Below are 115343 nucleotides of genomic sequence, written 5' to 3' on the forward strand. Positions count from 1 at the left end.
AACAAAACCTTTTGATTTGGCGTTTGTTTTGGCTAAGATCCAAGCACTGTTGCGCCGCAGTTACCAATATACCCATCAACAAGTCCAGACGTTTTCATTAGGAGAAGTCACTTTTCATCCAATAGAAAATTTGCTGAAAAGTAAAACGGAATCTTTGCCGCTGTCGCCAAACGAATCTCGAATCCTTTCCTTACTCTTGCAACAGCAAGGGAAAATCGTTCCCAAAGAAACGATTATTGAAATGCTTTGGAATAGCGAAGAGTTTATTGATAATAATACATTAGCCGTTAACATGACCCGCTTGCGAAAGAAATTAAGTCAAACTGGATTGTCTGATTTGATTCAAACAGTGAAAAACAAAGGCTATTTGATTGAAAAGGAACAAGCCTATGATTAACTTAAAAGAGTATTTTTTGCTTTACGGCAAGTTCTATTTGTTTTTGATTTTGTTTAGTAGCGGTCTTTTAGGCTTGTTCTTTCTCCATGAGCTTCCTTTAGAGCCCTTCATCGATTATGTGATTTTCACAGGAGTGATTTTAGGTATTTTCTCTGTCTGGCAATATATGCGTCATCTACAAAAAAGACGTCAGTTACAAAACTTATTAGCCAAGAAAATGATCACTGAAGCAGCTTTGGCTTTCTTGCCGATTGCGCGAAACAGTATCGAAGAAGAATACCAGCAGCTAATCAAACGACAAGCTAAAGAAAAAACCGCCTCCGAGTATCAAGCAGCCTTGAAGAATGAAGAAATCTACGAAGACTTCGGATTATGGCTGCATCAGATCAAAACACCATTAGCAGCGATGGATTTGTTAGTGCAAAGTGATGGCCTATCGCCCACTGAAGTCAAAGCAGAACTATTTAAAGTGAATGATTATTTGCAAATGATGCTGAATTATTTACGACAAAACTTGAAAAATGATGACTTTGTTTTTGAACCGATTGTGTTAGCACCTCTCATTCACCAAGCAATCAAAAAATATGCCTTGTTTTTTTCAAAAAAAGACTTGCAACTGGATTTGGCTATCGACTTGACCGTTACTTCGGATCGAAAATGGCTGACTTTTATCTTTGAGCAGTTGCTTTTTAATAGCCTGAAGTATACAGAAAAAGGCGGAATCCGGATTTTTACCGAAAACAATTGTCTTTTGATTCAAGACACAGGGATCGGTATTCGTCAAGAAGATTTGCCGCGGGTTTTTGAAAAAGGTTATACAGGACAAAATGGACGCTTTCAGCAGCGTGCTAGCGGATTAGGATTATATTTGAGCCAGCAAGCAGCAGAAAAAATCGGCTGTCAGCTAACGATTGACTCCGAAGTAGGGAAGGGAACTACGGTGACGATCCATTTTCCCACTAAAAATTTTATTTGAACGCAAACTTTCAACACTGTAAGTTTGCGTTTTTTATTGTAAGTCGCTTTTTTCTTCTAAACAGCTTATGCTAAAAAAGAAGGGGGAGAGAACAATGCCACTATTAAACATTCAACAAGTAAAAAAAGTGTATCAAAGTCAGTTGAACGGCCAGCCGGTCGAAGCATTGAAGAATATCACGTTTTCAGTAGAAGAAGGCGAATATGTCGCCATTATGGGAGAATCAGGATCTGGGAAAAGCACCCTACTGAACTTGATGGCCACGTTAGATCAACCGACAGCGGGTGAATTAGCGCTTAATGGTATCGATTTGACGACCATCAAAGAAAAAGACGCTGCAAGTTTTCGCCGAGATCATTTGGGCTTTGTTTTTCAAGATTTCAATTTATTGGATACTTTTTCTGTCAAAGACAATATCTTATTACCATTAGTCTTATCGAAAGTGCCGGTCAAACAAATGGACCAACGACTGCAACCATTAGTGCGAACACTGGGAATTACCGACTTGTTACAACACTATCCCTATGAATTATCCGGCGGCCAGAAACAACGGGTAGCTGTCGCACGCGCGATTATCACAAAGCCGGATCTCTTACTAGCAGATGAACCAACTGGGGCGCTAGATTCAAAAACTTCCGATCAATTGCTGACGTTGTTTCAGCAAATCAATCAGAATGGACAAACGATCATCATGGTTACTCATAGTTCCATTGCTGCAAGCCGCGCGCAACGAGTATTATTCATCAAAGATGGTCACGTCTTCCATCAGCTTTATCGCGGGGAACGAACGAATAGCGCTTTTCTAGAAGCAATCTCGGAAACCATGACAGCTGTCTTTGCAAGGGAGGAGTAAGGAATGTTCTTTCAAAAAATCGCCTTTTCCAATTTGCGAAAAAACACCAAAGCTTATACTCCTTTTTTACTGTCCATGAGTCTTCTAGTTGCAGTGATAATGATGACACAAATCATTGTAAATAATCCAGGGATGAATAAACTGCCAAGCAGTCAAAGTGCTATTTTTATGTTTCGACTAGGAAATATCATTTTAATGGTTTTCGCCGCCATTTTTTCGTTTTACACCAATAACTTTTTGATCAAACAACGAAAAAAAGAATTTGGACTTTACAATGTTCTAGGATTAGGGAAACGAGAAATTGCGTTAGTGGTCTTTTGGGAACTTTTTTATAGCTGCCTCATCAGTCTGGCCGCAGGGCTAGTTGGAGGTCTTTTGTTTGCACGATTGGGGTTCTTGATTTTAAAAAGAATTCTAGAGGTGGGAGAATCCTTCGTCTTTGAACTTTCTGTAGAAAGTATCGGTCTTGTGATCCTTTACTTTTTGATGGTTTATGGCTGCCTTTTTCTATTCAATATGCTGCAAGTCCGGCGAACCAAGCCGATCGAACTGCTGCAAGGTAGTAAGCGCAATGAACAAGAGCCGCGAGCAAAAGGCTTTTTAGCCCTTCTAGGGATCATTTGTTTAGCGGTAGGGTATACGATTTCTGTCACAATCAAGTCGCCCATCAGCGCCTTGGCACTCTTTTTTGTCGCTGTGATTCTTGTGATCATCGCCACGTATCTGTTGTTTATTTCTGGCAGTATTAAAGCGTTGCAGTTTTTAAGAAAGCGATCCACTTATTATTATCAGACGACCCATTTCATCAATATATCAACGATGCTTTATCGAATGAAACAAAATGCAGCAGGTCTAGCAAGTATTTGTATTTTGTCAACAATGGTTTTAGTGACTGTTGCCACAACAGCTAGTCTTTATTTCGGACAGAAGAATGTGGTGGAAACACGATTTCCTTATGACTTTCAGATCGAGTCAGAGGCGAATCTGCAACAATTGAACCAAGCCATCGATAGTCTTGAAAATAAAGTAACGCTCAAAAACCGGAAACAAGTCACTGCTACTAGAGACTTACTTTTTACGGTTGAGGGAAACACACTTACTCCTTCAACAACTTTTGAAGATAACAGCGAGAATTTAGAAAAAGCGGTCTTTCTCACATTTGTTACTAGTACGGAGTACCAAAGAATCACAGGAAAAGAAGGACCAGAAAAAGATGAATTGTTGGTCTTTCCAGAAACTTGGACCCATCAAGCGTTGCCTAAAGAGCTGACGATCGATCATAGTCAGTTCACTCTTCGATCACTAACTGAGCTGCCACCTTTTACTCAAGTGGAGAATCCTGTTCAACAACTTGTGGTGGTAGTCGATGATACTTGGCTTTCTGAGAAATTAACTAGTTGGTATCAGGAAAAAGAATTCCTCATCTATCAACAACCAGTGATCACTACTGTTTTTGACTTCCAAGTGCCTGAAACCAGTGATCGAGAAACAATGGGCAAAGAGATACGAAAGGACCTTCAAGCAGCTGATCCGAATGCACGCATTGAATCAAAAGATCTCTTCCAAGTACAGACCAAAACGTTTACGGGAGGATTCTTTTTCTTAGGGTTGATTTTTGGACTGATCTTTATTTTGGCAGCTACATTAATCATCTATTACAAGCAAGTCTCTGAAGGAATAGAAGATAAAGAACGTTTTGAGATCTTACAGAAAGTTGGCTTAAGTCATAAAGAAGTCAAGCAAGTGATCCAACAACAAGTATTGATGATTTTTTCTTTTCCATTGGTAGCTGCGATCATCCACCTTGCATTCGCGTTTCCGATGATTCGCAAGCTGCTTTTGCTTTTCGGGTTGACCGACCGCAATCTGCTGATCAGTGTGACTGTTGTATCAGTTGCTCTTTTCGCAGTCATTTATCTGTTGGTATACCTTATCACAGCAAAAGTCTATTACCGACTTGTTGAACGAGAGCAATAATTGTTTGTCACTCACTAAGTTAAATTAGTTAAATTGAACAAAAAATACCCAAAGGAATAGAGCCCTCAGTGTTTGCATTACTGCAAAGACCTATCGTCAATGACAACGTCATGACTTGCTCTTTCCTCAGGGTATTTTTTTAAGAAAATTCTCTATGCTAGCTTCTCCGATTCACTTTCGATACGAATAAATGAAAACTAATCACCGAAGCACGAAAGGTAGCATCCAGATGCCATAAAGCAGACAAGCAACCAGAACACTGCCTAAAAAAGAATTTTCTGAATGCCACATAAATGCAAGTTCGATTGCAAAAAGAACGAGAAGAATAGCGACAGCAAGTACCGCAGACTGATCAGTAAACAACAACCAGCCATAAATAAGTATCAGACAGATAAGATAGAGAATGTACCATTTTCTTAACTTTCTTGGTAGATAACGAACATTGCCAATCATCTGATGCTCCTTTCAATAAATCCACTCTCGGAACTATTTGTTTTTCTTGATCGTCATGACTACTAACGGGATCGTTAATGTGATATACCCAATAATAGAGGCCACCAACAAATAAAATGGCATAATTGAAATATTGAATAAGTTGGTCAGTAAAACAGCAACCACCATAGATACGAAATAGCAAATAAACAATTGTACAAAACGTTTGAGATTCATCGATTTTCCTCCACAACAAATTTTTGATTATTCCTGCAATATTGTAGTCAAGCTAAGGTTCTGAAAGTTAGGTTCTTCTGAAGTGATTTAGGGAAGAACTTCCTGCATGACATCCATCTGATCTGCAGGAACGTTGCCAGCATAGTTCGGCGTTGCTAGGGAAAGCCCACCATCATGGTTGTAAAACAAATACATTGTACCATGGTAGTCTTTACGATCTTGGGTTCCACCCAGTATTTTACCGATTGAGATTTGTGTATTCACTTTGACTTCACGAATTTGATTCGTTCCTACACTAAAAACGCGAATTGTTTTTGTGGGAACCGTTGCGATTGTTGCTCGGTAGCGGCTAGTCACGGAATCATCGGGTGTAGAACTTTCAAAAGTAACTTCCTCTTTGCTCTGATCAATAGTAACAGTGTCAGGAACGTTGAATCCTTCAAAAGAAAATGTCAGGACATTGGATTGTTGTGACATATCTACTTGATAGGGATATGCGCTTGCTGTTTCAGGAGTCTTTGGTGACTCCGTCTCTGATACCGATTCACTGGTAGACCCACTAGCAGAAGCCCTCGTAACAGTTTTTGTATCTGAAAGAGAAGATTGCGATGATTCTACGGTTTCGCTAGTCATTTGTTTTTGGCTGCTCGAAGATGTGGTTGCTTCTTCTGGTACGTTTGCAGAACAGCCGCTTAATAGCAAGGATAGCAGCAATGGGACTAGTACCTTTCTTTTCATAAAACGGGTAGACCTTCTCTCGTTAATTTTTGACTATTATAACATAATTATCGGACAAAAAATGATCTCTGATCAACAAACCCAATCAAATCACGATAGTACCAGTCTTTAAAAATCCCGATTCCAAAGACGATCCCCAAGACTAACCCAATAGCTAAAAGAATTAGTAAAAGATTGACGAATATCATCAATCGATAATTGAAATGCCAATTACTGATTATGTAATCTAAGGGATTTTTACGGTGGATTTTTTCAGTGATTGGAATTTTTTTGAGTGCAGGAATCGTGTCATGGAAATGTTGAAACAGTTGATAGTCTTTCTTTGTCAATACATCACTAAAAATATGGCTATCCGATTGAAAATCAAAGTAAGCCCAAAACATGATTTCCTCGTCTTCTGGTTTCTCAAAGCGATTCAGTTTACGCGTCTTCAAAGAAAATGCCGGAATCGAGGAGTAGGGGTAACTGAAATAGGTTTGATCATCTAAAAAGTCGATGATCACAAGAAAAAGGATCCGTTTTTCTGTAAAAACAAATAGACGATTACTCCGAGTATCATTGAACTGTGCGACATATTGCTTTGCTCTTTCTGTACGTGCATAAGACAAACCAGCTATCCCTTGATTACTGATTGCAAGGTTGCCTGAAGTTGAGAGAGGGAGATAGCCTTGAACTGTTTCGTCTTTATCTAAGAGTGATTGAATTTCAGTCATCAATTCTTGAAAAAAGATATATGTTTTGCCATTAGCTAAAAGACGATTTTTTTCATCTTGCGTTACTTCATTTCTGAGACGACGATTTTCTGAATCAACGATCTGTTTAAAATTCATCACGATTCATCCTTTCTTTCCAAATCTTTTTCAACAATTTTCTGCCGCGAGATAAGTGATTATAAATAGCTGTTGTCTGCAAATCCAGTTGTTGCGCGATCTCTTCTGGACTTTCTTGATAAAAATAATATAAAAGAAAAATTTGTTGATCGACTTGGGATAACTCTTCGAGCCAAATCAGAAATTCTTCTTCACTTAACGGGGATTCCGTAATAGCTAGCTCTTGATATTCTTCAATACTTTCTTGTTGAAATGCTTTATTTAACTTACGCTTGCGATCGATTCCGCGACTTCGAGTAATCAGCAAGATCCAAGTGATAAAACTACTTTTCTCAGGATCATAGGCCTCGATTTTTTGCCAGATTTCATAAAATACTTCATTTGCTACATCTGACCATTCACTTTGTTCATGAGGGGCTTGTAAGATTCGATGGATGGTCATAAGAATACTTGACCCGTAGCTATCAATTAGTTGTTCCAAGCCGGTATAATCTTTGTTCTTGATCAAATGAATCATTTGATGATCGTTCATTTTTTCACCTCTTTGTCTATTATACGGACGTCTCAACTGTTTTCTATCAGAGTTGTGAAAAATTCTTTTATCAACAAAAAAAGCTCCTGGTCAAGAGCTCTCATTGATCACCGGAACGGATTCAGTCAAAGAAGTCGTGATTCGCTGACGTATGAGGTGATGTTTCTCTTCATCATAGGTATTCTGCGGACATGTCCAATATGTTGCTGGATATAGCCAAACAGGTTTTGAACGACGCTCTTCGGTCTCCCAAGAATATCGTGGAAAAACGTGTGCATGAAGAAATTGATCCGTGTTGCCAAGAATATCGTAATTGACTCGCAGTGGCGAACAGGCGGCTAAAATGGCATCACCCAGAACACTCATCGAGACGAGAAATTCTTGTCTTTCTTCCAGTGATAAATCATTTAGGCTTCCGACTGATTTTTTAGGTAACAACACACAGTAGCCTGGTAAAAATTGGGTATCGCCAAAAACCGCAAAACCACCCGATAATTCCTTCATTAACATGGGATTTGTTCCATTTTGACAAGCTTTGATCCGATCATTGCGCCAATCCATCGAAATTCGCTCCTTTAACGAATTATTTTATCAGTAAACCAACGAAGTCTAAATCGTTGACAAAAATGATCCCACAAAAATGTACCAAAAAACGCACCCACGAAGTAGAGTGTCCATGAAGCAAGTTCAAAGGGATTTCCAAATAAAAGAGACATGATTCCACCGATAATAAAAAGATAAGTACCAATCAGAATCTTTCGCAAGGTAGAAGGTAACTGGCGAATGAAAAAGGAGAGTAGAATAAATATTAGGAAATTCATTAATTGCAGCACGTCTAACCAAGCGAAATGATGAACGATAACCTGTTTCATAAGATCTGCTCCCATAAAAATCAAAAAGAAAAAAAGCAGTTTTATCCAGGATGGTTGATGTTGTTCCATAAATCCACCTTCTCTTATAGTAATTATCTAGTTTTAAAATACATAATTAATTATAACATAAGATCAGCAACATTATAGAAAGATGATGAAAAGGAACTAGGAAATAAATTGCATAAATAAGGAAAGAAACTGATAAAAGCTAGTTGAGAAAACGAATGAGTGGCTCCAAAAAACGCTTGTATGAGACCTTTTCGTGAAACTCGTTTGAACTTTCTCTCGAAAAGTATCAAGGAAACAAGAAGTGTTTTTTATTTACCAGTTTAATATTATGTAAACAAGATTACCTATGACAGTCGCTCTTTAAGAGACTCTGTCATAGGTAATGGGGAGAAAAGACAATAAGTAATGAGTTTTAGTGGATATGTTTGGTAAGAAATACACGATCCATACCAGTCACAATCGGGCTCGTACGATCTGATAGCTGATAACCGAGTGTTTGATAAAATGAAAGTAGGCGGGTTTCTTGCAAAATCATACTTAGCTGCCATGTCTTAATAGACGAGAATCTAGCTTCGGCTAACTGAATGGCCATTTTACCAATCCCATGATTTTCATTAGCAGGCAAAATACAGATGGGGGCCACTCGAGCTACCAGCGCCGGGGCTTCTGATAGAACGATTCGTACAAAACCTACTGCTGATCCGTCGGCTTGGATCAAATAGAAATAATTATTCTCTCGTTGGTACTTTTTAGAGAAATTCTCATACGTTTCCAGATAAGGGGAGGTTTCTGTATCCTGATAGTGTTCAAACAACTGTTTAAAACTTTCTTTTTGTATCCGATACGCTATCGGTAATGTTTGGTAGGTAACTTTTTCTAACTGAATATCCATTGATCATTCTCTCTTTCATTGTTCAATTGACGACTCGTTAATAACCTTCTTACTTTTTACTGTCATGAAAATCGGGCCAAGCATTGATGCCGTCGCCTTCTTTTCGAGGAATCAAATGGATATGCAGATGATTAACGGATTGTTGGGCAGCAGCGCCATGGGCACTTAAGAAATTGATACCTTCAAAGTTACCAGATTTCACGCAATCTGTTGCTACCTTTTTTGCTGTCTTGGTAACTTGCACCCATATTTCTTCGTCACAAGCAAGAATAGAAGTTACATGTTGTTTCGGTATAACTAAGAGGTGACCGTCTACAGCGGGATTTTTAGGAAGAATCGCCATTGTCCATTGATTTTCATAAATGATTGTTGCAGGAAGCTGTCTGGCTGCGATCTGACAAAAAGGACATCTCATCGTTTTCTCCTTTTTGAATCAATCATAGTCTATTTGTTTCAAAATGATAAGCGCTTTGTTTCATTAGTTAATTAAGGAGACATACAAATCGGCGGCGAGAAGGATTCTTGCTTCCATCTAATCGTTTGTTTGACTATAATGGAACTATCATGAAAAATGGGGGCTTTAAACTATGCTAACAATTGCTTATATTGGCAATGGAAAAAGCACTAATCGCTATCACTTGCCGTTTGCTACTAAATTATCCGACAAAATCCACGTGAAAACAATCTATTCCCGAGTGATTCGCGATACTTGGGCAAAACTTCCTGGAACGACCTACACAACAGATATCAACGATATCTATGATGATCCAGCGATTCAATTAGTCGTTGTGACTACTCCTAACCATCTGCATTTTGAAACTGCCAAGGATGCATTGCTTCACGGAAAGAATGTATTGCTAGAGAAACCTTTTACTGAAACATATGCACAAGCTCAAGAACTTTTTGCTTTGGCTGCAGAAAAAGGACTGTTGATTCAATGTTATCAAAATCGCCGCTACGATTCTGACTTTCTGACTGTCCAAAAAGTTATTGAAAGTGGCGTTCTAGGGGATTTACTTGAAGTAGAAATGCACTATGACTATTATCGCCCCGAAATTCCAGAAAATACACAAGAATTCTCATTAAATAGTAGTTATCTTTATGGACATGCTTGTCATACCATCGATCAAGTGCTGTCTTATTTCGGCGAACCAGAGACATACCATTCAGAAGTTCGCCAACTTTTAGGTCCGAATCGCATGAACGATTATTTCGATCTGGACTTCTTCTATGGCCCTTTAAAGGTATCGATCAAATCAAGCTATTTCCGAATCAAAGAACGACCAAGCTTTGTCGTTTATGGTAAGAAAGGCATGTTTGTCAAACAAACCAAAGATCGCCAAGAAGAGCATTTAAAAATGTTTTATATGCCTGATCATGCGGACTTTGGAATTGATCTTCCTGAACATTATGGCTGTCTGACGTATTATGATGATGAAGGAATCTATCATGAGGAAAAAGTAGTTTCTGAAGTAGGGGACTATAGCCGTGTTTATGCCGGACTGTATGAAGCTATTATTAATGGAAAGCCTAAAACAGTCAAAGACGAAGAAACCCTAGTACAAATGAAGATTCTTGAAGACAGTATCCAAGCAGTTTATCCACGATAATTTCATTTCTGGTAATTCTCGTCAGAGAGCAGGCCAAAAGCCATCTGATTCTATTTTTTTAGAGACAGATGGCTTTTTTCAATTAGCGTTTTCTATTTTTTTGCTTAACAAAAGCGATATATTCTAAGATATCCGTGATTTCTTCCTCGGTCATATCTTTGATTTGATGGGCCACTCGCCGTTGATTTTCGTCATAATCCCATTCATCATATGAAACGGAATCACCAATCAATAAAGGCAATGGGACTGAGAGTGCTTTTGCCAATTTTTTTGCAGTATCCACATGGGGTGTCTTACGCTTACCATTTTCAAAGCGGGAAATTTGCGCTGCACTGACTCCAGATTTCAAAGCCAACTGATTGACGCCGAGCTGTTTTTCTTCTCGGAATTTTTTTAGATTTTCGCCAAAACTCATACCAACGCCTCACTTTTTTCTTCTACTCTTTTCATCATAAAGTCAAAAGAAAACAAATGCGATGAAAAGCCAGCGACTTCTTCAAAAACTGTTGTTCCAAGGGAATTTTTCATTTATAATATTACCTATAGGAAATAAACGCTTAGGTTTTTCAATTGTCCGTTGCTTTTGTCTTCTACCCCCTGGAGGAAAATATGATTAGAAGAGATCGGATCTTATTATTTATTGATGCTTATCAGCAAGAACAGAAACGAGCACCATCTATTCGAGAAATTTGTGCCCATGAAGGAATCAAATCAACTTCTCTCATTCACCGTCATCTACTTCGGATGGAAAATAGAGGCCTAATCACGAGAGAAAAATTTCCAAAATCACGCACATTGCGTTTAACAGAAGCAGGAAATAACTATTTGACAGAGTTACAAAAATCAAGGTACGAGCAAGCGCTATAAGGTTAACGTGTCGAATAGGGATGCTCTCAAAATAAAAAAGCCTATGGCTTTTTTATTTTGGTGCTCGATAACCAGCAGCTTTGGCTTCCGCAATCGTTTTGAACCATTCTTTTGGATTTGTCGTCTGTTCATAGCCTCTCGTACCTGGCAGATGATAAATGCCATTTTTTGACCCTTTGATCAGACCATTTCCCTTCGCATCTACATATTCTTTTTCATCTTCAGCAACATTCGATGTAGTATTTTTTGCCGAAGTGCTAGTCGCATCCGATGCTTCTTCAGAAAGCACACTTGTCCCATCTTGGTAATGGATCGTCACACCATCTTGAATATTGAATATATAAATATTGAAGCGGATCGTATTATCGCCAATCGATTGGGCTTGCATTTGAACGCCTCGTGCCACTAATTCATCACCGCGGTAAATAGGAGTCACCGAATAACGAACATAATGGCTGGGATCTTGTTCTAAATAGTATTTGATATCCATTTCATAGCGTAACATTTCGGGATTATTCAACTGTTGTGTACCTGTGATCAGATTTTTCCAGTTGGCATTTTCTCCCGCCAGAGCAAAGCCGATCAAATGAGTTCGATTATAAAGATAACCTTTTTTCAGCTTTTTATTGTGCCAGCCTGTAGGCGTGACACTAGAGATATCCCCGCGTTTTTCAGTAGGCATCAGGGATTGATTCAACATAGCTTCCGCAGAAGTGGCTCGATTTAAGTGATCGAGATCACCATATTTTTCCCATGCACCATTTTTTGTAGAGAGGGTATCTTGTGAGAAGGAGGGGACATTGTTGTTGATAGTAATGGTTTGTGTCCCTTGATACGTCAATGCAGCGAGATTATTTGCTGACTGGGTTTCTTTTGTATGCGAATCTGATGCTTTAGAAGACTCCGACTGTTTCACCTGTATAGTAGATGAGTGTCCAGGTGATGAAGTGGGGTTCGGGTCTTTTTGGGTTTGCGTGTACAAGCTGATACCAAGTACAGCAGCAATCAAAAGACCACTGATTGTACCAAGAAGTTTCTTTGCCATGATTTTCTCCTAACATATGGTTTGCTCCTTTGTAAAATCGCGAGCGTAAGATGTGGTTGCGAGTTTCAATAAAGGAGGAAAAAATAAATATTCTGCTGCTATCATACCATTTTTTAAATAACAGTTGAAAAGAAAAAAACTTTTTTTACCAAATATTTCTTATATGAATAAATAGAAAAGAGAATATTATATAACGAATCATTCACAAAAGAACTAAGATTATTCACTAATGGGTAAAGGAGAATGGTCAAAAGTTAATGAACATAGGGAAGATAGGGCAAGAATGGGGATCTCAGAAGAAGATAGGAAGGAACAACGATAATAGTAGAACAGTGATACAAGGGGAGGCTTATTGCTTAATGAGCGAGGAGCTATCTTGAAAAAATCGTAGAGGATGAAGAGAGTTTAAAGGGGACTGTCTATCGTGTGAGTTTCAGCTTTTTCGTTTTAGTGGTTTTGAAGCCATTGACAGGGGATATTCAACGCTCCATAGCACTTCTTGCGGCTAATCATTATTGAGCCATAAAAGAAAAGCTAGTCTGACAATCGCAAGAAATGCTATACTAGGGATACATCAATCGATGAATTTACTCACGAAAGGGGAAATGTCATATGAATACTTATAATGGACGTCAAGATCATGGAGGTTTCCCTTTATAGAGTGGCACCTCCAAACATAAATGGAGGGAATTCATGGAAAATCAAGGAATTGTTATCTTTCAAGCGAAAGATCTGGCAAAAGTATTCTTGTCTTCAGGAGAAGAACGTTATGCCCGTGTCTCCGGAAAGTTTCGCCAGCAAGCAACAGCATTGAAAGACTATCCGATCGTAGGCGATCGGGTAATGGGGCATTGTTATGATCAAAATCAATTTTTGATTGATACCGTCTTGCCGCGAAAAAGTTTTTTACAGCGGAAAGTAGCTGGAAATCGACCAGACGAACAAGGAATCGCTGCTAATGTGACGACTGTCTTTCTTACAACAAGCGCCAATGAAGAGTTTAATCTCGCTCGCTTGGAGCGGTTCGTTACGATTGTTTGGAACAGTGGAGCCAATCCAGTCATTGTATTAACAAAAATCGATCAGATGGACACAACAGAAACAGAAGCAATCATCAACCAGCTGAAGCTGACATTCGCTTTGCCGGTTTTAGCTACCACCATCTACAAAGATGAGCGGACGCAATTCGAACCATTTTTGACGCCAGAAAGCGTGGTAGCCTTTATTGGTTCTTCAGGGGTTGGTAAATCTTCTTTACTCAATCAATTACTAGGAGACGAACGGCAGACAACCAAAGCCATTCGTGAAGAAGATGGGCGTGGTCGTCACACTACCACGAGTAGACAGCTGTTCCGCTTGCCAAATGGGGCAATGGTCATCGATACTCCTGGCATGAGAGAAATCAGTTTGGAGACGGTTGCTGCTTCTTCATTAGATCGGCATTACCAGATGATTGAACTTTTAGCAGAAAAATGCCGCTTCAAAAATTGTCGTCATGAATCAGAGCCAAATTGTGCAGTCAAAGAAGCGTTAGCTTCTGGAGAACTCTCGCAAGATCTATTTAACCGTTACCGTAAAATGGAGAAAGAATTGGCCTATTTGAGACACAAAGAACACCTGCAAGCACGTAAAAAAAGAGAAAGATAGCAATACTAAAAGCGCTGTGACCTGAATGCTGTATACATTTTGACTCGTTTTCCTAGTCACATTAAGAAAGGGAGGTACCAAAATGGGATTCCTGCAAAAGAGCCACAGCGCTTTTTTTAGACTGAATTTAAATAAAAAAATCCGTCGGACATGAATGCCCAACGGATTGAAGCAAACGATTTGCCCCTGCCAAGGTAGTCTCATTATACGTAATGGACCAATGAAACGCAATAATTATAGAATAGGACCACTTAAAAACTAACCTCGCAAAATTTTTTCAATTGTTTTTCCTCTGGCTAATTCATCAATCAATTTATCCAAGTATCGAATTTCTTGCATTAAAGGTTCCTTGATCTCTTCTACACGAACGCCGCAGATAACTCCTTTGATCATTTTTCTTTTCGGATTCAAGTCAGGCGCCTCTGCGAAGAAACGTTCCATTGAAACTTCTTCTGCTAATTGTCGGGACAGACCTTCTTTCGAATAACCAGTTAACCAAAAAATAATCTGATCCACTTCATCTCGGGTACGATTTTTGCGCTCCGCCTTCTGCACATAGAGGGGATAGACACTTGCAAAAGACATGGTGTATATGCGCGGATTTCCCATTTTTTACCTCCGTTGAAAATGTTTTCTTGATCTATAGTATACCATGAATAAAAAGAAGAATGATTGGTTAGTATCTCACAGAAAAAAGATCAGAGAATGATCTGTCGATCTTCTTCACGAAACCCATAGACCTTTTGTCGTTCTTCACCGTCCCAATAGAGCAAAGGCAAGTTTTTGTGCAACATTAAACTCGTGTAAAGTTCTTTGATGGATAGTGGGGGACGATTAGGTTCAAAAAATAAAATCAAGTTCCCAGAAGCATCTTGTGCAATCGTCGTGAAAGGGACCAAGGTTTCCTTACGGCTTAAGTAAATTCCCTGATACTCTTGTTGTGTCGTTGTCGTTAATGCTGTCAGCAAATCCCGCGCTCTCATAAAAGAACCGCCTTTCCTCGTTGTTGAGACAATTGTTCGATGTCCATCATAATTTTCGTTTTCCCCCGAACAGCATATTTACGGACAATAAATTGCTTGCGCGCATTCCACTCGCCAACAGCCACCAAAGACATGCCTTCCGTGACATCTGCTAAAAAAGATAAGCTATGGCGATTGATCAAACAATTCGTCGTTCCTACTGTAAAACGGACGAGGGGAGAAGAAGTAAACGTCAGCAATCGAATCTTTGTCACTGTTCCTTTAATCGTTTGCATAGGGGAAACCTCCTTTAAAAAAAATAGATTTGCACATTCCGTAAAAAACTTTCCGATTGTACGCTTGTCGTGGCTCATCGCCTACGATTCATTCATCCAGTGCGAACCATTTCGTCTCTTCGAAAAAGGAAATATGCCGGATCTCATCGTAATGTACTTTACGTCCATCAATATAAATACCTAAAGAATCGTAGCTTTGGATCATGCCGACCACGTCAGGAGGGTAGAGACCGTCTTCATTGACTTCTTCACATTGGATCGCTACTGCTCGACTTTTGATCCTAGCTAAAGTCAACACTTCATTGATCTCTTCGCTAGTCATGGCTGGCTTTGCAGGCCACACAAAGTGACGCTGGCGCTCATCCTGTCCGACTTCTGTTGTATGTTCCGATAGAAAGAATCCCTGCCATTTTAATTTTTTTCGATCTTCGTAGGGTTGGAGCATGCCCATAAGAATCACCTCTCACCACTATAATACAAACATTCGTTCGCATTTGTAAAGCGAACAGTTCTTTAAATTTTGCCGCAAAAATAGAGAAGAGTGAGGGCGATCTTAAACTCAAACAGGACAGGGATGGATGGATACACTTTTTTAATGACTTTTATCAGCAAAATCTTTTTCCCTCAACTCACATCAGGTCAGTAGTAAACCAACACGATAAAAAAACGCGTATCATAACAATATAAAAAAATAAAACAAAACAATCTATTTTATTTATATGTTGATAAGTAAAGATTATTGAATTAAACAAGAATTAAATTTACAATAAAAATAACGTACAAACCAATAAAAATAAAAAGGATGGAGAAATAATATTATATGATAACGCTTTATTGCAAAACTAATTGTATTCAATGCAAAAAGACAAAATTATTTTTAGACGCTCATCGAATCCCATATATCGAAAAGAACATTGAAGAAAAAGAAGAATTTCGCGAAGAAGTGAAACTATACGGATTCCAGTCCGTACCAGTTTTAATCCCTAATGCCTCAACTGGTTTGAACCCGTGGTTTGGCTTTCGCCCAGATGAATTAAGAAAACTCAAACAGAAATGATCGTCGCAGCCGCCAGACACAACCACAGAAATGCATTTTATAACATCTGATACCTGATAAACTTATAAACGAAACATACACAGCAACAGCAACAATTTTATGAAATCAAACAAATGAGTCACTTAGTAACAAACGAAAGATCTTAATGACGAGACCCAATCAAATGAAATCGATGTATTAAACTAGTGATCAGTGACAATACACCAAGACAATACATCAATTAGCAGCCAAATAAACACCAATGACAGGAAAATTGGCGAATCGTTGTTGATTTCAATATTCATAAGGGGAAAAAGACAGCGAGAGAGGGTCAAAATGCAAAAATCAAAAACATTTTGAACCGTCTTTTTCCAAATACAACTTTGTATAATATATATTATGTAAACTAAAATAAGTAATTTTTAAAGTTCTGAAAAAATCTGGTGAATTTACTTCTCCTCCCTCTGATTGAGCTGTATTTTTCCTTAAAAACAGCGATTTTTCTTAAAGTGAACCATTTTGAGTAAAAATTGTACAGTTGGCTTCCTAAAACAAATTTTAGCGTGCTTCAGCTGCTTATTAGGATTTTTGATGCATGACTGATTGGTGATTTCAGTGATGATTGAACTGCAACCAAAATCTATGATTGTAGCTGCAGTTAGATTTCAGCTCCTGAGAGAAACTTTTCTTTATATGACTGATGACATAACTAACAATCATGTAAAATGATAACGGCTGATTAATTCCAAGTGGTTCATGACAGCAGCTTTCCGCAAAACACCCATACCTGGAAACTTATCCTTTTTGTATGCTTCAAGTAATAACTCTAAGCCTGATGTTTGAGTTGGATAGATTTCTTCATGTTGCAAAACTTGTGACATGAGCTGTAGAAACTTTTCTTTTTGAGTTTCTAATGATTCGTCCGAAACAAAATGAGTGATTCGCAACTTTTGCTGCTGATCAACAAATAGCCAGTGTAAAACAATTGTTTTAGAGGGATAACTATGTGCATAATAGATTTTGCTGTCGATAGAAAAATCACTATAGCCGGAAAATCCTTGCTGCTCGTAGTGTTGATAAACGGTTGGTAGCACTTCTTCTGGTACTTCCTGATAGAAGCTGTTTCTAGGAAGTCTAGTAAAAAAATCATGCATGAGAATCTTTGGTCCCTGGATTTTTTTCAATAAACGGAATTCTTGTCCAACTAAGATCGGTGTCTGATTTTTACTCCAGTCACTGGCCAACGCTGGAGCAGATTCATGAACAACCCAAAGGTCCGGCTGACAGTCAATGGTTTCAATTGGCTGATCGATGATATAAGCTTTAGCGTTAGGCAGTGTTTGTAATAAACGACTTCCTTCTTCCGTCAGAAAGTCCCCCGCCTGTGGATTGACGATAACAAAAAAAGGATGCGCTTTTTTCTGAAACAGCTCGACTGTATCCCAAAAAGTCTTGGATTGCCGGATAGGCTCAATGACGGGTTGAACTTCTAAAGACAGCTGTTCCATTTCTAATAGACTTTTTAATGCCAACAAGTCAAATTGTTTGCCGCGAAAATATGGATAATACATAGTGCTACTCCTTTTCTTGTGTCAAAAAACGCTGCTCCAATTCGAAATAAGCTTCTCGCGTTGCAGCCAGTTCTTCTTTTAGCGCTTCAATAGCTTGTAGCTGCGTATCTTCAATAAAACGGTCGTAGTAATTGACCCCGCCGCCAAATAAATCGTATTCTGGTTCCCTTTTCTTTAGTTCTTTGTACAATCGTTCCGTCGAGAAAACGCGCAAACCTCGTGCTGTTTGCTTGGCCTTCCCCACTTCTCGTGCTTGTGCAGAGATCAAACGATACAACAATGCGTTTTCGTTGACGAGTAAAGATTGCCGCTGCGGTTTTTTCTCGACACTAAAATAACCAGGGCTCCCCTTTTCTTGATCAGCAAATGCATGGTAAACCAATACACCGATGGCAGCAGGAATCTCTTCCTTGACCTTTACATATAATGCATGCGGCAAAACAAAATAATTATAATGCCCAATAAATGACAGCTTCGCTTTTGAACGAAAATCCGCCAGGCTGACTTTTAATTCATAACAGCGCCATTCAAACAAATTTTCTGGTGTTAAGCGACAACTTAGAGTATCAACGATTCCTTGATCATCCGGCATGATTACCTCTTCGATGACGATATCACTGTTTTCGCGACAGTAATAATAAAGGGCTTCTTCCATTTCAAGAGTCAACGTAGTTTTCATCTGACTAGACCCTCCTATTCACAACTTTCTCTCATTATAAAACATATGTTCGCATTTGTGAATAGGTTTTATAATGCAGTCCTGATTCTCTCCTATTCTTTGATTTTAAAGGTCTTCGGCGCGAAGCGAATGATTAGTACATATCCGACAAAAACATAGAGTAATAAGACCATTGAGACAACGATCGAGTAAGCAAATCCAGAAACATGCAGGCGCAGGTTGATATAGCTGATCCAATACAATACTCCACTGACAAATTTGTAGACCGGATTGACCACTCTCATGTCCCCAGTAAAAGGTTGTAGCAAGTAATAGATAAATAATTCATGAAATGAGAACAATGCTGTCAAACTCGTCAATAATAAAAATAAGACCCCAATGAAATACCAGCTAGCTTGCAATCCATTTAGCAAGTCCCATAATAAGAAGCCGCCAAAAATACTTCCCGCAAAGACTCCGTTGTAAAACATTGATTTGATAAAACGGTAATTAAACCCACTGAGGATCGTTTCTTTCTCCCGATAAAAAGGATAGTAAAGCATGGAGATGTCACAGTTAACAAAAACCATTTGGACGATTGCTTTTCCCAATGAACCAAAATACATGACTAAAAATAGCGCTGGCAGTAGTGCTGTCAGATCCTCTTCATTAGGATATGGAACAATCTTCAAAAAGGATAATAAAATCAATCCTAAAAATAGAATAGACACAATACCGACACGGTTCAGCAATTTTTTGCGCAACAGTTTACGGTATCTTTGAAAGAGCAATCCGTTGAGGTATTCTGATCCTTGCAAATGAGTGAGTGGCTTCTCCTGATCCAAAGAAAGTTTTTTCTGCATTTCAATCCCTTCATTGAGATATTGACTTGAATCTGAACTGATGGTTTCTAGCACACTAAATTGCTGATAGCTTTTTTCAACAGAATAAAGGAAAAAATCATTTTCTTGTGTAAAGTGTTTTAGGTAGTAAAAACAGCCAGTGCCGGCAATCAGAAAGAACGCCAAAAGTCCCAACCCGAATGTCATAGTTGGAATAATCTGTTGAAGCAATAAGCCGTAGAGCGACGCTAAAGTCAACATAGATATGGCTAGTCGCCAACCGATGCGCCAGCCACTGCCCCATTGCTTTTGGAATCCCCAGCGAATTAGACTGGCAGCTGCCACACAAGCAAAGCCAGCACCAAAGATACCAACGAGAGTCAGCCAACTATTGCCAGCAAAAAAGCTGTACAACAAAAATGCTGGTAGATAATAAATAATGGATTGGATCGTCTTAAAGAAAAGATTCATTCGCAAATACTGTCGTTTTGACACCATAAAGTAATCCGTGAATTCAATCGCTTTTTGATCTAATGTAAATGAGAACAAAGAAAAAAAATTGCTGGCTAGTGCAACGACCACTAGCCAAGTATAAAAACCAGCAATCATTATTTGTTCTTCAAACTGATCAAAAGAGCCAAATAAATTCTCCCAACCATGAAAAGCAACCAAGGCAATTGCATAATAAAAAAGCAGCCAAATAATTTTTGTGAAAAATGGCAAGATCAAGCGCAAGCTAAATAATACAGTAAAAAGCATTTTTTTGAGACCGTATTGCCCATAAAGATCATGGGGCAGATGTTTTCCAATCAAAGGAATTTTGGTCAAAAAATAGAGAAATCCATTCGCTTTCGTTGAAAAAATCGTCTCTTCATAAAGCCAATAAAGTTTAATCCATTGCAGCATCGGGCTCCCCCTCCGTCAGCAAAGTAACGATTTCTTTCTCAAAATCTGGTTCATGAATGTGAGAAGGATCAATCCCGGTCAATTGATGATTATTTAGTAGGACCACTTCATCACATAAATCTTGTGCAAGCTGTAAAATATGAGTGGAAAACAGTATGATCGAATCCTCTTTTGCTGATCGGATCATTTGTTTGATTTCATGGGCAGCTACAACATCGAAAGAGGTCAATGGTTCATCAAACAACATGATTGGTGGCTGCACCATCAAAGAAAGAAGCATTTGTACTTTGTTTTTCATGCCATGGGAATAATCTTTCATTAAACGATACTGCTCTTCTGAAGAAATTCCTACAGACATTAAAAATTCTTCTGGAGAAAGCGACTGTTTGATGCGCTCACGATTGACATCCATAAAAAAGCGCAAAAACTCAATCGCCGTCATAAAACCTGGCAGATGCGGTTGCGTGAATGTAAATCCGACATCTGTATTTTCATAGGTTCGTTGATTGTCGTCTTCAACTAAATAAATACTCCCGCTATCAACGGTCATATTCCGAGCGATACATTGGAATAACGTCGTTTTCCCTGCCCCATTGCGCCCTAAAATACCATAGATTTTTCCGGTTTCAAATTGATAACTTGCCTGATCAAAAATTTGTTTCTTGTCAAAGCTTTTGGAAATAGCATTGATCTCTAAAAACAAAAAAACACCCCTTCTCTTTAAAAACAAAGATTATTAACTAGAGATCCCGCTTGCAAGGTTTTCTAAGTGAAACGATTTACGTTGGTAGCCGTCATCATCTTAGCAAGCAAGTGCAAACGAGACTCGTTCATTTTTTTCTCATCGATAGAACATTATCCTTTCACATCAACTTACTTCATGGCGATTGACGATTTCAGGCAACCGGCTCCTGTAGCCAAGCCAACAGCCTAGGACCACTGCAAACCAATTAGTAAATGCCCTGCCCAAGGTATCACTGAAGAACCGCTATTCAGTAATCCAGCAGGCAACTGATAAAACTGGCTAAAATCATGAAAGGCTCGTTCGAAAACAATCCCACCTAATGAATCGCCAACCAAAAAAGTCAAACCAATCCCGTTCAAGGAAAAAAGAGTCTCCTCGATAACCATCAAATGAAGCGATTGTCCTACTAAAAAATCGGATCGTTACGGATTTTTCCCCTTGGGAAAAAAGGAATTGTTTGTCACATGAACGACTATATAGGAAAAAGATAACTGCCATGCCGATCCATAGAATACCGACCACCCCTAGGAAAATAAGGAGTAAAAAGAGCCAACTTTGAAAAGAACTGTCTTGTGAAGTCTGTTTTAAACGCCGTTCAAGAGCATACCAACGAAAAAAAGAATGTCCACTTTTCACAAAAAAATAAGAGCGAACTCACAAATGTAAATAGTTCATAACTCATCCACAATGTTCTTCTTCGAATGTTCTTCTTCGAATGAAATAAGCTCCTGCAGTAGAGAAAGGATAGATATAACGCCAATTCAAAGTCATTGTTGTTCCTCCTTTGTGATCAGTTTAGCATACGAAGCTGAAATTGAAAACGTTCGTTTAATTTAGTTTACATATTCTTTTTATAAGAAACAAATAACATCCGCCTCCCACTTCTATGCAAGACGGATGTTATTTAAAAAGCAGCCGAATGCATCGTAATTTAGAAATAACGGCTGATCAGTGTTAGTAATTGTTTGGGAAATTCTTTAAGATTGCTGATATCGATATATCTTTCCGCGCCATAGATTTCTTTGATGACGTCTTTGTCTTGTCCGATGGCAGCGGACAAAAAGATGATTTCCTGGCGTTCATACTCTTTGATGACTGCTTGAATATCCGCTTTCGCCTTATTGCCCGTATAATCTGGCATCGCCTTTGGCTGACCATCACTAATCGTCAATAGTAATTTTGTCGTAGCAGATTGTTGGGAAAGTTTTTCAGCTAGTACCCGCAGCACTGCCCCATCACGATTGTTTTGTCGGGGTTGAAGAGACATCAGCTTTGCCGGCACATAATCAAAAGGTTCAGCAAATTCCTTATAAGAATAGAGAGAAGTCTTCTCTCGTACAGACAAATCGGCTGTGTCGCCATAAATCATCAGCGGGAGATCTAGGCGCTGTGCAAACGCACTCACTGCGAGTGCAGCTTGTTGTGCAGCGGTGATCCGTCCCTCCCGTACCATGGACCCTGATTCATCGATTCGTAAAGCGATCGCTAATGAAGGCTGTTCATGAGGAGGATTTTTCTTATCAAATGTTCGAAAGTCGCCATAAGCAACACGACTTGCATCAAAGCGTGTCCCGCTATATTTTCCTTTGCCATAAGAAGAAGCTGCTTCATTTTCTAATAATTCAAGCAACTGTTTTGTTATTGTTTCAACCACCGGCAACAACGGTGCTAGAAGTTGTTGGGCTTTCTGAGAAGCATTTTCTTGGAGTTTTGGCCGATGCACAATCAATCCTTCTTTCGCATGGATAGATTGTTTTAGCGCTTGCCGCGCTTCTTGATTTGCTTGTTTTCTTACTTCTTTATCCAATTGCCTGAATTCTTCGATCGAAAGATGCTGACTGGAAGGTTCTTGAGCAGATTGTTCACTTCCTTCCTTTGTGTGTCCCTCATCAGACGAATGTTGGCTCTCTAAAGAGTCTCCATCTATAGTGTCTTGAGGCACCGCTTCCTGATCATCTTGGTTTGTTTCCTGTGTATCTAGTACCTCAGGTGTCTCCAGTGTCTCTGCTGTTTCTTCAGTACTAGCTGCTGTCCCCATCTGCAAGGATGCTTCTTCAATATTTCGCGCATCCGCCTCTTCAGCAGATACGATGCGTCCTTGTATTGGTTGTCGATGACTCATTTTCTGTCCTTGATACAAACGTCTTAGCTCTAAGAGCAATTCTGATTGATCGAGGGCTTCTTGCAGCAGGCGCAATTCGTCTGGATCTGTCGTTAACTTGTATAAGACTTTGACCGCTAACGTATTTAAAGGTGATTGCCCATTTTTAACCGTATTCAGCCAATAAAAATAAGATCGCATACCAGCCACACCCTTGATGGCATTTGCTCGTGCAGAAGTATCGAGAAGTCGAATAATCTCTGCCATTTTGCTAGCGATCGCTTGATCTTGAAAGCCGGTTTTAGCAAGTCCCCGTGCGACCATCACAGATAGTTCAGGAAGGTCCATTTTTTCCGCATGTTGCATCCGATCTCTAAGAGATTCATTCAATGGACGATTGCCCTGATAGTTCCGATTTGTCGTGATAATGACGACACAATCCGGATGGCGCCTGACAACGCCAGTTGGCAGATTCAGCAGCCCATTTTGCTCCAATGCAGAGTTGAGAGCGACGAGTACCGAGGCATCCCGGATGACTGTTGGTTCTTGGATTTCTAATAGATACCCTTTTTCCATCGCACGAACGATTTCCGAAGGATAAAATTTATAATGAACGACATCGGTCGTATCTGTTTCTTCAGTTCGTCGAATCAAGTCTGCTAATTTTTCTCGGGCACCTTCACTGGTGAGCGAATAGTGATCCGCAATCACTTGAATGACCTGATCTAAGCTATCACTCAAATAGATCGCTTCTAACAATTCACTGTCTTCTTCTTGATCCGCTGCTACGATCGGCAACAATGCACCAAAAACATCTGATTTATCCATATCAGCAAAACAGGTGATTTTGGTATAAGGCAATTGAAGATCATAGGAGAGAGCTTTGGCTAATTGCGTTTTTCCAGAGCCAGCATCTCCTTCCAATAAAACATTGAAAATCTTCATCTCTGGATCCTGCCAGTTTAGCTTGATTTCTTGAGCGATCCGCAGTTCTTCTTGACTTGTCTGATGACTCGCTGGTTTTTGCCAAATCATTTGCTGTTCTAACTTGCTGAACTGTCGACCTTCTGTCAAAGTAAAAGGGGTACGATTGATCCCCATGTAGATTCCTCCTTTCTTAATAGCCCAATTCGTTTAACAACCGATTTAAAATTCGAAAACGTTCGCCGATCAATTCACCATCTTTTTGCAAGGCATCATAGAATAATAGAATATCCTCATCAATTTTAGGATTGTCTGTATCAACTTCTACTGTCATCCGATTTCCTTGCAGTCCAATAATATCGATGAGTGGGTTTTCTGGATCATAAAACTTTTCATGACGATAGGCATCTTGAAAATAGAGGCTAGATTGCGCGACAAGGATCGCTAAGTCAAGAATCCGTGATAATGGGAGTTCTTCTGATTGACGAGACCACTTTTCCCCCGTGTGCCGCCATACTTTCCCTGAGATATCTACTTTTCCTCGATCATTCCATTGTGCCAGACCCAACGATAAGCCTTTCGCATCCGTATGAAGCGCATAGCGTCCATCTACTGTATCATAGTCTTCAACTTTGATGACGGGTTTGTGTTTTAAGTTTTCTGGTATTTTCATTTTCCATCCTCCTGTTTAGTAATTTACTAAAGTAGTAATTGGATTAAGTATAGTCAGTGTGAATCAGATAAACAAGCAAGATGCTTTTAAAGCAAAAAAAATACCCATGTGACCAGAAACTAGCAAAAGGAATCCCTTGACAAGCTTCTAAGTAACATAGGTATTTTTATAAAAATCAAATAATTGCATAGGAATAAATAACTCACTTTTATTATTGCGCTGCGATGGCAATCCCAATCGCTTTTTCACCCAAATGAGAACCAATCACAGGACCAAAATGACCCACTTCGATTTCGGCATCAGGGTATTTCTTTTGCAGCTTTGCCTTTTCCTCTAAAGCCACAGACAAGTTATTGGCATGGATCACATAGAATTTCACTGGGTAAGCGATTTCTGATTCTCTTTGACCAATAATGTCTTCTGCGCGATTAAAAGCTTTTTTACTGGAACGAATCTTCTCATAAAGCACGATTTTTCCTTCGTCAAAAGTCAAGATCGGTTTGATTTTCAATAATCCGCCGATCAATGCAGCACCATTTGTTAAACGTCCACCTCGCACAAGATTGTTTAAGTCATCTACGATCAAATAAGCATACGTATTATCGCGGATGCGATCGATGTGGGTCATGATCTCTTCAATGGTTTTGCCTTGTTGGTTCAGATCCAACGCAGCTTCTACCATATGTCCCATTGGCATGCTGGTGATTTTAGAATCATAGGGAATAACCCGCGCGCCTTTGATATCATCTTTGATACCATATAACGTATTGATAAAGCCAGAAATGCCGCTAGAAAGGTGAATACTTAAGATCGTATCATAACCTTTCTGGGCAAGGGTTTCGTATAATGCAATCACTTCACCAAGGACAGGTTGAGAAGTTTTAGGAAATTCTTTACTGTTTTTCAGCAAAGAGTAATATTCATCTGGCTGAATGTCGATCCCTTCGTTATAGCTTTTTCCATCTAAAATAACAGGTATTGGGATAACGAACAAGTCAGCGTGATCTTGGATGCGTTCAGGCAAGTAAGCTGTACTGTCAGTAACAACGGCTAATTTCATTTCTTTTCCTCGTTTCAACATATTTCAAACGTCATTAATAATATAGCATAAACCAGTAAGCTTTCAAAACTCTTTTCAAAAAGTTTTCAGTTAAACTTACTGATTTAAGAAACTTTCGATGGCTTGTTTATTGGTATCAAAGTTGATGACCAGCACACTTCCTGCTTCATAGGTTGAGCCATACTGCCATGAATCATCGACAGGAACAGTTAAGCGATCAATGCCCCCTGCGCCTTTGGCAATCGAAAATGTGTTTCTCAGCAAGAAGCTAACTGGCAGATTAGTAGAAGCATACCCTAGGACTTTCCCTGCTGCGTATGGCAATTTAACGATGGATAAAGGATTCTTCATGGCATTAAACACAGCATCCATCACTTGTTGTTGTCGACGCACACGCCCAAAGTCGCCTTCTTCATCCATACGGAACCGCGCATATTGCAATAATTCTAAACCGTTCATATTCTGTTGCCCTTTCTTGATAGGGACTTCAAGGTTTTTACTCATATCTTTCTCAGCGTTGATCGGTACACCACTAGGAAAAAGGGTGTCAATCACTTTTTCGAAAGATTGAAAGTCTACTTTGACATAATAATTCGTTTGGATTCCGAAATTTTCAGCTAACGTTTGCCGAACTAACTCTGCCCCGCCAAATGCATAAGCTGCATTGATCTTGTTTTCTCCATATCCCGGAATCGTGACTAGCGTATCCCGCATGAAAGAAAGCAGCTTCGGTTTCTTTGAAGGGCCATCCAATTGCAGCACCATGATCGTGTCTGCACGACCAGTTTCGCCTTTACGGCTGTCGCTTCCTAAAAGCAAAATATTTTTTGCTCCGTTCGCAGATGCTACACCATTAAACGTTTCCGTCTCTGAGACTTGTGCATCGCTTTTGGCCACCTGCTGCCCTGCCACAAAAGCCACGATCGAGTAGGCAAGTACAAACACTAGCACATACAGGATGAAACGCAAAATTGGCCGTTTCTTACGTTTAGCTTCTTTTGATTTTACTTTCTGCTCTTGTTTCGCTGGCTTCTTGTTAACTGACTGACCATTGTTGCCGAAATCCTTTTGTTTACCAAAGGATTTTGACTTGTTTTTTTTGCCAGTTAACAGATTCGGCCGCTGAAGGGTTGTTTTTTTGACGAATGATTACCAGAAGACCGCTTCTGACTTTTTTGGTCGTTCTCCCTTTGTTGTGCAAAATCGTTTTCTGCTGAATACTCTTCTTCCTTTTGAGGTCTTCTCACAGATTTTGTTTCTCGACGAGCAAAGATCGTTTCTTTATGAGCAGCTCGTTGCTCTTCTTTCGCTAATTGTTCATGCAATTTTTTGTTGCGGTCCATTCGACTCATAGGACAGTTTCCTCCAAATAAAAAAAGCTTTTCTTTCTTATAAGAATACCTTACGAAAAAAAGAAAGAAAGCTATTTTTTTAAATTTTAAGATTTTCCTAGCAACTTTTTGATAGAAAGATGAAAAGCGGCTCATAAAATCTTGCTTGCTCTGTAACGTTCAACTTGAAAACCATTTCGTTGGTAAAAATCTGCCACTTGGTTTTTGGCCCAGAAATTCAGAGTGAGGGTTGCAAACTGCTTTTCTCGAGCAAAATCTGCGGCATGGGTTAATAAGGCTTCACCGACCCCTTGCTTCTGGTACGCATTTTCAACCGATAACGCTTCGATCTCAAGTCGACGTTGAGAGACCATCAGCGGTGTATCCAATAACTCAATCTCTTTTAGATGAATAAATCCGCAAGGTTGTTTTTGCCAGGCTACAAAAAAATGATGCGTTTCTGCGGCAAGCAAATCCTGTAACAAGTCGCGGAATGCCTCGTAGTCAAAGGATTTGAAAACGTTAGGTATCAATTGATGATGGACCTCTTGAACACTTTGATAAAGTTTAGCTAATAAATCAGCATCCTCGCAAGGAATGATTTTCCTCTCTTTCATTTCCTTCACCTATTTTCTTCACAGCATACGTACCTAGAAGATGGACATTACAATTTAACATCCTGATTTCTTCTAAGGCATTCTCAACCAAGGCCCAAGGCTGATTTAGCACTAAATCTATCACAAAAAAATATTCCCCTAGACTCGTTTTTAATGGTCGGGATTCGATTTTGCTCAAGTCAATGCCGCGCCAGCCAAAAGCGGCCAAAATCTGATGCAGACTACCTGGTCGATTGGTAGGCAAGGTCACATAGATCGTGGCTTTCGTTGCCTTATCATGGAAAACGCTCGATTCGTTTGTGTCTTTTTGCAAGATCCAAAAACGAGTTTGGTTGCTAGTCGTATCCTGGATATTTTTTTCCTGAATGAATAGACCATAAGCATGGGCTGCTTCTTTGGAAGCAATGGCTGCTACCGGCTCCGCTGGATGCTCTGCGACAAAGACGGCAGCAGCAGTCGTCGATGCCACCGCTTCAATAGGAACATCTGGGAAGTTATGTTGCAAAAACTCCGCACATTGGGCCAAAGCCTGTGGATGAGAAATGATTTTGGAAATCGGCTGTCCTGACTGAATGGTCAGCAGCTGATGGTTGATAGGCAAAATCACTTCTTGTTCAATGATCAGTTCCTTTTGTCGGAAAAGTGTATCGATTGTCGCATGAACCGAACCCTCTAATGAATTTTCATTGGGGACTACCGCTCGTTGGATGTCCCCTGCTACTAATGCTTGAATACATAATGGGATCGATCCAAAAGGAACCATTTCTTCATTTAAAAAAGATTCACAGGCGGCTCGATAAGTGAAGGAGTTTTTTGGGCCTAGATAACCAATCTTCATTTATTCACCTGCTTTTTGAATGATTTCAGTCACGATCTCTGCTGGAGATTTGCGGGTGGTATCGATCACTACTGTCGCACTTTCTTCGTATAGTGGCATTCTTGGACGATAAATATCAATGATTTCTGCCGGCGATTTCGAAACGACAAGCGGACGAATATTGACCGTATCCTTTTTCAACCGATCGAGCAATTCTTCTGGCTCCGTTTTTAAATAGACGACTTTCGGAAATTGCTGCAATAGTTGCCGATTTTCTTCTTTTAGGATGATGCCGCCACCAGTAGAGATCACTTGATCAAGTGTTAATGAATGAGTCAAAATCTCCGTTTCTTTTTCTCGAAAAGCGGCTTCCCCGTAACGATCAAAATAGTCTTGGATCGTCATGCCGATTGATTCAACGATCAGATCGTCAAAATCAACATGTGCCAACTGTAATCGTTCTGCTAACAAGCGGCCAATAGTTGTTTTACCAGCACCCATAAAACCGATCAAAACGATTCCTTTCATTCAACATCACCTCCAGTTAATTGGCGGAGATCCTCAAAGAAGTGGGGGTAGGAGACCGCTACTGCTTCCGCCTGTTCTAATTCCACATCTTCTTGCGTCAATAAAGCAGCTACTTGCAGCATCATACCAATTCGATGATCGCCGCGACTGGACACGTTACCACCATGAAGGGGCGTCGGACCATTAATAATCAGTCCATCTTCCGTTGGCGTGATATCTGCTCCCAGTTTCGTTAATTCTTCTGCGGTCGCATCGATTCGGTTCGTCTCTTTGACTTTCAATTCTTCAGCATCACGAATCACCGTTTGGCCGACAGCTTGTGTAGCTAACAAAGCGATGATTGGTAATTCATCAATGAGTCGAGGAATGATCGCGCCTTGGATCTCGATTCCTTTTAATACAGAAGAACGAATAGTAATCGTAGCTGATTGATTGTTCTGATCGATCGCTGTCAGTGAAATCTGAGCACCCATTTGTTCCAGCACATCTAAAATTCCTGTTCGCGTCGGATTAATCCCAACATTTTCTAGCGTGATTTCACTATTGGGTAAAACAGCTCCTGCGGTTAAGAAAAAAGCAGCTGAAGAAATATCACCTGGTACAATCACTTCTTGTCCAACAAAGGATTGAGGACCTGTAATTTGAATCTCCTTTCCTTTAACCGTGATCTCGCCGCCAAATTGACGAATCATTTCTTCCGTATGGTTGCGGCTCGGTTCTTTCTCGACGATTCGGGAGGTACCCTGTGCTTGCAATGCGGCAAAAAGTAACGCTGATTTGACTTGTGCACTAGCAACAGGGATTGAATAATCGATTGTGCTTAAATCGCGTGTACCTTGAATAGTAATCGGTGGAAACTCACTTTCATTGCTGCCGTTAAGTCTCGCACCCATTTGATTCAATGGCAACATCACTCGATTCATTGGTCGCTGATTCAACGAATCATCCCCCAGTAAAGTAGTCGTGAAAGGTTGACCGGCTAAAATACCCATCATTAAACGAATCGTTGTGCCTGAATTTCCTACATCAATCGGACGGTCAGCAGCTTTCAAACCGCCAAACCCTTGACCAGTGATCGTGATCGTCTCGCCGTCATCTTGAATGGGGATTCCCAATTCTTGAAAAGCGTGAAGGGTACTAAGACAATCTTCCCCTCTTAAAAAATTACGAACCGTCGTCGTCCCTTCTGCTAATGCACCAAACATGATGCTGCGGTGAGAAATAGATTTATCTGAAGGGACTGTCAGTGTGCCTCTTAGGTGGTTAGCTTTAAGTAGTTTCATCATTGTTCTCCTATTTTATCCGACATTGATAGGTCGTATTTTCAGTGATCAGCTGCTGGGCTTGCTGCAGCTCTTTTTGACTTTTGAAAGAAATCTGCAAGACACCAAGTATATCTTCACGCGTCTCTAAAATTTTTAAATTGATCAATGAGAGATTGCCCGTGCTTAACAGCTGGGTGACCTCTGCTACCACACCCGGATGATCCGGAACATCGATCAATAGATCATAGAACGCTGGAATTGCTCCAGTTTGGTGGATAGGTAAATGGTCTCTTGTTTCTTTAGCATCTTCAAAAAAACGGAATATTGCTTTTTCATCTTTGGTCAGCAACCACTGTGATACTTGCTCCATTTGTTTTTGCCAGGTTGCGATTAGCTGCAAAAGCTCCTGTCGATTACTTAATAAAATATCCGTCCACATGCGGGGATCGGAAGAAGCAATGCGAGTGATGTCCCGAAACCCTCCTGCGGCTAGTTGCTGAGCCCTAGGCTGTGATTGATTAAACGTATTCGCCTGATTGACTAACCCAGAAGCAATAACATGAGGTAAATGACTTAGCATTCCAGTGATTTGATCATGCTCGTTTGGTGCCAATTCGACGTATTTTGCTCTGGTCCCTTGAAACAATCGCTGCAGTTCATTCATGCGGTTGCTAGTAGTCGGGGTGAAAATGTAGTAGGCATTTTCGAATAAATTCTCATCTGCTGCTAAAATACCCGATTTATGAGAGCCAGCCATAGGATGACCGCCAATAAAATCAAAGGAGAATTGCTGCGCAAATTGAACAATCTCTGCTTTTGTACTACCAGTATCCGTTACTAAGACATTTGACTTTAAAGTTACTCTTCCCAATTCAGCCAAATAAGCTTTCGTGATCTCCACTGGAAGTGCCAAAATGATGATATCTGATTGGATCGCTCCTTCAGTAAATGAAGCTGGCACGAAGTCAACAATCTGTGACTGTATGGCAATTTCATTGGTCGATTCACAATGATCCCAACCAATCAGATAGCTGTCAGCAACAGCTTTTTTGATGCATTTTGCCAACGAAGCACCGATCAATCCTAGACCAGCGATCATGATTTTTTGTGACATTGGAATGTCCCTCGTTTCCTTTTTCTCAAGATATTTTTTTAGTAGTGGGATAAACTCCACTACTTTTAGTAATGAATTTTAGTAATGAAGCAAGTAGTCACGGTATTCTTGGACAGCTGTTTGTAATTCTTCAAAGGAGTCACTCGGAAATTTTTCGAGTATTTCATTGGCTACTACTGTAGCAACGACATTTTCACAAACCACACTGGCTGCAGGAACTGCCGTACTATCTGAACGTTCAACACTTGCTTTGTAGGGCTCTTTGCTATCGATATCAACGCTTTGCAACGGTTTGTATAATGTTGGAATGGGCTTCATCACTCCACGAACGACAATCGGTTCTCCATTTGTCATTCCTCCTTCAAATCCGCCCAAATTATTGCTGCGACGCGTGTATCCTTTTTGCTGATCCCAGAGGATTTCATCCATCACTTGCGAACCGGGTAAGACTCCTGCTTCAAATCCGACACCAAATTCAGCACCTTTAAATGCATTGATACTAACCACGGCCTGCGCAATTTTGGCATCCAATTTTTTATCCCACTGCACATAACTGCCTAGACCAGCGGGGACACCCCCGATTAGAACTTCTACGACGCCACCAATCGTATCCCCATTTCTCTTGGTTTGGTCGATCAATTGCTTGATTTCTTCTTCGACAGAAGGATCCAACACCCGAACTTCAGATGCTTCGGAGCGCTCGGCAATTTCTTGAACAGTCAAACCATCAGGAATAGCTGCTTTGATGCCGCCAAGCATTGTCACATGGCCAGCCACTTCAATCCCTAATTCCTTTAAGATTTTTTTGGCAATTGCACCAATGGCCACTCGCATCGTTGTTTCCCGCGCAGAGGAACGCTCTAAGACGTTTCGCAAATCCTGATGACGGTATTTCATGCCTCCGACCAAGTCTGCATGTCCTGGTCTAGGCCGAGCCACTCGTCGTAATTTCCGATCTTTTTCAGGAACTTCCTCGATTGCCATCACTTTCGTCCAATTTTTCCAGTCTTTATTTTCCACAACCAATGTCACAGGCGACCCTAATGTTTTTCCATGTCGGATGCCGGAAGTAATACGGACTTGGTCTTTTTCAATCAGCATGCGACCGCCGCGGCCATAACCCGTTTGTCTTCTCGCTAGTTCGTGATTGATATCTGCTGCTGTTAAGGGTAATCCCGCTGGTAGACCTTCAATAATTGCGGTCAATTCAGGTCCGTGGGATTCACCTGCTGTAATATAACGCATCATCCGCCGCTTCCTCTCTTTTTTATAAATAATTTTTGATTTCTTCTGTAGGGATCGTAACGATCTTCGCTTGACCGATTTTTTCTAACAAAATAATCTTCAATTGGTTTCCTCGGGTCTTTTTATCATGAGTGATCGCTTGATACAACTGATCTTTGTCAACCGATTCTGACTGAGTAGGCAAATGAAACTTGCTGATCATTTCTATTAATTGGGCAGTAGTTCCTTTTGGAGATAATCCGATGGACTCCGCGTGTTGGGTGATCATCACCATGCCGATTGCTACTCCTGCACCATGGCTGATTTCAAACGCTGCTGTTTTTTCTAGCCCATGTCCGATGGTATGGCCGAAATTCAACATCAAGCGACTGCCATGATCGAAAGGGTCTTCCTCGACAACTTTTCGTTTGACCGTTAAAGCCGCGGTGATCACTTGTTCTGCATGGTCCAATAATGCCGCCTCATCTTGCAATTCGGCTAGTTTTTGCCATAGCTGGTCATCAGCGATTGCTGCCGACTTAATGATCTCCGCAATTCCTTCTTGTACGCGATAAAGTGGTAATGATCGTAAAAGTTCTGGATCGATCAAAACACCAGCGGGTTGGGCAAAGGTTCCAACCAAATTTTTAGCATTTTCAGTATTGACAGCTGTTTTGCCGCCAATACTAGAATCTACTTGCGCCAATAAAGTCGTGGGAATCTGAAGAAAATGGACTCCTCGCATATAGGTCGAAGCCACGAAACCTGCTAAATCACCGATTACTCCGCCGCCCAGCGCAATTATTCCATCGCTTCGGGTCAACCCAAGTTCTGCTAAACGATCATAAAGAATCGTCGCTTGCTCAAGAGACTTGCTCTTTTCTCCCGCTGGAACAACAAGTAATTTTGCTGCAAATCCTTCATGAGTAAGCGCATCAATAATGACTTGTCCATAGATTGGGGAAACGTTACTATCCGTAATCACTGCGATCCTTTGAGGTTGCCAAAGTCCTTTGACCCATTTCCCTACTTCTTGAAAGGCACCTCGTTGAATGACAATATCATACGAATGTTCTGCTAAATTTATGTGTAACATCAAATGGTACACTCCTTTTTTTAGACTTCACAATGACTTGATTTCTTCTGAAATAGCTGTCACTCTCAGCTGAAAAACGATGATTATTTTTGCAGTGCTTTGATTTCTTTCATCGCTTTTTCCATGATATGGACTTCATTCATCATATTCATGTAGGTTTTTTCGTTCAATGATTGAGGACCATCAGACCAAGCATTTGCCGGATCTGGATGGATCTCAACGATCATGCCGTCTGCGCCCGCAGCAACCCCAGCTCTAGCCATTGGCGGAACTAGATCCCAGATACCCGTCCCATGACTAGGATCAACGATAATTGGGAAATGACTCAACTTTTTGATGATCGGTACAGCACTAAGGTCGAATGTATTCCGCGTTGCTGTTTCGTATGTTCGAATTCCCCGCTCAATGAAGATCACTTCACTTTTATCTTGAACAGCAATGTATTCTGCAGCATTCAACCATTCATCAATTGTTCCTGAAATTCCCCGCTTCAATCCAATAGGTTTTCCTGTTTTACCGACAGCCGCTAATAGTTTGAAATTCTGCATGTTACGAGCACCGATTTGCAAAATATCGCTGTATTCCGCAACCATATCGATATGTCCTTCGTCCATTACTTCAGTGATGACTTTCATCCCTGTTTCATCAGCAGCTTGACGGATGTATTTCAGCCCTTCTTCTTCCAGACCTTGGAAAGCGTAAGGAGAGGTCCGAGGTTTGAAAGCACCTCCTCGTAAAATTTGAGCACCGCCAGCTTTGGCGATCCGTGCACATTCACGGATTTGTTCTAATCCTTCGATCGAACATGGGCCAGCCATTGTTACGAAATGTCCATCTCCGATTTTGACACCATCAACATCAACTACCGTGTCCTGCGGATGAAATTCCCGCGAAGTCAATTTGTACGTATTGGAAATACGAATTGCGTCTTCTACACCATCGTAGCTGCGAAAAGCGACATCTTGGATCAGACGCGTATCTCCTTTAAGTCCAATGACGATTTGTTCCTTCCCTTGATTGACCTGTACATCTAATCCTTCTTTTTTGATTCGTTTCACAACAACTTCTACTTGTTCTGCCGTGGCATTTGGTTTCATAATTACGATCATTTTTTCTTCCTACCTTCATAGTTATTAGTTTTTTTACATTTTTTCAATCAGTGTTTTGACTTTCTCAATCGGCATTTTTTTATCAGTCCATAGCTCAAAAGCCGCCGCGCCTTGGTAGAGCAACATACTTAACCCATTGGCTGTTTTTGCTCCCGCGGCTTTTGCTTCACGCAACAGCCGTGTTTCTCGCGGATTATAGATCACATCATAAACTGCCAACGATTCTCGTAACATTCCGCGGTCTTTTAATGGGCTGGCATCTTCCTGCGGCTTCATTCCAACACCAGTCGCATTTACTAGCAATTGGCTCTCTTTGATCGCCAGACCCAATGCTTGCTGATCATCTAGATCACCAAGTGTGATGTTGCAGGTAGTAGCCGCCGCGATTTGTTGTAGCTTGCTTTCAATCACTGGATAAAATTCATCGTTTCGATTAAAAACATGAATGGTTTCTACCCCATCTAAGGCAGCTTGACTAATAATTGCTGTAGCAGCTCCACCAGCGCCGATAACTGTCATGGTACCGCCAATAATCGAGACTTCGATGTCTCCTAGCGCTCGCATAAATCCAATCCCATCCGTATTGTGACCGATCAAATGACCTTTGTGGTTGACGATTGTATTGATAGCACCAATCAGTTCTGCGGCAGGAGATAATTCATCGACTAAAGGAACAGCTGCCATTTTGTGCGGCATCGATAAATTGACTCCTAACAAATCAAGCTGACGAATACTTTGGATACTTGCTGCTAAACTTTCTGGTTCAACATCAAAAGCTAGATAGACAGCATCCACTTTTTGATCTTCAAAAGAAAGATTATGCATGGCTGGCGAGATGCTGTGTTTGGCAGGTTTCGCAAACAACGCTGCTAAACGGGTGTGTCCAGTGATTAATTGGTTCATCCTATTCATTCCTTTCAACAAAAAAAGATGTCCACTGTAAATTGATAGAATCTACAGTGAACACCTTCAAACATTACATATCAGCTGATATGTGAATATAAAAAATAGCCACTATAGATTTTACGATCTACGTGGCTTTAAAGTCATTACGAAATGCCTTAGCCATCATAGATACAAACGAGTGTTTGTACCCATGTCTTTCATGAATACAAACCTATCTAAAATAGCTAAAGTAATATTTATTCAGTTGTGAGGGGTTCGCTTGCAATTGTTTCATGATTGTTCGCTCCAAACTGATGTAAGATTGTCCTAAGTATAGGTTGAACTTTGAAAGTTGTCAATGATTTTTTCTTATTTTTTTCATTTCACTGGTTTTCATTTATTTTTTTTCTGCGATTTTCACTGGTAGATTCGGTTTTCTAAAGGTCGTCTTCAAAGAATAGTAATAGATCTTGCAAACGAAGCTGCGCTTTTTCTGCTGCGGATAAATCTTTCACGATCTGCCCTTTACGAAGCAAGATCAATCGGTTGCCATATTTTAGAGCATCTTCCATGCGATGAGTGATCATCAAGCAAGTCAACTGTTGTTGTTCCACTCGATCTGCAGTGATTTGCATCAACTGTTTAGACGTTTTCGGATCCAATGCCGCAGTATGCTCGTCTAAAAGCAGCAATTTTGGGGTCTGGATCGTTGCCATCAAGAGACTCAATGCTTGGCGTTGCCCACCAGATAAATTTCCTGTTGGTGTATCCAAATGTTGTTCGAGCCCGTTGCCCACTTCTTGACATAATTGATAATAAACATCTTTTTGTGCTTGTAATTGGCGCAAATGCAAATTCCTTTTCTGTCCACGACGTTGCGCCAACAATAGATTTTCAGCGACGGTCATTCGCGGCGCAGTGCCCATTTTAGGGTCTTGAAAGACTCTTGACAAGTAAGCAGCTCTTTTTTCTTCTGACAACTGCGTAACATCTTGGTCATCGATCAAGATCTGACCACTAGTAAGTGGCAGTGAACCGGATATACAATTAAACAATGTACTTTTTCCAGCACCATTGCCGCCGACTACAGTCACAAATTCCCCTGGTTGCAGTTTTAAATCTACTTTCTGTAAGAGCGTCTTCTTTTCATGAGGACCATTGCCAATGATTTTGGTTGCTTTATTGATCGTTAACATCATTCATCCTCCTTTTCGAAACCCGTCCGCAAGTGCAGTGCATTTTTGAATTGCGGGATCAATAGACAAAGCGTCAAGACGATCGCCGAAAAGATTTTTAAGTAAGTAGTATCAAAGCCAGCTCTGATCACAAATAGGATCAACAGCTGATAAATGATACTGCCCACAACAATCGCTACGAGCCGCTCCAATAATGTTAGTTCGCCAAATAATACTTCACCGATGATAATCGATGCTAACCCTATTACAATGACCCCGATTCCTTTACTAACATCTGCGTAACCATCATTTTGGGCGATCAATGCCCCAGATAATGCAATCACTCCATTGGAAACAACTAAGCCAATGATCTTCATAGTGTCTGTGTTGATCCCTAGTGATTTAGCCATATGCTCGTTGTCTCCTGTAGCAATATAGGCTTGCCCAAGATTGGTATGGAAAAAGAATAGCAAGACAGCCCCGATCACTAATACCATCACTAATCCGATCAACACAGTATCAAAGTAATTAGGCAAATTTAGCTTCGTGAAGAAATCTTGGATTTTTGGTTGATTCAATAGAGAAAGATTTGGCGAGCGCATCACAAACAGCATCACTGAATTTAGTCCCGACATCACAAGGATTCCAGCTAGAATTACTGGGATCTTGCCTTTCGTATATAAAAGACCAGTTACTAATCCGGCACACATCCCCGCACCTACCCCTAAAAGAGTAGCTACTATCGGTGAGACACCTTGCGTGATAGCAGTCACACAGACCGCGCCGCCAAGAGGAAAAGAGCCCTCAGTAGTCATATCTGGAAAATTTAAAATTCGATACGTCATAAAAATACCTAACCCAAGAATCCCCCAAAGGAATCCTTGCCCAATCGCTGAAACGATCATTTTTTTTCCTCCTCGTTACTTGTTTTTCTATCTGTCTTCCAAACCCCTGTCCTGACAACAAGAAGTTTCTGTCAGGACACATACTCCTTAAAAGCAATAGATTTTTTTCTTGTTTCTTTATGAAACGTTAGTTAGCATTGCTATAACCCTTTTAAGAGCAGCTGTTTCAATGGTTAGTCTGTGCTTGATGTTGTTTCGGTCGCTTCGTCAGAAATGAGTCTGGCTTTTTCTTTGAGTGCTTCTGGAATAGTGATGCCAAGAAATTCAGCTTGCTTTTCATTAATAACCGTATCGCCATCTTTAAAAGTATAGATGGGGGTTGTTGCTGGATCAGATTCCCCTTTTAAGATTGCAGCTGCCATTTTACCTGATTGGACACCTAAGCTAAACTGATTTTGACCCACAGTCGCCAAGCCACCTTGTTGCACCATGGTTTCTGCTGAGGTGATGATTGGTGTTTTCGTTTTGTTTGCTTCTCCGACAACCGTCTGCATCGCATTGGCAATCGTATTATCCAATGGGATAAAAATGAAATCGACGGTTTCTGCCATCACCTGTACCGTCTGAGCAATTTCATTGCTTGAAGGAACTGCATATTTTTTTGACGTCAAGCCATATTTTTCTGCGGCCGCTTCTGCTTCTGCTGCTTGATACTTGGAGTTATCCTCTGTTGAAGAATATAAGATACCAACTGATTTTGCCTCTGGCATCAATTCTTGGGCTAATTCAAACTGAGCAGCTACTGGTGTTTTATCTGATACTCCAGTGATATTTCCTCCAGGTTTATCCATATCAGCTACTAGATTGGCCCCAACCGGATCGGTCACTGCGCCTAAAACGATTGGCACATCCTTAGTAGTATTAGCCAATGCTTGAGCAGCAGGTGTTGCTATCCCTACTAGTACATCAGCGCCTTTGTTCAGCAATTGCTGACTCATGGTCGCTAATTTACTTTGATCCGCTTGGCCATTTTGAAATTCGATTGTTAAATTATCCCCTTCGGTATAACCCGATTGTTTTAACCCTTCTTTGACGCCTCGAGTGATTTCGTCGAGCGCTTCATGACTGACAAATTGTAGAATACCCACCGTTTTGTGTTCTTTTTTTGCTGTTTGATCCGTAGGTTGTTCAGCGGATTCTCCTGTTTGTTTTGCTCCCATTTGGTACCCAAAAGCCGCCAATAAAAATCCAAAAATAACAATAACTGCAGCAATTAATCCTTTGTTTTTCATTTTTAACTCTCCTCGCTTCTTTCTCATTTTTTTGTTTATACTTGAGAACTAAAAAAAGCAACTGCCGACAATCCGGCAGTTGCTTCAAGCAAAAACCGCATAGACTAATCGTTCTATGCGGTGAAAGATTCATTTACCAGCATAGATACAGCACTTTAGAAGGTTCTCTAAAAAGTTGTATCTATGGAATGAGGTCCACCAATACAACTATCTACGCCAGTTTTGCCATGAATTTGATTGCAATGCGTAAAATAGTCTCATATTAGCTCCTCCTTTTTCCATTTGTTTAACTTTGTTTCACTTAGTTTAGCGTATTGATAAAAGAACGTCAATAACTTTTATTCAAATTGTCAGATTTTTTCTTACTCTGCTAATTTGCGAATATTCCACATTGGTAACCGATTCAATTCAGGAATAAATTCTTCTGCAGGATCTTTAAGTGATTGATAAGTAAATCGATTTTTCTCTTGTCCGTTTTCAAAGAAAACAAAGGTGATTTCATTTGCTTTTACACCGTAAGTATCTAAAAAAGACTGTGTATCATATACGATCGGATAATAGTACACAGATCGATTCATTTCACTCTCTTTATCATTAAACAATTGAAACACTTCTGCCAACTCTTCGCCATTCGGTTTACTAAACATCACAGAAATGGCTTTTGTGTCCCGAATCGTCTGATCTGCTTCTGCATATTCTAATGGTTCAATCTTATCAGAAGGCAATTCTTCAAAAGCCATCTTGTGGATCAGCGATGTTTTGATCCTCGTTTGAGAAGTAATAATCACTACAGCAAATAGCACAGCAAGTAGAATACCCGTACCTAAATAATACATGGTCTTACGCTGATTTTGGTAGACACTTTGGACAAAAGCTTCCCAGCTTTCTCGCATCTGCTCTTTTACCAACTGAAAAAAATTCTCGAATAGCTCCATCCTAAACCCCGCCCTTTTCATCTGCCATCAACCTTATCTTTATACTAGCAAGATGTCTTGGGAGCGTCAAGAAACTTCCCATATAACTTCCCATATTAAGTAAAATTCGATAAGATAGAGAAAAAACCAAAGGAGTTAGTCATGGCTGATCTTGCTGAACTTTTAATGGATAATGCAATCCCCATTTTAGATTTAATCGTCGTTTGTCTGAATCTGCTTTCAATTTTAGTGCTTGTGTGGGGAGTTGTAAAAGCTGGTTTTGATTTTATTCGTTTTGAAATAAAAGCGAAAGACCGTATGAGTGCGGCCAGAGAAAACAATTTTATTCGAAATTTTCTCGGCAGTTATGTTTTGCTTGGTTTGGAGATCTTGATTGCTGCAGATATCATTGAGACCATCATCCATCCGACATTTGCCGATATCGTCCGCTTAGCAGTAGTCGTAGTCATTCGAACAGTCATTTCCTATTTCTTGAATATGGAGATTGAAAAAGCCCTAAAGGATGCACAAAACAATAAAACGGACTCTTAGTGAATGCTTCAATATATCCTAAATCTGATGGGGTATGTCCTGCTTGGATCAGGATTGGTCTTTCTGGTTTCTTTTCGTTATAATAGAACTACTCGATTCAATCTAGATTCGTTAATTTTACTTACCTTCCTTTATCGGTCAAATGTCTTGACCTCAAAAATTGAATGAGAAAAAAGTTTGATAAAACAGAAATGAGGGAAACAAATGTCCTTCGATGGCATCTTTACCCACTTGATGGTTCAGGAATTACAAAATGAACTCGTCAATGGTCGAGTGAATAAAATTCACCAGCCTTATGAGAACGAAGTGATCTTCGTGATCCGTTCTCAAGGGAAAAATCACAAATTATTGCTATCTGCCCATCCGAGCTATGCTCGGATTCAATGTACACAAGCTACCTATACCAACCCAGAAACACCTCCAACATTTTTGATGATGTTACGGAAGTATTTAGAAGGCGCAATCCTGGAAACGATTGAACAAGTTGCGAATGATCGAGTCGTTCATTTCCATTTTACTCGTCGTGACGAATTAGGCGATTTACAGAACTTTGTTTTGATCGTTGAATTGATGGGCAGACACAGCACGATTCTCTTAATGAATCGGGCAACCGGTAAAATCGTTGATACGATCAAGCACATTGGCCATTCGCAAAATACGTATCGTACCTTGCTGCCAGGGTCCCTTTATGTTGCTCCGCCAAAACAAGACACTGTTGATCCGTATACACTCAATCAAACAAAAGTCTTTGAAATGCTGTCTCGTCTAGAAGAATTGTCGCCCAAAGTCTTGCAGCAGACTTTTCAAGGATTTGGCAGGGATACGGCAGATGAGCTGGTATCTCGTCTGAAAGAACGGCCAAATGAAAAAGTAACCGTTTGGGAAGAATTTTTTGCCGAGCTAGCGGATCCTGTTCCTACCTACTTAAAATCCGGGAACAAAGAATTCTTTACTCCGGTCCCCTTTCATTCACTGATGGAACAAGCGGACTGGCAGGAAACTTACCAGAGTCTAAGCGAATTGCTTGATGCGTTTTATCATGAAAAAGCTGACCGTGACCGAGTAAAACAGCAAGGCAGTGAATTACTGAAAAAAATCGACAATGAGCTGAAGCGAAACAAGCACAAGCTAGAAAAAAGACAGCAAACTTTGCGAGAATCTGAGAATGCGGAAGAATTCCGTCAAAAAGGCGAGCTTTTAACGACTTTCATGGCGCAAGTCCCTCGCGGTGCAGGCGAAGTGGAATTAGCCAATTACTATGATGAGAACAAACCAATAAAAATTGCCTTAGATCCGGCCTTGACACCCAACCAGAACGCGCAAAAATATTTCCAGCGTTATCAAAAGCTGAAAAATGCTGTCAAACTGATTCATCAGCAAATTGCTGAAACAAAAGATGAGATCGCCTATTTGGAATCAGTTGAAGCACAGTTGGAAATTGCCGCACCGAAAGATCTTTTGACGATTCGCGAAGAACTTGCTGCCCAAGGATATGTCAAAAATCGAACGAAACAACGGAAAAAACAAACGCCCTCGCAACCGGAACGTTTTCTCTCTTCTGATGGAACGGAGATTCTGGTAGGCAAAAACAATCTGCAAAATGATCAGTTAACATTAAAAACGGCACGTAAAACAGATTATTGGCTCCATACGAAAAATATCCCCGGGTCTCATGTGATCATTCGGTCGGATTCACCTAGCGAAGAAACAATCTTGGAAGCCGCAGAATTAGCTGCCTACTTCTCGAAATACCGCCACTCCGCACAAGTACCTGTGGATTTGGTACAAGTCAAACATATTCGCAAACCAAATGGTGCAAAACCAGGCTTTGTGATTTATGAGAACCAGACGACTTATTATGTAACGCCTGAGGAAACAATTTTGGATTTAAAACAAAACTAACGCTGTTCTTTTGCTGATTTTCCAAAAAAATGGGCGAAGAACAAAAAAATGACCCGCTTACATGTCTCTAACACACAGCCTTCTCGTCAATCGCTGAGAATGGGTGGATAGAACAAATCCGTAAGCGGCTCATTTTTTATGGAAAAATACTTGGAATCGCTAAGAAGCTCTCGGACACATCAGCCAAGCCATTTCATCGAAACAACGCTAGTCCAGATGACTGATCAATGGAATCGATGCATTGTTGGTGGTTAAAAAGTATCATTTTGATCAATCATGCGCTTATTTTCAAAATCAAAATGATAGAGCTTTTCCCAGTGATTGATATTCAATGTCCCTTTCGTTAACCGAATGGCAAGAAAACAACAGCCTTGATCCGCTTCATCATTAACTTCATCGTACCAAACAAACGCCTTGCGAATTTTCTTTCTCAATTCCGCATTTTTTGGGTCCAAGACCCATCCTAGATTTTCTCCGAAGCCATTAGCGGTAAACCATTCGCCACAGACTGCGATAGAAACTTCGGGATTTTCTTTGATTTGCTGGATTTTGTTGGAGCTTTCATGGGTCGATACATAAAAGACACCATTCTCATAATAAGCATCGACATCCCGCACCATAGGACGAGGCAGCCCATTTTCACCGCAATTGCGCGCAATCGTTGCTAAAGAGATCAAATTGTCTTTGTCGTTACCAAACTTTTCTTCCAGTAATGTCAGGCCCTCTTCATAATTCATCATTTGTTTTTCCTCCTTGAAAATTTTCTCTTGTTTTAAAAGGAATCCATAATTCGACAATCATGATCTCCGCTTGCGATTGTCGATAAAGCTCAGGAAAAAAGCCATCCGCTATCAAACCGTGTTTTTTTAGCCAAAAACGAGTATACCTCATTGCCTTACCCATCCCGACGATCATTTGTGCTTTAGTCGTCTCAAAGCTGCAAACAACATAGTCACGGGCCGGTAATGTCCAGCTTGTCAGATGGCTCAGGTCTTTCTCATATCTTCCAGTGACAGATTCTGCCCCGACAAAATAACTGGAATGACCTGCTGGTGCCTCTCCTGGATAGGAAACACCAATGAGCGTCTCTGCTCGCAAAAATGGATGATTGGCGCAAGCGTGAAAAAAGTCTTGCCAAATCTTTTCAACTGGATCTACGCCGGTTCTTTCTCCTAGCATTTTGCCGTACTTGAAAGGATAATAACCAACGATACCATTGAAAACCCGCGGCTGATCCATTGTTTTCTGCTGTATTGCTAAGACGACCCCTTCACTGATCAACGGTTCCCCTTCCTCTACCACAATATGGCTCAGGGATAAATCTGGTTTATCGAAATTTTGTAATGGGAGCAACTGTTTCTGATAGTGTGAAGGTGAAATGCCATAAACTTCTTTAAACGATCGCGAAAAAGAAATAGGATTATTGAATCCAACCTCCAGCGCAACATCAATGATTCGCCGTTGCTGTTCTTGTAAATAGGTGGCTGCTACAGCCAAACGGCGTAACTTGATATACTCTCTGACTGAGGATTTGACTAATCGCGTGAATAAACGCTGATAATAAAACGGCGACAAAGCAGCAACTTTGGCTAACTCATCAATTTCGATTGTCTCAGCTAAATTTGCTTCAATATGGTCCAATGTTTTCTGTATGGCTTCCCATGCATGCATAGAAGTCTCCTTTCTCACACTATAAAACAACTAAAAGAAAAAAGCTTAACGGCCTCTGCTCTTTTTCCTAAAAAAGATTCGATTGTGCTTTTGTTCACAATAGTTGGTATTTTTAAAAGGATTTTCGTGTATTTTCCACTATTTTAGCATAATTCGGTCGCTATTGTCTGATGATCCCGGATTTAAACCAACAAAAAAGACGAATAAATCGTCTTTTTTGTTGGCCATTAAAATTTATTTTCAGAACGACTATCTAGCGCCAAAAGGTTTGACAATCCGCTTTGTCTTCCATATTAAAACGGATAATGTCGAAGATCAGCTTTTCGTCAACCGGCTGATCCCATAAAATACGAAAAATGTTTTTTGTTTGTGAATAGCCACTTGCTTCAATGCGGGTATTGAACAAGGCCATCGTTTTCACTTCTGGCGAGACTGAGAAATGTTTCTTCGAACTGCTAATCCCCAAGATGAAGGTTCCATGATCCGTAAACATCGGCTGGTTCCAAGCAATTCGGGTCTGCAAATCCGGGAATTCAGTTAATATATGTTCAAATAATGGCTCCAGGACTTTTCGCTGTGCCTCTGACAATTCTTTTGTTAGGTACTCTTGAAACTGATCCATTTCGTAGCCTTCCTTTCGTTCGCTAGACCATCAGTAAAAGTAGATTGGTCGGTCTTTTCGATCCTGCAATGGACGATTATTGTTTTCCAAAACTTCTTCACGAAATTCCAGAATAAAGCGACGACTCATCTCGCCTACCCAGTCAAATACAAACCAGTTGATTGGACCTTTAGTTGGAGGAGTTGTCAAAGAACCTACATAGTGAAAATGGTGGGTCATTTCCGGTAAAAACATCGATGGGTCAAACCATTGGGTATGGTTTTTGAAATCCCAAATACTATCATCTTGCTGATTACAGATCCAGTTTAATTTATCTGTTAACCGGAACAAAATACCGACGACTAAGTTTTCTCCTTGTTCATTCATATGTACCAAATGAAATTCAAGTTCTTGCTGCTCATCATCGATGATATGCTCAGAAGGCATATGAAAATGAATATCCGTTAGGTAGTAATTGATGCCTTGAAAGGTCACGTAACTTTCTTTATTGTATGGAACAAAATGAATCGTATTTTTAAATTCTTTTTCAGTAAAGCGTTCCCGATGGTAATGGAAGCTTAAATCCTCATCGACAGGTTCCTCTGTATCGTCATGGTAAAGCGCAATGGGCGATTGCAATGGAAACTTCGCTCCTTCAGCATACCAGTCACACAATGTGTGCCAATACTCAGGACCATTCTCCCCAGAATAACTCCATGGAACATCCATATTTCTTTTCAATAAAACTGCCTCCCTATTGAAACTGGCTGCCTTTCAACTGCCAGATAACTTTTGATGAATCGTCTCAAATCGTATCAGAAAAAAGATAAAAATAAAACGAATATGCTCTTGGATCACTCCAGGCATATTCGTTGTTCTTATTTACCAGTCCAAGTTTGAGGTGACTGTTTCCATTGCTGCAGCAATGCAATATCTTCTTTTCCGATATAGTCCATCTCTAATGCAGTATCGATCATTGTTGAATAGTTGGTCAACGTCACTAATGGCAACTGGGCCTTTTCAAAGTTGGTTAATCCCTGCGGCAATTCATAGGTAAAGATCGCTGCCACCCCCAGAACATTTGCCCCTTCGCGAGCGGCTGCTTCGCAAGCTTCTAACACACTGCCGCCAGTAGAGATCAAATCTTCGATCACAACCATTTTCTGACCTTCTGTGATACGTCCTTCGATTTGGTTTCCTTTGCCATGATCTTTGGCTTTGCTGCGGATATAGACCATTGGCAAATCAAGAATATCTGCCACCCAAGCGGCATGTGGGATCCCAGCAGTAGCTGTACCCGCAATTACTTCGACGTCTGGAAAGTGTTCTTTGATTTGCGCAGCCAAACCACTGGCAATCGCTTTACGTACAGCAGGGTAACTCATTGTCATACGATTATCACAATAAATCGGGCTTTTGATGCCGCTTGCCCAAGTAAAGGGTTCATTTGGACGTAAAAATACTGCTTCAATCGTTAAAAGGTCTTTGGCAATTGCTTTACTGATTTCTGTCATTGAATAGCTTCCTTCCATGCTTGTTTAATTTCCTGGTAAGTATCAAAAGGTGTTGCAGATTGTGTGATTGGTCGACCGACAACAATCGCAGAAGAACCAATTTGTCTTGCTTTTGCTGGTGTGACGATTCGTTTTTGATCTCCGGCATCACTACCAGCCGGACGAATTCCTGGGGTTAAGCACATAAATTCAGGATTGGTAGCTACCTTGATGGCAGCAGCTTCTTGGGCGGAACAAACCACGCCAGCTAATCCTGCTTTTTCTGCACATTGAGCATAATGACGCACGCTTTCTTCTAAAGAAACAGAAATTAGCTGTTCTTGCTGCATTTGTTCTTCGCTAGTAGAAGTCAGCTGTGTGACAGCAATCAATAGCGGCACATTTTGGCCTTCCTTGGTTCCATTTTGCAGTCCCCGCTTTGCTGCTATCATCATCTCAATACCACCCGCCGCATGAACATTGGTGATCGCGACCCCAAGATTTGCCAAACGTGTCATGGCCCGCTCGACAGTATTGGGAATGTCGTGAAGTTTTAAGTCTAAGAAAATATCATGGCCTAAATCTTTTAACCAGCTGACGATTTCTGGTCCTTCTTGATAAAAGATTTCCATACCGACTTTGACGAATAATTTTTCTGTTTTAGGAAATTTCTCTAAAAAAAGCTCAATTTCTTTTTTGCTTGGAAAATCCAAAGCAATAATTGGTCGTTCAATCATCTTAATGCCCCTCTCTTACTTCCTTGATCAACTGTGCCAAAGATTCGATACCTAATTCTGCCATTCGTACAGGCAATTCTTCGATCAACTTGGGACAAATATAAGGATCGGTAAAATTTGCGGTACCAACTGCTACCGCACTCGCTCCAGCTAAATACATTTCTAACACATCATCAACCGTCATCACACCGCCCATGCCAATGATTGGCAACGAAGAAACTTGTGCCACTTGTTTGATCAAACGAATCGCCACTGGCTTGATGGCTGGGCCTGAGAGCCCCCCGGTCTGGTTGGCCAAAATAGGACGTCGTGTCTTCAAATCAATGCGCATACCCAATAACGTATTGATCATCGTGAAACCATCGGCACCCCCCGCCTCGATTGCTTTTGCAATGGGTACGATATCGGTCACATTTGGCGATAGTTTGACATAGATTGGCACTTGCGAAACTGCTTTGACCGCTTGGGTCAGTTCTTTCGCCACTTGAGGATCGGTACCAAAAGTAATACCACCATGTTTGACGTTTGGGCAGGAAACATTTAATTCAATGGCTTTTACATTCGGCGCTTGACTGATTTTTTGACAGACAGTGACATAATCTTCTTGAGTGGAACCAGCCACGTTTGCGATGATCGGCAGATCTGGATGCTTTTGCGCTAACTCTGGCAAAATGTCTTCCATGACTACTCGAAGGCCAGGATTTTGTAAGCCAATCGCATTCAACATGCCGCTTGGTGTTTCAGCCACTCGCGGTGTTGGATTGCCAAAGCGTGCTTCTGGGGTCGTGGCTTTGATCATGACGGCACCGAGCTGACTGATATCATAATACTTGTTGTATTCTGCGCCAAAACCAAAACAGCCACTAGCCGGCATTATGGGGTTTTTGAGAGACAACCCCGGTAATTCAACAGCTAAAACCACTTAAATAACCACCTTTCCAGCTTGAAAAACAGGGCCTTCGTCACAGACTTTGACACTTTTGGTCCCTTTTGGATCATCGGCTTTATGACAAACACAAGCATAGCAAGCACCGATCCCGCAAGCCATGCGAGATTCCAATGAAAGTTGCACATTCGGACAGTCTTGGAAAAGTTGTTCAACCGTTTTTAACAAGCCATTGTTGCCGCAGGCAAAAACAGCCGCAGGTTTGCTATCGGCTGCTAACAATAGATTACCGACATTCCCTTGAACGCCATAGGTGCCATCATCCGTTGCGATTCGTGTATCCCCTAGAGCTTGAAACGCCTTTTCGTAATACATGACTTCCGAACTAGCAAATCCCAAAAAATGAATCGTCCGTACACCTTTTGCGACTAATTGTTTGGAAAGTTCGTAGAGTGGCGGAACTCCGATACCACCACCTACGATAAAAACAGTCTCATCTTTTTGTAAATCTTCGATATGAAAGCCATTCCCTAGAGGGCCTAAAACATCCAGTTGATTCCCGCTTTGCAGATGGGCAAACCGCTTGGTCCCCTCCCCTTCTGTCCGATAAATGATGCGACAACTTTGGCTTTCTTGATCGATCCAGCTAATACTGATTGGTCGTCTTAAGAGAAAGGCATCATCCGGCACTCGAATATGCAGAAATTGTCCCGGTGTGGTCATTTCTTGAACGAGAGCACCAGAGAGAGTCATCTCGTAGATTCGCGGTGCGAGCATTCGCTGTTTTGTAATGGTCATTCGTTCTTGTTTCATGAGCTGTTTTCCTTTCTGACTGCTAGATTGCTTTCGTTGAAAAACCTCTTGATTCCATTACTTGAAGAATGGCATCAGCGGTGTCTAACGAGGTAAAGAGCGGCACCCCATGCTCGACTGCTTCCCGGCGAATAATAAATCCGTCTTCAGTGGCTTTTTGCCGATTTTTGTCCATTGTATTGACCACCACTTGTGTCACGCCTTTTCTGATGAGATCAACGACAGTTTCATCTTCTGTTTCCGAGATTTTCGCTACCCGGGTAACTGGCAAGCCATAGCCTTCAAAGTAATCGGCTGTTCCTTTTGTCGCTAAGATCGAGAAGCCGATTTCGAAAAAGCGCGCAGCCAACACGGCGGCCTCTGCTTTGCTTTCATCCGCTACGGTAAAGAGAACTTTCCCGAATTCCGGAATATGCAAACCAGCTGCTTCAAAAGCTTTATATAAAGCTTTTTCTAAGTTTTTGTCTGAACCCATGACTTCACCGGTTGATTTCATTTCCGGACCTAAGTAAGTATCAACTTTTTGTAACTTGGTGAAAGAAAAGACCGGTGCTTTGATATGAACTTCGTTTGGTGTTGGATAAAGGCCATCACGGTAGCCCAGATCCGCCAATTTTTCTCCTAAAATCGCTTTTGTCGCGATCTGTGCCATAGGAATCTCTGTGACCTTGCTCAAAAATGGAACGGTTCGGCTGGCCCGAGGATTGACTTCAATGACGTAAACTTTTTCCTCGTGGATAACAAATTGAATATTCATCATTCCAACACAATTCAATCCCAATGCTAACCGTTTCGTATAGTCTTCGATGGTGGCAATCGTTGCGTCAGAAAGGTTTTGCGGTGGATAGACTGCCATCGAGTCACCTGAGTGGACCCCTGCTCGTTCGATATGTTCCATGATCCCCGGAATCAGAACCGTCGTGCCATCACAAATTGCGTCAACTTCACATTCTTTCCCTACTAAGTACCGATCGACTAAAACAGGATGTTCGGGAGAAGCTTTTACTGCATGCTTCATATAATCTTCCAGATCCGCTTGGTTCTCAACGATTTCCATTGCCCGACCACCTAAGACATAACTCGGACGAACAAGGACCGGATAACCGATGCGATTAGCGATCGCCACTGCTTCCGTGGTATTTGTAGCAGTATCTCCTGGGGGTTGTGGAATAGCTAATGCCTGTAACGCTTGTTCAAAGAGATCACGGTTTTCAGCACGATCGAGGTCTTCGATACTCGTACCTAAGATGCTGACTCCTGCGGCAACTAATGGCTCCGCCAAATTGATCGCTGTTTGACCGCCAAATTGAACAATGACCCCAATTGGTTGTTCCAGTTCGATCACATGCAAGACGTCTTCTAGTGTCAATGGCTCAAAATACAATTTATCGGAAATCGAGAAGTCTGTCGAAACGGTTTCCGGATTGCTGTTCATAATAATGGCTTCATAGCCCGCAGCCTGAATTGCTTTGACCGAGTGTACTGTTGCATAATCGAATTCCACACCTTGACCGATGCGGATCGGCCCAGAACCTAAGACTAAAACAGATTCTTTTTCACTGCGAACACTCTCGTTCTCAAACTCATACGTACTATAAAAGTAAGGCGTTGCCGACTCAAACTCGGCAGCACAAGTGTCTACCATTTTGTAGACGGGAAGCAACTGATTTTCCTTACGGATGTCTCGAATCTCTTGTTCTGTCATCTGCCATAACTCAGCAATTTTTTTATCGGTAAAGCCGTTTTGCTTCGCTCGTTTTAATGTTGTAAAATCTTGGCTGTTGGCAGCAAGTTCTTGTTCGATTTCATAGATGTGCAGCATTTTATTCAAGAAGAAAAGATCGATTTTAGTCATTTCATTCAATTCTTCAATAGCATAGCCGCGGCGAATGGCTTCCATGACATAAAATAAGCGATCATCTTGCGCTTTGATCACCTTATCGATCAAGTCATTGTCTGAAAGCTGTTCTAATTCTTTCATTTCAATATGATGTGTGCCGATCTCCAATGAACGCACAGCCTTCAGCAAAGATTCCTCGATATTCCGACCGATAGCCATCACTTCACCGGTTGCTTTCATTTGTGTCCCTAAACGGCGTTCGCCGGACTCAAATTTGTCAAAGGGCCAACGAGGGATTTTGGCTACCACGTAATCCAATGCCGGTTCAAACTCGGCATAAGTTGTTTCTGTGACAGGGTTTTTCATTTCATCTAATGTCAACCCAACAGCAATCTTTGCTGCTAGCTTCGCAATCGGATAGCCAGTTGCTTTACTTGCTAAAGCAGACGAACGGGAAACCCGGGGATTGACTTCGATCACATAGTAATTAAAGCTGTGGGGATCAAGCGCTAATTGAACATTACAACCGCCCTCGATTTTCAATGCGCGAATGATTTTTAGAGAAGCATCACGCAACATTTGGTACTCATGATCGGAGAGTGTTTGACTCGGTGCAAAAACGATCGAATCACCTGTATGGATCCCGACAGGGTCAAAGTTTTCCATGTTGCAGACAACGATCGCATTATCGGCTGAATCCCGCATGACTTCATATTCGATTTCCTTATAACCGGCAATACTGCGTTCGATCAGACATTGCGTCACTGGTGACAGTTTTAGACCATTCTCAGCAATCACTCGCAATTCCTCTTCATTGTTACACATACCGCCTCCAGTACCGCCAAGGGTAAAGGCTGGACGAACGATGATTGGATACCCAATCTTAGTTGCAAAAGCAACTGCTTCTTCCACTGTTGAAACGATCTCCGATTCAGGAATCGGTTGATTTAACTCTTCCATTAATTGTTTGAATAGATCACGGTCTTCTGCTTGATCAATCGCTGCTAATTTGGTTCCTAACAACTCGATTTCCAACTCATCCAAGATGCCGGAATTGGCTAATTCCATCGCCATATTCAAGCCGGTTTGACCGCCTAATGTTGGCAAGATCGCATCCGGACGTTCTTTTCTTAAAATCCGGGAGACAAATTCGAAAGTGATTGGTTCAATATAGACTTTGTCGGCAATTTCTTTATCGGTCATGATCGTTGCAGGGTTCGAGTTGACCAGCACAACTTCATAGCCTTCTTCTCGCAACGCTAAGCAGGCTTGCGTTCCTGCATAGTCAAATTCGGCTGCTTGGCCAATAATGATCGGTCCAGAACCGATAACCATGATTTTCTTAATATCTGTACGTTTTGGCATTTAGTTCTGCTCCTTCCATGCATCGATCATTTCTAAAAATTCATCAAACAAATGTACACCATCATGAGGTCCCGGTGCAGCATCTGGATGATACTGAACACTAAATGCTGGGTAGCGACGATGACGGACACCTTCAATGGTTCCATCATTGACTTCCACATGAGTGATGATCAGTTTCTCTTGATCAATCGATGCTTCTGCTACTGCAAAACCGTGATTTTGTGAGGTGAAATCAATTCTTCCTGTAGCGATTTCTCGAACGGGATGGTTCAATCCTCGGTGACCGAATTTCATTTTGTAAGTATCAGCGCCATTAGCTAAAGCAAACAACTGATGTCCTAAACAGATACCGAAAATCGGTACTTTTCCTTGGATTTCTTGAATCATTTTGATGGCTTCAGGGAGGCTTTTCGGATCACCAGGTCCGTTGGTCAGCATGACACCATCTGGCGCGAGATCCAAAATTTCCTGTGCGGTGGTATTGTAGGGTAAAATCGTCAGATTACAATTTCGTTGAGAAAGTTCTCTTAGAATGCTGTGTTTCAAGCCAAAATCGATCACGACGATATTCCGTCCTGTTCCTGGACTTGGATAAGGCTTTGAAGTTGAAACTTGTGCCACTTGATTGGTGGGCAAAACGGCTGCTTTCAATTGATCAAAGGCATGAGCAAATTCATCATTGGCATCCACAATACTAGCTTTCATCGTTCCAAATTGGCGGATTTTACGAGTCAAAGCCCGAGTATCGATTCCTGCGATTCCCGGAATGTTTTTGCGCTTTAGAAATTCGTCTAAGGTCAATTGTTTCCGCCAGTTGCTGGCTACACGAGCATGTTCTTTCACTACAACACCTTTACAAGTGGGAGCGATTGATTCATAGTCATCGCGATTAACACCGTAATTTCCCACCATTGGGTAGGTAAAGGTGATGATCTGACCGTTGAAACTTTGATCCGTAATGGTTTCTTGATACCCTGTCATACTAGTGGTAAAGACAATCTCGCCATAGACATTGATCTCTGCGCCAAATCCCTCACCTTCAAATAATGTGCCATCTTCCAAAATCAACCATCGTTTCATAAAATCCCCCTACCTTTTTGCCAAACTAATTTTCCATTGACCAATGTATGGGTGGTATCCCCATATAATGGCCAGTTATTAAATGGTGTGTTTTTTCCTTTTGAAAGAAATTGATCCGAATCGACAGTATAAGCTGTCTCTAGATCAAAAATCGCGAGATCTGCCGGAGCTCCCACCATTAATCTACCAGCTTTCAATCCAAAGATTTCAGCAGGCTTCTCGCTCATCCAAGCCACCGCTTGTTGGAGTGTAAAGCGGCCCGTTTTGACAAAATGCGTATAAATCAATTGAAAAGCATATTCTGAACCGACGATTCCAAATGGTGCTTTTAAAAAACTTTGCATTTTTTCGTCATAGCCATGTGGCGCGTGGTCTGTTGCGATACAATCGATCGTCCCATCCAGTAATCCTTCGATCAATGCCTCGCGATCTGCTCTACCTCTAAGCGGCGGATTCATTTTCCAAAATCCTTCATCGCCAGGGATATCTTCATCGATCAAAAGCAAGTGATGGGGGGAAACTTCTGCCGTCACATGGATTCCTGCTTGTTTAGCTTCACGTATGACCCGCACACTTTCTTTTGTCGAAACATGGCAGACATGGTAATGGGCCCCGGTTTCTTCTGCCAGCAGTACATCCCGGGCAATTTGTGATGCTTCTGTGGCACTAAGAATCCCCGGCAAGCCTAATTCTGCTGCTCTCTTACCCGCATGCATCACACCGCCAAATAACAGAGAGTCATCTTCTGTATGCGCCACTAATGCCATCTGGTTTTTGGCCGCTTCTTTCATCGCCAAGTACATCGTACCAGCAGTTTGGACGCCAACGCCATCATTGGTGAATGCAAAAGCGCCGGCTTCTTTCAATGCTTTTTGATCCGTTAAAACTTCACTACGTAATTCTTCTGTGATCGGTGCATACTGCAAAACATGAACCACGGCGTCTTCTTGGATACGTTGGTAGACTTGATGCAATTTTTCTGCGGTATCTGGCACAGGATTTAAATTTGGCATGGCACAAACCGTAGTGAAACCGCCACGAGCGGCTGCCATACTTCCTGTTTTGATCGTTTCTTTGTATTCAAATCCTGGCTCTCTGAAGTGAACATGAACATCCACTAATCCTGGAGTGATCAGTTGTTGCTTTGCATCGATCACTTGATCGAACCCTGTTTCTGAAAAAGTCCTTCCGATCGCTTGGATGATACCATCTTCGATCCAAATTTCTGCAGGGATACAATGATCACCGTCAGCGATGATCTTTCCGTTCTTAATGAGTGTTTTCATGTTGCTTCCTCCTCTATCTCTATTGGTCGCGTTTCTTATAATTAAGCTTTGCCATTCAATACCGCTTCTAAAATTGCCATCCGGACAAACACGCCATTCGTCATTTGTGTGACAATTCTTGAACGCAGCCCTTCAACTAATGGATCTGCCAGCTCAACATCACGATTGACTGGAGCCGGATGCATGATGATGGCATGGTCTTGCATTTTTGCTGCACGTTCCACTGTCAATCCATAATCCCGTAAGTAAGCCTCTTTTGAGAAACTTTCTGAGCCATCATGGCGTTCGTGTTGGACCCGAAGCATCATCATCACATCGACTTGATCCACTAATTCATCTAGAGGCAACCAGTGTCCATACACTTCAAATTCATTGTCATACCATTGTGGCGGGCCAGAAAAATACACTTTGGCGCCTAATCGTTTGAGCATTTGCATATTTGATTTGGCGACACGGGAATGGGTGATGTCTCCGACGATCGCTACTTTCAGTTGATCAAAGTGGCCAAATTCTTCATAGATCGTCATCAAGTCTAATAAGCATTGCGTGGGATGCTGTCCGCTGCCATCGCCTCCATTGATGATGCTGCATTGGATCGTTTTACTTTGGATCAACTCGTCATAATAATTTTCATCCCCGTGGCGGATCACAGCGACATCCACGCCAAGGGCTGACATTGTCAGCACGGTATCATAAAGGGTTTCGCCCTTTTGCACAGAACTCGTTGAGGAGTCAAATTCAATCACTTCAAGACCTAATTTCTTTTCGGCTACATCAAAACTTTTGTGGGTTCTGGTACTATTTTCAAAGAAAAGGTTCGTAGCAAAGTATTGTTCTTTTTGCGGCATCCATTTGGCCCCTCTTTTAAATTCCTGCCCTCTGCGGATAAGCCCCATCACTTCTCGATCTGTTAATGCTTCAACGGTCAAAAGATGCTTTAAACTGATTCTTTCTGATTGGATGATCATGAATAATACCTCCTAGTTTTTCCCTTTTAGTTGACTGCTAGCTATTGTTCTTCACTGCGTGATGTTTCTGGCAAAATTAGATTTAAAATGATTCCTAAGACAGTTGCTAATGCCATGGCTGATAAGGTGAATGTTCCGACCGTAAAGACAAGGCCGCCGATTCCGATCACCAGAATCACAGAAGCAATGATCAAATTCTTTTTGCGGTCAAAATTGATTTTATTGTCGATCAAGATTTTCATCCCGCTTGCAGCAATGACACCGAACAATAGGAAGCTGATTCCAGAAATGACCGGATTTGGGATACTCAAGATCAAGGCACTCAATTTTCCGACAAAGCCTAACAAGACAGCCAAGACAGCCGCACCACCGATAACAAAGACACTGTGCACTCTCGTAATGGCCAAGACACCAATGTTTTCACCATAACTTGTCACAGGGGGTCCCCCAACGAATCCGGCAACGATTTGCGCAAAGCCGTCTCCCATCAATGTTTTGTTTAATCCTGGTTCTTCAAAAAAGTTACGCTTTGTTAGTTTATTCAAAACCATCAAATGGCCAATATGTTCTGTCATCGTGACAAAAGCGATAGGCGCCATCGTCGTGATCGCATTCAAATGTAGCGTTGGCTTGTATTGAACAAAGGGAATTTCGAAGCTTGGTAATGAGAACCAAGCAGCATCAATGATTGGCTGCACATCTACGATCCCAGCAGCTAAAGCTACTAAGTAACCACCAATGATCCCTAGTAAGATGGGGATCAAGCCAAGAAACCCTCGCAAAAACATGTTGAAGAAAATCGTCAATCCCAATGTAACCAATGCAACTAAGATAAATTTAAAATCATAGATGTCCCCATTGTACATTGCGTTTTGAGCGGCATTAGCAGCTAGTCCTAACCCGATAACCATGATCACAGGCCCTACGACGATCGGCGGCAAAATTTTATCCAGCCATGCAGCACCAATCTTTTTGATGATCAGAGAAACGATGATGTAAACCAGTCCTGTTGTAACAGCTCCTTGGGCGATTGCCGGGTAGCCGTCTGATTTCATCAACATTTGCATTGCAGCGATAAAAGCAAAGCTGCTCCCTAAGTATGCGGGAATCTTTCCTTTCGTCGTAACGAGGTAAACAAGTGTCCCCAAACCAGAACTTACTAAAGCGATACTTGGGTTGATCCCAACTAGGATCGGTACTAAAACAGTTGCTCCGAACATCGTGAATAAATGTTGAAGACTTAAGCCTAACCAAGGCAATGCCTTTGGGCGATCATTGATATCTAATACCACATCGGTATTGCGAAATTCTTGCTTTTCCATGTGTCTGTCACTCTTCTTCCTACTCGTTTTCTTTATTGATCATGATTCGATCAGAACCGTCAGATTCTTCCATTTCAACAATGATTTGTTCGCTTAATGCCGTTGGAATATTTTTCCCTACAAAATCTGCCCGAATCGGTAATTCTCGATGCCCCCGATCGACTAGTACGGCTAGTGAAATCCGGCGAGGACGACCGAAATCCATGATGGCATCTAATGCTGCCCGGATGGTGCGCCCTGTAAACAACACATCATCGATCAAGATGACTTCTTTGCCATCGATTGCTGTTGGAATGTCAGAAGAATGGATCTCAGGATCTTCATCTGATTTTTTATCGTCTCGATACAATGTGATATCCAGTTCGCCAACGGGGACTTCTACCCCTTCCAATTGTTTCAAGCGTTCAGCAATTCGTTGTGCGATATAGATTCCCCTAGTCTTGATTCCTACTAAGACTAGGTCATCAATCCCTCGGTTGCGTTCGATGATTTCATAAGTGATTCTGGTCAATGCTCGTTTCATTGTTACTGCATCTACTACTTCTTTGGTTGGCATTTCGTTCCCTCCTAATTTTGAACATAAAAAAACTCCTGCCTAGTGAGGCAGGAGTTATGTTTTCCGATCATACTTTCTGGCGCTGTATACAGCGATCCAGAATATGCGCAATCATCCAGCAAGTTTTCGATGCTCCAACGCGGGAGTCGTCTGCTTGCTCATTTCCTTCTTAGCCTCACGGGACTACACTTAAAGGAGCTATTTATTTGTTACACACACTATACAGTTCTTTGAAAAAAAAATCAATCATTTTTTCGCAATTTTTTTAAGGTTTCCTCAAAAAGTTCGGGTAATGGCGCTTCAAAAACCATTGATTCTCCAGTTGTCGGATGGGTAAATCCTAACAGTTTGGCGTGAAGGAATTGGCCATTGCCTTTCAAAGTCTTTTTAGGGCCATAAACAGGATCGCCGGCTAATGGAAAGCCAATGTATTGCATGTGGACCCGAATTTGATGGGTCCGACCCGTTTCCAACTGTAATTCGACTAAAGTAAATTGATCAAAACGTTCCAAAACTGTAAAATGTGTCACAGCCGGCTTACCATCTTCTTGCACTGCTTGCATCTTGCGATTCACTTTAGAACGGCCAATCGGTGCATTGATCGTGCCTTTTTCGTGAGAAATATTCCCATGGACCAGCGCAACATACTTCCGTAAAGAAGTTTTGTCTTTCAACTGTTTGGCTAACGCTTCATGGGCATGATCATTTTTGGCAATCATCAATAGCCCTGACGTATCCTTGTCGATACGATGAACAATTCCTGGTCGTACAACATCATTGATCGAAGATAAATCGGTCATATGATACAACAATGCATTGACCAGCGTTCCATTAGGATGCCCTGCCGAAGGATGAACGACCATTCCTTGCGGTTTATTGATCACGGCAACATCTTGGTCTTGATACACAATCGTCAAAGGAATATCTTCAGGTTCCAGATCTAGGGACTCCGGTTCTGGTACTTGAATCACTAACTGGTCACCAGCTTTTACTTTGTAATTTGCACGAATTGGATCCCCTTGACAGGTGACCGCACCTTCTTTCAACCATTGTTGAATTTGCGAACGGCTCGCTTCTAGACGATCTGCCAATACTTTATCGACACGCCCTTTTTCTTCATGGATTACTACTTCAATTTGATTATTCATTTATTTTCCCTTCACTTCATCATCAACTAACGCATAGATAAAAATCAATAACACGCCGATCACTAACGACATGTCTGCAATATTAAAAATCGGAAAATTGATAAAATCTAGCTGAAACATATCCACGACGTACCCCAAACGCAAGCGATCGATAAAATTTCCGATCGCTCCGGCTAAGATAAAGGATAGTCCCAATCGAAACCATATACTGCTTTTACGATGACGGATCAACAAATAAGTTACAACAATAACAGCGGCAACCGTGATGATCGTAAAGAAGGTCATCTTCCCTTCTAAGATACTCCATGCGGCACCGGTATTCCGAATATAAGTTAGTGAAAAGACATGGTCGATCAACGTTTGAACATCACCTAATTCAAAATTGCTGACGATCCAAAACTTCAACCACTGATCAAGTCCAACAATTATGGCACTTAGTAAAAAAAACAAAGCTATCATCTTTTTTCCACACTTTCTTCGTTAAAAATATCCCGCGGACGAACGATGCCTAATAAATTTCCATTAGGATCGCCATTTTTTGTGATTAATACCGCTTCAAGTAAAGCATTTTTATGGAACAGGTCTTCTACTTCAGTGACCGTTGTTGTCGCGGGTACAAACTGATAATTGGACTCTTTACCGTCTTTGATCAACAAGTCTACTGCTTTACGCCCTTCTAATCGGATCTCTCCTTTTAGACTTTCTTGAGCAAACCAGTATCCTAACATACGTAAAGTGATCAACCCAACAAAACGTCCTTTGTCATAGAGTGGAAATTGTGAAAACCGCTTTTGAGCGACGATCTTCAAGATTTCTTTCAGCGCCAACGTTTTTTCAAAACCGGTCACTTTTTTACCAAACTTAGGTAAGACCGTTTCAGGCTGCAACAAGGCCTGTTCGATTTGTTGGATTCGTGTCACTACCCATTGATTTGGCTCGGCAATCACAAAATTTTCACCGATTTTTTCATGAACGATGGCGTTCCGCAATTGGGCCATCTGCAATAAATCTTCTTCGTATTTTTTGATGTCTCCTTGCTTCTGTTTTGAAAGACGGCGAACCATCTCTGAAAAACCCATGTTACGAGGATTACCCAAATCGTCTCTCAATTGTTTTTCGATTCGATTGAAACTACTCAAAAAAATATCTGCTCCGCTAGCCATTTGTTACCTCCTCAATTACATACGCTTGTTTGCTATAATAAAGACCTAAACATAGATAACCTGCTAAATAAAGAAAGATACCCGAAAGGATAATGGACAACTGTCCGCTGCGAGTTAAAAACGCGATCATTAGAAACAGACCAATATAAAACAGCACATAAAAAGAAATCAGTCGCGGATTCATTTTTATTTCTAATGGAGTTTCTGCGTGTAAATCAGCCAACGCAATTTCTTTGCTTTTTAGGATGGAAAATCGGACAGACAATCGGTTGTCAGAATTGAGATTCAGCTCGACGGTCTCTTGATGATTGATTCTGGCGACTTTCTGCCCATCCACTAGCAAATCCAGCGGACTCCCCATCGCGTAAAAGCCGGTATTTCGTATGATTTTACGTTTCATCGTTTTATACGCTCCAATTTTATCAGTATACTTTAATTTTCTTAGAAAGAAAACAGTCTTTTAAATGCACTACTGATTATATTATAACAAAAGACACGTCTCTTGCCTCTTGCTAACATTTAACTTTCAGTCTTTTAATAGATTGAAAATCCAAAAGCGGCAAATCATAAGATAAAAACGAGCGACTTTTATAGCCCTCTTTTTAAAACCATTCTTTTTATAGTCTCTCGTTTAAAAGAGCTTGATAACACTTTCTCCTTCCCGTTTCCTACTTTCGTTTCTAATGTTTCTAAGAGCAACGGATAAATAGGAATGCTGGAGATAACTATGGGAGACTTTTAGAAAACTTCGCAAAAAATCAAATATCCTCGCAGCCTCTTCAATTATTTCTTCCAATTTTTGAAAGTCAGAAGAAAAAGAGAGGTTTTATTCTCCTCCGAATCTCGCAGCCTATGTACAGCATCGACAAAAAACGAACCAAACAAAACCTACTGAAAGACGACAAATCGCTCGCAAACAACACACCACACTTACAGAATCAATAGTGATCTGTAAGTGTGGTGTGTTGTAAGAAATTGACTGAACTATTACTGGAGCCTTCGAGAACCTATTTCTTCATCCAGTATTCGCAGATGCGGAGAGAAAATAAGATTAAAAAAGGCCAGATACATTGCCGTCTGCATCGACATCCATATTCAATGCTGCTGGTTTCTTAGGCAGTCCAGGCATTGTCATAACAGTACCGGTCAATGCAACAATAAAACCAGCGCCTAGTTTTGGTACAAATTCACGGATCGTAATCGAAAAATCAGCCGGTGCGCCCAAAAGCTGCGGATCATCACTAAAAGAGTACTGTGTTTTTGCCATACAAATCGGCAATTGATCCCAGCCATTTTTTTTGAAGACGTTCAATTGGCGCTGTGCCACACTTGAGAAGACCACATTTGATCCGCCATAAATCTCTTTGACGATCTTGGCAGCCTTATCAGGAAGGCTCTCTTCATTTTGGTAAAGCCTACGATAATTGCCGGGTTGTTCATCAATGGCAGTGACGACTTGCTGCGCCAAAAGTTCCCCCCCTGCGCCACCTTTCTCCCAAACTTGCGTCCGAGCGATTGGTACACCAATTTCCTTGCAGCATTGCTCCAACATTTGGATCTCAGCTTCGGTATCAGTGACAAATTCATTGATTGCAACAACAACTGGCAATTGATAGTTTTGCATGTTTCTCACGTGACGTTTCAAGTTGGCAAAACCCGCGACTAAAGCCGCTACATTTTCTTCTTTTAAATGTTCTTTATCTATCCCGCCGTGCATTTTTAAGGCGCGAATCGTTGCGACCACTACGACAGCGTCTGGTGCTTTAGAGAGATTGGGTGTTTTAATATCCAAAAACTTCTCTGCCCCGAGATCTGCGCCGAACCCCGCTTCAGTAACCGTGTATTCTCCTAAATGGAGAGCTGTTTCAGTGGCAATGACACTATTACAGCCATGGGCGATGTTGGCAAAAGGTCCCCCATGAATCAACGCAGGCGTTCCTTCGATGGTTTGAACCAAATTTGGTTTCAAGGCATCTTTCAACAATAAAGCTAATGCCCCCTGAACCTGCAAATCCTTGACGTAGATAGGTTGTTTATCATACGTATAACCAATCAAAATATTGCTCAAGCGCTCTTTCAAATTATCCAAATTCGTTGCTAGACACAAAATAGCCATAATCTCACTAGCAACGGTGATATCAAAGCCATCTTCTCTAGGTACTCCTTGCAGTGGTCCGCCTAGTCCGACGATCACTTGTCTTAATGCACGATCATTCAAATCCACGACACGTTTCCAAATGATCCGTCGCGGGTCGATCCCTAATTCATTTCCTTGTTGGATATGATTGTCCACCAACGCAGATAATGCATTATTCGCAGCAGTGATTGCGTGCATGTCCCCGGTAAAATGAAGATTGATGTCCTCCATCGGCAAGACTTGCGCTCTGCCTCCGCCAGTCGCACCACCCTTGATCCCCATGACTGGACCTAATGATGGTTCTCGTAAAGCAATCACGGTTTGTTTTCCAATACGGTTTAAGCCATCTGCCAATCCAATCGTGACTGTCGACTTTCCTTCTCCCGCAGGGGTTGGGTTAATCGCTGTGACTAAGATCAACTTGCCGGTGGGGCGTTCCGCGATTTCCTTGATTGCTGGCCAATCGATTTTTGCTTTATACTTCCCATATTGTTCTAGATCTTCTGCTTGTAATCCGATAGTTGCTGCAATATCAATAATCGGTTTAATTGTTGCTTCTTGTGCAATTTCGATATCTTTTTTCATCAGTAACCCTCTATTCCCGAACTATTATTCCTTATTCATTCATATTTGTTTGTCCTATTTCTATTATACCGTTTTTCATGAAGATTGAAACCCTGTTTTTCACCGGAATAAAAAAAGAGCCAGAATTATTTTTCTGACTCTTGTCTTTCAAGAATAGGCACTAGATTAACAAAGTGTGTCTGTAATACTTCAAGATCTTTTTTACGCATTACAAACGTATAGCTTCTTTCATTGGTCACGATTCTCAAATGATGATTCTCTACCCCAATGGCTTGGATTTTCTCGAGAGGAATAACTACTCGTTTCCAAAAGCGGGCATAGGTGATTTTGATGGTCTTCTCCGTCAAATAAAGGCGGCGCTGCAATCCTAACCAGACAAGAAATAGAAAAATCCCCAACACAAGATTGCTTTTCCAATAAGGGCGAGTATTTTCCAGTGCCAAAATCAAGCTGTAAAACAAAACGATCAGTGAACTGGACCAATAGATAATTGCGGTGGCTGGTTCTGGTTGCCAAAAATAGTTACGTTTCATAAATAATTTCCTCACGCGATCAATTTCTAGTATACTTATATCCATCATAACAGAAGGAGTCAACTCATGCTAAAAGTGTATCTCGATGCTTCAACCAAAGGAAACCCTGGACCTAGTGGCGGCGGTCTGTTGATTGTAGGGGAAGACCTGCATGAACAGCATGCCTTTGTACTACCCACGCTCACAAATCACCAAGCAGAATTTGCTGCGATGCATCATGCTCTTGAATTTCTTTTAACGAAAGAATGGCAAGACCAGACGATCATGCTTTATACAGACAGTAAAGTCGTCGCTCAAACAATCGACAAAAATTATACGAACAACCCCGATTTTCGGAAGTATTTAGAGGAAATCCAAGAGTTGCTGCCCTATTTCACTTTACTGATTGTCCAATGGATTCCCGAATCTCAAAACAAAGGTGCCGACCATCTGGCCCGTCAAGGGTTAGCTAAGGCTTTAAAATTACAGGATCGGCGATAACAAACGAGAAAAGTTTTGCTTGAAACGCAACCAGTAAGATTGTTTAGCCAGCATTTCATCTGTCAATAAAGTGGACTGCAGCATATCCTCTTCAAAAATCGTTTTTAATTGCGCCGTGACTTCTTGATCATAAACGAATGCATTGACTTCAAAATTCAACGCATAACTGCGAATGTCCTGATTTGTCGTTCCAAACGAGCAGATGGTATCATCCATCATAACAGTTTTGGCATGCAAAAATCCATTCTCATAGATATAGATTTTCGCTCCCCGGCGATGTAAATAGTTGGCATAGTGTTGGGTCGCTCGATAGATAAATGGATGATCCGGCATGCAGGGAATCATGATTCGAACATCTACACCTGAGTGGATGGCGATCTCCAAGGCATTCATCATACTGTCGTCAGGAATCAGATAAGGGGTTTGGATCCAAATCGATTTTTCAGCCGCCAAAATCATCTTGACGAAGCCGCCTTTAAGAATCTGCGTTTCCGTCTCAGGTCCGTCGGCCACGATTTGCATATCGACATGACCTGCCTCTTCTTTAGGCGGTAAAATGAAATAGCGATCTTCATATTCCAGTTGATCTGCTTCATTTCGAATCGAGGCATTCCAATCGCGGATAAAGATTTCCTGTAAGGTAAAACTAGCAGTTCCAACGATTCGCGCATGTGTATCCCGCCAATAACCAAATTTTGCTTTTTTACCTAAATATTGATCCCCTACATTAAACCCGCCGGTCCAGCCAATTTGGCCATCAATCACCACGATTTTGCGATGCAAATGGTAATTCAAACGTGTATTGCGAATCAAATTTTTTGAAGTAATAAAGGGCACGACCTTTCCGCCAGCGTCCATTAATGGCTGAAAGAATTTACGATTTGCTTTGGGAGAACCCCATGGATCGAATATTAGTCGAACTTCTACTCCTTGCTTGGCTTTTTCAATTAGGACATCAAGAAACTGCCCACCAATTTCATCATTAAAAAAAGAATAGTATTCCACATGAATATTGTCTTCAGCATTTTGCATATCTGAAAATAAGGCAGCAAATTTTTCCTTGCCGTCCGTATAAAATTGTACCTGATTGCCTTTTGTCAAAGGGGATTCATCTAAATTTTTAAAATACCGTTCCAATAGATGGTTGTCATCTGAGTATGGATGCTCTGGAAAGGAATAATTGTGGACTTTGATGATTTGATTTAATTCATTGATCCTGCTTTGATGGTGCTCACTGAATTTATAAATGATTTCTCCGTCGATTCCTCGACCACAAAACAAATACAACAAAAACCCAAAACCCGGGATAAAGACTAATGTCATCATCCAGGCAAAAACACTTGCAATTGATCGCGGTTTACGAAAGACCGTAATAAATGCCGCAACTGTATTGACAAACAGCAACGCCAAAAAGACGGTCGAAACCACACTCATATCCATTTTTATCATATTTTCCTCCTACAACAAATAAGTATGATCAAACGTGATCGCCACCTCATACGTGCCGATTTCATGCGTAATCTTTTGATAAATTTTATCTTGCAGTTCACGATCTGTGTAATTTCTTTGCTTTGGGATCACCAAATCAAAAGCAAACTGTTTTTCGTGAATCCGAAAGTCGTGCATCCTTAACTCTGGATCAATCGTCTCAACGATTTGTCTGACTTTTTCCCGCAACTGCCGGTACTGTTTATTTTGGATAGGGACAGGATCAAGATGACAAACCAATTCAACTTGAAGGTTCCTTTGAAAATCATGTTCGATCGCATCAATTACTTCATGGGCTTGTGACAAACTCCAGCTTTCATTGACTTCAATATGAACACTAGCAAAACGATTCTTGGGACCATAGTTATGAACGAGCAGATCATGGTACCCCAATATTGTTGGATAACGATCTAGTCGATCCTCCATCTCACGGATTTCAGCTTCTGTCGGACGTGCACCTAGCAGTTCATTGATAAAGGTACGGATCATCATGATACCACTAAATAAAATGTATAGCGCGATCAGCAAGCCAATATACCCATCCACCCGCCAACCGGTTCCCCATTCAATCAATGCAGAGAGCAAGACCGCAACTGTTGTGAGTACATCATTAAAACTATCTTGTCCGCTAGCTTGTAAGGTTGCAGAGTCAATTTTCTTCGCCAATTGACGGTACATGAGACCTTGCCAAAGCTTTAATCCGATTGACAAGATCAGCACAATAAACAACCATGGTGATAAACGGATCGGTTCAGGAGCAATGATTTTTTCAAAGGCATTTTTTAGAAACTGAAAACCAACAAATGTGATCAGTAAAGAAACCACAAAACCGCTAATGTATTCAAACCGTTCATGGCCGTAGGGATGCTCCCTATCCGCCGGCTTGGCAGCAATCCGAAAACCGATCAATGTCAAAAAGGAGGAGGCGGTGTCAGACAGACTATTGATAGCATCTGCCATGATCGAGACCGATTGTGCCGACAGTCCAATCAGAAACTTTGCGACAAAAAGAAGTGCATTTGAGAGCAATCCCAGATAGCCCGCAAGTTTACCGATCATGGTGCGATCAGTTGCGTTTCCTTTCATTCGCTTTAAAAAGAAGCGCAGCATAACATTCCCTCCAAGCGTAAATTCGTCTTTCTTATTTTACCCCGAATGAAATCAGTAAAACAACTAAAAGCATGTAAAAAACGTATTTTTCTAAAAATGAATGCTTCAGCTATTCCAAAATTTCTCTTTAATAAAATCCAATTTCTGCAAAAACAGAAAAAATACCCGAAGGAATCGCGTTTCGATCCTCTACCGAACGTCTTATAAAAAGACGCGGCAGCTCTCTGACACACAATTCCAGTTCGGATATTTCTTGATGTTATACATTTTTTTTATGATTTGCTGTTAAAGAATCAGTTTGCGGCTAACCAATTGGCTACTTCAGTTAATGCAGCGTCGATTCCTTCTGGTTGCTTCCCACCGGCTTGTGCCATATCTGGACGTCCGCCGCCACCGCCGCCGACTTTCGGTGCGATGTGCTTGATCAAATCTCCAGCTTTCAAGCCTTTCTCATTTGCCTGTGGCGTCATTGCAGCCAACAGATTAACTTTGCCATCGTTGGCTGTAGCAAGAACTAAAACATCCGATAATTCTTTTTGTTTCCATTGGTCTGCCAATTGGCGTAACTGATTCATATCTTTGACAGTTACTTTTGCAGCAATAAAACGAATCCCATTCACTTCTTTGACATCTTTGAAAACATCGCCAGCTTGTTGATTGGCTAGTTTGCTCGCCAGTGCTTGATTTTCTTTTTGCAGATCCCGCAGTTGTTGCTGTAATTGTTCTGTTTTGCTGACTACATCTTTGATTTGTGCCGATTTGACGATCCCTGCAATGGCTTTTAGCTGTGCTTCTCCTTCATGCAGCAATGCGTAAGCTTCTTGACTCGTCACTGCTTCAATCCGACGAACGCCAGCACCAATCCCGGATTCAGAAACAATTTTGAAAATACCGATATCTTCTGTATTGGCGACATGTGTGCCACCGCAAAGCTCGATAGACCAATCTGCGACATTGACTACACGCACATCGTGGCCGTATTTTTCGCCAAAGAGAGCCATCGCCCCCATGCCCTTCGCTGTATCGATGTCGGTTTCGATAGTTACGACTGGCAAAGCTTCCCAAATTTTCTGATTGACGATTTGTTCCATCTGACTTAATTCGTCTGCAGTCACTTGGCCAAAATGACTAAAGTCAAAACGCAAGTGTCCAGGTGCAACTAATGAACCTGCTTGATTTGCATGGCTACCTAGCACTTCTTTCAACGCTTTGTGCAATAAATGAGTGGCTGTGTGGTTTTTGATGATTTTGTTCCGACGGTGCTGATCAACTTGCAAGAAATAAGAAGCCCCTTCCGTCAAGTTGCCAGTTACCTTCGCAGTATGCAGAAACTGGCCATTTGGTGCTTTTTTTACATCAGTGATCTCCGCAACGATAACACCAGATTGGTCAACAACAGTACCAGTGTCCGCTACTTGACCACCCATTTCTGCATAGAATGGTGTTTCTTTGAAGATCAGTTTGGCTTCACCAGTGGTTACTGTATCAAGCAATTGTTCCTCTTGAATGATCACTAACAATTCGCTGTTGACTTCAAGGCTTTCGTAGCCAACAAAACGGCTTTCGACTTTGATATCAGTCAAAAGAGCGGATTGAACACCCATAGAAAGCTCAGTCGATCGAGCAGAACGAGCCCGTGCCCGCTGTGCATCCATTTCTTTTTCAAAACCGGCATGATCAACTTTCAACCCTTCATCTTGAGCGACTTCTTCAGTCAATTCAACAGGGAATCCGTAAGTATCATACAACTTAAAGATATCGGCACCTGCTAATGTCTCTTGCCCATCTGCCTTCACTTTAGCAATGACTTGGTTCAAGATCTCTAATCCTTCATTGATCGTTTCATGGAACCGTTCTTCTTCATTACGGATTACTTTTTCGATAAACGCTTGTTGAGCCAATACTTCCGGATAATAACTCTCCATGATTTTTCCTACGATCGGAACAAGTTTATATAAAAAGGCTGAATCGATACCTAATTTCTTGCCATGCATGACGGCGCGGCGTAGCAAACGGCGCAACACGTATCCGCGTCCTTCGTTTGACGGTAGTGCACCATCGCCTATAGCAAAAGAAAGCGCGCGAATGTGGTCGGCGATCACTTTGAAGGAAATATCTGTTGCTTTGCTTTCGCCATATGCAAAATTGCCGCTCAATTCTTGAACCGCTTCGATGATCGGCATAAAGAGATCTGTTTCAAAGTTGGTTGGTGCATTTTGGATGATCGACACCATCCGTTCAAGCCCCATCCCCGTATCAATGTTTTTGTGTGGTAATGGTTCATACGTGCCATCTGCTTGATGATTGAACTCTGAAAAGACCAAATTCCAAATTTCCAAATAGCGTTCATTTTCACCGCCAGGATAATTCTCCGGATCATCTTCTGCGACATCGTTGAACTCAGGTCCCCGGTCATAAAAAATCTCTGAATCTGGTCCACAAGGTCCAGCACCGATATCCCAGAAGTTGTCTTCGATCTCTACGATGTGTTCTGGAGTCAACCCGATTTCTTCGCGCCAAATTCGTTTTGCTTCTGTGTCTTTTGGATACACTGTGACATAAAGCTTTTCTGGATCAAAGGCCATCCATTCTGGAGAAGTCAAAAACTCCCACGCCCAATGGATTGCTTCATTTTTGAAGTAATCACCAATCGAAAAATTTCCTAACATTTCAAACATGGTGTGGTGACGTGCTGTCTTACCAACATTTTCGATATCGTTGGTCCGAATCGATTTTTGTGCATTGGTGATTCGCGGATTTTCTGGAACAACGGTACCGTCAAAATATTTTTTCAATGTTGCTACACCTGAGTTGATCCACAACAATGTTGGGTCATTTACAGGGACGAGTGATGCACTAGGCTCGATCGAATGTCCTTTTGATTGAAAGAAATCGAGAAACATTTGACGAACTTCGGCACTTGATAAGTGTTTCATATAGTTTTCCTACTTTCTAATGATAAAATCGCTTGGGAGCAAGGAATGCTTTTGTTCTTTGGTGACCTTTCTCTCTGATATCTGTTCATTCGACGAACTCGCTTCTGGGCAGTCAAACAAAAAAACACCACTGCAGAGCAAGGACGTAGCTACGCGGTACCACCTTACTTGCAATGATGTTGATCATTACCTCTCAGACTCGATAACGCAGAGCAGGCGTCAGCATTTCTACTGAATCAGATACCAAAGGGAGCGATCAATTAGGATTCTTGTTTTTCTCTCAGCTTTGAAAAACTTTCTGTAAAGAATGAACAAATCAACCATGTCCTTCGTCTTTAAAAGTATAAGGAAATGTTCACAAAAAGTCAATCCTCAAATCCGTTCTCGATCAATAATAACTGCTTTTCGGTAGCGGTATTTTTCAGGGTCCAACTGCTGGTTTGCTTGCAACATTTTGCGTGACCGATAATAACTAGCATAGGGCAATGTATCCAGTAATGGATTGCCGCACTCTGGCCAATCTTCCATCTTTAGAAATGAACTGTCAGTTAGCTCCCATCCATTGGCATACGGATAAATCAAGCCAAACATGTTCGGCTCAGCCAATGCTTTTTTGGTCAATTTGACACCATCCTCACAGGGTTTTTCATTGCCCCAACGAAATAAACGACGGGTCCCGGCGCCCACTGCATATTCCCACTGTTCTTCATTCATCAAATCATATCCCTGCTGTCCCAGCCAGTGCTGCAAGTCATTTTGGGTCATTCGTTGGTGGGTGTATACATGATAATTACCAGACACTGGATGCAGTTCCGCAAAGTACTGATTTTCGGCACTGATTGTTCTTGGCATTTCCCACTGCAAACTTTCTTCAAAACTTCGCGGCTGCTGAAATGCCTGCCGTATCTCGGAACCAAAAGTTTCAAATTGATCAACATGACCATGGAATTCTCCCGTGACTGTATCTAGTTCTCCAATCAAACGAGTACCCGCCGGCAGCGCCATTTTTTGCACCAACATAGGTGGAATGGCTGCTTTGCGTAATGGGCTCGTCGACTCATTGACAAAATCTCCCCACTCCTCAGCGTTTGACAATCCATAGCCTTCGATCAAGCGGCTCAGCGATGGATTAAGAGTTTCTTGCCACATTTTGGACCAGCAGGTTATCAGCAATCCCTGAATGCCCAAGTCCCAGCCTAGAATTGTTTCAGAATTTCCAGGCACAAAGACGAAGGGTTCCTCATCAATCGTTAATTCAAAGGTCTCACACTTGATTCCTGCATAGCTTGTTTTAATAAAATGAACATCTGTAATTTCTTTCAATGGGCTGACAAAGTACATGACTACTTGCTGAAACACTTGGCTTTTGACTTCAGCAGTCAAATTTTTCCAATTCGTCCATTGCAATGCTTCGAAAAAATCCACGAGCTTTCCCCTTTCATCTGCTACAATCAATATAGATTGAGTATACCATGAATTGGGAGGAAAAATGATGCAGCTTTATTTTGGGCGGGAGGACTGGATTCAGCAGGCTGTTTTTGCACTTAGAAGATTTGTCTTTGTCGACGAACAAGGAATCGCTCCTGAATTAGAATTTGATCAAAAAGATCAGTTCTGCCATTATTTTCTACTGGCAGAAGGCCAAGTACCAATTGCCACTATTCGCTATCAATCGTTGGATTCGCAAACGATTCAGCCCGATCGCTTTTGCGTGGCTAAAAACTATCGAAAGCAAGGGATAGGACGGCAGTTGTTAGCGGCCTATGAGCAAAAAGCGATCACCGATGGCTTTTGCTGGTCGGTTTTGTCTTCTGAAATTGCAGCAATCGGCTTTTATCAAAAATGCGGCTATGAGATCCTCTCTCCTCCTTTTGAAGAAGATGGAATCCTCTGTGTAAAAATGGGAAAAAATCTTTGCTAAAACGAAGGAACACCCAATAGCCATTGCCTGGCCGATGGGTGTTCCCTAAATTAGATACTGGAATTTTTTTTATTCTTGCGAGCAGAGCGATTCGACTGACGACGTTCGATCTTTCGTTTCTCTTTGTTTTTCTTATCAACAGCCCACTGAATTTTCTTCTTGTAGCCAGGCTTGATTTTTTTCTTTTTCTTCTTGACCAACCCAATCAATGTTGGGTCTAATTCGTCTCTTGATTTTTCACGTTTTTGTCGTCGATTCCGATCATATGTTGCAACGATCTCCCCGTTTTTGATTTCTTTTGGTTGGAATTTTACACCTAAATCTTCGATTGCTTGAATGGCTTGTTCGTCACTAGGATCATACAAAGTGATCGCTGTTCCAGCTAACTGATTACGTCCAGTACGTCCCACACGATGAATAAAGAAATCCAAATCCGCCGGAATCTCAGCATTGATTACATGCGAAACCCCCTCGATGTCAATCCCGCGAGCAGCTAAATCAGTTGCGACTACATATTGATACTCTAAATTTTGAACCTGACGCATCACACGTTTGCGTTCTCGCGGTGTGATATCGCCATGGATCTTGGCTACTTTCAGCCCTTTTTCTTTCAGATAGTCGGTTAATTCATCCACTCGGGATTTGGTATTGGCAAAAACAATCGCCAAATAAGGATGTCCCGTCGTTAGTAGTTGATAAACCAATTGATTCTTATCTTTTCCTTTAGTTGAGATCAACCAATTTTCAATGGATTCAGAGATGACTGCTTTCGGACGAATTTCTTCGATCAATGGATTTTCGAGATATTTTTTCAAAAATGGACGCAGCTTTTCTGGAATCGTTGCAGAGAAAACTAACATTTGCAGTTTTTCCGGCAATCGACTAGCAATTTGGTCCACTTCTTCCAAAAAGCCCATATCTAATGTCATATCTGCTTCATCAATGACAAAGGCTTGTGCCGTATGCACAGCCAGTGCTTGTTCATTGATCATATCTAGAATTCGTCCCGGTGTCCCGATAACAAGCTGCGGCTGCTGGTTTTGCAAACGGTCCATTTGTCGTTGTTTATCCGTGCCGCCTACAAAGTTGGTCACACGAATCTCTGGTTGCTGAAATTCTGCTAGTTGTTTTGCCGCTTGATAAATCTGCGTGGCTAATTCACGACTCGGTGCAGTGATCACGACTTGCACTTCATCTTTTTGCGGATCGATTTGATCCATCAAAGGAAGCAAAAATGTATGCGTCTTCCCACTTCCAGTTTGGGATTGTCCCACGACACTGCGACCTTTTTGGATCACAGGAATTAATTTTTCTTGAACTTCTGTTGGTGAAGTAAATTTCTTCTCCGCTAACGCTTCGTAAATAAATGGTTGAAATTTAAATGACTCAAAAGACATTCAAACACCTTCTTTCTATTGACATCTTTTGGATTATAGCATATTTCCAGCTCAATTCCTAACCTTGTTTCGCTGGATCGTGCTTACTACATAAGTAGCCGTTCTTTTTTCGTAAAAGAATCGCGGTTGTTTTTTGAATGCTGCCCAAAGGATGTTGCAATAAAATCCAAGTTGGATCAAACCAAAAATCAACACAACCAACAAACTCACTAGGACGAGCATTTGATTAGTAGATTGAATAAAAGGCGTAAACAACACATTGATGCGTGTCGCACTAACATAGATCAGATAGAGCAATCCATAACGCTTAAAAATTGCTCTGAAACTGACACGGGAATGGTTTTCCTCCATCACTCGAATGCGAACAAGTTTTTTTCCTAGCGTTTGTCCATTGAGAATATAATTCAAAAGAATAAAGTAAAGAACTACTTCTAGTAAAAAATACCAATAATCATTCGTAAAGTCATCGATTTCTTTATTCACAGTCACTCTTAACAGAATCATAAGCATCCAAGCGAATAAATTCAATATTCCCCAATCGATCAGCCAAGCAACAAATCGGCGAGTAAACGTCACTCGATTATCTTTGGCATAAGATTCGGCATCCATCTCTTCACGGGTAGGCAACAGGAAGGTAAACAATGGCGTCACCAAAAAGCCAATGGTCCCGCCAAGGGTATTGACAAATAAATCATTGACGTCAAACAACCGATAAGGGCGCGGATAAATAAAGTATAATCCAGTTAACTGAGTCAATTCAAAGAACAGTGATAAGCCAAAGGTTGCCACAATCGTCTTCGGAAAAGACAATTTAAAGTAGTAGCGCATATAGACACCAAAAGGCAGTGTCAAAAAAAGATTGAATAATGGCTCTAAGACTACGTTTTGCTTCAAAGCCGGAAGATACGTAGTGGGATCATTGATTTGTAACACCGTTTGCTGCAAAAAATGCTGCCAGGAAGCACCTAACTGCCACTCCATTTTGGGACCGGTCATTTGAGCGACTTCTTCAATACTCGGCAACGGCAAAATGACCAAGAAATAGGCACAAAGCAGATAAAAAACAAATGAATAAAGTACAATTGCTCGTGAAAAAATAAATCGGCCAAATTTACGGTATTGGCGCACAAAAAATATCGACGAGATTGCAAGTGCCAAGAATGGAAATAACAGTAATGCAACCTTGATTGGCATAAGATAAGCTGACATAACATCCTCCTAAAAATCTATTTCCTTTTAATCTTACACTGTAATTCCCAAAACGTAAATTTTGGAGTATGATAAATAAAAGGAGGTTAAAAAACATGTTGAATCCTTATTTTGCTTTTGGTGTGCCATTTTTTCTTTTATTGCTCTATATCGGCTTTGCGCTTTTTCGCCGTTCTTCTCATATTCCTTATTTAGGGTTTGTACTCTTTATCATTGCTGGATTTATGAGTGTATTCAGTTTCCAAGTGATCCAACAGGCGCTGACAGAAGTAAATAAAACCAATGCTACTGCGGTAGAGCAGGTCCATGGCTATTCCCTCTACTTATTAGCTATTCCGTTGCTGATCGGTCTCTTGTTAGTGATCCGCAATATTTTTCGGGGTTGTGCTAAAATCAAAAAAGTACGTCTCCAATCCAAATGAAAAAGATACAGTTTCACTTTATTCAAATGTTGACTGACAGGCGCTCTGAAAAACAAATGAATCCGTCAAACAAAACAATTATCCGAACGATAGCTGAATGATCAAGCGTACTTACATGCATGCGGACTTAAGTTAAGCGCATCGCATTCTTCATCGACTATCGTTCGGATATTTTTTTGTTTTGTGTTCTTCTGTTTTTCTTTAACCTACATACATTCATTGGGCATTTGCCCCTCTATTCTTACTCCTCGTCTAGAAAATCAGTCTCGGCCTGTGCAAGAAATTGCTCCTTGACTTCATCATCCAGTTGTTCCAAAAGATATTGCCAGTCGCTATTTGACAAAACGACCACATCCAAATCTTTTTCTTCGTCAATCAATTCGAGGTTGCTGTACTTATCACCCAGATCAAGAAATAAATCAGCGAGTGTTGCATCCTCAATGGTTAGGTATTCCGTTTTTTTCATCACCCATCACCTCAAAAATCAAAGAATTCGTAAAACAATATTTCAAACGATTGAATGGTTGTCATTTTTTGTAGCGTCAATAAATCCAAGCGGATAAACTCTTTTTCCACTAGAAAATAGTGATTGTCTTCTAATGCTTCTTCGATGAATGGCAGAATCTGTTCTTCATCTCCTTGCCGTTCCCTGGAAATACTAGAGATCTGATTAAATAAACGTTCATCTTGCAATAAAAAATACTCATCATCGTACCGGTAAATGGCAACTTGATAATTCCGGATGGGTAATGCTGCTCGAATGATAAAAAAACATTCCCCAGAATCAGAAAGTGCAGGTAATAATTCATTCGGTTTCAGCGCTTGTTTGTAATACATATCCATCCCTCCCCTTATTTATAATTATAGATAAATACAGAGGAAACACAAAGGAATCGAACTGAAGATTAAAAATTACTAAACATCCCATTCTCTATAAAATTCAGTTAAAAAGGTTGTCATAAAGTCTTTACGCCGCAGCGCTTCTTGTTTGCCAAAGTGTGTGTGCATTTTTTCAGGCAATAAAAACAACTTTTCATAGAAATGATTGATCACGGTGGTCCCTTTTCGATAGTCAGCGTGGTTTGTGAACGTTTTCGGCGCTCGCTCTGATTCATGGATCGGATGCTGATGTGCACCGCCAAAGTAACTAGTACGCAAAATACCAATTGCGCCCAATGCATCTAAGCGATCCGCATCTTTCACGATTTGTCCTTCTAAAGAGGAGACTTGTGCCCCTGCCAATAACTCTTTTGAGAAAGAGAGATTCTCAATGATTGTAAATATATGACTGATTTGTTCTGCTGTGGCTCCAGCAGCGAGAAGGCATTGCTGCACTTCTTCTTTGGCTTTCACCACATCTTTCACCACCTTATCATCAATGGTATCGTGCAAAAATGCCGCTGCTTCCACAACGTAATCATCTACTTGCAGTTGATCTTCGGCAATGATCTGTTTAGCCATTGCGGCTACTCTCTTGACATGATCAAAGCCATGCCCTGTGTGATCAGTTCCCAAAATCAATTTGGCATATTCATAAATTGGTGCTATATCAGCCATTTTTTGAAACTCCTGTCTTTTTTATCTTGTTTCTATTGCTAGCATTCTGATTCAATCGTCCGATTCCATCAAAGTATCAGAACCTAAAGTCAATAAAGACTATCGTCTAGCTACCTAGTTTGCCGTGCGTTTTTTTAAAGATGAGAAGAAGCCTTTCGAGTGAACGAAAGGCTTGCTCATTAGCGGATTTGATAAACAGAAAAATAAACCTTCCGCAGATAATCCAATAAATATTGCGGATTTAACAGTTCTCCTGTCGCATCCAGAATCAATTGATTTGGTTTTTTAGAAGCCCCGTATTGATGAATGTGCGTGGTCAACCATTGGCGGATCTCTGAATAATCATCAGAAGCCAATACAGCATCGACATCGATCTCTTTTTCCATTGCATGAAAAAGCTGTGCCGCATACATGTATCCTAACGCGTATGATGGGAAATAGCCAAAACTTGACCCTGACCAATGAACGTCTTGCAAGATACCTTCTAAATCATTTTGCGGACGTACGCCTAAGTATTCTTCATATTTATCATTCCAAATAGTTGGCAGATCTTCCACATTCACTTCTTCATTGAAAATCATCTTCTCAATCTCGTAACGGATAATGATATGCAAAACATACGTCAGGCTATCTGCTTCGATCCGAATCAAACTTGCTTGGGTAAATTTTAATGCATTGTAGAAAGTCTCAAAGGAAACATCATCGAAAGTTCCTTCTGCACACTCTTGAAAATAAGGGTATTGTTTCTCCCAAAAATTACGATTGCTACCGATAATGATCTCATTGAATAAAGATTGCGATTCATGGATTCCCATGGATGCTCCTTCGTGGACCGGCGTTCCTTCAAATTTTTCATCAATGTTTTGTTCATACATGCCGTGGCCTGCTTCATGAATCACGCCGAATATTCCCATCGAAAAATCTTCTTCATTCCAACGAGTCGTCAAGCGAACATCATTGTGGTTAATGCCGGTCGCAAAAGGATGCACCGTATTGTCCAACCGCCCGCGAGAAAAATCATACCCTAAGTCTGTGATGACTTTCGAGATGAATTTCCGCTGTTGCGCCTCTGTCATTTTACGAGATAAGATCGTTGTATCTGGTGGAGTACCTTTTTCTAACTGGCGACGAATATCCATGATTCCATCACGAACTTGTGAAAACACATTATCCAAGATTTCAACGGTCATGTTCGGTTCATATTGATTCAAAAGAACATCATAATTTGTCCGTTCCTCTTTTTTCCAATAAGGGATCAGCTCTTTTGTCAAACGGATATTCTCAGCTAATGCTTCCTTGAATAAAGAGAAATCTTTCGCTTTGCGGGCTTGCGTCCAAGCAGTATGAGCTCTAGAAGTAGCAGCAGAAGCTGCGATCGCTAATTCATTAGGAACATTTTTTTGGAGCTCATATTCTTCTTTCACCAGCTGATAAGCTGCTTGACCAACTTCAGATAATTCATCAGGGTGCTGACCAAAATAAGTAATGGCTTCTTGGATCGTTGGTCCGACTTTCTTTTCGAAATACAAGCCATACAAGTAGCTGTCAACTTCACTGCGATATTCGCTGGCCTTTTCAGGCATTCCCGTCTGAGTATCCCAACCAAGGATTCCCATTGCTTGTGACAGCAAATCGAGCTCTTTTAATTCTTTTAGAAATTCTTGTTCTTTCATTCAACCGTCTCCTTTTTACGCGGTGGGCGACTGCCCCAATACTGGAAGAAATCCGTACGCAACGCACCATTATATAGTTTGCGTTTCTTGGTTGCTTTTTCACCATAGTGGGTCTCAAATGTAAGGTCACTGGTCAAAATGTATTTGCTCCAAGTTTTTAATGGCCGAAAGACTTCGCCCATTTCACGGTACAAGCGCTGTACCGTCTCTTCTTCTCCTAAACGTTCCCCATATGGTGGGTTGGCAACGATCACGCCGTATTCTTTGTCTGTTTTAAAATCTTTGACTGCTTGTTGTTTGAAGGTGATGGAATCACCTAGACCAATCTCTTCCGCGTTTGCTTTGGCGATTTCGATCATCCGTCCATTGATATCTGAGCCCATAATGTCCAGTTGGCTATCGTAATCGGCTGCTTCGTCTGCCTGAGCTCTTACAGTCTCAAATACTTCAGCTGGAACCCAATCCCATGTCTCACAGACAAAGGAGCGATTGAATCCAGGGGCAATATTATGTCCGATCAGTGCTGCTTCGATGCACAGTGTACCGGAACCGCATACAGGATCAACAAACGGTCGGTCTTTGCGCCAGTTGGTCAACATGACTAATGCTGCAGCCATATTTTCTTTTAAGGGTGCGCCCCCTTTTTCTAGTCGATAGCCACGTTTGAACAAACTCGGTCCTGTCGTATCGAGTGTGATCATGGCATGATCTTTCAACAAAGCAACTTCCAACTGAAAGAAAGCACCACTTTCAGTTAAAGGAACACTTGCAGGGCGATGATAAACTTCCCGTAATCGATTAACGATCGCTTTTTTTGTGATTGCCTGACAATCAGGCACACTGAATAACTTCGATTTGATCGATTTACCTGCCACAGGAAACTCTGCGTCTAGCGGCAGAAAGTCTTCCCAAGGTAATGCTTTGACTTGCTCAAATAATTCATCAAAGGTGTATACATCAAATTCCCCCACCACAATCTTAATGCGGTCAGCTGTGCGTAACCAGAGATTGGCGGTTGCAATGGTCTCCAACGTTCCTTTGAAACGAGCCCGTCCATTTTCTACTTGGCATTCAATGCCTAAATCTCGCAACTCCTTACCAACTAGCGCTTCTAACCCACTAGCAGCGGTTGCGACACAATCAAATACTTTTTCTGTCATAGATTTCTCCTTCTTGATATAAAAAAACCTTCCGTTGCTGGAAGGATTCCCTGATCTGCTGTGATTTTCTATAAGCCATGTTCTGTCCACGTCTTCCTCAGGGAGAAGAAAACGTTGGGTAATTATCTATCTGCAATTACTTGCCTTTTTGCTCCGTTCATTTCCGTGCAAAAAGCGCCCCTACCATTGTTTGGGTTGCTCGCTCGAGGGGTTTACCGCGTTCCACCAAGACGATTTCCCGTCTTGCTTCGTCACTGTGGCACTTTCAAGGATACTTTGGCATAGCTCGCGCCTTAGCCATTTTTCCTGCCGTTACTCTTTCAAGTACCCTAGCTTATTGTTTCGCTAGGCACGATCACTACAAGCATCTCAGCTTGTGCGAGCATGGACTTTCCTCAGCATAATCAAAGTTATGCCGCAATTACCCGAAAACCACAGCAATCAAATTGATTAGAATTGACGTGTTTTTTCGTTATCGTCTTCAAAATCAGCATTTGTGTAGTTGCTGTTGTATGAAGAGGAACGTGTAACTGGTTCTTCTTGATCCAATTTTTTGCCAAAAACTTCTTTTTCCAAATTAGACAAACGTTTCAAAATATCAAAATTTGTCACTGTTTGACTTTTTGGCGCTTCTTGTTGGACCCGTGATGCAATCGCTTGGTTCTTAGAAAGTTGATCGATTTTTGCATTCAAACGATCGTTTTCTTCTTGCAATGCTAAAATCTCTTTGTTGTAGCTCTCGTAGTCTTTGATGATATTGTCTAAAAATTCATCGACTTCCACTGGATCATAGCCGCGCATTTTTGTTTTAAATTCTTGTTGAAGAATATCCTTGGGACTAAAAATTAGATTTGCCATTATTTACACCTCATTGATTTTTCCAAATGATTTTCACTTTCTAGACCATTCTATCAAAAAACTCTCAGAAATCAAAGTAAATTACTATCAAATGTTGCGTTTTGCAGATCATCCATTGTAATTTGATCGATCTCGTAAGGATGATCCTCCCGATATTTCTTCGCATCTTTCAAAAAAAAGCTGGTTTTTCCAGGGAATTCTTCATCATAAAGCAGCAACGCACCATCTGTGTGTTCCAATAGAAACTGGGTATGATTTCTTAATTGGCTTGGTTCTTTGTAGGGTTGATGGCTAGTGGCATTCACATAATCAGCGCTCATTTGCACTCGTTGCAACATTTGCTGGTTCGCTTCATTCCAGTTTTCACCAAATCCTTGAAACGGATAAATGATCCCTAGTTTGATTTCTGGATAGTCTTTTTGCAAAAGCTCCACCACTTCTGCACACCACATTTCTGCTCCTAGATTGCCACTGATCAGCACCCATTCCAGTCCTTGTTCAATGTAAGAAAGCAAAGACATTTTTATTACTTTCTTAATAATTTTGATTTTGGGATCTTTTTCTTGAAATACACCAAGTTCAAAGCTGCGGTAGCCAGTAAAATATAAGGTTTTCATTGTTTAAGCAGTCATCTCTTTTCTTTCCAAACGTCTTTTTGGTATAATGATGCCTAGGAGTGTGAATAACATGGTCATTCGATACCCTAACGGTCAGTCTTCTGCTTATGATGGCGGTAAAAAACAAAAATTGCAAGAAAAAATAGCTCGGCCAAAAACTTTCGCGAACCGCGGAATGCGTTTTGAAGAAGCAATCAATCAAAGCAATGCCTATTATTTGAATCGTCAAGCAGCAGTCATTCATAAAAAACCTACACCTGTTCAGATCGTTAAGGTGGATTATCCCCGCCGCAGTGCAGCTGTGATTAAAGAAGCTTACTTCCGAGAAGCCTCTACCACGGACTATAATGGTGTTTATCGCGGATATTACTTGGATTTTGAAGCCAAAGAGACACAGAATAAAACCTCTTTCCCCTTCAAAAATTTTCATGAGCATCAGATTCAGCATATGGAAAACTGTCTGACGCAGCAAGGAGTCTGCTTTGTCTTGTTATGGTTCTCAAGCTTGCAACGCTGCTTTTTTTTGACGAGCAGCAACTTGATCACAGAGTGGCATCAACAAAAAACAACAGGTAAAAAATCGCTGCCTCTTGCCTATATAGAGAAAAACGGCATTGAGATCATCCCAGGAATCGCTCCGCGTATTCCTTATTTAAAAGCAGTAGATCAATTTTTGTCAATGAAGGAGAATGATTAGTATGGCGAAAGAATCGCAATCGAGAGCTTCTCGACATGATTCTAAGAAAGCGGCGGCTGCATATAAAGGCCCCAAACAAAAAAAGCCGAAAGGAAAACGAACGATTGGCAGTATTTTACTTCGTACCTTTATGGGGCTCTTCTTTTTAGGATGTCTCGGTCTCTTATCAGGGATGGGACTTTTTTGGTGGTACGCTAAAGATGCACCACCATTAGATGAGAAACAGCTCGATTCTGCTGCTTCCTCCAGGTTCTACGCCTCCAATGGAGATCTGATCCTCGATTTTGGTAGCGAGACCCGTGAAAAAATCACTGCGAATGAAATTCCGCAGCAATTGGAAGATGCGATTGTATCTGTAGAGGATCGTCGTTTCTATCAACACATTGGAGTAGACCCTATCCGTATCATTGGATCGGCATTGTCGAACGTGACGACTGGTGGCATGCAAGGTGGGAGCACCCTAACACAGCAATTGATCAAATTATCCTTCTTCTCTACTAGTGCAGAAGATCAGACGTTGCGAAGAAAAGCGCAAGAAGCTTGGATGGCCGTCAGACTGGAACAAACAAAATCCAAACAAGAAATCTTGACCTACTATATCAATAAAGTGTACATGTCTAACGGTGTCTATGGGATGCAGACAGCTGCCATGAAGTTCTATAACAAGACATTGGATCAACTAGATTTGGCTCAAACAGCATTAATCGCTGGATTGCCAAACGCCCCTTCTGCTTATGATCCATATGCTCACCCAGATAAAGCTAAACAGCGACGAGATCTTGTTCTGTTAACCATGTATGAGAATGAAAAAATCACTAAAGACGAATATGAAGCAGCCAAAGCCGAAGATATTTCAGAAGGATTGCAAAAAAATCCGCAACGAAATAACGAATGGAAATATTATGACAATTACTTTAAAGAAGTGATTGATGAAGTAAAAGCAAAAACCGGCAAAGATGTCTATACGGATGGATTGGACATCTATACGAATCTTGATGTCAATACCCAAAAACGATTGTATGACATCGTTAATAGTGACGAATACATCAATTTCCCAGATGATAAAATGCAAGTAGCCGCTACTCTGGTAGATGTTAATAGTGGTAAAGTTGTCGCGCAAATCGGTGCTCGTCATGTGGAAGACGATGTTGTCTTAGGTAATAATTTAGCAGTCAACGTCACTCGTGACTTTGGCTCAACCGTTAAACCCCTGACAGACTATGGTCCAGCCTTCCAATTTTTACAAAATTCAACAGGCCGCATGATTTTGGACGAACCCTATAATTATGTGGGGACGAACACACCAATCTACAACTGGGATCGACAATATATGGGAAATATCACTTTGCGGACAGCACTGGCTCAATCGAGAAATGTTCCAGCAGCAAAGCTTTTTGAAGAAGTAGGTGCTGACAATATTTCTTCCTTCTTGAAAGGCCTAGGTATTGAATACAAAAACATTGAACAGTCCAATGCAATTTCCAGCAACACATCAGAAATCGATGGCACCAAGTATGGGATCTCTAGCTTGAAAATGGCTGCTGCTTATGCTGCCTTTTCAAATGGCGGAACCTATTACGAGCCGCAATATGTCAATAAGATCGTTTCGCAAGATGGAACAGTTGATGAAGACTCCTTCAAAGTGGAAGGTCAAAAAGCGATGGATGATACGACAGCCTATATGGTCACCGATATTCTGAAAGACGTGATTTCTGTCGGAACAGGAACCAATGCCCAAATCGATGGACTTTACCAAGCTGGGAAAACTGGGACTTCCAATTATGATGACAATCAATTGGCTCAATTGGATACGTCAAACGGTGCTTACCCGGATATCACGTTTGCAGGTTATACCCCATCCTTTTCTTTAGCTGTTTGGACAGGATATAATGATAAAATGACGCCGATCACAGACAGCAGTACTCATGTTGCCTCAGATGTTTATCGGGAATTGATGCAATTTGTCTCAGCCTCTGTTGAGAACCGCGACTGGAAAATGCCCGCAGATTTGACCCGGATCGGCAATGAGCTTTACATCAAAGGGACTTACCAGCAACCAAGTTCTAGCACAAGATCAACGATCAGCTCTTCTTCGCTTCCTGAATCAACACCAGAAAGCAGTTCTGAAATCGTTGAATCTAGCAGTTCAACGGAAGAATCGATTCCACCAGTTGAATCTTCTTCTGAAAGCTCACAATCTACACCGCCACCGTCAGAAAGTGAAAGCACACCATCGTCTTCTTCGGAGTCAAGCTCGACGCCATCATCTTCGTCGACTACTCCAGGGACAAATGAAACAAATCCTGAATAAAAAAATGTTCAGCCGCCTCTCATTGAGGTAGCTGAACTTTTTTTGCGCGCATCCGCAGTTGTCCTTCTTGGCACATTGTCAATAATGGGCAAACTTCACATTTTGGCGCTCTAGCTGTGCAATGGTATCGTCCAAAGAAAATCAGTGTGTGATGTGTTTTGACCCAAAGATCTTCTGGCACTTTTTTCATCAATGTTTGTTCTACTTCTAAGACATTCGCATCTAATCGGCAAATCCGTAAGCGCTTGGTTACTCGTTCGACGTGGGTATCCACAGCGATTGCCGGAATACCAAACGCATCACCTAAAACAACGTTGGCTGTTTTTCTTCCGACCCCCGGTAATGACACTAATTCCTCGCGGGTTCTAGGTACTTGGCCATTGAATCGTTCGATAAGCTGGGACGCACAAGCCTTGATATTTTTTGCTTTGTTGCGATAAAGACCGATCGTCCGTATTTTCTCAATGATTTCCTCAACAGGGGCTGCTGCCAAGGCCTCAGGTGTCGGATAGGCAGCAAATAGTGTGGGGGTCACTTTATTGACTGACACATCCGTAGCCTGAGCACTTAAAATCACAGCAATCAACAGTTCAAACGGATTTTTGGAAATCAGTTCTCCGTGAGCGTCGGGGAACATTTGGTACATTTGTTCCAATGCGATCATAGTTTTTGCTTTACTGATCATGACAACTCTCCTTTATTCCCCTTCTAACCAATTATGCATAGGAATCTTAGGAACGGGTCCATTCGTTTGTTCCAAATTTTCTTTCTGCATAAACTGTTTTTTACGGCGTTTTTGTTCTTCTTCTACTTGTTCTTTCGAGGTAATATTTTTCCGTTCCCAAGAAAGTAAAATGCGATCAATATAATTCAAACTGTAAGCTTGATTCAAAACCGCCTCACGTAACGCAAATTGAATCAAATCCGGCTGGTATTTATCTTCTTCCAGCCATTGTGAAATTCGCTGGTATTCGATTGCTGAAAGCGGACGGCCAAATTCGGACTCAAACATTTGATAAAGCGAACGTACTTTTGAATCATAGCTCTGCTTTTCCTCCTGCTGATTTTTTTGCCGCAAACAAACTTCCAGTCGTTCATAGATTCCAGAAAACTCATAGTAATCCACCATCTTCCCTGCTGAATCTTTCTTGGATTCGATCGCGATGATCTGTTTATTCAATAGCTCATTCAACCATTTATAGATTTCTTTTTGCTCACTTCCCATCCCTTTAGCAATCATCGCTAAATCAGGAAAATCATTGCCTTGTTCGTGATAACGATACAACTGAAGCCATAATACAAATTCATCATTGGTTAAACCAAGGCTATGATAGTTTTCCAAAAGCAGATTGGAGACAGTTGTTTGCCCCTGGGCTAAATATTCTTGTAAAGAAATCATCTTATTGTCCTCTTTTCCCATCGTTACATAAAAACCATTTTCAATTTTATTTTGGCATCATCAAGAATAAAATCCATTCTCAACAAAAATGGGACTGCGCATATATACGACCGTCCCATTGACTCCTTTATTGTGCCACCACAGCAATGATCTCTACTTCCACCAATACATCCTTTGGTAAACGGGCCACTTCAACTGCTGAACGTGCAGGCAAATGTTCATGAAAAAGTGTGCTGTATGTATTATTGAATGGAACAAAATCATCCATGTTTTTTAAGAAACATGTTGTTTTGACGATTTCATCTGGTGTAATACCGGCGGCAGTTAAAATTGCCTCGATATTTTTGAGAACTTGCTGCGTCTGAACTTCGATAGTTGCTCCCACAACTTCTCCTGTAACAGGATCTAACGGCACTTGTCCGGAAGCAAACAAGAAACCATTAGCAATCCTTGCTTGTACATAAGGACCAATTGCTTGCGGTGCTTTATCCGTTGAAATAATTTTCATTCCTCTTCTCCTTTACACTCTGGACACAATCCATATACTTCTAAGCGATGGCTTTGGATTTTATATCCGGTCAGTTGGGAAGCGGCCATTTCGACATCTTCCAATCCAGGATAGTAAAAATCAGAAATCTTGCCGCAACGTTGACAAATTGCATGATAATGCGGCTCTGTCGTAAAGTCAAAGCGACTGGATGCATCGCCGTAGTTCATTTCTTTCACAAAACCGATCTCCGTAAACAGTCGCAGATTATTGTAGACTGTCGCTACACTAATACCGGGAAAGTGGACTTCGATCGCTCGGTAAATTTCTTCTGCGGTAGGATGTGATGCGTGGCTAGCCAAAAACTCAAGTATCGCAACCCTTTGTGGAGTGATACGGATATTTTCTTGTTTTAATTGTTTGATTGCCTCATCATATATCGTGTTCACAGGAGTTCCTCCAATTCTCTTATCTGTAATATCATACTATGTAGATGGTAAAAATTCAAACAGCTTTCTCTAAAAATTCTTAATCAACCACAAAACAAACACGAAAAATTCCACAGTCCTTAAGAAAAGGGGAGAAAAAGCAGGCATTCTGCCAATGCCCGCTTTCCTTGTTATTCTTCCACTTGATATAAAGCAGTCGATAGATAGCGTTCTCCATTGTCCGGGACGATCGCTAAGACTTTTTTGCCTTTTCCCAGTTCTTTGGCAACTTTGAGTGCTGCATGGATCGCTGCTCCAGAAGAAATACCTACGAGCAAGCCCTCTTTACGGCCCACTTCTCTTGCTGTTGCCATCGCATCTTCACTTGATACGGCAATTGCTTGATCAAAGATCTCTGTATCAAGAACTTTAGGTACAAAGCCGGTTCCAATTCCTTGGATTTTGTGAGGACCAGGTTGTCCGCCTTCTAAGATAGCCGATTCTGCCGGTTCAACGCCATAGATTTTTAAGTCTGGATACACTCGTTTTAATTCTCGACCCGCACCAGTGATCGTGCCGCCTGTACCGATACCAGCGACAAAGGCATCTAATCCTTTTGATTCAAAGGCATTCTCTATTTCTTTCCCAGTTGTTTTCTCGTGAATCTCGGGATTTGCCGGATTTTCAAATTGCAGCGGCATAAAATAGCCCTCTTGTTCAGCCAATTCTTTGGCTTTATTGATTGAACCTGTGATTCCTTCTGAGCCTGGTGTCAAAATCAATTCAGCACCATAGGCTTGCATCAGCTTGCGCCGTTCGATACTCATGGTCTCAGGCATCACGATGACCACTCGGTACCCTTTCGCTGCACCGATCATCGCCAAGCCGATCCCAGTATTACCGGAAGTTGGTTCCACGATCGTATTGCCTGCTTTCAAAGAGCCGTCTTTTTCGGCTTTTTCGATCATGGCCAAAGCGATTCGGTCCTTCACGCTGCTCCCTGGATTATAAAACTCAAGTTTTACGTAGACATCAGCGGAATCCTCTCCCACCACCTTGTTTAATTTGACGATGGGCGTATGCCCAACTAGCTCGGTAACAGATTGATAAATCTTTGTCATTTGCAATCCCTCCAGTTCATATTCCTATTCTACCCAAAAAACGGCAGACTTGCGAACAAAAAGTTAGCGTTTTCCAAATATTTATGTTTTTTTCACAAAGAAAAAAACTTTTGCTTTGCTTCTTTTAGTTACTAAAAGAGAACAAAAACAAAAGTTTTTGTGAAATTTCATTTGGCGTTTAGCTAATAAATAGCGAAAATCAAACGATCAATTCCTGTCCTACGACGATCAAGTCACTGCTTAATCCATTGGCAGCCATGATTTGATCCACCGTTGTTCCAAAACGTGAAGCAATATCCCAAAGACTGTCGCCAGATGCTACGACATAACTTTGTCCCGTACTTTGTGTCGTTGTTGTCGTCGATGTGGATTGCGTTGTCGTTGTCGTTACAGAAGTCGTTGTGGCACCAGTACTTGGTGTATCAAAACGAGTTAGTTGATACGTTTCAATCAGCCAGTTTAATTTTTGTGCGTAACCTGGATCAGTGGCATAGCGTCCTGTCAGATAGCTGGTCGCATCGTAAAAAGAAGTCGTTTGACTTTTCCAGACCCCACTATAATGTGCTTTACCTGAAGTGAAGCTTGTACTTCTTAAAACGTTGGCGTGATCTTGAAAAGACTCCCAGTAGGAATTATATTGGCGGAATGGTTCATTCATTACGACCCATTGTCCATTGATATACTCATCTGTAGGCAAATAGACAGATTGCCCGTTATATGATCCTTTGACCCCAAAAAGATTGTAGTAAGGCGCATTGGATAATGTAGATGAGCCATAGCCACTTTCCAAAATGGCTTGCGCGATCATCACCGATGCATAAAGATCATTATTGGCCGCAACGTCTTGTGCTGACCAACCAATCTGTTCGATAAAACTAGCGATTCCTTGACTAGTGGCCTGATATTCACTTGCTTGGACCTGTTCCGGAAGTAGCGTGACCACCGCTGGTGACAATGCTAATCCAGCCCCAATAAAAGAAACCACTGCTCGTTTACTTGGTCGTGGCATCACTGCTTTTTGTTGGCGGATATGTCTTTCACTGCGGGTTTGATAATTTTTCATTCTTTTCCTCCATCGTCCCAATACTATTCAACAATATAGACATTATACGGAAAAAATTTTTTCTGTGCAACTTAAGCAACTCAATAGTTTTTTAAAAGTCTTTTCGCAAAAACATCTTGTTCTACCTAAAAACGAAAAGACTTTAAAAAAAACAAGCGAAATCAGCTGCGATTTCGCTTGTTTCTTACGCTTATTTGATCGATTGGAAAGTGGCAACCACATTTTCGACTGTAAAGCCGAACTCTTCCAATACTTTGTTTCCTGGAGCAGAAGCGCCAAAATGATCAATGGCGATGACTTTGCCTTTGCAGCCTAGGTAACGATCCCAACCAAATGGGGAAGCTGCTTCGATGGCAACCCGTTTTTTCACGGCTTTCGGCAAGACACTCTCCTTGTACTCTTCCGACTGTGCTTCAAACAAATCAAAGCTTGGCAGCGATACGACAGACACATCCACCCCAGCTTCTGCTAGTTTGGCTTGCGCTTCTACCGCTAGATTCACTTCTGAACCAGTAGCGATCAAGATGCCTTCTGGTGTCTCACCGGTTTGTTTTGAAAGAACATAGCCACCTTTAGCCACGTTTTCTTCGACACCACTTAGCGTCCCTGCTAACACTGGCAGGTTTTGACGGCTCAACACTAAGACCGTTGGTTTATTCGTCGTTTGCAAGGCGATCTTCCAAGCTGCCCGAGTTTCGTTACCATCTGCTGGTCGGATCACTTGCACGTTTGGCATGCAGCGTACACTCGCCAATTGTTCAATTGGTTCGTGGGTCGGTCCGTCTTCACCAACAGCCACAGAATCATGGGTCAGAACATAGATAACTGGCGCATGTTGGAGAGCCGACAAGCGAACTGCTGGACGCAAGTAATCCACAAAGACGAAGAATGTCCCGCCATACACGCGTGTACCGCCATGAAGTTGGATCCCGTTCATGGCTGCGGCCATCGCAAACTCCCGCACACCGAACCAAATGTTGCGGCCTTCATATTGACCAGGTTCAAAATCTTTTTCCGCTGCGACCATCGTATTATTGGATCCGGATAGATCGGCCGATCCTCCCCATAGGCTTGGGATAGCTTTTGAAAGGGCTTGGATCATTTCTTTACTGGAAACACGACTCGCTTGTGAGCTGCCTACTTCATAAGTTGGCAGTTCTGCATCCCAATCTGCTGGTAGTTCGCCAGCCACTGCTTGTTCGAACTGTGCAGCTAATTCTGGATAAGCCGCTTTGTAAGCAGCGAATTTCTCGTTCCACTCCGCTTCGGCTTTTTGGCCTTCATCGATCATCGTTTCTTTGAAACGAGCCGCTACTTCTTCTGGCACGGTGAATTCAGGATACTCCCAGCCATAGATTGCTTTAGCGGCTGAAATACCTTCCGCACCTAATGGAGCACCATGGACAGCAGAGGTTCCTTGATTTGGGGCACCGTAACCGATGACTGTTTTGATTTCGATCAATGTTGGTTTCTCTGTTTCAGCTTTAGCTGCTTCAATGGCTTGTGAGATTGCCTCTAAGTCATTGCCGTCTTTGACCAACAAATGTTGCCAACCGTAAGCTTCAAAACGGGCACCAACATTTTCTGTGAATGCTTTTGAAGTAGGGCCATCTAATGAGATATCATTGGAATCATATAAAACGATCAATTTGTCCAGCTTCATATGACCAGCCATTGAAGCTGCCTCTTGAGACACACCTTCCATCAAGTCGCCGTCGCCACATAATGCATACGTATAGTGGTCGATCACATTGTATTCATCCCTGTTGTATGTCGCCGCTAGATGTTTTTCCGCCATCGCCATCCCGACGGCCATTGCGATTCCTTGTCCTAATGGACCAGTCGTTGCTTCCACACCATCCGTATGCCCAACTTCTGGGTGTCCTGGTGTGCGGCTGCCCCACTGACGGAAATTTTTCAAGTCTTCCGTGGTTACTTGATACCCTGAAACATGCAGTAAGCTGTAAAGCAAAGCAGAACCATGTCCAGCAGACAAGACGAACCGGTCGCGGTCGATCCAGTTTCTAGAAGTGGTCGGATTAACTTTCAAATGCTTGGTCCACAAGGCATACGCCATTGGCGCTGCCCCCATTGGCAGACCGGGATGACCTGAATTTGCTTTTTGTACGGCTTCGATACTCAATGTACGAAGGGTGTTGACACCTAATTGATCGATTTTATCAAACAATGGTAATTCCTCCTAATTTAGGTTTTTTTTACCTTTATTACATCTCATATTATACGGGATTTCTTTCAGGATTTCAATAGGAATGAAAAGGAATTCATCTTTATCTGCCATGCAATCCTTTTTTCTTTTGAATTTCTTTTAATTTGTCTGGAGTGACATCTTGTCCTTCAGGATCGACGATTTTCATTCCTTCAATGTGGTGTCGCATTCCTCCACGAAAAGCTTGTAAATATTCTTCGCGAAGCTTTTGCTGTTCGATCGTTTCATCAGCAGATAGACCTTGCACTTTTTTCTTTTTGGCTAGCTCATTAATGCGGGCTAATTTTTCTTTGGATAACATTTCGACACCTCCTTTTCACTACTTTATCTTATACAAAACCTGACAAAAAAACAATAGTAACAAAAAGCGAACATTTGTTTGAATTGTCGTTTCTCCTATGGTACACTAAGACTATCAAATGAAAGAAGGTGTCAGTTTTGGCAAAACGAACAGAAAATCGACAAATCGAGATTCTTAAGTTTATTCATACACGAGTCACTGAAAAAGGCTATCCGCCGACTGTTCGCGAAATTGGCGAAGCCGTTCAGCTATCCTCTACTTCTACCGTCCACGGACATTTATCCAGGCTTGAAAAAAAAGGCTTGATTTTACGCGACCCAACAAAACCAAGAGCGATTGAATTGACTTCCTCCGGATTAGAAAAAATCGATGTGCAGCCAAACTCGATCCCAATGCTAGGAGTCGTTACGGCTGGTGAACCGATCTTAGCTGTAGAAGACGCCTCCGATTTTTTCCCGATACCGCCTGATTTAGCAAATAGCACCGGCAGTTTGTTCATGTTGACGATTCGCGGTGAAAGTATGATCAACGCTGGAATCTTAGACGGTGATCAAGTCATCGTTCGCAAACAGCAAAGTGCTCAAAACGGGGACATTGTCATTGCAATGACGGATGAAGATGAAGCCACCTGTAAGAGATTTTTCAAAGAACAGGATCACATCCGTTTGCAACCGGAAAATGATTACCTAGAACCTATCATCTTGCCAGATGTAACGATTTTAGGCTTAGTCGTTGGTCTCTACCGTCACTTACTTTAATCGATTCCTTAAATCTTCGAACCTTCGAAGATTTTTTTTATTTCCTCTTTACAAACCGAACAAACATTCGTATAATAGTTTTACAAACATAAGTTCGCATTTTTATAAGGAGTGAAAATAATGAAAGCAGTTCGTCGATTTGGTTTTATTTTGTGGGTGTTGTTAACAGGGATCATTATTGGTTATTTTGGCGTACTCAGTGCAGTTCTGATTTTTTGCCCTTTGATGATGCTGTGGTTCATGCTATGGGATGAAAAGAAATTCCGCCAAGCAGAACGAAAGAGAAACCAAACTTATTACCACGACCATGATTTTTATCATTACGAACAGTAGGTCGATTATTTCGGTGTTGCTGCCAAACAAACAAAAAAGCCAGATCACTTTTGATCTGGCTTTTTTCGATTAATATTCCATCAATGTTTTAATTTCGTATCCAGTGATTTTGTCTCTGCCTTGCAAGTCCATCAACTCGATCAGAAAAGCACAGCCAACTACGATGCCGCCTAATTTTTCCACAAGTTCGATCGTTGCTTTAATCGTGCCGCCGGTTGCAAGTAAATCATCACAAATCAATACCCGTTGGCCAGGTTTAATCGCATCTTCGTGTAACGTCAAAATATCCACGCCATATTCTTTCTGGTATGTTGCTTCAATCGTTTTTCGAGGTAGCTTGCCTTTTTTACGTACTGGCGCAAAACCAACACCCAGTTGATACGCCACGGGACAACCAACAATAAACCCACGAGCTTCAGGTCCAACCACCATGTCGATCCCTTTTTCCTGAGCGTACTCGACGATTTGCTGTGTTGCATAACGATAAGCTTCTCCATCAGCCATCAATGGAGAGATGTCGCGAAAGACAATTCCTTCTTGCGGATAATCCGGAATGCTGGCAATATAGTCTTTTAAATTCATGTTTTTTCCTCCTAAGATATCAACCATTTGCGAATCGTTGATAAATCACTCATTAGTAAGTCTTCTTCTGTTTTGATTTTTGCAAGTCGCTGTTGATACAACACACTCTCAGTAAGCGGCTTATTCTCTGGATCAGGGACTTTTTTCAAAACGCCATCTTTTATTGTAACAAATTTCAAATCAAAAAACACTTGAATCATAAAAATTAATAATTTTTCTGGAATCTGCAAGTAGTTAGCTACCATTGGCAGTTTATAGCGAATATCAATCCCATTCTGCTGATTGATCAGTTGAAACAAACGGCCGTATTGTTCCCTAGTCCCGACACCATCCAGATAAGCATCCTCTGTAGATACTAAAATCAAATAGATACGATTGACAGGTATTTCTTGAATGATTTTTCTCAAAAGCTCTTTCTCGCTAGGACAGTCTAGAAAAGCGAGTTGCGTATAATTTCCTGAACCAAAAAAAGCTGTCAAATCGTCTAACGTTTGATAAACATGAACGTTCGGACAAAATCGTTCTATCTCTGAAGGCAATTTATCCGAAAAAGCAATCCCTAATGTTTGGGCATCAAGGATCAACCCTTGCCGATTTTTCTTTGAACGCAAGTCGAACAGCTGTATGCCGTTGACTTCAAAATCTTCCAACATCAGCTGTGGTTTCTTCTTGCCGTTCCATTCATTGACAGATAATTGCCCCACAACGGCCAATCCTTCACTCTCAAATTCTACTAGCTGTGATCCAAAACCAAAACCGATCACATCTAATTGACCATTTTCTCCATCTGTAAGACTGACTTTTAAATGCTGATTCTCTGTACCAATTTGTCGGCCATTATCAGCAGAAATATTCGTAATCAAAAACTTTGGGATTGGGTTGTCTGTACCAAAGGGAGCTAAAATTTTCAGCGACTCGATAAAATTTGTCGTAATTTCTGCTAAAGACAATTCTTCATCAATCGGTAACGGAATCCCGCTAGAAAGGTCGATCCGATTATCGACCACGTATTGATTCATACGTTCTTGGAGCATCGAAAGGTGATCAATGGGCACACTGAGCCCTACTGCCGCATGGTGTCCACCAAAGCTGGTAAACATTTCACGCATTCTAGAGAGCATGTCAAATAGATTTAATGCTGCAACACTGCGCCCAGAACCTTTAGCAATACCGTTGCTTTTTTTGGTTAAAACAAGGACCGGTCTGCCAGTCTGTTGCATCAATCGTCCAGCAACGATCCCTAAGACACCTTCATGCCAATCATCTCCCACAATTAAATGGACTTGATTTGAATCGGAGAGCATATTCTGAGCTTCTTTCAAAATCGTTTCCACATATTGCTTTCTTTGAAGATTGATCGTATCTAATTGATTGGCTAACGATTGGGCTTCTTCTGGATCAAATGTCGACATAAGTGTTACCGCAGGATTGGCATCTTCCAAGCGTCCAATCGCATTCAAACGAGGTCCGATGGCAAAACCAATATCCGTTTCATTGATTGCCCGTTTCTTCAGACCACTCACTTCGATCAGTGCCGAGAGCCCCGCACGTTCGGTTTGCTGGATCATTTTTAATCCGTTAGTGACCAGAATGCGATTCTCACCAGTGAGCGACACCATGTCGGCGATCGTACCAATTGCCACGAGATCTAATAATTCGACTGGCACTTCTTCTAATAACGCAGTAGCGACTTTGAATGCGACTCCGACCCCCGCCAAATCTGGAAAAGGATAATTTCCTAATGGATGGCGAGGATGAATGATGGCATACGCATCGGGTAATTCTGGTGGCAACTCATGGTGATCTGTAACGATAACATCTACCTGTGCTTCTTTGGCATAAGCCAATGCCTCATGACCAGATACACCATTATCAACAGTTATAATCAATTGCACACCAGCTGCGATTTTATCTTGATAAACGGAAAGATTGGGCCCGTAGCCATCGGTAAAGCGATTGGGCAGATAAAATTCAACATCCGCACCCAATAATTCCAGCGCTTCTTTTAAGACAGTCGTGCTCGTAATACCATCAGCATCGTAGTCTCCATAAATCAGAATACGCTCTTCATTCATGATCGCTGTCTGAATTCTATCGACGGCTTTTTCCATATCATAAAACAAAAATGGATCATGAAGTCCCTGCAAATCCGGTTCTAAAAAACTTTGCAAGTCTGCTGCTGTTCGAATATTCCGCTGCCATAATAATTGACCTATTAATGGTGACAAACCTCTTGCTTGAATCATTTCCTCGAAATCAGCTGATAATTCACTTTTTTGTGGTCTCAGCCAATGAAAGTTCGCGCGTTTCACACAATCACTCCTAACTTGGTAATTATAGCAAATATTTTGGAGAAAAGAAAAGCGTTGACCAAAAAAGCACTACCAGCTTCTCTCCTTTTTCTGTCCTATTTCTAGTACAATAAAAACGACATCCTTCGGTCGTTTATCGAAAGACCATCGAAGGATGTCGTTATTATTTCGCTCATTTGTTGCAAAAGAGTGGTGAGCCAATCTTGCGCCTCACTTCAGAGATTTACCGTTCTGGTTGGAGTCCCAAAACCCTCTTTTGAAGAACAAGAGTGCAAGCTTACCATTACTCTGGAAACGTATCTTGACGATTTTCTATAATTGGTGATTCACCAGGCACAACTGACGCAGTTTTTGCTTCTGCTTCAGCAATTTGTTGTTCCCTCAAGGCGAGGTCTGCTTGCTTGTTTGCATATTCCCGTTCTAATACCTCACGCTGTTCTTGTAATTTTTCTTCATTATTTTGTTGAAAGTCAGCCAATTCTTTCCGTAATCTTTTTAATTCTTTCTTTTGTTGGAACATCGTACTAGTTGACACTAGTAAGATAATCAGTGCCCCCAACAAAGCCGCCCCAATGATAATCAAGATCAGAGGCGCTTTGATGCTAGTAAAGCCAAAATTGATTGGAACAGTCATATTATTGGCGACCGCAAAAAGGACGATCACTAAAACCAACAAAATACCTACGATTACTCGCCATTGATTTTTCATCAAAAACAACTCCTATTTTTTATTGAATAGACTTCCAGCCAAGTAGTCCCCAATAGCTGGGAATAGTGTGTAGAATTTTGCAGCTACTCCCATCACTTGTGGGCGGTTGATCTCTCGTTTTGGATGAATCATCGCTTTAACGATGGTCTTTGCCAGTTTTGTTGGTTCAAGAACAAATGTCCCTAAAGAAGCTAAATAATTGCCACTAGGGTCTGCTTGGTCAAAGAAGGCTGTTTCGATAGGACCCGGATTGACAGTTGTCACATGAATGCCGAAAGGTTTCAACTCCAAACGCAACGCATTTGAAAAACCTAATACAGCAAATTTGGTTGCCGAATACACTGCAGTTTTTGGTGTAGCAATTTTCCCAGCCATCGATGCCACATTGATGATATGACCAGAGCGCTGATCGACCATTTCTAAAGCAATTTGCTGTGTTAAGACCATCATCCCTAATACGTTCACTTCAAACATATTGCGGATCGTTTCTGGTTTCATTTCTGTAAATTCTTGAAAAATACCAAAACCAGCATTGTTGACAAGAATGTCTACTTTTCCGACCTTTTCACGAATCGAAGCAATGACATTTTCGACACTTTCAGGGTCTGCAATATCCAATTGAAAGGCATAAGCTGGTTTGCCACTTAATGTCATACAATGTTCTTTGACTTTGTTGATCAACTGACTCCTACGGGCACAAATCACCACGATCGCGCCGCGACGCGCTGCCTCATAACAGATTTGTTCCCCTAAGCCAGCAGATCCGCCAGTTACGACAATTACTTTATTTTCTAACAACATCTTGATCTCCTTTTTCTGCAAATGGGACATCGATGATATCGAAGTCTTTCACGATCACCGTATTAGGAAATACAGCTTTTGCTTCATTTGCCAGATTTGTAATATCTTTCCCAACATAGCGTGCACTAATGTGCGTCAAAAGCAATCGTTTTACCTGTGCTTGTTTGGCTACTTCAGCCGCCTGCACCGTTGTAGAATGAAAATAGGCGCGAGCCATTTTAGCTTCATCTTTATTGAAGGTACTTTCGTGAACCAGTACATCTGCATTTTCAGCCAATAAGATCGAATTGGCACAAAGGCGAGTATCTCCTAAAATCGTGACGATACGTCCCTTTTTCGCTTCACCTACATAGTCGCCTCCGTTGATTTGTCGTCCATCTTCCAACGTGACAATTTCGCCTTTTTTCAGTCGACCAAAAACTGGACCCGGTTTGATTCCTAAGGCAGTCAAAGCTTCTACCTGAAGCTCTCCTTGGTGACTCGCTTCTTCGACTCGATACCCAAAGCTTTCAATTCCGTGATCCAACCGACGGCAAGAAACGGTAAACTGTTTGTCCTTGAAGAGAATGCCTTCTTTTGTGATCTCATGAAAAACTAACGGGTAGCTCAATTTTGTTTGAGAAATTCTTAACACGGTCCGCACAAATTCTTCAATACCTATGGGCCCATAAATCTCTAACGGTGAAGCGCCCCCTTGAAAGGAGCGACTGCTGATCAATCCAGGCAATCCATAAATATGATCTCCATGTAAGTGAGTAATGAATATCTTTTCGATTTTCCGTGGGCGAATCGTAGAATGCAAAATCTGCATTTGTGTGCCTTCACCACAGTCAAACAACCAAACAGCATTGCGTTCATCAAGTAACCGCAGTGCTGTGCTTGTTACATTCCGATGTTTCGCTGGTACGCCTGCACCGGTACCTAAAAATTCTAATTCCATATACTTCTTTCCTTTCATCTTCCCCCAATTTTAGCGGAAACGAAGGTCAGATGCAATTTATAGTTTATTCCTGTTCTTCTTCAGATTGGGAATGAGACTTTTTCCAATCTTCTTGCGCTTGTGCTTTCGTTTTTTCTTCGACTTTTTTAGCCGTTTCAATTTCTGCTTCTACTTCATCATAGTCAAAGCGAGTAATTTCCCCACCTAATTGATTCATGATCAACTGATTTAGTGGACGATTGTCTTCCTCATCTGCAATCAACAATAAGCCAGTGTCGCCTACCCCAATTTGGGTGCTGACATGTTCAAACAGCAATTGTGCATTTTGGATCTCTTTGGCGTCTCGTGTCGCGCCAATCATACTACCACCGAACCAGCCTAACATGATTCCTAATGGTCCTCCCAGAATTCCTACTAGCATCCCAATCATTCCACCAGTCGATGCTTTGTTATTACCGGTAAAGTCTAGAAAATCTTCGATCTTGAACTGGTGCGCACCGGATTCTGTATGAGTGATCACAGCCATTTGTTCTCCTTTGATTTTTCGTTCCATATGCATGCGTTTTACTTCAGAAAATGCTTGGAATGCTTCCGAGTTTGCGTTGAAATTCATTACAATCACACGTTTTGCCATAATTTTCGCTCCCTTTCTTTTCTTTATTTTACCAGTATCTTGTCTATTTGAAAAAGAAAACAAATAAAAAAACGAAGTCATCTCATAACTCCGCTTTTTTATAAAGATTCCCTAGTTGTATCAAGAGTTGTTCCTATTGATAGGATTAGGCGCTAACGCTTTAACTGTATCTAAAGCAGCAACTAAGCTTACTCAACTAATCTTATTCAACAAATTCAAACTCAAAATTACCGATGCGCACGATATCGCCATCTTTGGCTCCTCGCGCACGTAACGCTTCGTCTACTCCTAACCCGCGTAATTGACGGGCAAAACGCATGACTGTTTCATCATGATCAAAGTTAGTCATTTGGAAGAGTTTCTCAATCTTTTCACCACTCAAGATCCAAGTAGCATCTGGATCACGATCAATGGTAAATTCTGGTTCATCCGAATGGAACCCATATTGAACAACTTCTTCTTCGATTTCCTCATCATACAATAAGAATTCTGGTGTGACTTCTAATAAGTCTGCAGTTGCACTCAGTAAAGCATCAATTCCCTTACGAGTGACACCTGAAATTGGGAAAATCGGCAAAGGATCTGCGAATTCATCGGTTTGTTCTTTTGCTAATTGCTCTTTGAATTTCACCAGATTTTCTTCTGATTCTGGCATATCCATTTTATTCGCTACGATAATTTGCGGACGTTCAAGCAAGCGTAAGTTATGGGTTGCTAATTCTTGATTGATTGCTTGATAGTCTTCATACGGATCGCGCCCTTCCATCCCACTCATATCGATCACGTGCAAAATCACTCGTGTCCGTTCAATGTGTCGTAAAAACTGTGTACCTAATCCAACACCTTGCGATGCCCCTTCAATCAATCCAGGAAGATCGGCCACGGCAAAACTACGACCATCTGAAGTCGTTACCATCCCTAGATTAGGGACTAGCGTTGTAAAGTGATAGGCACCAATCTTCGGTCTTGCAGAAGAAATGACAGAAAGTAATGTAGATTTTCCTACGGATGGGAAACCAACCAAGCCGACATCAGCTAGTACTTTCAATTCCAATTCAATTTTTCTTTCTTGGCCAGGTTCGCCATTTTCAGCTAGTTCTGGCGCCGGATTCTTTGGAGAAGCAAAACGGATATTGCCACGACCGCCACGGCCGCCTTTGGCAATCGTCAACGTCTGTCCTTGCTCCAACAGATCTCCTAGCAAAGCACCTGTGTCTGCATCGCGGACAGTGGTTCCTTGGGGAACTTTGATATACGTATCTTCTGCTCCGCGGCCATGCATCCCTTTACTCATTCCGTTTTCACCTGGTTGTGCTTTAAAATGACGATTGAAACGGAAATCCATTAACGTACGCAAGCCTTCGTCGACAACTAAAATCACATCACCGCCGCGGCCACCATCCCCACCGGCTGGTCCGCCATCGGGAACGTATTTTTCTCTTCTAAATGCAACCATCCCGTCTCCGCCTTTACCAGCTTTGACATCGATTGTTACCTGATCTAAAAACATGGACATGTTATGTGCCCTCCATTCTCTCTTCTTACCTTCTAATAAACCAATTTGAATACAATTCATGCCATTTGCAGGCCAAAGTTCACCTTTAAGAAAGTCTATTTAATTGTAACGACCGCAAGGCCATTTGTCTATCTTTTCTGCCTCTTTTCCCAAAGAACTAGATAAAAAATTAAGGGTTTTTCTTTGACAGAATCTTGGTTTCGTAGCAGAATTTTAATTGTAAGATCAAAAAAAGAGGAGGAACAATAGATTATGACAGTAAAAGTGGGAATAAATGGATTCGGACGTATCGGTCGCTTGGCCTTCCGTCGAATCAAAGAAGTATCAGATGATATCGAAGTCGTGGCGATCAATGATTTGACGAGCCCAGTCATGCTAGCCCAGTTACTCCAGTTTGATTCAACTCATGGTACCTATCCAGGCACAGTCACTGCCACAGATGATGCGATCGTCGTTGATGGAGAAGAAACAAAAGTCTACGCAGAACCTGATGCCAGCAAAATTCCTTGGGTGAAAGAAAATGGCGTGGATATCGTTTTAGAATGTACAGGCTTTTATACATCTGAAGAAAAAGCACAAGCACACTTAGATGCCGGTGTAAAACGTGTCGTTATCTCTGCACCAGCAGGAAAAATGAAAACGATCGTTTACAATGTCAATAGTGATACACTTACTGCAGAGGACAAAATCATTTCAGCTGGTTCTTGTACAACCAATTGTTTAGCTCCAATGGCTTATTTCCTAAATGAAGAATTTGGGATCGAAGTAGGAACTATGACGACTGTCCATGCCTACACTTCTACTCAAATGCTTTTGGATGGCCCGGTACGGGGAGGCAACCTGCGAGCTGCGCGTTCAGCCGCTGATAATACGATCCCTCATTCAACAGGAGCAGCGAAAGCGATTGGTTTGGTCATTCCAGAACTAAATGGCAAACTTCAAGGACACGCACAACGGGTACCTGTTGTCGATGGATCTTTAACAGAATTGGTATCGATTCTGAAACAAAAAGTAACCGCAGAAGAAGTCAATGAAGCCATCAAGAAACACACGATCGACAATCCTTCTTTTGGCTACGATGACCGTGAAATCGTCTCTGGCGATGTTATCGGTACGACGCAAGGATCAATCTTTGACCCGACACAAACAGAAGTAACTACTGCAGGAGACTTCCAATTGGTCAAAACTGTTGCATGGTATGACAATGAATATGGTTTTACTTGCCAAATGATTCGTTTGTTAGAAAAATTTGCTAATTTATAAGCTACTCATTACAAAAAGAGCGAAGATCCGTAGATCTTCGCTCTTTTTTTGCTATTCTGGCAAGTGATCATACTTTTCAAGGAATGCCGCAATTTTTTCCTGGTAACGTTTTGGATCTTTCGTGTAGCTTTGGGCATGTTCCGCCCCTTTGACTACCCATTTTTCTTTTGGCGCATCTGTAGCAGCATAAACTTCTGCCAACATTGAATAAGGAACGAAAGTATCCGAATCACCATGGATGAAGAGCATTGGACGAGTGTTCTTGTGCAACTGTTTCACGGCATCTGCTTCGCCAAAGAAGTAACCAGCTCTTAGCTTGGTAACCAGACTAGTGACATTGATCAAAGGAAATGCTGGCAAACCAAATAATTGATCCAATTGATAGCTCAATTCCTCATTTACAGAAGCATAACCGCAGTCCTCAATGATCGCTGTTACGTTGGCAGGCAACTTTTCGCCACTGGTCATCATCACGGTAGCAGCTCCCATACTTACACCGTATAAAACAATGGATTCTTCCTTGCCGCTTTCTTTTAAGATTTGATCGATCCATTGGACATAATCTTTCCGTTCTGGCCATCCAAATCCTATATAATCGCCTTGGCTTTCTCCATGACCGCGGGCATCAGGAACCAATACGTTATATCCTAGATCATGGAACATCTTCGCATAAACTCCCATCGTCTCTGCGTTTCCCATATAACCATGGGCGACAATCACTGTTTTGTGCTGTGATTTTTGGGCAGGCAAGTAAATTCCGGACAACATCAATCCATCTGAGGATTCAAGTTGCCACATTTGACGATTTTCCGGAGCGGTAAACCACTCCTCCGCTTCAGGATTCGCATTGCTTTTGTCCGTTCCAGAGGTATCACCTTTTAAAAAATCTTTTTCTGATGGGACAACTGCGTAATTATAAAAATAATTTCCGGCATAGCCCAAGCCTACTATCAAAAACACCCCTACTAAGATGGCGATCTTCCAGCGTAGTTTCATTTTGTTCCTCCTCGACAACAAGTTTACATAATATAATTATTGGTTGATTATTTCAAGAAGCGCGCTTGAATCTGCTCCTTATTCAGGCGATATTTGAAATAAAGATGAAATCCGCCCGCCAACATCAACGTGATCCCATACACCCACATCTGATGCCAAAAATAAAATGTATTGATGACCGCAAAGACCCCTAAAACGGCAAAAAAACAGCCATATAAGCGCCAAAGAAAGCCATCAGTCCCTAATTTGGTAAAATATGTCTCCCATTCTTCACTGGTCATGTGTTGTCGTTTCCGCTTTTGCTGGAAAATAGCAATCAGTAAGAAAATCGACAAAAAACCAGCCAGACGAATGGTAACGATAAATAACAATAACGTTTCAATAATAAAAAACACCGTTCTGGTTGCTCCCTCCTAAAAAACATTCTAGTACAAAATACCCCTTTTACTTTTGATTTGTCAATAGGACCAAAACGAAAAACAGTCAAACTAACACTTCAACAAGCGCTACCAAGTGCTGCTATGTAAAGAGCAGAGAAGTAAAGAGTAAAGAAATTTTTGCTAGCAGGCGGCTCCTTTCAACAGTCCTCACCTTCTTACCATTAATCTCATCCACATGTAGAAACGTGCCTTTTTTCCCAACACTGCACGGACGAAAGCCATTAAACAAAAAGAACCGCTCAAAAAGAGCAGTTCTTTGGAAAAACAAAGCGTCTTATTCGTCTTTGTTGTCTTTTAGTTTAAAGCTTGACCATGGTTTCAAGAAATCCAGTAGAAACAGTTCATCTGCAGCAATTTTTCCTACGACATTGACACGGCCATCATTCTTCATTTCTTTCAATGCGATCTGAGTTTCACCTTTGTATTGCCCATAACCGACGTTATCGATCAAAATATCACCGCGAGTCATATCATGGGTATCATGTGCTGGGAATGGCTTATCTTTGTAGTAAATTCGAGTCATCGTCGACCGCAAAATATATTCTGAGCGATCCCCGCGATAACCATGAAGATTATCAAACAAACAGATGCGTTCATCTTCCGTGATTCCTTCAGCAACATCTACTTTTAAGGTAGGATAGTCCGCATTGAAGGCTTCTGCCATTGCAGCTAACTCTTTTTCTGATGCATAGGCATTTCCCACTGAAATATCATCGATTAATCCTGTCAAAACCAAATGTTTAACTTGAGTAGCGATTGGCAGATCACGATGATCTTCCAACGAACAAAGCCCATCTTGTGTTGGCCAAGGACCAAATGTTGCCTCGTGAGAATTCACAAAAGCCATTGTGTTCAAGTTGTAACGACGGAATTTTTCTGAGCAATACACAAAATGGTCATAACCCAAACCTGAATATCGATGAGGGTAAAAATTGTGAGAGCCTAATAAATTATTCGTATTTGGCGAATAACTCATGATATTGTCTACGTAGTTTGTCCCACTGCTCATATTGATCTCAATTTTGATGCCATAAGGATTACGCGTCATACGCGCTTCTTCGGCACCGGTAAAACCGATATCCAAACGGACACCATAAGCACCCATTTCATCAAAGAATGAAAGATCATCATACGAGATCTCTAATTGATCAAAGAGACCAGGATTGATGTCCACCATGACTTCCATTCCTAATTGATTGGCATAATCCACTACCTGCTTGAAATCTGCCAATACTTTTTCTTTATCATCTTCGATTTGCAGCAAACTTGTAAACACACGCTTAAAGCCGTATTTGTGTGCTAAATCAAGATAAGCCTTGTCTTTCTCAAACGTTGATCGTTCTGGATAAACTGAAATACCTAATTTTCCCATCCGTCAAACCTCCTAAAAATTCTATCCGTTTTTTGTTCATGAATCCTCTTTCATTATAGCAAACAACCGATAAGTGGTCTACACCTTTCCTATTGGTTTTAATAGATACCTGCTTTTCACTCCAGATAAATTTTGATATGATAAAGACAGTCTAGTAATGAAAGGATCTTACTCAAATGAAAAAAATGATACTAACGTTGGCGGCAGCAACTAGCCTCTTTCTATTAACTGCCTGCAATGATACAACAACTACTTCTAGTTCTTCGGATAAAACAACCACATCAGAATCTGTAGACTTAAATTCTCTGGAACTGCCGCAGTTGTCCAATGAAGTAAAAGAAAATGAAGATCTTGTTGCACTTGAGACCACAGAAGGCACGATCAAAATCAAATTATTCCCAGAAATTGCACCAAAAGCTGTCGAAAACTTTATGACTCATGCCAAAAATGGCTACTACGATGGCTTGACTTTCCATCGAATCGTCGAAGATTTTATGATCCAAGGCGGCGACCCTAACGGTGACGGAACTGGTGGAGAAAGCATTTGGGGCAAAGGGTTTGGCGAGGAAATATCCAAACAGCTTTACCATATCCGCGGCGCGTTATCGATGGCAAAATCCAGCGCTCCCAACAGCCAAGGAAGTCAATTCTTTATTGTTCAAAACCATGATGATGTCTCTGATGGACGAGCAATCCAATTTTATCCTCAAAAAATCATTGACGCCTACAAAGATGGTGGTGCTCCGACACTAGATGGTAAGTACACAGTCTTTGGTCAGGTCATTGAAGGAATGGAGGTCGTAGACAAAATTGCCAAAGCCGAAACGACCGGTGAGGCGAATAGCAACGGAGAAGACTCTACGCCAAAAGATCCTGTCAAAATCAAATCCATCAAGATTTTACAAGAAGCTAAGTAAGCAAAAAAGACCAATGCCTTTGAAAATTTCCCTTAAAGGCACTGGTCTTTATTTTATTTTTGTTCTCCAACAATAAAGGTAAATTCACACTCCGCTGCTTTTTTTCCTTCCACAGTTGCCACAGCATTGGCTGTCCCTACAGAACCTTTGATTTTTGTAATCTCAAAAACAAGTTTCAAGGTATCGCCGGGAACAACTTTTTGACGGAATTTTGCTTTGTTGATCCCGCCAATATAAGCAGTTCTTCCCTGAAATTCATCCGATTTCAAAATCAAGATCGAACCTGCTTGTGCCAATGTTTCTAAAATCAACGCTCCTGGCATCACTGGATTTCCTGGAAAATGTCCTTGGAAAAAATCTTCATTGATCGTCACATTTTTCGTGGCAATGATCTTCTTCCCTGACTCAATCTCATCAACGTAATCGATATAAATGATCGGATAGCGATTTGGAATCAAGTCCATGACTTCTGTTTCTGTCAATAGTTTTTTCATGGGGTTCCCTTCCTTGCTTAAAAAAATATTATAGTTTGATTATCAAAGTATCATAGTTCTGATTTTTTCGCAACTAAATATTTATTAAGAAAAAAATAGTTTGACAATCAAACAATTATGAATAATAATTAGAAATCATGATAGTGGGACCCACTATCGATCGTCATTATTGATTATTATGCAAACTATTAAGGAGTGGAATTATGAGTTTCTTAACTGGAAAAAAAGTTGTCGTGATGGGCGTAGCCAACAAACGCAGTATCGCTTGGGGCTGTGCGCAAGCGCTAAAAGAACAAGGCGCTGAAGTCATCTATACGTATCAAAACGAACGCATGAAAAAACCTCTTGAACGGCTACTAGAGGAAAATGAGTATACGGTTGAATGTGATGTTGCAAATGATGAGAGTATCGCGAAAGCTTTTGAAACCATCAAAGACTATGCAGGCGAAATCCATGGCGTCGTCCATGCTGTCGCTTACGCCAACAAAGATGATCTTTCAGGTGATATTTTAAATATATCAAGAGATGGCTATGCACTAGCACAAGATATCAGCAGCTATTCATTGATCGCTGTTACTAAATATGCCAAACCCCTCTTGGCAGAAAATGCCGGAATCGTTACCTTGACCTATTTAGGTTCAGAACGTGCTGTACCCAACTATAACATGATGGGGATTGCTAAGGCTGCTCTCGAATCAAGCGTTCGCTATTTAGCTGCAGAATTATCCCCGCAAAAAATCCGGGTCAACGCCATCTCTGCAGGAGCAATCAAAACACTGGCTGTGACAGGTGTAAAAGATTATCAAAAGCTGATCCAATTATCTGAAGATCGCACTCCTGATCATGTTGGTGTGACCATCGAAGAAGTCGGCAACACATGTGCCTTTCTGATTAGTCCATTGTCTAGCGGTATCATCGGAGAAGTGATTTTTGTCGATAAAGGTGTTCACTTATCGTAATTCTATGATCACATGTACTCGTGCTCGTCTCTTGACTGGTCTATGCCAAGAGACGAGTTTTTGCTGTTTCTTTGCTAACTAATGATATCCCCTTATTTGTTCATCTTTTTACAAAAATTTAACAAGTGAATTTTGCATTTCTGTTTCTTCTCCTATAAAATAGACCTATTGATAGATGGAGGGATTTTATGTTACGACTTTTGACAGATGCTACAACGGATTCGACAGGATCCAGCTTGACGGAGCCTGCCGCAAAACAATTGAATGCCTTGCAGAAATGGTGGCAAAACATTGATTGGGAGGCTATTGTTGGTATCTTGATCCAAAAAGTTCTGATGCTGCTTTTTTTGATTATTTTATTTGGTATTTTGCTGAAAATCAGCAATTATGTCATCGAACGAATTTATCGTTCCTACGAGAAAAAAGGAACCTATAATGCCAGTCGAATCAACACGATCCATGCGCTGATCCGCAATATCGTCCACTATACATTAGGTTTCTTCTTTGTATATGCGTTATTGTCAACGATTGGCGTGCCTGTTGGTTCACTCTTAGCGGGGGCTGGGATTGCTGGGGTGGCACTGGGACTAGGTGCTCAAGGCTTTATGAATGATCTGATCACTGGTTTTTTTATCATTACTGAGCAACAAATCAATGTCGGCGATTATATCCGTTTGACGAATTTGTCATTAGAAGGAACAGTTACAGCTGTCGGTATTCGAACGGTTCAGTTAAAATCCGTGGATGGGACTGTCCATTATATCCCGAATCGGAATATCACTACGATCAGCAACACTTCACGAGCCAATATGCAAGTCGTTGTAGATGTGCGTATCTTGCCATCAGAGGGCTTAGATGATATCCGGTCGATCATTGACGAAGTCAATCAAACAGTGGCTGCTGCTCACGAGGAAGAGATCCAAACGAAACCAGCAATTTTTGGTGTTGTCGACCTTGGCAACAATAATTTTGCGATCCGGACAACGATGTATGTTACCAACGGAACTCAGTGGAAACTAAAAGAAGAGTTTTTAGCGGCTTCAATCGATGCACTGACTGCTAAAGGCTACACCATTCCTAGTGCACCAATCATTGGCGTCAATTGACCGCTTAAACGTTAAAAGCACCCCGATGATTTTTTCGGGGTGCTTTTTTATCCATTATTAGATGACTTGTAATTCGTCTGTAGGACTGGCCTCTTTTGAGATCAGCATATACCGTTTCTCTAATTCATGTGCTAGGTGATTGACAGATTTTAAGATTTCTTTTCGGGTAATGATTCCTACAAAGACATTTTCCTCATTGACGATGGGCAAAAATGCCTGATCCACTAAAAGATGAAGCATGTCTTCTAATTCGCCATCTTCTTTGATACAAGCCACATTGACTTCCATCACGTCTGCGGCCGTCAAGCCTTCTAAGTTGTCCATACTAAACCCAGTCAGGTCCATCATTCTTTCGACCACGTTCGATAAACTGATCAATCCAACAAGATGATCCTCACTATCTAGGACTGGAATCTTGGAATAGCCGACTTTCGATAAAACGAGTAACGCATGGTTTAATGGATGATTGTAAAGAACCGTTGCAACGTTTTCTGCAGGTACTAAAAAACTTTCTTGATTTTCTAATAATATTTTTTCTACTGTTTGACCAATCAATCTGAATGCCTCCATTTCACAGCTACTTTTCTATTTTACTAGAAAAATCAAAAAGATATCGTAAAACTGCTTATTTATAATGAATTTTTTACTTTTGATTTCGCTTTCTTAGCGCTCAAAAATAAAATGCAAATCAGCGATTTCATTAAACGTACGATCATAATATTGAACGATCCACTGCTTTTCAGTACTTTCTATGATGGCAAAACTTTTGATTTGAATAGGTCCCCGCGGTTGAGAAATACTGCCCGGATTCAAGAATAGGCGATGCCCCACCTTCTCACAAGCAATCTGGTGAGTGTGACCAAATACAGCAATTGATGCATCAGCTTGTTGTGCTTGAAGTCCGAGTGTTGTCACGCCAAAACGAACATCTGCCAAATGACCATGGGTCACATAAATCGTGTCGAGAGGCGTTTTGATAATCTTTGCATCCTCGTATTCCGGACTGTAATCACAATTTCCGCCAACCACTTGATAGGTTTGCCAAAGGGGATCGCTTGGTTGCAGTTCCGAATCTCCACAATGGATAAAGGTATCCACTTTCCCAGAAAATTCTGCTAGCAAATCAACGAGAATTTGACGATCGCCATGGTTATCGCTAACGATTAAATATTTCATGCTTGTTCTCCTTCCAACCACTCTTGCCATACATTGCGTAGTTTCGCGATGGCTTGACCACGATGACTCACTTGATTCTTTTCTTCTCCACTCATTTCAGCAGCCGTTTTATCTGAACCAACAGGGATAAACAATGGATCGTAGCCAAAACCGTTCTCTCCCCGAGGAATGCGGCCAATTCTGCCTGGCCAATCGGCAGCGACTACGAGACTTTCTTTGTCAGGAGCTGCAAAGACCAATGTACAATGGAATTGTGCTGTTCGTTGTTCATCTGGGATATCAGTTAATTCGTACAACAATTTAGCATTATTTGCAGCATCGCTTTTTTGTTCACCCGCAAAACGTGCCGAGTAAACACCGGGTCTACCACCTAATGCATCCACTTTTAAGCCCGAATCGTCCGCTAGAACAGGTCGCCCAAGAATTTTTGCAATCGTTTCTGCCTTCAGCCGAGCATTTTCTTCGAAAGTCGTTCCTGTTTCCTCAACATCAGGTAATGCGGGATAATCTTTCAATGTCCGAACGTCATAGCCAGCAGCACCAAAAACTGCGGTGAATTCTCGTGCTTTGCCAGGATTACCAGTGGCAATCACGATCGTCTTCTCAGGAATAACGTATTGGGGCTGTTCTTGGATCAGCAATGCTTCTTTTTGATAGGCAATCAGCTCTTCAATGGCTGTCTTGCCATAAATCAGCATTTCGTTCAATTGCTGACCATCAAATGTCGCTTCTTCCCCAGTTCCTTGAATCTCAATGAAACGGCCTGACTCTGTCATTACGAGATTCATATCTACAGCAGCCGCAGAATCTTCTTCGTAGTCTAAATCAGTGACACAAGTGTTATCAGGTAAAATTCCTACGCTGATGGCAGCAAGATGTTCTTTAATAGGATCTTCCGTTAGCTCATGGTTGGTCAATAATTGATCGATCGCCAATCGCAAAGCCACAAAAGCACCGGTGATACTAGCTGTTCGAGTGCCCCCATCCGCTTGGATGACATCACAATCGACTACAATGCTACGTTCACCTAACTTTTCCAAGTCTACCACTGCCCGTAACGAACGGGCGATCAGTCGCTGGATCTCCATTGTCCGACCAGACAGCTTTCCTTTTGCACTTTCTCGACGATTACGGGTATTCGTTGCTCGCGGCAGCATGCTGTATTCTGCCGTCACCCAGCCTTTCCCTGAGTCCCGTAAAAAAGGCGGCACTCGGTCTTCGATCGTTGCGGAACAAATAACTGTGGTATCACCAAATGAGATCACGACGGATCCTTCTGGATGTTTGAATACATTTGTTTTGATTTCTACTGGACGGATACTTCCCGCTTTTCTGCCATCATGGCGCATTTAATTTCCTCCTAATGTGATATGTTGCGAATGGACCGGTACATTCAACCATTCGTTCGCAATTTCATCAAATAATTTTGTTGAACCTGTCGTATAAAAAAAATATTCCGGTTCTTGGGTCATTTGGCTTGTATTGGCAATAGCAAAGTAGTCCAACAGCATGCTGACTTCACCCACTGTTTCTGCACCGGAATCAATCAGCTGGATCTGGCTCCCCATCTCGTTCTGGATCAAAGACCGCAACAAAGGATAATGAGTACAACCCAAAATCAACGTATCTAATTTCTTATTTTTGAGGGGGCGCAGTGTTTCGGCAACGATTTTTTTGGCAACCGATGATTGTGCTTGATTGCTTTCAACGATAGGCGCGAATTTGGGACAAGCCAAGCTAACTACCACAGAACGAGGTGATTTAAGCTTGATTGCTTCTTCATACGCATTGCTCTTAATAGTACCCGCAGTTCCAATGACACCGATCTGTTGGTTTTTTGTTGCTTTGACAGCAGCTCGAGAGCCAGGCAGTATGACTCCGATTACCGGAATCGATAATTTTTCTTTGATTTCTTCTAATGCGACAGCCGTAGCCGTATTACAAGCAATCACCAACATTTTGATGTTTTGCTGCAATAAAAATTCGGTCATCTGCCATGTATACTCGATGACTTGTTCTGCCGGACGCGGCCCATAGGGACAGCGTGCAGTATCACCAAGATAAATAATATGTTCATTGGGCAATTGCTTAATCGCTTCTTTAACAACGGTCAATCCGCCAACACCAGAATCGATAAAGCCAATGGGTTGTTTATTTGTCATAGTTGTCCATCCTTTTTAATGAAAGAAAGAAATTTGTCTAAGTTCCATTTTGGACTTTTTTTACTGATTTTTCAAGTATTGCTTTATCCAAGAAAGCAATGAACCTATTGCGGTCAAAAAAAGATCCGAAAACCTCCGATGCTCTGGCTACTCTCGTCCAAGGAAAGCAACTGCATGACATCAAAGGTCATTCGGATCTAGTAATCACTGTTTCTATGCAGCCTCAAGAAATCAGTAATTATACTGACGTGCTTCCAAGAAGCGAGAAAGCAGCGATAAGGCATAGCAGACGATGAAGTACAGCACAGTCATCGCAAGAAACATTGGCAATACATAATTGGTATTTTGTCCATAAATAATTCGAGCATGGTGAGTCAGTTCTGGAAGTGAAATAATCACTGCCAATGACGTATCTTTGATCAATGAGATCAATTGACTAACGATCGCAGGCAGCATGGCTTTAAAAGCTTGCGGCATCACAATGCTTCGCAACACTTGGACATAACTCAAACCGGTAGACAAACCAGCCTCCATTTGCCCTTTTGGCACGGCATTAAGCCCCGCTCGAAAAATCTCTGAGAGCATGGCAGATTCAAAAATCGTCAATGCCACAACTGCAGACCAGAAAATATTGAAACGAATACCGATCTGCGGCAATGCAAAGTACGTGAAGAAAATAATCAGCAGCAACGGCAGGTTTCGAATCACATCGATCACTACACCTAAAATCTTTGAAAAGAACGGAATGTTAGTGAAACGCAAGACTCCTGCAAGGCCGCCAATCAGAAAACTAAAGATGATCGATAAGACGGAGACTTCGATCGTTACTCGGAGACCGTCGATCAAAAACCGAAGATTGATGGCAGAAAAAGCTTCGAAAAATTCCATTTAGTGTCTCCTTTCTATGAGCGTACAGCCCAACGTCTTTCAAGATAAACCATTAAATAGGATAATGGTAATGTGATAATCAAATAAAAGATTCCGACAATAATATAGGTGTCGAAAGTATTAAAGGTTTCACTGGCAATCAAGTCACCTTGATACATAATGTCAAGACCAGCTACCATTGCTAAAATCGATGAATTTTTGACCAAGTTGATAAACTGATTTCCTAGTGGCGGAACAACGATTTTAAAAGCCTGCGGTAAAATAATGTAGCGCATGGCCTGGCTGTACGTGAATCCAGAGGACAAAGAAGCCTCCATCTGCCCTTTAGGAACTGTCTGGATTCCAGAACGAATCGTTTCTGCAATAAACGCAGACGTATAGATGGTCAAGCCGATCGTTCCCGCTTGAAATCCGTCAAAAGTCACCCAATACATCGGCACCACGACATAAAAGAACATCACGATGATCAACAAAGGAATATTTCGGAAAAACTCGACATACGCTTTAGCGATCCCTTTGACCCATCGATTGGTAGACAGCTGAAATATCGCCATCAATGTACCAATCACTAAACTAAAGAATAAAGCCAGTAAACTGGAGAAAATCGTATATTTGAAACCAGAAAAAAACTGGTCGCCGTAAGTTTGAAACAATTCAAGCATGCAAATTTCCTCCTTTAATCAACTTTCCCAGATGCATCATCAGGGAACCATTTCTGATAAATTTCATCATACGTACCGTCTTCATGCATTTCTTTCAATGCCTGGTTGACGGCTTTCAAGAAAGGCTCTTGTCCTTTATCGATAGCTATTCCGTAAGGTTCATTTGTAAATGTACCGCCAACTAAATGATAGTTGGGATTTTCACTGGCCATCCCCAATAAGATCGCATTATCTGTCGTCATCGCATCGCCTTGTCCTGACTGTAACGCAGTAAAGGCTTCGGCATAATTTTCTAACTCCAAGATTTTTGCTTCCGGCGCTGCCTTGCGGATATTGATCGCTGATGTCGATCCTTTGACGACTAAAACCGTCGTATTGGCATTTAAATCTTCGATTCCCTGAATCGGGCTATCTTTGGCTACTAATAAAGATTGTCCAGCATCGAAATAAACATCAGAAAAATCTACTTGTTTCTTCCGTTCATCCGTGATGGTCATCGTAGCGATGATTGCATCGATATTGCCATTTTTTAATAGCGGAATTCGAGTTTTTGATGTGACTTCGACAAAAATAGCACTTCCGTCACGTCCTAAAATATGCTCAGTGATTGCTTTAGCGATATCGATATCAAATCCGCGGACTTCAGCTGTCGCAATATCCATCAATCCAAATAATCGGGTATCATTCTTGACTCCCCAGATGATTTGGTTGCTTTCTTTGCTGCTCGCTAACACATCACGTTCTGCAGCACTTTGGCCTTTACAAGCAGAAAAGGTCATGAGCGCGAATACAAGGAGCAGCACTGTACTGATTTTTTTGCTCATAGCTACTTTCCTCCTAATGATTGGTTACCTTGCTTAAGAATTGTTTGGCCCGTTCGTCTCTTGGGTTTTCAAAGAAGCCATCGACGTCGCGACGATCTTCTAATACTTGGCCTTCTGCCATGAAAACGATCCGGTCGGCTACTTCACGGGCAAAACTCATCTCATGAGTCACCACGATCATGGACATGCCTTCACTGGCGATTTTTTTCATCACGTCTAAAACATCACCGATCATTTCTGGATCCAGTGCAGAAGTTGGCTCATCGAAAAGCAACATTTCTGGTGTCATGGCTAATCCTCGGGCAATAGCCACCCGCTGTTGTTGTCCGCCAGACAACATGGATGGATAAGAATCTTTTTTGTCCAGCATGCCTACACGGTTCAACAGTTTTTCGGCTAAGGCAATCGCTTCTTGTTCATTTTGTTTTAATACTTTAATGGGAGCCAAAGTGATGTTTTCTAACACGGTTTTATTGGGGTAAAGATTGAAATGCTGGAAGACCATTCCGATGTTTTTTCTAATCTCTGTCAATTTGACATCTTTACTGAAAAGATCTTTGCCATTGATCAGTAAGTGACCAGAAGAAATCGTTTCTAATCCATTGATTGTGCGAAGCATCGTGCTTTTTCCTGATCCTGAAGGACCAATCACAACAACGACTTCACCTTTTTCAAATTCAATATTTATGTTTTTTAATGCATGGAATTTGCCGTAGTACTTTTCCACGTCTTTAAATTCTATCATTGCCATTCATTCACACTCCAAGTCTATATTTAAAAATAAATGAGTAATTGAAAAGATTTGATTCATATTATAGCTCAAAATTTTTCTATTTGTAAAGGTAGTTTTAATTTCCACATCATCCCCAAAGAAAAACCTTCATTATTTTAACCTCATGTTAGGTTTTTGTCCATCGTTTTTTTTTCGACCCTTAGTAGAACAAGTTGTTTCTTTTGGAAAAACAAGGTAAGATGAACTATATATTGAATTTAGAGGTGGATGAAACGTGAACACAATATTAACCGGAGACCGGCCTACAGGGCAACTTCATTTAGGGCATTATGTCGGCTCATTAAAAAAACGAGTTGAGATGCAAGACGACCCTAACAATCAACTTTATATCATGATCGCTGATATGCAAGCATTGACAGACAATGCCAAAAATCCACAGAAAGTGTCAGAAAATATCTTGCAAGTGGCACTTGACTATTTAGCGATTGGTCTCGATCCGACCCGCTCGACTTTATTTATTCAATCACAAATCCCTCAGTTATCGGAACTAACCATGTTTTACTTGAATTTAGTCAGTGTGGCACGGGTTCGCCGCAATCCGACCGTCAAAGCCGAGATCGAACAAAAGAAATTTGGGGAAGGTGTCCCAACTGGATTCTTCATCTACCCTGTCTCACAAGCAGCAGATATCACTGCTTTCAAAGCCAACTTAGTTCCTGTCGGTGAAGATCAAAAACCAATGCTAGAACAAACACAAGAAATCGTTCATAGCTTTAATTCCATCTATAGTGACGTATTGGTGGAACCTAAAGCAGTTCTTCCGCCTAAAGGAATGGGACGTTTACCTGGTATCGATGGAAATGGTAAAATGAGCAAATCATTGAACAACGGAATCTATTTGGCAGACAATGCGGATATCGTTCAAAAGAAAGTCATGAGCATGTACACTGATCCAAATCATATCCATGTAGCAGATCCTGGCCAAGTCGAAGGCAATATGGTCTTTACTTATTTAGATGTCTTTGGCAAAGATTTAGAAAAAATTGCCTCATTGAAAGAGCACTATCGTCAAGGCGGTCTAGGCGATGTAAAAATCAAACGCTATCTGATCGATGTCTTAGAAGAAGAATTTGCTCCGATCCGTCAGCGACGAGAAGAATTTGCTAAGGACCCGGCTGAAGTCATGAACCTCTTAAAAAAAGGCAGCGAAAAAGCAGAACAAGTCGCAGCACAAACCTTGGCAGAAGTGAAAGAAGCAATGGGGATCAACTACTTTGCATAAATATGAACAACCAACAAACCCACCAGTATGCTTGGTGGGTTTGTTTTTAATTACTATCTTTTATTTAAAGATCCCTAAATAAAAAAGCGAACTGCTCAACTACCATTGACATGTGAGCAAACACCATTCGAGAACATTTTTCTCAATCACGACAGAATCGCTTTCTATCAAAAAGAAGCTACCATCACGAGTAAGAACTTAGACCGGAAAATATTCCCCAGGATGACTTTGAAGCGAGAAAACGATCGGTGCATATAAGTAAGGAATAAATTTATACCCATTGATCAATGCGCGATACTCTTTTTCATTGACCCACTTTGCTGCAGCAACTTCTTCTTACTGCAAACAAAGTTCAGGGTTAGCGCCGGTCCATTGAACAAAATAGAGTTCATTCCAGCCTTCTTCAAATTTCACTGTTAAACGACTAGGGATTTTCTCTGAAGAAAGTGTCATCCCTAACTCTTCTAATAGTTCCCTTTCTGCCGCTTGATAACAGCTTTCACCAGCTTTGACGGTCCCGCCAGCAGGATAATCCCAATAACTAGGCCAGCCTTTTTTTGTGGATTGTCGTTTTTGAATCAGTAATTCTCCGGCTTCATTAAACAATAAAACAGACACCACAACTCGGTAGCCGTCATTAGGGACTGGCGTATCCCGCAACATCGTCGCAGCTGTTGGCTGCTTTTGTGCATCGTAAACCGTCAGTTGTTCCATCAATCGATCCTTTCTTCCATAAAATAAAACTGGAAAAGCAACTCTTCGAGCTGTGGTTATCCATGAGAATATTTACTCTATCCATTATGAAAAAAAATTGTAGCATAGCAAGGGAGAACACCTTCCCCTGCAAATGCTACAATCTTGCTGATTCCTCAAGATCACTCTTTTTTTATGTCACTGTTTCCTATCACAGCAATGGGACTAACGAATTTCTACTTGTAGTGATTCTTCTAGCACACGTGTGATCTTCGACATTGCTTGATTGATTTCTTCATCTGTCAATGTCGCTTCAGGATTAGCAAAAGTCAATCGATAGGCCATTGATTTTTTATTGCTATCGATGTTCTTTCCTTGGTACACATCAAATAGATGAATGTCCGTCAAGAAACGGCCTGCTGCTTGTTCAATGGTTTGCAGGATTGTTTGGTTCGACGTCTTCTCATCCACCAACAGTGCAATATCCCGGTTAACTGATGGGAATTTCGAAACTGCTTGATAAATGAGCGCTGCATTTTCAGTTGCTAACAAACGATCCAAGTCCAATTCAGCAACATATGTCTCAGTCAGATCATAAGCTTTTGCTGTACTTGGATGGACTTGCCCTAGGTAACCGATCACTTCATCCTGTAAGAGGATAGCAGCGGCTCTGCCTGGATGAAGTTCTTTGATTGCTGTTGTCTTTTCATAAGTAATCTGATCCGTAAGAGAAAGACTTGCAAACAAGTTTTCCAAGATCCCTTTAATATGATAGAAATCGACTTTTTGTTCAGCTTCTTGCCAATCTTTTTCGGTGATGGCGCCAGTGATGGCTAGTCCTAGATGATTATTTTCTGTTGGTAGCTCCCGAGGGTCATCACTTGTTTTGTAAAAGACGCGCCCCACTTCGTACAACGCAACATTGGCATTTTTGCGGGCCAAGTTATAGGCAATGTCGTCCAGCAGTCCTGAAAGTAGATTCATTCTTAAGACACCACGCTCTTCTGTCATTGGCCAATCCAGACGGGTAACCTGACTCTCTAACCAACAAAATTGACGGGCTTTTTCTTCGGTTGTCAATGCATAGCTGATAGCTTCACTCACACCATTTCCTTCTAGGAGTGTTCGTACTTTGCGAGTCAAGCGTTGTTCTTTGGTTAAGCTCCCCGCAACTGTCTCACCACTTGGAAGTGTCGATGGCAGACGGTCATAGCCATAGATACGGGCGACTTCTTCAATGATGTCAGCTTCGATCTGAATATCCCAACGTCTAGGTGGGACCACAACTTGATAGGTACCTTCATTTTCTTGGTAGCCAAAACCTAAGGCGTCAAAAATCTCATTGGCTTCGCCAATCGTGATTTGTGTTCCTAAGTAGCGATTGATCCGAT

119 protein-coding genes, 1 other RNA gene and 2 pseudogenes (2 of these 122 cut by a window edge) are annotated in these 115343 nt (G+C 41.4%); 22 read left to right on the top strand and 100 right to left on the bottom strand.

Annotated features, from left to right (window positions below):
* The 4 genes from ACTFWY_RS03990 to ACTFWY_RS04005 form a co-directional block, all read left to right on the top strand.
* On the top strand, positions 1-397 hold the 3' portion of the coding sequence (locus ACTFWY_RS03990) for a response regulator transcription factor (RefSeq protein WP_103300846.1). Its footprint begins 296 nt before the window's first position; the window shows 397 of its 693 coding nt (coding positions 297-693); the start codon falls outside the window, past its left edge; the stop codon is at positions 395-397.
* Entirely contained in the window at positions 390-1373 is a 984-nt protein-coding gene (locus ACTFWY_RS03995) for a sensor histidine kinase (protein ID WP_311828194.1), read from the top strand. The genes ACTFWY_RS03990 and ACTFWY_RS03995 overlap by 8 nt, the downstream gene beginning before the upstream one ends.
* A 94-nt stretch (positions 1374-1467) precedes the next feature.
* Complete coding sequence (locus tag ACTFWY_RS04000) at positions 1468-2226, top strand: ABC transporter ATP-binding protein (protein ID WP_005473116.1); 759 nt, start codon at positions 1468-1470, stop codon at positions 2224-2226.
* 3 nt (positions 2227-2229) lie between these two features.
* Positions 2230-4203, top strand: a complete 1974-nt coding sequence (locus ACTFWY_RS04005) for an ABC transporter permease (protein WP_257602330.1) — start codon at positions 2230-2232, stop codon at positions 4201-4203.
* A gap of 201 nt (positions 4204-4404) precedes the next feature.
* Here the strand turns inward: ACTFWY_RS04005 and ACTFWY_RS04010 are convergent, their stop codons facing one another.
* From ACTFWY_RS04010 to ACTFWY_RS04050, 9 genes are all read right to left on the bottom strand, one after another.
* The gene (locus ACTFWY_RS04010) at positions 4405-4656 is read right to left on the bottom strand and encodes a hypothetical protein (RefSeq protein WP_003126551.1); all 252 of its coding nucleotides are present in this window, start codon (positions 4654-4656) and stop codon (positions 4405-4407) included.
* A 33-nt stretch (positions 4657-4689) separates the two neighbouring features.
* Positions 4690-4872, bottom strand: a complete 183-nt coding sequence (locus ACTFWY_RS04015) for a hypothetical protein (RefSeq protein WP_252711963.1) — start codon at positions 4870-4872, stop codon at positions 4690-4692.
* A gap of 87 nt (positions 4873-4959) precedes the next feature.
* Positions 4960-5610, bottom strand: a complete 651-nt coding sequence (locus ACTFWY_RS04020; RefSeq protein WP_257602329.1) for a hypothetical protein — start codon at positions 5608-5610, stop codon at positions 4960-4962.
* Between the two features lie 47 nt (positions 5611-5657).
* Positions 5658-6440: a hypothetical protein gene (locus ACTFWY_RS04025; protein ID WP_103300850.1), complete on the bottom strand. Its 783-nt coding sequence runs from the start codon at positions 6438-6440 to the stop codon at positions 5658-5660.
* Positions 6430-6972 carry a sigma-70 family RNA polymerase sigma factor gene (locus ACTFWY_RS04030; protein ID WP_103300851.1) on the bottom strand — a complete coding sequence of 181 codons (543 nt, stop codon included), beginning with the start codon at positions 6970-6972 and terminating at the stop codon, positions 6430-6432. The genes ACTFWY_RS04025 and ACTFWY_RS04030 overlap by 11 nt, the downstream gene beginning before the upstream one ends.
* Before the next feature lie 90 nt (positions 6973-7062).
* The gene (locus ACTFWY_RS04035) at positions 7063-7533 is read right to left on the bottom strand and encodes an HIT family protein (RefSeq protein ID WP_208774405.1); all 471 of its coding nucleotides are present in this window, start codon (positions 7531-7533) and stop codon (positions 7063-7065) included.
* Between the two features lie 14 nt (positions 7534-7547).
* Complete coding sequence (locus ACTFWY_RS04040; RefSeq protein WP_103300853.1) at positions 7548-7913, bottom strand: hypothetical protein; 366 nt, start codon at positions 7911-7913, stop codon at positions 7548-7550.
* A gap of 352 nt (positions 7914-8265) precedes the next feature.
* A complete protein-coding gene (locus ACTFWY_RS04045; RefSeq protein ID WP_439926591.1) occupies positions 8266-8745 on the bottom strand; it encodes a GNAT family N-acetyltransferase in 480 nt (159 codons plus the stop codon).
* Between the two features lie 49 nt (positions 8746-8794).
* Positions 8795-9160, bottom strand: a complete 366-nt coding sequence (locus ACTFWY_RS04050; RefSeq protein WP_103300855.1) for an HIT family protein — start codon at positions 9158-9160, stop codon at positions 8795-8797.
* 172 nt (positions 9161-9332) lie between these two features.
* On the opposite strand from ACTFWY_RS04050, the gene ACTFWY_RS04055 reads away from it, so the two are divergent.
* Positions 9333-10355 (top strand): Gfo/Idh/MocA family oxidoreductase, encoded by a 1023-nt coding sequence (locus ACTFWY_RS04055; protein WP_003126561.1) that lies wholly within the window; start codon positions 9333-9335, stop codon positions 10353-10355.
* An 82-nt stretch (positions 10356-10437) separates the two neighbouring features.
* Here ACTFWY_RS04055 and ACTFWY_RS04060 read toward each other — a convergent pair whose 3' ends face one another.
* The gene (locus ACTFWY_RS04060; RefSeq protein WP_138371894.1) at positions 10438-10770 is read right to left on the bottom strand and encodes a helix-turn-helix domain-containing protein; all 333 of its coding nucleotides are present in this window, start codon (positions 10768-10770) and stop codon (positions 10438-10440) included.
* Positions 10771-10964: 194 nt separating this feature from the next.
* Between ACTFWY_RS04060 and ACTFWY_RS04065 the strand changes: the two genes are divergently transcribed.
* Positions 10965-11222 carry a LexA family protein gene (locus ACTFWY_RS04065; protein WP_103300856.1) on the top strand — a complete coding sequence of 86 codons (258 nt, stop codon included), beginning with the start codon at positions 10965-10967 and terminating at the stop codon, positions 11220-11222.
* A gap of 52 nt (positions 11223-11274) precedes the next feature.
* Here the strand turns inward: ACTFWY_RS04065 and ACTFWY_RS04070 are convergent, their stop codons facing one another.
* Positions 11275-12267: a DNA/RNA non-specific endonuclease gene (locus ACTFWY_RS04070; protein WP_113849691.1), complete on the bottom strand. Its 993-nt coding sequence runs from the start codon at positions 12265-12267 to the stop codon at positions 11275-11277.
* A 693-nt stretch (positions 12268-12960) separates the two neighbouring features.
* Here ACTFWY_RS04070 and rsgA point away from each other — a divergent pair.
* Complete coding sequence (gene rsgA, locus ACTFWY_RS04075) at positions 12961-13914, top strand: ribosome small subunit-dependent GTPase A (protein WP_103300858.1); 954 nt, start codon at positions 12961-12963, stop codon at positions 13912-13914.
* A gap of 258 nt (positions 13915-14172) precedes the next feature.
* On the opposite strand, the gene ACTFWY_RS04080 is transcribed toward rsgA, so the two are convergent.
* The 4 genes from ACTFWY_RS04080 to ACTFWY_RS04095 all read right to left on the bottom strand — a co-directional run bounded on the left by ACTFWY_RS04080 (position 14173) and on the right by ACTFWY_RS04095 (position 15623).
* On the bottom strand, positions 14173-14523 hold the full coding sequence (locus ACTFWY_RS04080) for a DUF2200 domain-containing protein (RefSeq protein WP_103300859.1): 351 nt from the start codon (positions 14521-14523) through the stop codon (positions 14173-14175).
* Between the two features lie 89 nt (positions 14524-14612).
* A complete protein-coding gene (locus ACTFWY_RS04085) occupies positions 14613-14897 on the bottom strand; it encodes a hypothetical protein (protein ID WP_005473131.1) in 285 nt (94 codons plus the stop codon).
* Entirely contained in the window at positions 14894-15172 is a 279-nt protein-coding gene (locus ACTFWY_RS04090) for a hypothetical protein (protein WP_311828195.1), read from the bottom strand. Before ACTFWY_RS04090 ends, ACTFWY_RS04085 begins: the two co-directional genes overlap by 4 nt.
* Before the next feature lie 88 nt (positions 15173-15260).
* Positions 15261-15623 carry a hypothetical protein gene (locus tag ACTFWY_RS04095; protein WP_029486803.1) on the bottom strand — a complete coding sequence of 121 codons (363 nt, stop codon included), beginning with the start codon at positions 15621-15623 and terminating at the stop codon, positions 15261-15263.
* Positions 15624-15992: 369 nt separating this feature from the next.
* Here ACTFWY_RS04095 and ACTFWY_RS04100 point away from each other — a divergent pair, with 369 nt between their 5' ends.
* Positions 15993-16229 carry a glutaredoxin domain-containing protein gene (locus tag ACTFWY_RS04100; protein WP_103300860.1) on the top strand — a complete coding sequence of 79 codons (237 nt, stop codon included), beginning with the start codon at positions 15993-15995 and terminating at the stop codon, positions 16227-16229.
* 695 nt (positions 16230-16924) lie between these two features.
* On the opposite strand, the gene ACTFWY_RS04105 is transcribed toward ACTFWY_RS04100, so the two are convergent.
* From ACTFWY_RS04105 to ACTFWY_RS04210, 22 genes and pseudogenes are all read right to left on the bottom strand, one after another.
* Positions 16925-17779: a sce7725 family protein gene (locus tag ACTFWY_RS04105; RefSeq protein ID WP_103300861.1), complete on the bottom strand. Its 855-nt coding sequence runs from the start codon at positions 17777-17779 to the stop codon at positions 16925-16927.
* A gap of 4 nt (positions 17780-17783) precedes the next feature.
* Entirely contained in the window at positions 17784-18458 is a 675-nt protein-coding gene (locus ACTFWY_RS04110; RefSeq protein ID WP_021149701.1) for a hypothetical protein, read from the bottom strand.
* 92 nt (positions 18459-18550) lie between these two features.
* On the bottom strand, positions 18551-20185 hold the full coding sequence (locus ACTFWY_RS04115) for a hypothetical protein (protein ID WP_156247513.1): 1635 nt from the start codon (positions 20183-20185) through the stop codon (positions 18551-18553).
* Complete coding sequence (locus tag ACTFWY_RS04120) at positions 20169-20888, bottom strand: ABC transporter ATP-binding protein (protein WP_311811076.1); 720 nt, start codon at positions 20886-20888, stop codon at positions 20169-20171. Before ACTFWY_RS04120 ends, ACTFWY_RS04115 begins: the two co-directional genes overlap by 17 nt.
* Positions 20889-21115: 227 nt before the next feature.
* Entirely contained in the window at positions 21116-21289 is a 174-nt protein-coding gene (locus ACTFWY_RS04125) for a hypothetical protein (protein ID WP_175413549.1), read from the bottom strand.
* A gap of 572 nt (positions 21290-21861) precedes the next feature.
* On the bottom strand, positions 21862-24132 hold the full coding sequence (locus tag ACTFWY_RS04130; RefSeq protein ID WP_311811075.1) for an AAA family ATPase: 2271 nt from the start codon (positions 24130-24132) through the stop codon (positions 21862-21864).
* Positions 24133-24148: 16 nt separating this feature from the next.
* A complete protein-coding gene (locus tag ACTFWY_RS04135; protein WP_113849696.1) occupies positions 24149-24628 on the bottom strand; it encodes a DUF6530 family protein in 480 nt (159 codons plus the stop codon).
* Positions 24629-24839: 211 nt separating this feature from the next.
* Positions 24840-25688 carry a DegV family protein gene (locus ACTFWY_RS04140; RefSeq protein WP_311811074.1) on the bottom strand — a complete coding sequence of 283 codons (849 nt, stop codon included), beginning with the start codon at positions 25686-25688 and terminating at the stop codon, positions 24840-24842.
* Between the two features lie 96 nt (positions 25689-25784).
* Positions 25785-27040 (bottom strand): annotated as a pseudogene (locus tag ACTFWY_RS04145) (LCP family protein).
* A gap of 131 nt (positions 27041-27171) precedes the next feature.
* Positions 27172-27636 (bottom strand): GNAT family N-acetyltransferase, encoded by a 465-nt coding sequence (locus ACTFWY_RS04150; protein ID WP_171917457.1) that lies wholly within the window; start codon positions 27634-27636, stop codon positions 27172-27174.
* The gene (pheA, locus tag ACTFWY_RS04155; RefSeq protein WP_311811073.1) at positions 27599-28474 is read right to left on the bottom strand and encodes a prephenate dehydratase; all 876 of its coding nucleotides are present in this window, start codon (positions 28472-28474) and stop codon (positions 27599-27601) included. The genes ACTFWY_RS04150 and pheA overlap by 38 nt, the downstream gene beginning before the upstream one ends.
* On the bottom strand, positions 28475-28981 hold the full coding sequence (locus tag ACTFWY_RS04160; protein ID WP_003126585.1) for a shikimate kinase: 507 nt from the start codon (positions 28979-28981) through the stop codon (positions 28475-28477).
* Positions 28978-30264: a 3-phosphoshikimate 1-carboxyvinyltransferase gene (aroA, locus tag ACTFWY_RS04165; protein WP_311811072.1), complete on the bottom strand. Its 1287-nt coding sequence runs from the start codon at positions 30262-30264 to the stop codon at positions 28978-28980. The genes ACTFWY_RS04160 and aroA overlap by 4 nt, the downstream gene beginning before the upstream one ends.
* A gap of 10 nt (positions 30265-30274) precedes the next feature.
* On the bottom strand, positions 30275-31360 hold the full coding sequence (locus ACTFWY_RS04170; protein ID WP_439926594.1) for a prephenate dehydrogenase: 1086 nt from the start codon (positions 31358-31360) through the stop codon (positions 30275-30277).
* Between the two features lie 78 nt (positions 31361-31438).
* On the bottom strand, positions 31439-32605 hold the full coding sequence (aroC, locus tag ACTFWY_RS04175) for a chorismate synthase (RefSeq protein WP_060814365.1): 1167 nt from the start codon (positions 32603-32605) through the stop codon (positions 31439-31441).
* A 22-nt stretch (positions 32606-32627) separates the two neighbouring features.
* Positions 32628-33680, bottom strand: coding sequence for a 3-dehydroquinate synthase (gene aroB / locus ACTFWY_RS04180; protein WP_311811071.1), 1053 nt, complete (start codon positions 33678-33680; stop codon positions 32628-32630).
* An 83-nt stretch (positions 33681-33763) separates the two neighbouring features.
* Positions 33764-34789 carry a 3-deoxy-7-phosphoheptulonate synthase gene (gene aroF, locus ACTFWY_RS04185; RefSeq protein WP_003126590.1) on the bottom strand — a complete coding sequence of 342 codons (1026 nt, stop codon included), beginning with the start codon at positions 34787-34789 and terminating at the stop codon, positions 33764-33766.
* Positions 34790-34822: 33 nt separating this feature from the next.
* Entirely contained in the window at positions 34823-35692 is an 870-nt protein-coding gene (aroE, locus tag ACTFWY_RS04190) for a shikimate dehydrogenase (RefSeq protein ID WP_113849704.1), read from the bottom strand.
* 419 nt (positions 35693-36111) lie between these two features.
* Positions 36112-36870, bottom strand: a complete 759-nt coding sequence (locus ACTFWY_RS04195) for an ABC transporter ATP-binding protein (protein WP_103300872.1) — start codon at positions 36868-36870, stop codon at positions 36112-36114.
* Positions 36870-37754, bottom strand: coding sequence for an ABC transporter permease (locus ACTFWY_RS04200; RefSeq protein ID WP_113849706.1), 885 nt, complete (start codon positions 37752-37754; stop codon positions 36870-36872). The genes ACTFWY_RS04195 and ACTFWY_RS04200 overlap by 1 nt, the downstream gene beginning before the upstream one ends.
* Before the next feature lie 173 nt (positions 37755-37927).
* Positions 37928-38986 carry a tryptophan ABC transporter substrate-binding protein gene (gene trpX, locus ACTFWY_RS04205; RefSeq protein ID WP_005473151.1) on the bottom strand — a complete coding sequence of 353 codons (1059 nt, stop codon included), beginning with the start codon at positions 38984-38986 and terminating at the stop codon, positions 37928-37930.
* 362 nt (positions 38987-39348) lie between these two features.
* A complete protein-coding gene (locus tag ACTFWY_RS04210) occupies positions 39349-39921 on the bottom strand; it encodes a hypothetical protein (protein ID WP_311811070.1) in 573 nt (190 codons plus the stop codon).
* Positions 39922-40062: 141 nt separating this feature from the next.
* Here ACTFWY_RS04210 and ACTFWY_RS04215 point away from each other — a divergent pair, with 141 nt between their 5' ends.
* Together ACTFWY_RS04215 and efbA are read left to right on the top strand one after the other, a co-directional pair.
* Positions 40063-40452 carry a DUF1622 domain-containing protein gene (locus ACTFWY_RS04215; RefSeq protein WP_003126597.1) on the top strand — a complete coding sequence of 130 codons (390 nt, stop codon included), beginning with the start codon at positions 40063-40065 and terminating at the stop codon, positions 40450-40452.
* Positions 40453-40656: 204 nt separating this feature from the next.
* Positions 40657-42354: a fibronectin-binding protein EfbA gene (efbA, locus tag ACTFWY_RS04220; RefSeq protein ID WP_103300876.1), complete on the top strand. Its 1698-nt coding sequence runs from the start codon at positions 40657-40659 to the stop codon at positions 42352-42354.
* A 251-nt stretch (positions 42355-42605) separates the two neighbouring features.
* On the opposite strand, the gene ACTFWY_RS04225 is transcribed toward efbA, so the two are convergent.
* The 20 genes and pseudogenes from ACTFWY_RS04225 to ACTFWY_RS04320 form a co-directional block, all read right to left on the bottom strand.
* On the bottom strand, positions 42606-43094 hold the full coding sequence (locus ACTFWY_RS04225; RefSeq protein WP_138371873.1) for a pyridoxamine 5'-phosphate oxidase family protein: 489 nt from the start codon (positions 43092-43094) through the stop codon (positions 42606-42608).
* Positions 43081-44025, bottom strand: coding sequence for an AraC family transcriptional regulator (locus ACTFWY_RS04230; protein WP_005473157.1), 945 nt, complete (start codon positions 44023-44025; stop codon positions 43081-43083). The genes ACTFWY_RS04225 and ACTFWY_RS04230 overlap by 14 nt, the downstream gene beginning before the upstream one ends.
* A 253-nt stretch (positions 44026-44278) precedes the next feature.
* Positions 44279-44647, bottom strand: a complete 369-nt coding sequence (locus ACTFWY_RS04235; RefSeq protein ID WP_003126601.1) for an iron chaperone — start codon at positions 44645-44647, stop codon at positions 44279-44281.
* A 30-nt stretch (positions 44648-44677) separates the two neighbouring features.
* Positions 44678-45355, bottom strand: a complete 678-nt coding sequence (locus tag ACTFWY_RS04240) for a carbonic anhydrase family protein (protein ID WP_034704506.1) — start codon at positions 45353-45355, stop codon at positions 44678-44680.
* Between the two features lie 149 nt (positions 45356-45504).
* The gene (pyrE, locus tag ACTFWY_RS04245; RefSeq protein WP_005473159.1) at positions 45505-46140 is read right to left on the bottom strand and encodes an orotate phosphoribosyltransferase; all 636 of its coding nucleotides are present in this window, start codon (positions 46138-46140) and stop codon (positions 45505-45507) included.
* Positions 46137-46856, bottom strand: a complete 720-nt coding sequence (gene pyrF, locus ACTFWY_RS04250; protein ID WP_005473160.1) for an orotidine-5'-phosphate decarboxylase — start codon at positions 46854-46856, stop codon at positions 46137-46139. The genes pyrE and pyrF overlap by 4 nt, the downstream gene beginning before the upstream one ends.
* Position 46857: 1 nt before the next feature.
* Positions 46858-47778: a dihydroorotate dehydrogenase gene (locus tag ACTFWY_RS04255; RefSeq protein ID WP_071870113.1), complete on the bottom strand. Its 921-nt coding sequence runs from the start codon at positions 47776-47778 to the stop codon at positions 46858-46860.
* Positions 47779-48567 (bottom strand): annotated as a pseudogene (locus ACTFWY_RS04260) (dihydroorotate dehydrogenase electron transfer subunit); the annotation flags it as partial. It lies immediately after the preceding gene.
* A 10-nt stretch (positions 48568-48577) separates the two neighbouring features.
* Positions 48578-51760 carry a carbamoyl-phosphate synthase large subunit gene (carB, locus tag ACTFWY_RS04265; RefSeq protein ID WP_311811069.1) on the bottom strand — a complete coding sequence of 1061 codons (3183 nt, stop codon included), beginning with the start codon at positions 51758-51760 and terminating at the stop codon, positions 48578-48580.
* Positions 51761-52840, bottom strand: coding sequence for a carbamoyl phosphate synthase small subunit (locus tag ACTFWY_RS04270; RefSeq protein WP_003126609.1), 1080 nt, complete (start codon positions 52838-52840; stop codon positions 51761-51763).
* Complete coding sequence (locus ACTFWY_RS04275; protein ID WP_311811068.1) at positions 52837-54126, bottom strand: dihydroorotase; 1290 nt, start codon at positions 54124-54126, stop codon at positions 52837-52839. The genes ACTFWY_RS04270 and ACTFWY_RS04275 overlap by 4 nt, the downstream gene beginning before the upstream one ends.
* Before the next feature lie 41 nt (positions 54127-54167).
* Positions 54168-55094 (bottom strand): aspartate carbamoyltransferase catalytic subunit, encoded by a 927-nt coding sequence (locus tag ACTFWY_RS04280; protein WP_060814300.1) that lies wholly within the window; start codon positions 55092-55094, stop codon positions 54168-54170.
* A gap of 41 nt (positions 55095-55135) precedes the next feature.
* Complete coding sequence (locus ACTFWY_RS04285; RefSeq protein ID WP_003126613.1) at positions 55136-56416, bottom strand: solute carrier family 23 protein; 1281 nt, start codon at positions 56414-56416, stop codon at positions 55136-55138.
* Positions 56417-56435: 19 nt separating this feature from the next.
* Positions 56436-56972, bottom strand: coding sequence for a bifunctional pyr operon transcriptional regulator/uracil phosphoribosyltransferase PyrR (gene pyrR, locus ACTFWY_RS04290; RefSeq protein WP_003126614.1), 537 nt, complete (start codon positions 56970-56972; stop codon positions 56436-56438).
* A gap of 242 nt (positions 56973-57214) precedes the next feature.
* A complete protein-coding gene (locus ACTFWY_RS04295) occupies positions 57215-58120 on the bottom strand; it encodes an RluA family pseudouridine synthase (protein ID WP_003126615.1) in 906 nt (301 codons plus the stop codon).
* The gene (gene lspA / locus ACTFWY_RS04300) at positions 58121-58579 is read right to left on the bottom strand and encodes a signal peptidase II (protein ID WP_003126616.1); all 459 of its coding nucleotides are present in this window, start codon (positions 58577-58579) and stop codon (positions 58121-58123) included.
* Positions 58576-59283 (bottom strand): CBS domain-containing protein, encoded by a 708-nt coding sequence (locus tag ACTFWY_RS04305; protein WP_439926603.1) that lies wholly within the window; start codon positions 59281-59283, stop codon positions 58576-58578. Before ACTFWY_RS04305 ends, lspA begins: the two co-directional genes overlap by 4 nt.
* The gene (locus ACTFWY_RS04310; RefSeq protein WP_096710990.1) at positions 59276-59683 is read right to left on the bottom strand and encodes a hypothetical protein; all 408 of its coding nucleotides are present in this window, start codon (positions 59681-59683) and stop codon (positions 59276-59278) included. The genes ACTFWY_RS04305 and ACTFWY_RS04310 overlap by 8 nt, the downstream gene beginning before the upstream one ends.
* 651 nt (positions 59684-60334) lie before the next feature.
* On the bottom strand, positions 60335-62005 hold the full coding sequence (locus ACTFWY_RS04315; RefSeq protein ID WP_060814304.1) for a formate--tetrahydrofolate ligase: 1671 nt from the start codon (positions 62003-62005) through the stop codon (positions 60335-60337).
* Between the two features lie 125 nt (positions 62006-62130).
* Positions 62131-62538: an EbsA family protein gene (locus ACTFWY_RS04320; RefSeq protein WP_060814305.1), complete on the bottom strand. Its 408-nt coding sequence runs from the start codon at positions 62536-62538 to the stop codon at positions 62131-62133.
* A 66-nt stretch (positions 62539-62604) separates the two neighbouring features.
* Between ACTFWY_RS04320 and ACTFWY_RS04325 the strand changes: the two genes are divergently transcribed.
* Positions 62605-63018 (top strand): ribonuclease HI family protein, encoded by a 414-nt coding sequence (locus ACTFWY_RS04325; protein ID WP_060814306.1) that lies wholly within the window; start codon positions 62605-62607, stop codon positions 63016-63018.
* Here ACTFWY_RS04325 and cls read toward each other — a convergent pair.
* The 4 genes from cls to ACTFWY_RS04345 all read right to left on the bottom strand — a co-directional run bounded on the left by cls (position 63001) and on the right by ACTFWY_RS04345 (position 69977).
* Entirely contained in the window at positions 63001-64467 is a 1467-nt protein-coding gene (cls, locus tag ACTFWY_RS04330) for a cardiolipin synthase (RefSeq protein ID WP_113849711.1), read from the bottom strand. The genes ACTFWY_RS04325 and cls overlap by 18 nt on opposite strands.
* A 9-nt stretch (positions 64468-64476) precedes the next feature.
* Positions 64477-65616, bottom strand: coding sequence for a cation diffusion facilitator family transporter (locus ACTFWY_RS04335; RefSeq protein ID WP_003126624.1), 1140 nt, complete (start codon positions 65614-65616; stop codon positions 64477-64479).
* 293 nt (positions 65617-65909) lie between these two features.
* The gene (alaS, locus tag ACTFWY_RS04340; RefSeq protein ID WP_103300884.1) at positions 65910-68552 is read right to left on the bottom strand and encodes an alanine--tRNA ligase; all 2643 of its coding nucleotides are present in this window, start codon (positions 68550-68552) and stop codon (positions 65910-65912) included.
* Between the two features lie 372 nt (positions 68553-68924).
* The gene (locus ACTFWY_RS04345) at positions 68925-69977 is read right to left on the bottom strand and encodes a DUF7278 family profilin-like fold-containing protein (RefSeq protein WP_311811067.1); all 1053 of its coding nucleotides are present in this window, start codon (positions 69975-69977) and stop codon (positions 68925-68927) included.
* Positions 69978-70041: 64 nt separating this feature from the next.
* Here ACTFWY_RS04345 and ACTFWY_RS04350 point away from each other — a divergent pair, with 64 nt between their 5' ends.
* Entirely contained in the window at positions 70042-70473 is a 432-nt protein-coding gene (locus ACTFWY_RS04350) for a GNAT family N-acetyltransferase (RefSeq protein ID WP_113849714.1), read from the top strand.
* 50 nt (positions 70474-70523) lie between these two features.
* On the opposite strand, the gene ACTFWY_RS04355 is transcribed toward ACTFWY_RS04350, so the two are convergent.
* Complete coding sequence (locus ACTFWY_RS04355; protein WP_060814311.1) at positions 70524-71870, bottom strand: DEAD/DEAH box helicase; 1347 nt, start codon at positions 71868-71870, stop codon at positions 70524-70526.
* Between the two features lie 51 nt (positions 71871-71921).
* Positions 71922-73079, bottom strand: a complete 1158-nt coding sequence (locus ACTFWY_RS04360; RefSeq protein WP_003126631.1) for a VanZ family protein — start codon at positions 73077-73079, stop codon at positions 71922-71924.
* A gap of 95 nt (positions 73080-73174) precedes the next feature.
* Between ACTFWY_RS04360 and ACTFWY_RS04365 the strand changes: the two genes are divergently transcribed.
* Positions 73175-73501: a hypothetical protein gene (locus ACTFWY_RS04365; protein WP_439926605.1), complete on the top strand. Its 327-nt coding sequence runs from the start codon at positions 73175-73177 to the stop codon at positions 73499-73501.
* Positions 73502-73742: 241 nt separating this feature from the next.
* On the opposite strand, the gene ACTFWY_RS04370 is transcribed toward ACTFWY_RS04365, so the two are convergent.
* The 8 genes from ACTFWY_RS04370 to ACTFWY_RS04405 all read right to left on the bottom strand — a co-directional run bounded on the left by ACTFWY_RS04370 (position 73743) and on the right by ACTFWY_RS04405 (position 79366).
* A complete protein-coding gene (locus ACTFWY_RS04370; RefSeq protein WP_113849716.1) occupies positions 73743-73967 on the bottom strand; it encodes a hypothetical protein in 225 nt (74 codons plus the stop codon).
* An 11-nt stretch (positions 73968-73978) separates the two neighbouring features.
* Positions 73979-74344 carry a hypothetical protein gene (locus ACTFWY_RS04375; protein WP_050801524.1) on the bottom strand — a complete coding sequence of 122 codons (366 nt, stop codon included), beginning with the start codon at positions 74342-74344 and terminating at the stop codon, positions 73979-73981.
* Between the two features lie 72 nt (positions 74345-74416).
* A complete protein-coding gene (locus ACTFWY_RS04380) occupies positions 74417-75058 on the bottom strand; it encodes an HD domain-containing protein (protein ID WP_029486827.1) in 642 nt (213 codons plus the stop codon).
* A gap of 179 nt (positions 75059-75237) precedes the next feature.
* Positions 75238-76731: a carboxypeptidase M32 gene (locus ACTFWY_RS04385; RefSeq protein WP_103300887.1), complete on the bottom strand. Its 1494-nt coding sequence runs from the start codon at positions 76729-76731 to the stop codon at positions 75238-75240.
* On the bottom strand, positions 76728-77891 hold the full coding sequence (locus tag ACTFWY_RS04390) for a THUMP domain-containing class I SAM-dependent RNA methyltransferase (RefSeq protein WP_003126638.1): 1164 nt from the start codon (positions 77889-77891) through the stop codon (positions 76728-76730). Before ACTFWY_RS04390 ends, ACTFWY_RS04385 begins: the two co-directional genes overlap by 4 nt.
* Positions 77892-77957: 66 nt before the next feature.
* An RNA gene (gene rnpB, locus ACTFWY_RS04395) (RNase P RNA component class B) lies at positions 77958-78324 on the bottom strand.
* Positions 78325-78341: 17 nt separating this feature from the next.
* Positions 78342-78749: a cell division regulator GpsB gene (gene gpsB / locus ACTFWY_RS04400; RefSeq protein WP_029486829.1), complete on the bottom strand. Its 408-nt coding sequence runs from the start codon at positions 78747-78749 to the stop codon at positions 78342-78344.
* Between the two features lie 71 nt (positions 78750-78820).
* On the bottom strand, positions 78821-79366 hold the full coding sequence (locus ACTFWY_RS04405) for a DUF1273 domain-containing protein (protein ID WP_060814316.1): 546 nt from the start codon (positions 79364-79366) through the stop codon (positions 78821-78823).
* 70 nt (positions 79367-79436) lie between these two features.
* On the opposite strand from ACTFWY_RS04405, the gene recU reads away from it, so the two are divergent.
* Together recU and ACTFWY_RS04415 are read left to right on the top strand one after the other, a co-directional pair.
* Positions 79437-80063: a Holliday junction resolvase RecU gene (gene recU, locus ACTFWY_RS04410; protein WP_005473207.1), complete on the top strand. Its 627-nt coding sequence runs from the start codon at positions 79437-79439 to the stop codon at positions 80061-80063.
* A 1-nt stretch (position 80064) separates the two neighbouring features.
* The gene (locus tag ACTFWY_RS04415; protein ID WP_029486830.1) at positions 80065-82374 is read left to right on the top strand and encodes a PBP1A family penicillin-binding protein; all 2310 of its coding nucleotides are present in this window, start codon (positions 80065-80067) and stop codon (positions 82372-82374) included.
* A 19-nt stretch (positions 82375-82393) separates the two neighbouring features.
* On the opposite strand, the gene nth is transcribed toward ACTFWY_RS04415, so the two are convergent.
* The 8 genes from nth to ACTFWY_RS04455 form a co-directional block, all read right to left on the bottom strand.
* Entirely contained in the window at positions 82394-83059 is a 666-nt protein-coding gene (gene nth, locus ACTFWY_RS04420) for an endonuclease III (protein ID WP_156247528.1), read from the bottom strand.
* A 12-nt stretch (positions 83060-83071) separates the two neighbouring features.
* Positions 83072-83773, bottom strand: coding sequence for a DnaD domain protein (locus ACTFWY_RS04425; protein WP_003126644.1), 702 nt, complete (start codon positions 83771-83773; stop codon positions 83072-83074).
* A gap of 127 nt (positions 83774-83900) precedes the next feature.
* Positions 83901-84281 (bottom strand): RidA family protein, encoded by a 381-nt coding sequence (locus tag ACTFWY_RS04430; RefSeq protein WP_003126645.1) that lies wholly within the window; start codon positions 84279-84281, stop codon positions 83901-83903.
* A complete protein-coding gene (locus tag ACTFWY_RS04435; RefSeq protein WP_060814318.1) occupies positions 84278-84709 on the bottom strand; it encodes a Fur family transcriptional regulator in 432 nt (143 codons plus the stop codon). The genes ACTFWY_RS04430 and ACTFWY_RS04435 overlap by 4 nt, the downstream gene beginning before the upstream one ends.
* A 170-nt stretch (positions 84710-84879) precedes the next feature.
* Positions 84880-85809, bottom strand: coding sequence for a cysteine synthase A (gene cysK, locus ACTFWY_RS04440; protein ID WP_003126647.1), 930 nt, complete (start codon positions 85807-85809; stop codon positions 84880-84882).
* Between the two features lie 199 nt (positions 85810-86008).
* Positions 86009-86872, bottom strand: a complete 864-nt coding sequence (locus ACTFWY_RS04445) for a glucosaminidase domain-containing protein (protein WP_060814319.1) — start codon at positions 86870-86872, stop codon at positions 86009-86011.
* Between the two features lie 190 nt (positions 86873-87062).
* Positions 87063-89060, bottom strand: coding sequence for a transketolase (gene tkt, locus ACTFWY_RS04450; protein ID WP_003126650.1), 1998 nt, complete (start codon positions 89058-89060; stop codon positions 87063-87065).
* Positions 89061-89160: 100 nt separating this feature from the next.
* The gene (locus ACTFWY_RS04455; protein WP_003126651.1) at positions 89161-89400 is read right to left on the bottom strand and encodes a DUF896 family protein; all 240 of its coding nucleotides are present in this window, start codon (positions 89398-89400) and stop codon (positions 89161-89163) included.
* Positions 89401-89528: 128 nt separating this feature from the next.
* Here ACTFWY_RS04455 and lexA point away from each other — a divergent pair, with 128 nt between their 5' ends.
* Positions 89529-90158, top strand: a complete 630-nt coding sequence (gene lexA / locus ACTFWY_RS04460; protein ID WP_086269194.1) for a transcriptional repressor LexA — start codon at positions 89529-89531, stop codon at positions 90156-90158.
* A gap of 120 nt (positions 90159-90278) precedes the next feature.
* Entirely contained in the window at positions 90279-90491 is a 213-nt protein-coding gene (locus ACTFWY_RS04465) for a hypothetical protein (protein WP_003126653.1), read from the top strand.
* 69 nt (positions 90492-90560) lie between these two features.
* Here ACTFWY_RS04465 and ACTFWY_RS04470 read toward each other — a convergent pair whose 3' ends face one another.
* The 7 genes from ACTFWY_RS04470 to obgE all read right to left on the bottom strand — a co-directional run bounded on the left by ACTFWY_RS04470 (position 90561) and on the right by obgE (position 97985).
* Positions 90561-91073: an adenine phosphoribosyltransferase gene (locus ACTFWY_RS04470; protein WP_003126654.1), complete on the bottom strand. Its 513-nt coding sequence runs from the start codon at positions 91071-91073 to the stop codon at positions 90561-90563.
* 11 nt (positions 91074-91084) lie between these two features.
* The gene (gene recJ / locus ACTFWY_RS04475; protein ID WP_311811065.1) at positions 91085-93385 is read right to left on the bottom strand and encodes a single-stranded-DNA-specific exonuclease RecJ; all 2301 of its coding nucleotides are present in this window, start codon (positions 93383-93385) and stop codon (positions 91085-91087) included.
* A gap of 283 nt (positions 93386-93668) precedes the next feature.
* Positions 93669-94094 carry a LapA family protein gene (locus ACTFWY_RS04480; RefSeq protein ID WP_311811064.1) on the bottom strand — a complete coding sequence of 142 codons (426 nt, stop codon included), beginning with the start codon at positions 94092-94094 and terminating at the stop codon, positions 93669-93671.
* Between the two features lie 12 nt (positions 94095-94106).
* The gene (locus tag ACTFWY_RS04485) at positions 94107-94895 is read right to left on the bottom strand and encodes an SDR family NAD(P)-dependent oxidoreductase (RefSeq protein ID WP_003126657.1); all 789 of its coding nucleotides are present in this window, start codon (positions 94893-94895) and stop codon (positions 94107-94109) included.
* On the bottom strand, positions 94879-95835 hold the full coding sequence (gene rnz / locus ACTFWY_RS04490; protein ID WP_311811063.1) for a ribonuclease Z: 957 nt from the start codon (positions 95833-95835) through the stop codon (positions 94879-94881). Before rnz ends, ACTFWY_RS04485 begins: the two co-directional genes overlap by 17 nt.
* A 64-nt stretch (positions 95836-95899) precedes the next feature.
* A complete protein-coding gene (locus ACTFWY_RS04495; RefSeq protein ID WP_003126659.1) occupies positions 95900-96469 on the bottom strand; it encodes a DUF456 domain-containing protein in 570 nt (189 codons plus the stop codon).
* A 202-nt stretch (positions 96470-96671) separates the two neighbouring features.
* Positions 96672-97985 carry a GTPase ObgE gene (gene obgE, locus ACTFWY_RS04500; protein ID WP_003126661.1) on the bottom strand — a complete coding sequence of 438 codons (1314 nt, stop codon included), beginning with the start codon at positions 97983-97985 and terminating at the stop codon, positions 96672-96674.
* Positions 97986-98237: 252 nt separating this feature from the next.
* Here obgE and gap point away from each other — a divergent pair, with 252 nt between their 5' ends.
* The gene (gap, locus tag ACTFWY_RS04505; protein WP_003126662.1) at positions 98238-99248 is read left to right on the top strand and encodes a type I glyceraldehyde-3-phosphate dehydrogenase; all 1011 of its coding nucleotides are present in this window, start codon (positions 98238-98240) and stop codon (positions 99246-99248) included.
* 51 nt (positions 99249-99299) lie between these two features.
* Here the strand turns inward: gap and ACTFWY_RS04510 are convergent, their stop codons facing one another.
* The 3 genes from ACTFWY_RS04510 to ACTFWY_RS04520 form a co-directional block, all read right to left on the bottom strand.
* Complete coding sequence (locus ACTFWY_RS04510) at positions 99300-100244, bottom strand: alpha/beta hydrolase (RefSeq protein ID WP_439926613.1); 945 nt, start codon at positions 100242-100244, stop codon at positions 99300-99302.
* Positions 100245-100291: 47 nt separating this feature from the next.
* The gene (locus ACTFWY_RS04515) at positions 100292-100639 is read right to left on the bottom strand and encodes a hypothetical protein (protein ID WP_060814327.1); all 348 of its coding nucleotides are present in this window, start codon (positions 100637-100639) and stop codon (positions 100292-100294) included.
* Positions 100640-100958: 319 nt separating this feature from the next.
* Positions 100959-102056, bottom strand: a complete 1098-nt coding sequence (locus ACTFWY_RS04520; RefSeq protein ID WP_311811061.1) for a DUF871 domain-containing protein — start codon at positions 102054-102056, stop codon at positions 100959-100961.
* Between the two features lie 176 nt (positions 102057-102232).
* Between ACTFWY_RS04520 and ACTFWY_RS04525 the strand changes: the two genes are divergently transcribed.
* Positions 102233-102973, top strand: coding sequence for a peptidylprolyl isomerase (locus ACTFWY_RS04525; RefSeq protein ID WP_311811060.1), 741 nt, complete (start codon positions 102233-102235; stop codon positions 102971-102973).
* 53 nt (positions 102974-103026) lie between these two features.
* On the opposite strand, the gene fabZ is transcribed toward ACTFWY_RS04525, so the two are convergent.
* On the bottom strand, positions 103027-103467 hold the full coding sequence (gene fabZ / locus ACTFWY_RS04530) for a 3-hydroxyacyl-ACP dehydratase FabZ (RefSeq protein ID WP_003126667.1): 441 nt from the start codon (positions 103465-103467) through the stop codon (positions 103027-103029).
* Between the two features lie 203 nt (positions 103468-103670).
* Between fabZ and fabI the strand changes: the two genes are divergently transcribed.
* Together fabI and ACTFWY_RS04540 are read left to right on the top strand one after the other, a co-directional pair.
* Positions 103671-104426 carry an enoyl-ACP reductase FabI gene (gene fabI / locus ACTFWY_RS04535; protein ID WP_003126668.1) on the top strand — a complete coding sequence of 252 codons (756 nt, stop codon included), beginning with the start codon at positions 103671-103673 and terminating at the stop codon, positions 104424-104426.
* Between the two features lie 188 nt (positions 104427-104614).
* Positions 104615-105532: a mechanosensitive ion channel family protein gene (locus tag ACTFWY_RS04540; protein WP_003126669.1), complete on the top strand. Its 918-nt coding sequence runs from the start codon at positions 104615-104617 to the stop codon at positions 105530-105532.
* Between the two features lie 57 nt (positions 105533-105589).
* Here the strand turns inward: ACTFWY_RS04540 and cbpB are convergent, their stop codons facing one another.
* The 8 genes from cbpB to ACTFWY_RS04580 all read right to left on the bottom strand — a co-directional run bounded on the left by cbpB (position 105590) and on the right by ACTFWY_RS04580 (position 111995).
* Positions 105590-106087 carry a cyclic-di-AMP-binding protein CbpB gene (gene cbpB / locus ACTFWY_RS04545; RefSeq protein ID WP_005473224.1) on the bottom strand — a complete coding sequence of 166 codons (498 nt, stop codon included), beginning with the start codon at positions 106085-106087 and terminating at the stop codon, positions 105590-105592.
* A 108-nt stretch (positions 106088-106195) separates the two neighbouring features.
* Positions 106196-106708 (bottom strand): metallophosphoesterase, encoded by a 513-nt coding sequence (locus ACTFWY_RS04550; RefSeq protein WP_060814328.1) that lies wholly within the window; start codon positions 106706-106708, stop codon positions 106196-106198.
* Positions 106705-108057 carry a ribonuclease PH gene (rph, locus tag ACTFWY_RS04555; protein ID WP_003126673.1) on the bottom strand — a complete coding sequence of 451 codons (1353 nt, stop codon included), beginning with the start codon at positions 108055-108057 and terminating at the stop codon, positions 106705-106707. The genes ACTFWY_RS04550 and rph overlap by 4 nt, the downstream gene beginning before the upstream one ends.
* Positions 108058-108870 carry a glutamate racemase gene (gene racE, locus ACTFWY_RS04560; protein ID WP_003126674.1) on the bottom strand — a complete coding sequence of 271 codons (813 nt, stop codon included), beginning with the start codon at positions 108868-108870 and terminating at the stop codon, positions 108058-108060. It abuts the gene before it with no gap.
* Positions 108871-109101: 231 nt separating this feature from the next.
* Positions 109102-109758 (bottom strand): amino acid ABC transporter permease, encoded by a 657-nt coding sequence (locus ACTFWY_RS04565; protein WP_003126675.1) that lies wholly within the window; start codon positions 109756-109758, stop codon positions 109102-109104.
* Positions 109759-109772: 14 nt separating this feature from the next.
* A complete protein-coding gene (locus ACTFWY_RS04570; RefSeq protein WP_003126676.1) occupies positions 109773-110420 on the bottom strand; it encodes an amino acid ABC transporter permease in 648 nt (215 codons plus the stop codon).
* Positions 110421-110434: 14 nt separating this feature from the next.
* Entirely contained in the window at positions 110435-111244 is an 810-nt protein-coding gene (locus ACTFWY_RS04575) for a transporter substrate-binding domain-containing protein (protein ID WP_003126678.1), read from the bottom strand.
* A 13-nt stretch (positions 111245-111257) separates the two neighbouring features.
* The gene (locus tag ACTFWY_RS04580) at positions 111258-111995 is read right to left on the bottom strand and encodes an amino acid ABC transporter ATP-binding protein (protein ID WP_003126679.1); all 738 of its coding nucleotides are present in this window, start codon (positions 111993-111995) and stop codon (positions 111258-111260) included.
* A 256-nt stretch (positions 111996-112251) separates the two neighbouring features.
* Between ACTFWY_RS04580 and trpS the strand changes: the two genes are divergently transcribed.
* Positions 112252-113259 carry a tryptophan--tRNA ligase gene (gene trpS / locus ACTFWY_RS04585; protein ID WP_252712010.1) on the top strand — a complete coding sequence of 336 codons (1008 nt, stop codon included), beginning with the start codon at positions 112252-112254 and terminating at the stop codon, positions 113257-113259.
* A gap of 336 nt (positions 113260-113595) precedes the next feature.
* Here trpS and ACTFWY_RS04590 read toward each other — a convergent pair whose 3' ends face one another.
* Together ACTFWY_RS04590 and pheT are read right to left on the bottom strand one after the other, a co-directional pair.
* Positions 113596-113973, bottom strand: a complete 378-nt coding sequence (locus ACTFWY_RS04590) for an NUDIX domain-containing protein (RefSeq protein ID WP_060814331.1) — start codon at positions 113971-113973, stop codon at positions 113596-113598.
* 204 nt (positions 113974-114177) lie between these two features.
* Positions 114178-115343: the 3' end of a phenylalanine--tRNA ligase subunit beta gene (gene pheT / locus ACTFWY_RS04595; protein WP_311811106.1), read on the bottom strand. Its footprint extends 1255 nt past the window's final position; 1166 of the gene's 2421 nt are visible here — the last part of the coding sequence; the start codon falls outside the window, past its right edge — the gene reads right to left on this strand; it ends in the stop codon at positions 114178-114180.

It is taken from the genome of Enterococcus sp. 125944 (assembly GCF_051909435.1).
GTDB classification, from domain to species: domain Bacteria; phylum Bacillota; class Bacilli; order Lactobacillales; family Enterococcaceae; genus Enterococcus_D; species Enterococcus_D gallinarum.

Bases quoted from the DNA above. Each gene is read 5' to 3' on its own strand.
- ACTFWY_RS04385 (WP_103300887.1), bottom strand. From the start codon at position 76,731: ATGAAAGAACAAGAATTTCTAAAAGAATTAAAAGAGCTCGATTTGCTG.
- ACTFWY_RS04215 (WP_003126597.1), top strand. From the start codon at position 40,063: ATGGCTGATCTTGCTGAACTTTTAATGGATAATGCAATCCCCATTTTA.
- ACTFWY_RS04485 (WP_003126657.1), bottom strand. From the start codon at position 94,895: ATGTTGTTAGAAAATAAAGTAATTGTCGTAACTGGCGGATCTGCTGGC.
- rsgA (WP_103300858.1), top strand. From the start codon at position 12,961: ATGGAAAATCAAGGAATTGTTATCTTTCAAGCGAAAGATCTGGCAAAA.
- recU (WP_005473207.1), top strand. From the start codon at position 79,437: ATGGTCATTCGATACCCTAACGGTCAGTCTTCTGCTTATGATGGCGGT.
- ACTFWY_RS04015 (WP_252711963.1), bottom strand. From the start codon at position 4,872: ATGAATCTCAAACGTTTTGTACAATTGTTTATTTGCTATTTCGTATCT.
- ACTFWY_RS04580 (WP_003126679.1), bottom strand. From the start codon at position 111,995: ATGGCAATGATAGAATTTAAAGACGTGGAAAAGTACTACGGCAAATTC.
- ACTFWY_RS04035 (WP_208774405.1), bottom strand. From the start codon at position 7,533: ATGGATTGGCGCAATGATCGGATCAAAGCTTGTCAAAATGGAACAAAT.
- ACTFWY_RS04170 (WP_439926594.1), bottom strand. From the start codon at position 31,360: ATGTCACAAAAAATCATGATCGCTGGTCTAGGATTGATCGGTGCTTCG.
- ACTFWY_RS04045 (WP_439926591.1), bottom strand. From the start codon at position 8,745: ATGGATATTCAGTTAGAAAAAGTTACCTACCAAACATTACCGATAGCG.
- alaS (WP_103300884.1), bottom strand. From the start codon at position 68,552: ATGAAACACTTATCAAGTGCCGAAGTTCGTCAAATGTTTCTCGATTTC.
- ACTFWY_RS04550 (WP_060814328.1), bottom strand. From the start codon at position 106,708: ATGAAATATTTAATCGTTAGCGATAACCATGGCGATCGTCAAATTCTC.
- ACTFWY_RS04275 (WP_311811068.1), bottom strand. From the start codon at position 54,126: ATGAAAACACTCATTAAGAACGGAAAGATCATCGCTGACGGTGATCAT.
- ACTFWY_RS04100 (WP_103300860.1), top strand. From the start codon at position 15,993: ATGATAACGCTTTATTGCAAAACTAATTGTATTCAATGCAAAAAGACA.
- ACTFWY_RS04235 (WP_003126601.1), bottom strand. From the start codon at position 44,647: ATGGATCAGTTTCAAGAGTACCTAACAAAAGAATTGTCAGAGGCACAG.
- ACTFWY_RS04520 (WP_311811061.1), bottom strand. From the start codon at position 102,056: ATGGGAAAATTAGGTATTTCAGTTTATCCAGAACGATCAACGTTTGAG.
- cysK (WP_003126647.1), bottom strand. From the start codon at position 85,809: ATGACAAAGATTTATCAATCTGTTACCGAGCTAGTTGGGCATACGCCC.
- ACTFWY_RS04055 (WP_003126561.1), top strand. From the start codon at position 9,333: ATGCTAACAATTGCTTATATTGGCAATGGAAAAAGCACTAATCGCTAT.
- ACTFWY_RS03995 (WP_311828194.1), top strand. From the start codon at position 390: ATGATTAACTTAAAAGAGTATTTTTTGCTTTACGGCAAGTTCTATTTG.
- ACTFWY_RS04130 (WP_311811075.1), bottom strand. From the start codon at position 24,132: ATGGGGATCAATCGTACCCCTTTTACTTTGACAGAAGGTCGACAGTTC.
- ACTFWY_RS04200 (WP_113849706.1), bottom strand. From the start codon at position 37,754: ATGATCGTTTCAGCGATTGGGCAAGGATTCCTTTGGGGGATTCTTGGG.
- ACTFWY_RS04455 (WP_003126651.1), bottom strand. From the start codon at position 89,400: ATGTTATCCAAAGAAAAATTAGCCCGCATTAATGAGCTAGCCAAAAAG.
- pheA (WP_311811073.1), bottom strand. From the start codon at position 28,474: ATGAAGATTGGTTATCTAGGCCCAAAAAACTCCTTCACTTATCGAGCC.
- ACTFWY_RS04315 (WP_060814304.1), bottom strand. From the start codon at position 62,005: ATGAAAAAAGATATCGAAATTGCACAAGAAGCAACAATTAAACCGATT.
- ACTFWY_RS04020 (WP_257602329.1), bottom strand. From the start codon at position 5,610: ATGAAAAGAAAGGTACTAGTCCCATTGCTGCTATCCTTGCTATTAAGC.
- ACTFWY_RS04110 (WP_021149701.1), bottom strand. From the start codon at position 18,458: ATGAAAACTACGTTGACTCTTGAAATGGAAGAAGCCCTTTATTATTAC.
- pyrR (WP_003126614.1), bottom strand. From the start codon at position 56,972: ATGCCAACCAAAGAAGTAGTAGATGCAGTAACAATGAAACGAGCATTG.
- ACTFWY_RS04065 (WP_103300856.1), top strand. From the start codon at position 10,965: ATGATTAGAAGAGATCGGATCTTATTATTTATTGATGCTTATCAGCAA.
- obgE (WP_003126661.1), bottom strand. From the start codon at position 97,985: ATGTCCATGTTTTTAGATCAGGTAACAATCGATGTCAAAGCTGGTAAA.
- ACTFWY_RS04270 (WP_003126609.1), bottom strand. From the start codon at position 52,840: ATGAAACGATGGTTGATTTTGGAAGATGGCACATTATTTGAAGGTGAG.
- ACTFWY_RS04415 (WP_029486830.1), top strand. From the start codon at position 80,065: ATGGCGAAAGAATCGCAATCGAGAGCTTCTCGACATGATTCTAAGAAA.
- aroB (WP_311811071.1), bottom strand. From the start codon at position 33,680: ATGTTACACATAAATTTAGCAGAACATTCGTATGATATTGTCATTCAA.
- ACTFWY_RS04480 (WP_311811064.1), bottom strand. From the start codon at position 94,094: ATGAAAAATCAATGGCGAGTAATCGTAGGTATTTTGTTGGTTTTAGTG.
- ACTFWY_RS04565 (WP_003126675.1), bottom strand. From the start codon at position 109,758: ATGGAATTTTTCGAAGCTTTTTCTGCCATCAATCTTCGGTTTTTGATC.
- ACTFWY_RS04305 (WP_439926603.1), bottom strand. From the start codon at position 59,283: ATGGCTAGCGGAGCAGATATTTTTTTGAGTAGTTTCAATCGAATCGAA.
- ACTFWY_RS04195 (WP_103300872.1), bottom strand. From the start codon at position 36,870: ATGTTAACGATCAATAAAGCAACCAAAATCATTGGCAATGGTCCTCAT.
- aroC (WP_060814365.1), bottom strand. From the start codon at position 32,605: ATGCGTTATATTACAGCAGGTGAATCCCACGGACCTGAATTGACCGCA.
- ACTFWY_RS04090 (WP_311828195.1), bottom strand. From the start codon at position 15,172: ATGCAAACGATTAAAGGAACAGTGACAAAGATTCGATTGCTGACGTTT.
- ACTFWY_RS04540 (WP_003126669.1), top strand. From the start codon at position 104,615: ATGTTACGACTTTTGACAGATGCTACAACGGATTCGACAGGATCCAGC.
- racE (WP_003126674.1), bottom strand. From the start codon at position 108,870: ATGACAAATAAACAACCCATTGGCTTTATCGATTCTGGTGTTGGCGGA.
- ACTFWY_RS04570 (WP_003126676.1), bottom strand. From the start codon at position 110,420: ATGCTTGAATTGTTTCAAACTTACGGCGACCAGTTTTTTTCTGGTTTC.
- ACTFWY_RS04295 (WP_003126615.1), bottom strand. From the start codon at position 58,120: ATGAATAATCAAATTGAAGTAGTAATCCATGAAGAAAAAGGGCGTGTC.
- ACTFWY_RS04040 (WP_103300853.1), bottom strand. From the start codon at position 7,913: ATGGAACAACATCAACCATCCTGGATAAAACTGCTTTTTTTCTTTTTG.
- ACTFWY_RS04390 (WP_003126638.1), bottom strand. From the start codon at position 77,891: ATGACAGAAAAAGTATTTGATTGTGTCGCAACCGCTGCTAGTGGGTTA.
- ACTFWY_RS04375 (WP_050801524.1), bottom strand. From the start codon at position 74,344: ATGGATATGTATTACAAACAAGCGCTGAAACCGAATGAATTATTACCT.
- ACTFWY_RS04320 (WP_060814305.1), bottom strand. From the start codon at position 62,538: ATGAAACGTAACTATTTTTGGCAACCAGAACCAGCCACCGCAATTATC.
- ACTFWY_RS04230 (WP_005473157.1), bottom strand. From the start codon at position 44,025: ATGCATGCATGGGAAGCCATACAGAAAACATTGGACCATATTGAAGCA.
- efbA (WP_103300876.1), top strand. From the start codon at position 40,657: ATGTCCTTCGATGGCATCTTTACCCACTTGATGGTTCAGGAATTACAA.
- ACTFWY_RS04000 (WP_005473116.1), top strand. From the start codon at position 1,468: ATGCCACTATTAAACATTCAACAAGTAAAAAAAGTGTATCAAAGTCAG.
- ACTFWY_RS04080 (WP_103300859.1), bottom strand. From the start codon at position 14,523: ATGGGAAATCCGCGCATATACACCATGTCTTTTGCAAGTGTCTATCCC.
- pyrE (WP_005473159.1), bottom strand. From the start codon at position 46,140: ATGACAGAAATCAGTAAAGCAATTGCCAAAGACCTTTTAACGATTGAA.
- gpsB (WP_029486829.1), bottom strand. From the start codon at position 78,749: ATGGCAAATCTAATTTTTAGTCCCAAGGATATTCTTCAACAAGAATTT.
- ACTFWY_RS04350 (WP_113849714.1), top strand. From the start codon at position 70,042: ATGATGCAGCTTTATTTTGGGCGGGAGGACTGGATTCAGCAGGCTGTT.
- ACTFWY_RS04370 (WP_113849716.1), bottom strand. From the start codon at position 73,967: ATGAAAAAAACGGAATACCTAACCATTGAGGATGCAACACTCGCTGAT.
- fabZ (WP_003126667.1), bottom strand. From the start codon at position 103,467: ATGAAAAAACTATTGACAGAAACAGAAGTCATGGACTTGATTCCAAAT.
- ACTFWY_RS04590 (WP_060814331.1), bottom strand. From the start codon at position 113,973: ATGGAACAACTGACGGTTTACGATGCACAAAAGCAGCCAACAGCTGCG.
- rph (WP_003126673.1), bottom strand. From the start codon at position 108,057: ATGCGCCATGATGGCAGAAAAGCGGGAAGTATCCGTCCAGTAGAAATC.
- ACTFWY_RS04360 (WP_003126631.1), bottom strand. From the start codon at position 73,079: ATGTCAGCTTATCTTATGCCAATCAAGGTTGCATTACTGTTATTTCCA.
- aroA (WP_311811072.1), bottom strand. From the start codon at position 30,264: ATGAAACTACTTAAAGCTAACCACCTAAGAGGCACACTGACAGTCCCT.
- ACTFWY_RS04115 (WP_156247513.1), bottom strand. From the start codon at position 20,185: ATGCTGCAATGGATTAAACTTTATTGGCTTTATGAAGAGACGATTTTT.
- ACTFWY_RS04365 (WP_439926605.1), top strand. From the start codon at position 73,175: ATGTTGAATCCTTATTTTGCTTTTGGTGTGCCATTTTTTCTTTTATTG.
- ACTFWY_RS04095 (WP_029486803.1), bottom strand. From the start codon at position 15,623: ATGGGCATGCTCCAACCCTACGAAGATCGAAAAAAATTAAAATGGCAG.
- ACTFWY_RS04335 (WP_003126624.1), bottom strand. From the start codon at position 65,616: ATGCTGCGCTTCTTTTTAAAGCGAATGAAAGGAAACGCAACTGATCGC.
- ACTFWY_RS04380 (WP_029486827.1), bottom strand. From the start codon at position 75,058: ATGGCTGATATAGCACCAATTTATGAATATGCCAAATTGATTTTGGGA.
- carB (WP_311811069.1), bottom strand. From the start codon at position 51,760: ATGCCAAAACGTACAGATATTAAGAAAATCATGGTTATCGGTTCTGGA.
- ACTFWY_RS04070 (WP_113849691.1), bottom strand. From the start codon at position 12,267: ATGGCAAAGAAACTTCTTGGTACAATCAGTGGTCTTTTGATTGCTGCT.
- aroE (WP_113849704.1), bottom strand. From the start codon at position 35,692: ATGAACCAATTAATCACTGGACACACCCGTTTAGCAGCGTTGTTTGCG.
- nth (WP_156247528.1), bottom strand. From the start codon at position 83,059: ATGATCAGTAAAGCAAAAACTATGATCGCATTGGAACAAATGTACCAA.
- ACTFWY_RS04025 (WP_103300850.1), bottom strand. From the start codon at position 6,440: ATGAATTTTAAACAGATCGTTGATTCAGAAAATCGTCGTCTCAGAAAT.
- rnz (WP_311811063.1), bottom strand. From the start codon at position 95,835: ATGGAATTAGAATTTTTAGGTACCGGTGCAGGCGTACCAGCGAAACAT.
- ACTFWY_RS04135 (WP_113849696.1), bottom strand. From the start codon at position 24,628: ATGAAAATACCAGAAAACTTAAAACACAAACCCGTCATCAAAGTTGAA.
- gap (WP_003126662.1), top strand. From the start codon at position 98,238: ATGACAGTAAAAGTGGGAATAAATGGATTCGGACGTATCGGTCGCTTG.
- ACTFWY_RS04355 (WP_060814311.1), bottom strand. From the start codon at position 71,870: ATGTCTTTTGAGTCATTTAAATTTCAACCATTTATTTACGAAGCGTTA.
- ACTFWY_RS04430 (WP_003126645.1), bottom strand. From the start codon at position 84,281: ATGAAAATTATTTCAACGGATAAAGCACCGCAAGCAATTGGTCCTTAT.
- ACTFWY_RS04240 (WP_034704506.1), bottom strand. From the start codon at position 45,355: ATGGATGTTCCATGGAGTTATTCTGGGGAGAATGGTCCTGAGTATTGG.
- ACTFWY_RS04445 (WP_060814319.1), bottom strand. From the start codon at position 86,872: ATGAAAAATTATCAAACCCGCAGTGAAAGACATATCCGCCAACAAAAA.
- ACTFWY_RS04030 (WP_103300851.1), bottom strand. From the start codon at position 6,972: ATGAACGATCATCAAATGATTCATTTGATCAAGAACAAAGATTATACC.
- ACTFWY_RS04280 (WP_060814300.1), bottom strand. From the start codon at position 55,094: ATGATCATCCAATCAGAAAGAATCAGTTTAAAGCATCTTTTGACCGTT.
- ACTFWY_RS04150 (WP_171917457.1), bottom strand. From the start codon at position 27,636: ATGAAAGAGAGGAAAATCATTCCTTGCGAGGATGCTGATTTATTAGCT.
- ACTFWY_RS04050 (WP_103300855.1), bottom strand. From the start codon at position 9,160: ATGAGATGTCCTTTTTGTCAGATCGCAGCCAGACAGCTTCCTGCAACA.
- ACTFWY_RS04105 (WP_103300861.1), bottom strand. From the start codon at position 17,779: ATGTATTATCCATATTTTCGCGGCAAACAATTTGACTTGTTGGCATTA.
- ACTFWY_RS04010 (WP_003126551.1), bottom strand. From the start codon at position 4,656: ATGATTGGCAATGTTCGTTATCTACCAAGAAAGTTAAGAAAATGGTAC.
- ACTFWY_RS04085 (WP_005473131.1), bottom strand. From the start codon at position 14,897: ATGAGAGCGCGGGATTTGCTGACAGCATTAACGACAACGACACAACAA.
- ACTFWY_RS04495 (WP_003126659.1), bottom strand. From the start codon at position 96,469: ATGGCAAAACGTGTGATTGTAATGAATTTCAACGCAAACTCGGAAGCA.
- ACTFWY_RS04310 (WP_096710990.1), bottom strand. From the start codon at position 59,683: ATGAAACGTAAAATCATACGAAATACCGGCTTTTACGCGATGGGGAGT.
- trpX (WP_005473151.1), bottom strand. From the start codon at position 38,986: ATGAAAAACAAAGGATTAATTGCTGCAGTTATTGTTATTTTTGGATTT.
- ACTFWY_RS04005 (WP_257602330.1), top strand. From the start codon at position 2,230: ATGTTCTTTCAAAAAATCGCCTTTTCCAATTTGCGAAAAAACACCAAA.
- ACTFWY_RS04210 (WP_311811070.1), bottom strand. From the start codon at position 39,921: ATGGAGCTATTCGAGAATTTTTTTCAGTTGGTAAAAGAGCAGATGCGA.
- ACTFWY_RS04405 (WP_060814316.1), bottom strand. From the start codon at position 79,366: ATGAAAACCTTATATTTTACTGGCTACCGCAGCTTTGAACTTGGTGTA.
- fabI (WP_003126668.1), top strand. From the start codon at position 103,671: ATGAGTTTCTTAACTGGAAAAAAAGTTGTCGTGATGGGCGTAGCCAAC.
- ACTFWY_RS04510 (WP_439926613.1), bottom strand. From the start codon at position 100,244: ATGAAACTACGCTGGAAGATCGCCATCTTAGTAGGGGTGTTTTTGATA.
- lspA (WP_003126616.1), bottom strand. From the start codon at position 58,579: ATGATAGCTTTGTTTTTTTTACTAAGTGCCATAATTGTTGGACTTGAT.
- ACTFWY_RS04425 (WP_003126644.1), bottom strand. From the start codon at position 83,773: ATGATTTCTTTACAAGAATATTTAGCCCAGGGGCAAACAACTGTCTCC.
- ACTFWY_RS04285 (WP_003126613.1), bottom strand. From the start codon at position 56,416: ATGGAAAAGCAAGAATTTCGCAATACCGATGTGGTATTAGATATCAAT.
- aroF (WP_003126590.1), bottom strand. From the start codon at position 34,789: ATGATCGTAATTATGAAACCAAATGCCACGGCAGAACAAGTAGAAGTT.
- ACTFWY_RS04325 (WP_060814306.1), top strand. From the start codon at position 62,605: ATGCTAAAAGTGTATCTCGATGCTTCAACCAAAGGAAACCCTGGACCT.
- ACTFWY_RS04575 (WP_003126678.1), bottom strand. From the start codon at position 111,244: ATGAGCAAAAAAATCAGTACAGTGCTGCTCCTTGTATTCGCGCTCATG.
- pyrF (WP_005473160.1), bottom strand. From the start codon at position 46,856: ATGATTGAACGACCAATTATTGCTTTGGATTTTCCAAGCAAAAAAGAA.
- ACTFWY_RS04525 (WP_311811060.1), top strand. From the start codon at position 102,233: ATGAAAAAAATGATACTAACGTTGGCGGCAGCAACTAGCCTCTTTCTA.
- ACTFWY_RS04060 (WP_138371894.1), bottom strand. From the start codon at position 10,770: ATGAGTTTTGGCGAAAATCTAAAAAAATTCCGAGAAGAAAAACAGCTC.
- ACTFWY_RS04160 (WP_003126585.1), bottom strand. From the start codon at position 28,981: ATGAAAGGAATCGTTTTGATCGGTTTTATGGGTGCTGGTAAAACAACT.
- cls (WP_113849711.1), bottom strand. From the start codon at position 64,467: ATGATAAAAATGGATATGAGTGTGGTTTCGACCGTCTTTTTGGCGTTG.
- ACTFWY_RS04225 (WP_138371873.1), bottom strand. From the start codon at position 43,094: ATGATGAATTATGAAGAGGGCCTGACATTACTGGAAGAAAAGTTTGGT.
- ACTFWY_RS04465 (WP_003126653.1), top strand. From the start codon at position 90,279: ATGAAAGCAGTTCGTCGATTTGGTTTTATTTTGTGGGTGTTGTTAACA.
- ACTFWY_RS04140 (WP_311811074.1), bottom strand. From the start codon at position 25,688: ATGAAATTAGCCGTTGTTACTGACAGTACAGCTTACTTGCCTGAACGC.
- ACTFWY_RS04470 (WP_003126654.1), bottom strand. From the start codon at position 91,073: ATGAATTTAAAAGACTATATTGCCAGCATTCCGGATTATCCGCAAGAA.